This is a genomic window from Glutamicibacter sp., assembly GCF_032154645.1.
Taxonomy (GTDB): Bacteria; Actinomycetota; Actinomycetes; order Actinomycetales; family Micrococcaceae; genus Glutamicibacter.
Window position 1 is genome coordinate 56,907 of the sequence record NZ_JALDXV010000008.1, and the last position, 98,867, is coordinate 155,773.

Sequence of the window (98,867 nt, forward strand, 5' to 3'; positions counted from 1 at the left end):
TGAAGGGTGCTCAGTTGTTGCGAAACGGCAGAGGGCGTCACCATGAGCGCCTCAGCCACGGCAGCGACGCTGCCCCGCTCGCCAAGTTCGCGCAGGATTCGAAGCTCATAGAGTTGCATTAGACAATTCTAAATATTTAGTTCAGTAAGTAAAGATTGTTCTTTAGTGTCAATGCGACAAGCATTGAATCTATGCACGCAAACTACTCAGCTAAAGCCTTGGTTCCCGATCTGCTTCTGATTGCAGTTGCAGCAACCTGGGGAGGAAGCTACCTATCAGCAAAAAACCTGGTTGCCGCTACCGACGTCAATACGGCGTTGACGCTGAGATACGCGGTAGCGCTCATCGGCATGTTGATTTTTCTTCTCATCCGCCGCTCGGCCGTGTTGAGCCGACGAGTAGCCTTTCTTGGGTTCGGGCTAGGTCTCAGTCAGGCGGCGATTCTATGGCTGGAAACCTCCGGAGTTGGTCTGACCAGCTCCAGCAATGCAGGTGTTCTGATCAGCTTGAGTTTGATCCTTACTCCCTTGCTTGAGGTGCTTGTGTTGCGCAGAATCTTGCCGAAGTCCTTCTACTTGATGGCATTGTTGGCGATGCTCGGCGCGTTCTTGCTGGCTTCAGTCGATGGCCTGCGCATTCCAGGATCTGGAGACCTGCTCGTGGTGGCGGCAGCTCTCGTCAGGGCGGTTCACGTGATTGCCACCGCGAAATTTGTGCAATCAGGGGACGATTTGCCGCTAATCGTTGGTTTGCAGATTTTTACCGGGCTGGCGATATTTACCTGTTTGAGCGCATCAGAATTGGCAGTAAATATTAGCCGTATGGGCGGTCCCGCATGGGCAGATGCCATATTCCTCGGATTAGCTTGCAGCGTCTTCGCTTTTCTTGTCCAGGCCTGGGCGGTGAGACGAAGTTCTGCTTCACGGGCAAGTCTGCTGATGGGAACCGAACCCATATGGGCGGTAGCTATCGGCGTTTCCTTCGGCGGTGATCGGGTCGGGCCGGTTCAGGCGCTAGGCATCGTCTTCATCGTTGTGGCGACCGTTGTCGGTGCTCGGATAGAACGCCGTGCCAGAGAGAGGCGCATGCTCCTGCTCAGCCAGAGGAGCGAGAGAATCCAGGCACACTGATCCGGGAGCGGAATTCAAACGCGGGTGATGGGGACTTTCTGGTCGTTGAGCATGCGGTTGAGCCTGCGTCAGTTGCCCGAGCTGCCGTCCTATTCTTCAATCCAGTTTTCACGTTCAAGCTGGCTGAAGTCGTCATCTAACCATGTTTGCATCATTTCGATGACCCGTTCGGCGGATGCGACGGTGCATTCCCTATGCCTGCCAGGTCTGTCGAAATTCCACCATTCAAACTGGTATTCGTTGTCCGAATGCCAGTAGGTCTGCACAAACTCCGACTGCTCGGTTCCAGATCGCGGCTTGGCTATCACCAGGAATGGAGTCTGCAGTTGCTTAACGCGGTGCACCCAATAGACCAGTTGTTCGGCCGTGATGGTGTCCCATTTGTATGTCGAAGCGCTCAGCTGAAGTCCGCGATAAATCTTTGTCCCGTCATCGCTGACGGTGATGTATTGCAACGGAGATGATTGGGAGGATTCCGATTCAGGATTCTTCGTCGAAGTCCGGCGAAACAATGTACGAAGAAAATTTTGCATGCGGTAAACGGCCCTTCACGAGTTCTTCTAATTCTGATTCAAAGGTCTTGGCCCAGCCGAGGCTGGCCAACGGCAAATTTCCTTCTTCGGTGCATGCCTGGACCCTGCGCTGATCGCCGTCGCCGTGCATCCAAATGTTCACACAGTCATCCAGCCGCGCGTTGGTCATCGCCGTCGTCAACAAACGCACTACGTCAATCTGTTCTTGATCGCTGCGCAAATTAACCACGCTGAGCTCAATATCTAGTGAATAGCTCATCCGCACCCCTTCAGTATTCCGGCTCGTTACCAACCTAGGTCGAGCCGGGCATGGATTCCAGTAAATTGCATCGTTAGGATCGGGGACTACGCGGACACAGTTGTAGTGGAGATGAAAGTATGAGCTCGCAAAGAACTCTGGAACTCAGCTACCCATTCTCAGGGCGCTGGCTTGTTCAAAACAGTCCTGCCAATAGGGTGCCGAGCCATGGAGCTGCCCTTTTCGCGTCGAGCTTTGCCATTGATTTTGTTCCGGTCGACGAGCAGGGGCGTTCTGCCCCGATGACGCTTGCCTCGTTTCTCAAACCAGAATCCCCAGCGCACTTTGTGGGATACGGGCGTCCCATCTTCAGTCCTTGCGCGGGCCGGGTCATCGCCGTTGAAAACTCACTGGCCGACCATCCTGCCTACCGAGGGATCCCTTCTCTGAAGTACGCGTTGACTCAACGTGAACGAGCAGCCGCAGGATGGAAGGCCCTGGCCGGCAACCACATCATGATTCAAACCGATGAAGCAATCGTCGCCCTATGCCACCTGCAGCAGCACAGTGTTCCGTTCGAGGCGGGTGAAGAACTGAGCGCCGGTGAAACGGTGGGAGCCTGTGGAAACTCGGGCAATAGCACCGAGCCCCACCTGCACCTCCAGGCGTTCACGGCACTTCCGATAGCTTCGGCTCAGGGGCTCCCTGTGAGATTTGGCGAATCTGTGCCGAGGAACGGAACCCTTGTCGGGGACGACAAATAGCTACCAGCACTTGATTCTTCACAATCCGCACCGGGCAGGTATTTCGACTCGTATGGCGTGGTCATCGTTTGCCCCACGCGGCGAAGGTTCAGCGCAGGCGCGGCATGGCGGAGAGCAGCAGCTTGGTGTAGTCCTGCTGTGGGTCACCGAAAATCTGCTCGGTTGGACCCTGCTCAACGATGCGTCCTTGATACATGACTGCGACAAAGTCGCTCATGTGTTCAATGACCGAGAGGTCATGGCTGATGAACAGGTAGCTGGTGCCTGTTTCCAGTTGGATCCTATCCAAAAGGTCAAGCACCGTGGCCTGCACCGAAACATCGAGCGCGGAGACCGGCTCGTCGAGAATCAGCACGGCTGGCTTGGCCGCCAGCGCACGGGCGATTGCCAGTCGCTGGCGCTGACCGCCGGAGAGTTGAACTGGATTGCGGCTGCCTAAGGCGGAGTCGAGTTCGACCTGTTCAAGCAAGTGGGCCACCTCGTCCCGGTACTGGCCCGAACGCTTGCTCCTGCCGAAACTGAGCGCATCGGTGAGCAGCTGGGCTACGGAATAGCGCGGATCGAAAGAGCCCAAGGCGTTCTGGTAGATCGCCCCCATCTGGCGGCGCAGCTGCCTGCGGTTTGATTCGCGCTGCGGGACGAAGCTGCGACCGAGCAATTCCACCTGCCCGGAATCTGGTTTCTCGATGCCGAGCACCATGCGGGCTGTGGTGGTCTTTCCGGATCCCGATTCACCGACGATGCCCAGCGTCTTGCCGCGGGGCACCTCGAAGCTGACGTCATCCACCGCCGTGTGTGCACCAAAGCTCTTGCTCACATGGTTCACGCGTAGCGCCGGGACAGCCTGGGTAGGTGCCGTGCGTTCGGGTGCCGGGACCGAGCCCGCGGACAGTGGAGCAAAACGGGGGACGCCCGAGGGGATCGCCTGTAGCAGGGTCGTGGTGTACTCATGCTGGGGGCTGCCCAGCACCTGGGCCGCTGGGCCAAACTCGACGATCTTGCCGAGGCGCATCACCGCGATGTCATCCGCCAGCTGCGCCACCTGCGCCAGATCGTGGCTGATCATCAGCACCGCCCGCCCCTGGTTTTTCAGCTCGCGCAGCTGGTCCAAGACCAGTGCGGTGAGTTGGGAGTCAAGTGCGGTGGTTGCCTCGTCGGCGATGACCACCTGCGGGTCGCCGATCAGCGCCTGAGCGATCAGTGCACGCTGGCGCATACCGCCGGAGAGCTCCGTGGAGCGCTGTTTGGCCCTGCGTTCAGGGTCCGGCATGCGCACCGAGGCGAGGACTTGGGCGACTTTTTGCGCCCGCTGCGCCTTGGACAGCGATCCCTTCGACTTCAGTGCATCGCCGATTTCTCGTCCCACCGGGCGCAGAGGATCCAGCGCCATGAGGGCATCCTGCAGGATCATGGAGATCTTGGTGCCGCGGATCTGCTGCCAGGCACAGTCGTTCAAGGTCAGCGCATTGTGCCCGCAGATCTGAAGCCTGTCAGCGGTGACGCTGCCTCCGGAAAGCCCCAGCAGGCTGCGGGCGGTGACCGATTTTCCGGAGCCTGATTCGCCCACCAGCGCCAGGGCGCGCCCCGGATGCAGGGTGAAGGAAATGCCGTCCACTGCGGTGCTGCCGGCAAATTTCACGTTGAGGTTTTCAACGACGATGACTGGTTCGCTCATGGTGCTTTCACCTTTCCGCCCAGGGCGCGGCCGATGAGCGTGGCTCCCGCGGCGACAACGACGATGGCAATGCCCGGGAACAGGCTCATCCACCAGGCAAGATGCAGGTAGGTGCGGCCCGCGGAAAGCATGGCGCCCCATTCCGGTGCCGGCGGGGGAGTGCCCAACCCGAGGAAGGAGAGAGCCGCCGCCCAGATGACCGCCTGGCCAATGCCCAGAGTCACCAGGGCCAGCAGCGGTTTCAGTGCATTGGGCACCAGGTGGTTGCGCACCTTGGTCCACTGGCCACGGCCCAGCACGGTGGCAGCTTCCAGCATTTCCGAGGAGCGCAGGGTGCGGATCTGGCTGCGCACCAGCCGCGCATAGCCTGGGGCCGTGGACAGGCCCACGGCGATGATCGCCGGGCCCACACCGGGGCCGGTGAAGGCGATGATCAGCAGCGCCATCAGCAGCGAAGGCACCGCGTAGAGCGCCTCGAGGACCCGCAGGATGCTCTCATCCAGCCACTTCGGGGCCAGTGCGCTGATGGTGCCCAGGACGATGGCGATGCCCATGCCCAGGGCGGTGGCAGCCAAGCCGATGAACAGCGAGTCCCGGGCGCCGTGGATCACGCGGGTAAAGATGTCGCGCCCCGACTCATCGGTGCCGAAGAGGTGCGCGGCTCCCGGTTTCGCGAATGCCTGGGAAGGATTGATGGCCAGCGGGTCGCCCGGGGCGATCAGCGCCGGGGCGAAGGCGGTGAGCAGCCAGAAGGCGATGAACGCCAGGCTGAGGATCTTGGCGGTGCGGCTCATGTTCCGGCCCCGGCAGGGTCGATGATCTTTTCGATGCCCTCGGCGATGGCCATCACCAGGATGTAGACCAGGGCCGAGAACAGGGCGATGCCGGTGACCATGGGGATGTCGCGGGCCAGCACCGCGGAGAGCAGTGAGCGCCCAAGTCCCGGCCTGGCGAAGATCGCCTCCACCACCACAGCGCCGGAGAGCAACGAGGCGAAGGCCCAGCCGGTTAGGTTCAGCGCGGGCAGCGCAGCATGGCGCAGCCCGTGGCGCCAGAAGACCATGAGCCTGCTTTCCCCACGGGCCCGGGCCGCCAGCGCGAACTGGCTGCCCATCGCCGAGGCCAGGGAATCACGCATGAGCTGGGTCAAAAAGCCCGCCAGCGGCAGGGCCAGGGTGAGCACCGGCAGCACCAGGCCCGCGGCGGTGCCATTGTCCACCGCTGGCAGCCAGCCCAGGGCGGAGGAGAAGAGCATGATCAGCACCGCCCCGAGCCAGAAGTGCGGCACCGCGGCGGCGATGATCTCAAACATGTTGCCCAGCCAGGCACCGAGCCTGTTGGTCCGCATGGAGGCGGCGGCGAAGAGCAGTGCCAGCAGCCAGGCCGCCGCCAGGGAGATCAGCGCCAGCCACAGGGTATTGGGCAGCACCTCGCCCATGACCTCGGTCACGGGCCGCTTGAGCGAATAGGAGGTGCCGAAGTCCAACTGGGCCAGCTTGCCCAGATACAGCAGGTATTGCACGCCCACCGGCTGGTCCAGCCCGAATTCGGTGCGGGCGGCGGCCAGGGCCTCGGCCGAGGCCTGAGACCCCGGACCGCCCATGATTGCTTCGGCCGGGTCGCCCGGGATCATGCGGATGCCTATGAAGATGGCGGTGGCGACCAGCCACAACACCACCAACGCTCCGCCGATCTTCTTGGCGGCCCAGCCGACGTGATTCATGACTTGCTTGGGCCTACTTGGTGAGGAACACGTCGTAGTAGGTCGGCGAGGACACCGCGGTGGTGGCGCCCATGCCCTGAACCTTCTTGCCGTAGAGGAAGTGGTTCTGCTGGTCGTACAGCGGCAGCACATAGTAGCCCTCAAGCACGATCTTCTGCGCCTGATCGTAGAGGTCTGCGCGCTGCGCCTCGTCGTTGGTCTGCTCCGCGTCGGTCAGCAGCTGATCCAGCTTCGGGTCCTTGATCTGGGCGTTGTTGGCGAAGTAGCCAGAGGGGGCCGGGATCGTGGAGTCGGAGTGGTACAGGATGCGAAGCACCGACGGGCCGACCTTGGTGTAGGGGGCGGAGACCAGGTTGTACTTGTGGTCGGCCAGCGCACCGTACCAACTGGACAGATCCAGCAGTTCGATCTTCACCTCGAAGCCCACGGCCTTGGCCGAGGCCTGGAACTGTTCGAACAGCGACTGCTCTGCGGGCACCGACTGGTTCGTGGAGACGGGGAAGGTGGCGGACAGGCGCTTGCCGTCCTTCATGCGGTAGCCCTCGTTGTTGCGTTCGGTCCACCCCGCCTGGTCGAGCAGCTGGTTTGCCTTGGCGACATCCGTGCCGAACAGGCCTTCTTCGCTGATGCCCAGCGGTTCGACGCTGGAGAGCAGCGAGTAGCTGCGCTTGGCGGTGTCGAAGAACAGCGAGCTGATGCCTGCGTTGACATCCAGCGAACGCATGAACGCCTCGCGCACCAGGACGTCGTCGAACGGCGCCTTGGCGCTGTTCAGCTCGATGCGGTTCGACGCGCCCGGACGCGGCGCATCCAGGTGGCCCAGCGCGTTGTCACTCATCGCGGAGGCGATGGTATCCGGCTGGGCATTGTCGATCACGTCCACCTCGCCGGACTGCAACGCCGCATAGCGGGTGGCCGCCTCCGGGATGAAGCGCCAGGTAATGCCGTCAAGATAGGTGGTGCCCTGGCTGCGGTTCGCCTCTGCTACCGGGGCGACGTAGGCGTCGTTGCGCACCAGGTTCACCTGCTTCTGGTGCTCCCAGGACTCGACCTTGAACGGGCCGGTGCCCACCGGGGCGGCGCAGTTCGTAGCCTGATCGCGCTTGAGCGCCTTGGGGGATTCGATGGCGGTCCACGGCATGGACAGCGACTCAAGCAGCGCGTTGTCAGGAGCGGAGAGGGTCAGCTGCGCGGTGAGCTCGTCGGGAAGCTTGATGTCCTTGACCTTGCCCACGGCGAGGTAGCCGGTGGAGGACGCGGTGTCGGGATCCTGCAGGTGCTCGATGTTCGCCTTGATGGCCTCGGAAGTCAGCTTGGTGCCGTCGGTGAAGCTGATGCCTCCCCGCAATTTGATGGTGCGGGTCAGGCCGTCTTGTGAGACCTCGGTGCTTTCGGCCAGCCACGGGACGATCTTGCCCTCGGCGTCCTTGGTGAACAGTGGTTCGAGGTATTGGCTGGAGACCAGCGCCTGCGGGTAGTTGCCGCCAACGTGCGGGTCCAGGCAGCTTGGTTCGGCGTCGCCGGAGGCGTAGACCAGGGTGCCGCCGGCGGTTGGCTCTGCGGCTTGATCAGATGACGTGTTCGGGTCGGCCGAGCAGCCTGCGAGCACTGCCGAGACCAGGCCTACGGCAAGTGCGCTTGAAAGCACGCGCAGTGCGCGCTGATTTTTCTGCATGAGTGGGAACATACCTTGTTGTATCGGTGAGAGTGATGACCACCTTTAACCATAGCCACCCAAGGGTGAACGCAGGATGGCTTGTCATCCAGTTCACACCTTGGGCGGGCATGCGGCGGCGGTGGTTACTGCTTTTCGCTGGCAACCGTCATGCGGCGGTTCGCGTGCACGGGGGTTTCGATCTCATCGAGGATCGCTACGCCGAAGTCCTGCGAGGAGACGAAGTCGCCGGCCGGCGAATCCGTGCCGAGGGTGTAGCTGCCGGTGCGGGTGCCCGGGGCGATGACCGGGGCCGGGGCCACGACGGTCCAGGTGATGCCGGAGACCGAGGTGAACATGTCGTAGACCTCGCCGCAGGTCAGCGCCTCTGCCTTGTAGGCATCGGGGAATCCGGGGGTGTCGACCAGGCGGACGCCGTTGACCTCGGTGGCACCCGCGCCGCCGACGACTACCAAGCGGGCGTCGGTCAGGGTCTCGGTGATCTGCTCAAAGGCGTCGAGGTATTCCTGGTGGTCGCCTCCGGTGCGCGATGGCGGCACCGCAACGACGATCACGTCGTTGTTCTTGCCCAGCTCGCGGTAGGCTGCGCCATCGCCCAGCTCGGCCGCCACTGCGGTGGTGCCTTCGACATCTTTGCCCGAGCGGGTCACCGCGGTGACCTCGTGTCCGCGGGAGATGGCTTCGGTGACGACTTCGCTGCCGACCATGCCGGTGGCTCCGTAAACTGCGATTTTCATGCTGTTCCTCTCTGTGCTGGCGGTCCCAGCTGAATGCTTCACAACAATGGTATCCTTTTGATACCGACTACTACAACGAAACTAGGTTTCCTCATGGAAAGCGAGCAGGATTTCAACGTCTTCGTGCAGGGCTGCCCCTCGCGTGAAATTATGCAACGACTTGGAGACAAGTGGACTCCTCTGGTCTTACTGGCGCTCGCCGAGGGGCCGCAGCGTTTCTCCGAGTTACGCCAGAACATCGGAACCGTCACTCCCAAGGTACTCACCAGCACCCTGCGCACACTAGAACGTGACGGACTGGCGCTGCGCACGCTCACCGCCCAGGTCCCGGTGCGCGTGGACTATGAGCTGACCGAGCTGGGGCGCAGCCTGCTGGGCCCCATGGAAACCATTCGCTTGTGGTCCGAGCGCAACGTCCCCAGGGTGCTGGAAGCGCGCGATGCATTTGATGATCGCCAAGAGCAAGCATCGGGACATTGATTATAAGTAAAACTTTGTTTATTCGTAGATAAAAACAGTTTTACGAATGTAACCCGCCTCACGATGATTGAAGAGTCAGGAGTCAGTTCGTGAAAGGGCAAAAGCCGTGCTTGAAAATCTCAACCCCCGCGTCGTCACTCTAGGAACGGCTGGCGGCCCGCGCTGGTGGACCGGGAAAGATGCCGGACGTCGCTCGGGAATTGCTACTGCAGTCGTCGTGGGACAGGCAGTTTACTTGGTTGACGCGGGAAGCGGAGTGGGCAATCAGCTGATGAAGGCTGGATTTACTCCCGGGGATTTGCGCGGAATTTTCCTTACCCACCTGCACTCAGACCACACCATCGACCTCGCCTCCTTGGCGATATTCGGCATGTTCACCATGTCGCGGGACAAGGCTCCTGTGCGGATCATTGGACCGGGAGACCGCGGGGAACTTCCGCCAGTCTCACCTCGGGCTACAGCGGCCCCCACTCCAGTATTCCCAAATAACCCCACTCCGGGAACCGCGGCAATGTTCTCTTCGCTGATGCAGGCTTACGCAACTGACCTAAATGACCGTGTCATCGATGCACTGCGCCCCTCGCCGTTGGATTACTTTCTCGCCAGCGACATTCAAATTCCTGCGGCCGGGGGATACCACCCCAACCAGAATCCGACCCCGCAAGGCTTCAAACCATTCGAGATTTACCGTGATGAGCTGGTCACGGTGACAGCCACCTTAGTCGAACATCCGCCGATCGCACCTGCCTTCGCTTTCCGCTTCGACACCGACCAAGGCTCGGTGACCATCTCGGGCGATACTGCTCCGTGCGAGAATTTGGTTCGCCTGGCGCAGAACACCGATCTGCTTTTGCACGAAGCTATCGACTTCGAATGGGTACAGCGTACCTACGGCTCGGTGGGTACGGAAGAAGCCAGGGCATCCATGGACCACCATCGAAAGTCACACACCTCAGCACTTCAAGCCATCGATCTGGCTGGACGTGCTGGCGCAACTGCGTTGGCACTTCATCACCTTGTTCCTGGAACTACCCCTGAATCTGTTTGGAAAGCACATGCTGAAAAATTCCCCGGCGACTTCTTCATCCCCAACGATTTGGACGTAATTTCGTTCGCCCGCACCTCTTCTGAAATGGCAGTAGCATGAGTAACACTGTGAAGCACGAGCAAGATCCAGGCCTGAAAGTTCCGAGCCTCTCTTCACCGCAGATGCGGCGCATTCTGGCTTCGAGCTTTATGGGTAGCGCCATAGAATTTTACGATTTCATCCTCTACGCCACTGCAGCTTCACTGGTGTTCAATAAGATTTTCTTTGCCGGGCTGACACCCGGAGTTGCTATCTTCGCCTCCTTTGCCACGCTTGCCGTTGGCTACCTGGCTCGCCCGCTTGGCGGTATCGTCTTTGGCCACTTCGGCGACAAACTGGGGCGTAAAGGCGTATTGGTGACCTCAATGGCCATGATGGGAGGTGCCTCGACACTGATCGGATTGCTGCCTCCTACCGCACAGATCGGCATGATCGCACCTGTTGCGTTGATCATCCTGCGTATACTGCAGGGGCTCGCAGTCGGTGGAGAATGGGGCGGAGCAATGCTTATGGCACTGGAGCATGCGCCCAAACAGCGACGTGGTTTTGCGGCGAGCTTTGCCAACATGGGTGGCCCGGCCGGTGCAGTATTGGCCACGCTTGCCGTCTCTGCAGTTTCATTACTACCTAACGATCAGTTTTTGTCTTGGGGATGGCGGTTGCCGTTCCTATTCAGCATCGCCTTGGTGGCCATCGGACTGATCGTTCGTCTAAAAGTCACCGAATCGCCACTGTTTTTGTCCCTTGAGCAAAAGGCCGAGGAACGAAAAATACCGATCAAGGAAGTCCTTACCCGGTATCCCAAGTCTGTTATTCGCGGAACTTTGGTGGGAATGAGCTCGTATACAGTACAGGGCTTGATGACAGTCTGGGCAATCTCATTCGTGGTAGACGAGGTGGGCATGGACCGTACAGCTGTGCTGAACATTAAAGCAGTAGGTGCGGCACTGACTGTTGTGGGTATTTGGGTGTCGGCTCGATACTCAGACAAGTACGGACGTAGGCCAGTGATGATGATTGGTATTGTGGCCGGTGCACTGATGGCCCTGCCCATCATGTTCATGCTGGAGCTGGGGCAACTTTGGCTGTTTGCCATCGCACTGTTCATTGCCAACGGCGTCATCCAGGCCTTCGTCTTCGGACCATTCGGAGCCTTTACTGCGGAATTGTTCCCGACCCGCATTCGCTATACCGGAGCCTCATTGGTCTATCAGCTCTCTTCCACTGTCGGAGCAGGGTTCACTCCGATGATCGTAGCTGGGTTGGTGTTGGCGGCCGGCGGCAGGTTATGGCTCGTAGGTGTCGTCTGGGCCGCAGTATTCGTGATCGCAGCGTTGGCCATGAGGGGTATGAAAGAAGGCAAAGACGTGGATCTTCGGGCGCAGGACCTTTAGCCATGTAGTAGTTGAAGGACTGGGCCGTTCAAGATTATTCTTGGACGGCCCAGTTTTCGCGTTCCGCCCCGATTTTCTGGCAGAAATCAAGAAATGCTCGTAGACGCAGGCTCGGGCGTTTGGTTGCCGTGTATGCCACGCAAACATCGCTGAAGCCTACCGGCCCATCGATTTCCAGTACAGCAAGCGGCAGGCCGTCATAACTTAGGTTCACCGGTGGACGTTGTACCAGCACGCTATAGCCGAGTCCTCGGGCAACCATGCCGCGTACAGCTTCAAAGCTTTGTGAGCTCCAACGGATCTTTGGATCGAGTCCGGACATTCTGAGATTCACAAGTTGGTTGTCACGGACTGTCGGCAGGTCGAGCGATACGAAGTCGTCATTGGCAAGCTCGGTGAGTCTGACTGAGGCACGGTTCGCGAAACGATGAGAAGCCGAAACCAGGACATAAGGCCTTCCAGACATGACAATTCGATGCTCTACATCCGCAATTAGATGTCTCGTGTGTGTCAGGACGACGTCTACGTGTCCTTGAAGCATGCGCTGCTGCAATTCTGCAGCGTCGCCCTCGATGATTTTCACCTGCAATCCGGGGTTCGGGGCGGTGAATTGTTCGCAGATCACTGGGATCCAGAAGGCGGCCAACGACGAATAGCAGCCAATGACCAGTGGCCCAGAAAGCTCAGATTGGCGCTCCATAATTTGGCTCTGTATTTCTTCTGCATGGCGTACAAGGGCCAATGCATCGTGGAGAAACTCGGTACCCACTGCTGTGAGAACCACGCCTCTGGCCCTATTGCGAACCAGTAATTGAGTGCCGACCACGCGTTCTAGTTCTGCCATTGACTGACTCATAGCGGCTTGTGAGATATGGCAAGCTGTGGCTGCCGCTGACAGTGAACCCGCTTCGGATACCGCGACGAAATACTGCAGTTGGCGCAGGGTGTAATTGATCATTCTGGAACTGTGAAACCCTGATAGATGCGGAAGCTGGTAAATAACGTGCGCTGGTTAGTCAACGTCGAATGTAGATAACCCTCTAGGTAATTGGTTGACAGCATCTTAACTAGTTTGCTGTGTTCATTGTCCTTCATCGACATCCTTGAGCGCGGACCTGCTGCCGAACGTGGCACCTGCAATCCAAATTATCACCACAAAGCGATCCGCTGGCTAGCTTGGGTGCTGCGGATTCGTTCACACCCTAGGTTTCGTTCAATTTCGTGCAATTGTATGTTTGCGACAGCCGATTAGCACTCGGCGAGCGCAACGTCCCCAAGGTGCTGGAAGCGCGCGATGAATTTGATGATCGCCAAGAGCAATTGCCCTCCTAGTTGTAACGCGAATCACATATACTGCGGTTAGGGACCCTTAACCGAACGGGTGCCGTAGTGAGAGGGAGGAGCCAAACATGCTCGAACTTAGCGAAGACCAGCAGGCACTGGTGGAAATGGTCCGCGACTTTGCCGCCACACGTATTGCCCCCAACGCCCTTGATTGGGATGAAAACAAGCATTTCCCCATCGATGTCCTCGCCGAGGCCGGGCAGCTGGGTATGGGCGGCATTTATGCGAGCGAGGAGTTCGGAGGGTCCGCACTGACCCGCTCCGACGCCATCTTGGTTTTCGAGGAGCTGGCCAAGGCCTGCCCCACCATCTCCGCCTACATTTCCATCCACAACATGGTCGTGTGGATGATCGACCGCTTCGGCAGCCACGAGCAGAAGACCAGCTGGCTTCCGGCAATGACCACCATGGAGCAGCTCGGATCCTACTGCCTGACCGAACCCGGCATCGGTTCCGATGCGGCGGCGCTGACTACCCGCGCCGAGAAGCAGGGCGACGAATATGTGCTGAACGGGGTCAAGCAGTTCATCTCCGGAGCCGGCGCCTCGAAGGTCTATATCGTCATGGCGCGTACCGCGGATACCGGAGCACGCGGCATCAGTGCTTTCCTGGTCCCGCTGGACAGCCCTGGGCTGAGTTTCGGCCCGAATGAAAAGAAGATGGGCTGGAAGGCCCAGCCCACCCGCCAGGTCATCATGGACAATGTACGCGTTCCGGCGCAGAACCTGCTCGGTGCGGAGGGCGAAGGCTTCTCCATGGCAATGCAGGCGCTGAACGGCGGCCGGCTGAATATCGCCGCCTGCTCGTTGGGCGGCGGGCAGTTCGCGCTGGAGAAGTCCACCGCGTACCTCAAAGAGCGCAAGGCCTTCGGCGGCCCGCTGACCCGGCAGGAAGCTTTGGTCTTCAAGCTCGCAGAAATGGACATGGAGTTGGAATCCGCCCGCTCGCTGCTGCACCGCGCCGCCGCGGCCCTGGACGCCAAGACCCCGGAAGCGGTGAGGCTGTGTGCGATGGCCAAGAAGGTGGCCACGGATGCAGGTTTCAATGCTGCCAACAGCGCCATCCAGCTGCACGGAGGCTATGGCTACCTCAGCGACTACGGGCTGGAGAAGACCGTCCGCGACCTGCGAGTGCACCAGATCCTTGAGGGCACCAATGAGATCATGTCGCTGATCGTGGGCCGGAGCCTGATTGACTCCTAAGCCCGCTCACGAAGCTCGCTGTCCCTGACGGGAGTCGCCGACGAGGTGTCGGTCCCGTCGGGGTGGACGGTGAGGATCTCATGCTGCGAGGCGATGATCCGGTCGATGCTGCCCAGCGCCATGGCATCAAGCAAAGTGCGCTGGGTGGGCCGCATCATCTTGATCTCACCGCGTTCCAATGAGGCGAACAGCGCCTCGGGGCTGACCCAGCGGGAGATGACCGCCTCGGTGGTCTGGTGCGCCGGTTCCTGCCCTTCGCGCAGGGCCGCGATGAAGAAATAGGTGTCAAAGCGCTTGGGGAACTTCACCGGCGTCACCCAGTTGGCCCAGGGATGCAGCTGTTCCGGGTCAAGCAACAGCCCGGTCTCCTCGAAGACTTCCCGCCGTGCCGCGGCCAAGACCATCCCTGCCTTCCGGGCGCGCTGTTCGGCAGGAGCCGCGGCGATGGAGGAGGTGGCCCAGCGCTGTGCCTGAGCCATGATCAGGTCTTCGGGCAGTTCTCCGTTGGCCACCGTCGTCGCATCCTGCGGGTCGACCCTGCCCCCGGGATAGACCACCATGCCTGCCGCGAAGTCCATGGTGTTCACCCGGTGCTGCACGAAGACCTCGAAGCCGGTGCCTGCCGGACGCAGGAGCAGCACGCTGGCGGCCTGGCGGACGGGAACTTCGGACTGCGGCGGATCGGAGAGGTGCTCGGTGCTCATGCTGATCAGTGTATCGGGCTACTGCGGTGGGAAGAGCAGGGTGCCGGAGGTGGCTACCACGATGATCACCAGGGTTGCCAGCAGGCCCAGGATCAACGCCTTGCCGCCGGACTTGACGATGCTGCGCAGGTGAACACCCAGTCCCAGGGCGAACATTGCAGCGGCCAGCAGCAGGGTCTGCAGCTCTGCCGCGGCGACCAGCACCTGGGGCGGCACAATGCCGGTGGTGCGCAGCAGCATGGCCGCGATGAAGCCTACGACGAACAGCGGGATCAGCGGCGGGTTCTTTCCGCCGACCACCGAATGCTTGGTGCGCATGTAGACGCCCACGCCGGCGATGATCGGTGCCAGCAGTACCACGCGGGCAAGCTTGACTGTCACCGCGACCTCAAGGGCTGCGGCGGAGACCGAACCGCTGGCAGCGACCACCTGGGCCACCTCATGGGTGGAGGCTCCCACCAGCATGCCGATGCTGCGGTCATCCATGCCCAGCAGCGCACCGAGCGCTGGCATGGCAGGGATCATCAGGGTACCGAAGAGCACCACCAGACCCACCGCGGTGGCCACCTGGTTCTGCTTGGCGCGCACCACGTTCTCCGCACCTGCCACCGCGGCAGCACCGCAGATGGAAAAGCCGGTGGCGATGAGCATGCGCTGTTTCAGGTCGATGCCCATGCGCGCACCGATCCATAGGGTGAGCAGGAAGGTGACGCCCACCGACAGGAAGACCACCAGCAGTACGCCGGGGCCGAGGCCCAGGATGGTGCTCAGCGAGAGCTGCAGGCCCAAAAAGACGATGCCCCAGCGCAGCAGCTTCTTGGCCGACCAGGCGATGCCCGGTTCCAGCGCTGCCGGGACCGGGGCCAGGTTGCGCCACAGTGCGCCGAGGATGATGGCCAGAAGCAGCGCGCTCAGGCCGTTGAGGAACTTGCTGGCAAGCACGCACAGCACGCCGACCGCCAGACACAAGAGCAGCCCCTTGACCACCTTCGGCGGTGCGCCGGTGGTTGTGGCTGGGGCGGTATCGGCTGGTTTCTTGGTGCGTTGCATATTTACAAGTCTTGTCGGGGTGCCAACTTCGCGGTATTCCCTCTGTTGCTATCACCGGCATATGATGCTGATATGGAGCAGGACCCGTCATCTCTCAATAGCATTGCCCACTGGATGCAGTTCTCAACCCTGAGCCTGCTGGTGGGCATCGCCGACCACGGCAGCCTCAGCGCCGGCGCCCGCGCGGCGGGCATCGCCCAGCCGAATGCCACCCGTGCGCTGAAAACCATGGAACGCCGCCTGGGCTATCAGCTGATCGACCGCAAAACCACCGGCTCCACCCTCACCCCGGAAGGGGTGCTGACGGTGCAGTGGGCGCGCGAGGTGCTTGAAAGCCTGCAGAACCTTGCCGCCGGGGCCCGTACCCTTGCCGATCCGGGGCAGGCGGAACTGGACTTCGGAGCCAGCATGACCGTCGCCGAATACCTGGCCCCCGGGTGGATCGGGGAGCTGCATGCCAGCATGCCGGAGGTCAAGCCGCGCATGCGGATCATGAACTCACAGGACGTCATCCACGCGGTGCAGCAGGGGGAGGTGTCCTTCGGGTTCGTTGAAACCCCGCACATTCCACTGGGGCTGCAGAGCCTGCGCGTCTTCACCGACGAGATGCTCATCGTTACCGCACCAGGCCACCCCTGGGCCACACGAGGCACCCCGCTGTCGGTGCATGAACTTGCCACCACGGCGCTGATTGAACGCGAGGACGGTTCGGGCACCCGCGCCTTCCTTGACTACATCGCCCACACCGAGCGGCCCAAGCCGATCGCCGAGTTCAATTCGAACTCGACGATCTGCCAATGTGTGGCCGCCGGCATGGGGCCCGCGGTGCTCAGCCAGTTGGCGGTTCAGAACCAGCTGAAGCTGGGCACCCTGGTGGAGATCCCCTTCGGAGGACCGGCGTTGGTGCGCGAACTGCGGATCATCTGGTCGGCAAGCCACGTCCCCTCGCCGGCCGAGCAGGAGCTGCGCGAGATCGCCGCGGCCGGCAGTTAGGCGACCTTGTGCACCGGGTGGCCCAGCTGCGAGGTGGGCACCCGGAAGGTTTCGCGCGCGGTCAGCGCAGACACCGCTGAGATCAGGCAGATGCCCGCGGTGAACAGGCTGATCTGCACCCACCCACCCGGTTCCAATCCGCCCATGGCAGCCACGATTGACGGGGCGAACCCGGCCATCAGGAAGCCCAGCTGGGTGCCGATGGCAAGTCCGGAGAAGCGCACCTGTGAGGAGAACATCTCCGCGTAGAAGCTTGGCCAGACGGCGTTGGCCGCGGCGTAGCCGCAGGAGAAGACCAGCAGCGAGAGTCCGAACTGCAGCAGCGTGTTATCCGATTCCATGGAACGCAGGTAGAAGGGCATGATGACCGCGGAGCTGATGGCACCGTAGATGAACACCGGCTTGCGCCCGATCTTGTCCGCCAGCATGCCGAACAGCGGCTGGCTGAACAGGGCGCCGATATTGCCCGCCACCACCAACCAGAGGGTGATGGACTCATCCATATTGCCGATGGTCTTGCCATAGGAAATGGCAAGGGTGCCGTACACGGTGGACACCGCGGCGATGAAGGCGCACAGCACCACGCGCAGCACGTCCTTCCAGTGGAAGCGCAGCAGCACCGCCAGCGGAAGCTTGGCAATTTCGTTGTTCTTCTTCGCTTCCTCGAACTCGGGGGTTTCATGCAGCGAACGGCGGATGAAGAACGTCACGACGACCACCACGGCCGAGAGCCAGAAGGGGATGCGCCAGCCGATGGAGTACTTGATGTCATCCGGCAGAGCCACCACGGGAATGAAGATCATCGCCGCCAGAATCTGACCGCCCTGGGTGCCTGTCAGGGTCCAGGAGGTGAAGAAGCTGCGGCGGTTATCCGGCGCATGCTCCAGCGACAGGGATGATGCGCCCGCCTGCTCGCCGGCGGCAGACAAGCCCTGCAGCAGCCGGGCAAAGACCAGCAGTGCGGGGGAGAACCAGCCGATTTGGTCGAATGTCGGCAGGCAGCCGATGGCGAAGGTGGAGGCGCCCATGACGACCAGGGTGAACATCAGGACCTTTTGCCGACCGATCTTGTCGCCGAAATGCCCGAGGATAATGGCGCCGATGGGTCGGGCTACATAGGCAAAACCAAAGGTCGCCAGTGACATCACCGCGGCGTTGGTGTCTGCATCGGGAAAGAAGATATGCGGAAAGATCAGCGCCGCTGCGGAGCCGAAGATGAAGAAATCGTAGTATTCGACGGCGCTGCCCATGAAGCTGGCAAGCGCTGCCTTGACCGGGGTGCGCTGCCCCGATTGGTCTGCGGCAGACGCCGCTGACTTTCGTGTAGTTTGCATCGGATGACTCCTTGGGAGAGAGGTGAAGACCTTAGCCAGATTTCCTAAATGTTCGCTATGCGACCACTTGTTCGGAATGTGTTCATGGGTTTAGAGTAGATCTAAATCACACTTCGGGCAATACCCAACGTGCCGGTGATGACAGAATGCGAGGAAAAATCCATGAGCACAACAGCGCAGTCCTTTCTGGTAGGACTCATCGGAGACGGGGTCACCCCCTCGCTGACACCGGCCATGCATGAGAGGGAAGCCGACGCGCAGCACCTGCGCTATCTCTACCGCCCCATCGACCTGTCGGTGCTCGGGCGCGATGCGTCAGACGTGGGCCGGCTGCTGCGTGCAGGGGCAGAGCTCGGATTCAACGCCTTCAACATCACCCACCCCTGCAAGCAGCTGGTGCTGGAGCACCTGGATGAGATCTCTCCCAACGCCCGCGACATCGGTGCGGTCAATACCGTGGTGATCCGCGACGGAAAGTTTTTCGGCTACAACACCGACGCCTCCGGCTTTGCCAGCGGTTTTGCCGCGGGCCTGCCCGATGCGGTGCAGGACACCGTGCTGCAGCTGGGCGCCGGCGGGGCCGGATCAGCCGTGGCCTACGCGCTGCTGAACACCGGAACCACCACGCTCTACCTCGTAGATCCCGATGCGGAACGCGCCGGTACGCGGGCCGCGGAACTGCAGCAGCACTTCTCCGGCTCCCGCGTCATCCCCGCTGCACCCGCCCAGGTGCCCGAGCTGCTGCCGCAGGTCGACGGGGTGCTCAATGCCACGCCGATCGGCATGTTCAACCATCCGGGATCACCGCTGGACCTTGCAGGATTGGAACCACGCCACTGGGTTTCTGACTGCATCTACCGGCCCGTGGACACCGAACTGATCATCGCCGCCCGCCGCCTCGGCTGCCGGGTGCTCGACGGCGGGCATATGGCGGTGGGGCAGGCAGTGGATGCCTTTGAAATCTTCACCGAGATCAAGCCCGACGCAGCGCGCATGCGCGCCCACCTGCTGGACATGCTCGAGAAGGGGTTGTAAACAATGCGCACCTCCATCGCCACTGTCTGCCTCTCCGGAAGCCTGGAAGAAAAGATGTACGCCTGCGCCAAGGCCGGCTTTGACGGCATCGAGATCTTCGAGCAGGACCTGCTGGTCAGCCAGATGTCCCCCGAAGAAGTCAAAGCCTTGGCCGCGCGGCTCGGGCTCAGCCTCGATTTGTTCCAGCCCTTCCGCGACTTCGAGGGAGTCGACGAGGCAACCCTGAGCGCCAACCTGCGCCGCGCCGAGGCAAAATTCAAGCTCATGGCCCGCCTAGGCATGGACCTGATCCTGCTGTGCTCCAGCGTCGCCACAGCCAACATCAACGACGACGAGGTCTTCGTCCGGCAGATCCGCCAACTGGCAGAGCTTGCCGCGAAGTATCGGATCCGCATCGCCTACGAGGCCTTGGCCTGGGGTAAATTCGTGAACACCTACCAGCACTCATGGAAAATTGTGCAGCAGGTGGACAGGGAAAATGTCGGCATCTGCATCGACAGCTTCCACATCCTCTCGCGCGGGGACGATCCGGCGCAGATTGCGCAGATCCCGGGAGAAAAGATCTTCTTCGTGCAGCTGGCCGACGCACCGGTGCTGAGCATGGATGTGCTCTCCTGGTCGCGGCACTACCGGGCCTTCCCAGGGCAGGGAGGCTTCGCACTGGAACAGTTCCTGGGCTACCTGGCGGACAGCGGCTATGCCGGGATCATCTCCCTTGAGATTTTCAATGATGTGTTCCGCCAGTCGAATGTGCAGCGCACAGCGGTGGATGCCCTGCGCTCGCTGCTCTGGCTGCAGTCCCAAACCGCTGCGCTGCGCGCAGCCCAGGGCAAGAACAGCGCGCTCAACCTGCGCTCCCTGCCCGGGGGCCAACAGGCATTGGGCTTTGACTTCACCGAAATCCGCACCGAAGACCCCGAACCTGTAGCGAGACTGCTCACCCAGCTCGGCTTCACCTTCCGCGGGCAGCACCGTCGCAAACCGGTGCAGCTCTTCAGCAGCCAGGACGCGCGCATCGTTCTCAACTCTCAGCGCAGCGCCGGCGTGAACGCGGAAGTTTCAGGCTTCGGCGTGCGCGTACCCTCGGCCGACCAGGCCACGGCGCGGGCGCAGGAACTGCTCGCGCCGCGGGTGCCGCGGCTGCACCTGAACAATGAGGAAGACCTTCCCGGATTCAGTGCACCGGATGACACCGAAGTCTTCTTCAGTGCCGTGGACGGCGCATGGGACCAGGAGTTCGGCGGGGACAACCTCGACCCTGAGCCCGGGGTCGAGGGGGCAGTGACGGGCATCGACCATATCAACCTCGCCCAGCCCTGGCAGTCCTTCGATGAATCGGTGCTGTTCTATACCAGCGTGCTGAACCTGAAGGCGCTGCCGGGCACCGAGGTGCCAAGCCCCATGGGTCTGGTCCGCTCGCAGGTGCTCACCACCGCCGACTCGGAGGTGCGCCTGGCGTTGAACATCGTCCCTGCAGGCCTTGCCTCGCTGCTAGACCGGCAGCACGAATACCCCGAGCACATCGCCGTGAAAACCGAAAACATCATCGCCCTAGCCCGCCGGGCGGTGCAGGCGGGGATGGAGTTCCTGCATATTCCAGCCAACTACTACGAGGACCTTGCTGCACGCTTTGACCTGGACCCGCAGCTGCTGGCGGAGCTGCAGGAGCTGAACCTGCTCTATGACAGGGACGAGCGCGGCGAATTCCTTCACTTCTACACCCAGCGCGTAGGAAACATGTTCATTGAAGTAGTTGAACGTCGAAATAGCTACGATGGGTACGGGGCGCCGAATGCTCCGATCCGGCTGGCGGCACAGTTCGAGCGCAACCGCTGGAGTTCACACTAGGGACCCAAGGAGAGCGCAGCGTGACCGAGCGGGCAGACTACTTTGTTAAATCCACGGCGAAGACCCTCGATGTGCTGCTCGCTTTCAATGGGGGCAACTCCGAGATGACGGTCTCGCAGGTCGCAGCCGCCACGGATCAAACCCGCGCCTCAGCACGCCGCTTCCTGCTCACCCTCGCGGACCTGGGCTACCTGGAAACCAACGGCGGAAACTTCAGGCTCACCCCGCGCGTACTGGATCTGGGCGCGTCATATCTCTCCGGCCTGACCCTGCCCAAGGCTGCCACGGTGCACCTTGAAGCGCTGGCCCGCGAACTGGGCGAAACCGCTGCGCTGTGTGTGCTTGAGGGCCAGGACATCCTCTATGTCGAGCGGGTGTCCTCCCCTCGGCTGCATTCAATGAATGTGTCCATCGGCAACCGGCTACCGGCCTGGGTGACCTCCATGGGGCGCGTGTTAATTGCCGCCCTGAGCGCCGAGGAGCGCGCAGCCTTCCTGAAGGATGTCGACCTGCGCAGTTATACCGAACATACTGTGGGCAGCCTCGAGCAGCTGGAAAGGGAACTCGACAAGGTATCTGCGCAGGGCTGGAGCTTGGTCAACCAGGAGCTCGACGAAGGCCTGCGCGGCCTGGCGGTCCCGGTCTATCGAGGGGACCAGCTGCTGGGTGCGCTGAACATTTCGGTGCAGCGCGGCAGATCGGATCTGCGCAGCATCACCGAGGTGCTGCTTCCGCGGCTGCGCCAAGCCGCCAACGACATTGCCGACGACTTTGGCGGTCGGCTGGCCTGATGTAAAGCGTGCCCATGAACTCGCAGGAGTTCATGGGCACCTCCACTGGGCCGCCGGAAATCCGCCTAGGCGGTCATCGGCTCATAAAGGTCGGCGGAGCCGAGCCACGGCCACATCGCCGTCTCCTGAGTGCCGGTGTTTCGGGCCTCCGAACGGACTGCGAAGACTTCTTTCCCGGCGGCGTTCAAAGTGGTCATATCGTCAATTAAATTACGCATTTCCCCTCCTCATTGAGTGGATAAGGCGGCTCGAAAATGAGCCGGATAATTGGCATCTACCCGAAGAACTTTCTGATGTTCAACTGATATACCATCGATGGTGGCATGCGCGGATGGTGGCGCGCAACACTTTTTCGGGGGAAATTTTCGCCGCGTCCACGCAGTGGAATTAATGGGTGGAATTTGACTTAACCCCTAGATCGATCCCCGCGGCTTCGTTATAGTGCTTCTCATATATCAATGGCATATCAGCCAAAATCGACCCCGTGCCGCTCAGCGTTGAGCTTGGCACGCTGACTGAAAGCGAGCCAACTTGACTCGAATAGGGATCGTGGCCGAACAACAGCCCGAGACGCGGGTGGCGGCAACGCCGGCCACCGTGCGGCAGTTGACTGCACTGGGTTATGAGGTGGTCGTCGAATCTGGTGCAGGGAGCCGTTCGGACTTCTCGGATGCCGCCTATAGCCAGGCCGGTGCGCTGCTGGGCACCACACGCCAAACCTGGGGGAGCGAGGTGGTGCTGAAAATCAACGCACCCACCGATGAGGAAATCGAGCTTTTGGCTCCCGAAGCAACGCTCATCGCCCAGTTGGGCCCCGCGCTGCACCCGGAACTGGTGGAAAAGCTCGCCCAGAAGCCCATCACCGCGCTGGCGCTGGATGCCGTGCCGCGCATTTCGCGCGCCCAGTCGATGGATGTGCTCAGCTCGATGGCAAATATCGCCGGCTACCGCGCGGTGATTGAAGCGGCCCATGAGTTCGGGCGATTCTTCACCGGACAGGTCACCGCCGCGGGCAAGGTCCCTCCGGCCAAGGTCCTGGTTGCCGGAGCCGGTGTGGCGGGACTGGCCGCCATTGGCGCCGCCAGCAGCCTCGGCGCGGTTGTCAGGGCCACCGACCCGCGCCCGGAAGTCGCCGACCAGGTCAAGTCCATTGGCGGGGAATACCTCAAGGTCGAGGTAGCTCAGGCCATGAACTCCTCCGACGGCTATGCCAAGGCCACCAGCGAGGCCTACAACCAGCGGGCAGCCGAAATCTACACGGAGCAGGCGGCCGAGGTGGACATCATCATCACCACCGCGCTGATCCCAGGACGCACCGCCCCGCGGCTGATTACCGCGGCGGACCTCGCACTGATGAAGGCAGGTAGCGTGGTCGTGGACATGGCCGCCGGACAGGGCGGAAACGTCGAAGGATCGGTGGCGGGCGAGCGCGTGGTCACCGAGAACGGGGTGATCATCCTCGGCTACACCGACCTGCCAGGAAGGCTCCCCGCCCAGGCCTCGCAGCTGTACGGAACGAACATCCTCAACCTGCTCAAGCTGCTGACGCCTCAGAAGGACGGGGTGTTGAGCCTCGACTTCCAGGACGTGGTGCAGCGCTCGGTCACCGTGGTCAGGCGCGGGGAACTGACCTGGCCTCCGCCTCCCGTGCAGGTCTCCGCACCCGCCGCTACGCCGGTGCAGCCGGACCCCGCGCCGGCAGAGGCCGCCCATCAGCCGGCAAAGTTCGGGGCCCTGGGCAAGACGCTGGCATTCATCGCAGGCATGGCGCTGCTGTTTCTGCTCAACGCGGCGGCCCCGGCCCCGCTGTCCCGGCACTTCACCGTGCTGATCCTTTCGGTGGTCATCGGCTTCTATGTGATCGGCAAGGTCAAGCATGCGCTGCACACGCCGCTGATGTCGGTGACCAACGCGATCTCCGGCATCATCGTGGTCGGTGCGATGGTGCAGATCACCTCGGGCAACCTGGTGGTGCAGGTGCTCGCCGCCGGTGCGGTGCTGCTGGCATCGATCAATATCTTCGGCGGCTTCGCCGTCACACGGCGCATGCTGGCGATGTTCTCCCGCGGGAGCAGCTCCTGATGACCCTGCACACGCTACATTCATTCGTCCTTCTTGAGGGAGCCCCACTGTGAGTCCAGAATCGATCACCGGCGCCGCGTACATCACCGCCGGGCTGCTGTTCATCCTCAGCCTCGCCGGGCTGAGCAAGCATGAAACCGCCAAGCGCGGCGTCGCCTACGGCATCGCCGGCATGGTGCTCTCCCTGGGGGCAACCATCGTCCTGAGCTTCAGTGCTGCCCCGGCCGGCCCGCAGCTGCGCACCGGCCTGATCCTGCTGGTGCTCGCACTGCTGGTCGGCGGGGCCATCGGCCTGTGGCGCGCCCGCGTGGTGGAGATGACGGGGATGCCCGAGCTGATCGCCCTGCTGCACAGCTTCGTAGGCCTGGCCGCGGTGCTGGTGGGCTGGAACGGGCATTTGGAACACCTGGACCTGGTGGGTCAGCTGGATACCATCCACCGGGCCGAGGTGTTCATCGGCATCTTCATCGGCGGGGTGACCTTCACCGGTTCGATCGTCGCCTTCCTGAAGCTCTCCGGGCGGATCAAGTCCAAGGCGCTGGTGCTGCCCGGGAAGAACGTCATCAACCTCGGCGCCATCACCCTCTTCGCGGTGCTCACGGTGCTCTATGTCAACACCACCGAACTGTGGATGATGATTGCCGCGACGCTCCTGTCCTTCGCCCTGGGCTGGCACCTGGTCGCGTCCATCGGCGGCGGAGACATGCCGGTGGTCGTCTCGATGCTCAACAGCTACTCCGGCTGGGCCGCGGCGGCGGCGGGCTTCCTGCTGAACAACGACCTGCTGATCATCACCGGCGCCCTGGTCGGCTCCTCCGGCGCGTACCTGTCGTACATCATGTGCAAGGCGATGAACCGTTCCTTCTTCTCCGTTATCGCAGGCGGCTTCGGCATCGAGGCGGCTTCCAAGAACGATGAAGACTACGGCGAGCACCGGGAGATCTCCGCGGAGCAGACGGCGCAGCTGCTCGCCGAAGCGGACAGCGTGGTGATCACCCCCGGCTACGGCATGGCGGTGGCCCAGGCGCAGTACCCGGTGGCGGAACTTGCGGGAAAGCTGGCGGCCAAGGGGGTCAAGGTGCGCTTCGGCATCCACCCGGTGGCCGGCCGGCTGCCCGGGCATATGAATGTGCTGCTGGCGGAGGCCAAGGTCCCCTATGACATCGTCTTTGAAATGGACGAGGTCAACGACGACCTGGCGCAGACCACGGTGGTCCTGGTGATCGGCGCAAATGACACGGTGAATCCGGCCGCGGCCGAGGATCCGGGCAGCCCGATCGCCGGCATGCCGGTGCTACGGGTGTGGGAGGCGAAGAACGTGGTGGTCTTCAAGCGCTCGATGGCCAGCGGCTATGCGGGGGTGCAGAACCCGCTGTTCTTCAGGGACAACTCGCAGATGCTCTTCGGCGACGCCAAGGACCGCGTCGAAGACATATTGCGGACCTTGTAACGCCACGATGTAGCGTGGGGATCATGCGTTTTTCTTCGGCCAACCGGCGCGGGGCGCTGGGCGCCTACGGGCTGCTCAGCGCCATCTGGGGTACGAATTTCCTGTTCATGCAGGCGGCCGCCCCGTACATCAGTGCGGGGCAGACCGCGCTGCTGCGGCTGGTGTTCGGGGCGATCCCCATCGTCATCTTTGCTGCGCTGACAGGTTCTTTCTCCCGACGGCACCTGCGCCATGCCCACCGCTTCATCATCCAGGCGTTCCTCGGCGCCGGGCTGTACTACTTCGCCTATGCCACCGGAACCTTCAGGCTGGACAGCGGAATAGCCGGGGCGCTGAGCGGTTCGATCCCGCTGTTCGCCACGGTGGGCGCCATCCTGATATTCCGGACCGAGAAGCTGACGGCGCCCAAGGCCGCGGGCGTGCTGCTCGGTGCGGTGGGCGTGGTGGTCATCGCCCGGCCGTGGAACGCCGCCAGCATCGATGCCGGAGGCGTGCTGTGGATGCTGATCGGCTCGGCGAGCCTGGGTCTGTCCTATGGGTATGCACGGCGCTTCATCACCCCGCTGGGGATCCCCGCGGCGGCGGCCGCCTCCTACCAGACGGTGCTCGCGGCCATCGGCCTGGCGCTGGTCACCGACCTGAGCGGCATCACCGACATCGCCCAGGATCCGGGCGCCCTGACCGCGGTGGTGCTGGGCCTGGGCGTCATGGGCACCGGCGTGGTGTTCGTGCTGTACTACATCATCGTGGCGGCGCTGGGTGCGGTCACCGCGTCCACCGCCAGCTACATTCCGCCGGTGTTCGCCATGGCGATCGGCATCATCTTCCTGGGTGAACAGTTCGACGCGGTCGCGCTGATCGGCGTGGCGCTGATCCTCGGCGCTGCAGCGATCATGCAGATCGCGCAGCGCCGCAGCGAGTTGTCAGCCAGCCAGGGCCTGTTGCAAAAGCAGTGACAGGCGGCGCACGCCCTCGGCGATGGTGTCCTCATCCACCGAGCAGAACGCCAGGCGCAGCTTGTTGCTCGCCTCGCCGCTGGGGCTGAAGGCGGCTCCCGGGATGAAGATGACTCCGGCCTTCACCCCCTGCTGCAGCAGCTCGTAGGTGTCGATGCCTTCGGGCAGGGTCAGCCAGATGAAGAAGCCGCCGTCGGGGTGGGTGTGGGTGATGTCCTCGGGCAGGTACTGGGCCAGCGCTGTGAGCATCGCATCGCGGCGCGAACGGTAGAGGTCGTTGTACTTGGCGACCTGCCCCTTCCAATCATGCTCTTCCAGGTAGGTGCTGATGATCATCTGGTTCAGGGTCGGCGGGCACAGTGCCACGGCCTCGCCGGCCAGGTAGAAGCGGCGGAACAGGTGGGTTGGCACCGCGGCCCAGCCGATGCGCAGTCCCGGGGCGAAGATCTTGGAGAAGGAGCCCATGTAGATGACGTTGTCCGCGTCGAGGCTGCGCAGCGTCGGGGCCGCCTCGCCCTCGTAGCGCAGCATGCCGTAGGGGTTGTCCTCAAGGATTAAGATGCCCGCTTCGCGGCAGATGTCCACGATTTCCTGGCGGCGTTCGGCGGCCAGGGTGATGCCCGAAGGATTGTTGAAGTTCGGGATGGTGTAAAGGAACTTGATGCGTTCGCCGGCCGCGCGCAGCTCGGCGATGCGTGTGCGCAGGGCTTCGGGAATCAGGCCGTTCTCATCGGTGCCCACCGGACGGGCATTGACCTGATAGGCCTCGAAGGTGTTCAGCGCGCCCACATAGGTAGGGTCCTCGCACAATACGGTGTCTCCCGGATCGCAGAACACCTTGCAAGCCATGTCCTGTGCCGACTGCGAGCCGTTGGTGACCACCACATCGTCGAAGCCGACGTTGGTGATGCCCTCGGCGGCCATGACTTCCAGGATCTGCGCGCGCAGCTCTTCGGTGCCCAGGCCCGAGCCGTACTGCAGCGCCACCGGTCCCTGCTCAACGATGATGCGCTGGGCGATCTCACCGATCTTCTCCAATGGCAGCAGCTGCAGGTAAGGGTTGCCGCCGGCCAAGGACACCAGCGAAGGATCCAGTGACAGCTCGAACACGTCGCGCACCGCCGACTGCTTAATACCTGCTGCTCGTTCGGAGAAAAGCGTCTCCTGCACGTTGCGCTGCTCTGCTGTCATGTCTACTCCTTGAACAGGCTGCCGCGGCGGCCAGAAAGTTTACAAATAATATACTTTTGTATTCCAGCAGTAAGTGCAGGGGATTGGCAAGAGTTAGGCGAAGAGCGATGGCTTTTGCATTAGCTCTTGTTGGGCTGCATAGCATTTTTTCTGTGCCCTTGTAATCTCCCTGGCGAGCTCGCTCTTCGGGGCGAAGCAGCGGGCGGAGATGTCGGCGAGCACGTCGAGGCTTGCCGCCGCCGCGTCGTGGCGCTCGGCGGCTGCGAAGGATTCAATCGACCGACAGGCGGCTGCAGCCAGCTGCAAGGAGGCATCTGTCGCGAGTGTGTCTCGCGCGCTGCTCGGGGAGTATTGCTGGGTATTAATCAGCGACTCCAGATGCTGTGCGCGGGCCTCAAGGTTGCCGAAATTGCGGATGATGCGTCGCCGAATAATGTTATTCGGCCAGCGGGAGAGCAGCGCGAGCACCACGGCGATGGTGATCGGGGAGGTGAACCGACCAGCACCCAGCCACCAGGCGAGCCAGGCGGTGCCGGTGCCCACGGCGATGATGCCCAGCGCCGCCAGCAAAGCCATCGGCACCCCGTGGCGTGGCGCGGGCATGCTCAGCACCTGCGGGTATGCGGCGTCGATGGCCGCCAATTGAGCACTGACCTGATCGGCATCGGGGATGCCCAGATCGTTGGGAGTTGTCGAATGCTCCGCCTCCCAGGCCTGCACCCTTCGACGGTCGCCGAGGACATGGGCAATTTGCCAGAGGCTAAGCAGCGGCAGGGCAAGGGCGAAGAACAAAAGCGCTGAAATTCGCAGCGTTATCCAGCCGTTTTGGTGCATGCCGTAGCAGCCCATCCATGACAGCAGGAGGTAGATGGGCAGCCTGATCAGCAGGCGATCCCACCAGGGGACGGTCCTGGGTCTCATGCCTCGGTATCGGCTACATGAACTGATTGTGACGAGGCGCGGGAGTCAAGCCAGGCTTGGATGGCGCCGGGTCGGATGCGCCGGTGGGTGCCGCGGTATTCCACGGGAATGACCCCGGCGTCGGCGAGCTTTCGCAGGTAGGTATTGGAGATTCCGGCCATCTGCGCGGCCTGCGAGGTGTTGAGCAGTAGTTCGGGGGTGCCGATGCTGACGGTCTCTCCGGCGGCGAAGCGATTGAGAACCTCTATCAGGGCTTCATGTGCGGTCATGGGCAGTTGCAGTGCCGTTCCGTTCACAAATACTGTAGTGTCACTTGAATCTTCCAAGGCGCGACGCAGGCGTGCTGTGGTCTTCTCATCGAGCGCTTCAAAGGTTCGCAGATTGCCCAGTGCAGAGGTTCCAGATGCCATAGCTCTTATTTTGCCTCAGAACCCGGAAGCCCGCACGAACAGCGGCCGATTCTCGATTATGACGCCATTGCGACAAAAAGTTCTTGCCTAGCGGGCATTATTTATCGTATCGTGGAAATTCAAGGGTCTAAAGAAAGTATTGACCACGCCATCTTCCGGCACATCCTGACGGAATGCTCGGCCTTACCAGGCGGCGCCGTTGAGGAATTGTGCATATGGATGCTTTGGACTGCCTTAACTGCGCAGGATCAAGCTCTATTGCGGTCGGATGAATGGTCTTATTGCCTGTCCCTTCGCTATGCCACAAGTTTCGTGGGAACTCGTTATTCGTCATATAGAACTTTCTTGAAGGAAGAGTAATTCAATGTCTGTTGAATCCACCAACGACCTGTCAACCATCACCGATGAAGAAATCTTCAACGCTCACCTCGGTGGCAAGCTGACCATCGCATCGAAGATGCCGCTGTCCACCAAGCGCGATCTTTCCATCGCTTACACCCCAGGTGTTGCCAAGGTTTCGCAGGCTATCGCCGACGATCCAGCCAAGCACGAAACCCACACCTGGACCGGCCGCCTGGTTGCCGTTGTTTCCGACGGCACCGCAGTTTTGGGCCTGGGCAACATCGGCGCCGCAGCCTCCCTGCCAGTGATGGAAGGCAAGGCAGCACTGTTCAAGCAGTACGCAGACCTGAACTCCATCCCGTTGGTTCTGAACACCACCGATGTCGACGAAATCGTTGAGACCATCGTTCGCCTGAGCCCAAGCTTCGGCGCAGTGAACCTGGAAGACATCTCTGCACCGCGCTGCTTCGAGATCGAGCGTCGTCTGATCGAAGCACTGGACATGCCAGTGATGCACGATGACCAGCACGGCACCGCAGTGGTGACCCTGGCAGCACTGATCGGTGCAGCACGCCAGACCAAGCGCGACATCAGCTCGCTGAAGGTCGTCGTTTCCGGCGCCGGATCTGCCGGTGTTGCAGTGACCAACCTGCTGCTCTCGGCAGGCGTTGCCGACGTTATCGTTCTGGACTCCCGCGGCACCATCAACCGCCAGCGTGACGACCTGAACGCAGTCAAGGCTGAACTTGCTGGCCGCACCAACCGCGATGACGTTATCGGCGGCCTGGCCGAGGCACTGGAAGGCGCAGACGTAGTTGTCGGCCTGTCCTCCTCGCAGTTCCCTGAAGAGGCTGTTGCCAAGATGAACGACAACGCCATCATCTTCGCACTGTCGAACCCAACCCCTGAGATCATGCCGGATGTCGCCGCCAAGTACGCTGCAGTTGTAGCTACCGGCCGCAGCGACTTCCCTAACCAGATCAACAACGTTCTGGCATTCCCAGGCATCTTCCGCGGTGCACTGGACTCGGGCGCCAAGAAGATCACCGAGGCAATGAAGGTTGCCGCCGCTCACGCCATCGCCGATCTGGTGGGCGATGACCTGGCTGCCGACTACATCATCCCTTCGGCAATCGACGAGCGTGTGATGCCAGCCGTAGCAGCTGCAGTTGCAGCAGCTTCGGGTGAGTAAGACCCGCAGTAATTCTTCTCCCGCGAGAAGAATCTTCCGGGCGTAGTTGAAGAGCTCCCCGGCCACACAGGGCGCCGCAACAGATCAACAGATCTGTTGCGGCGTTTTTGTTTTGAGCGGGCATGGCGTAGGCAATGCCTATCGCATCTACTGCGGGCCTATTGCGGTTCCATGAAATACATTGGAAAAAGGGCGACGAATTCATCTAGGCTAAAAATGTGACTCCTAACACATGGAACCGCGAGTCCCATGCAGACGCTTCGGCACTGTTAGCCTCCACTGATCACCAGATGGACATCATCGCCTTGGGACGGCGCATCAGATTCTTGAGAAAAAACAAGGGAATGACCCTTGACGATGTATCGTCGCTTGTCGACGCTGCGCCGAGTCACCTTTCTTTGCTGGAAAATGGTAAGAGGGAACCCAAATTCTCGTTGCTCAAGTCTCTGGCTGTCGCCCTAGACGTCAGCCTTGATGATTTACTCGGTGCTGAACCTCCATCTCGTAGAGCCGCATTAGAGATAGAGCTGGAACGTGCCCAACGCGGACCACTTTATGATTCTTTGGGCTTGCCCAAGGTGAGGATTTCAAGCCGCTTACCCACTGACGTGCTCGAATCTTTAGTGGGACTGCAACGGGAACTGGAACGCCGGTTGGACGAACAGACCGCCACTCCAGAAGAAGCGCGTCGGGCCAATACTCAGTTGCGTGAGCAAATGCGCAAACGCAATAACTACTACAGGGAAATAGAACAGGAAGCCGGTCGCATCCTGAAGGGAGCCGGGCACACAGGTGGCCCGCTGTCGCACCACCGCTCCGCTGACATTGCTGAATACCTAGGATTCAGCTTGCGCTATGTGGGCAATTTACCCCACTCCACGCGGTCGGTCACTGACCTAAAAAACCATAGAATCTATCTCACGCAATCTGAGCGATCGGACCACGACCCGCGTTCGGTCTTGCTGCAGGCCCTGGGTCACTACGTGCTGGGGCATGAGGCGCCGGCCGATTACGCGGACTTTCTCTCGCAGCGAGTTGCAACAAACTACTTTGCTGCCGCACTGATGATGCCGGAGAAGGAAACCACCGATTTCCTACACCAGGCAAAGAAGGAGCGTGAGCTGGCGGTCGAAGATATCCGCGACGCGTTCGCGGTTTCGTATGAATCCGCCGCCCATCGTTTCACGAATCTGGCAACCGAGCATCTGGGAATCACCTGTCATTTTCAGAAGGTTCATGAATCAGGGATCCTACATAAGGCCTATGAAAACGACGGAGTCAATTTTCCCTCCGATCACACCGGAGCCATCGAGGGTCAGAGTATCTGCCGGTATTGGACCAGTCGGGTAGTGTTCGACGCGGTCGACAAGTTCCGTGCCTTCGAACAGTACACCGACACTGTTAATGGCACCTTCTGGTGCACGGCACGCACTGAGCGCCATTCTTCGGGGATGTATTCCCTGTCCATTGGAGTTCCTTTTGAGCACGCGCAGTGGTTCCGCGGGCGTGGCACCAAAGAACGATGCCAGTCTAAATGTCCTGATGAAAGCTGTTGCAGTCGGCCGCCGGTCGAGTTGTCGGCAACGTGGTCGGGCAATGCCTGGCCGGCCACGCGAGCCAATACTCATTTGTTGGCTGCCATGCCCACCGGCGCGTTTCCGGGCGTCGACGAAACCGAAGTTTATAGATTTCTTGAGAAGCAAGCTTGACCTAATTGTGTCCCGGTACGGCCGGTGCCACAGCGACGCCGAAGGGCGGTAGAAGTGAAGTACGTGATTGGTTGTACACAAGATGAGCGGGGACGAGAAGCTATTTCTCTGGCTTTGACCTTGGCCCGTTCACTGGCCGATCCTGGCTCAGTCGAACTTGAACTGGTGCACATCATCCGAGGATCGGCGCCTGAGGACAGCGCGACGCAAAGCGAAAGAAATTTCCAGCAGTTTCAAATTGATTCGGCCAATGCGTGGATGGAACGTTCACTGAACCTAGTGCCTTCAAAGATCAAAGCGCAGATGCATGTGCGCTTTGCTGATTCAATGGCCGAAGGTCTGCTGGAAGCGGTCTCCAGCTTCAAGGCGGACCTAGTAGTCGTCGGCGCCGCAAGCCACGGCCCGTTGCGCCGATTCACAGTCGGCAGCGTGGCCAATGCGCTATTGCACTCATCGCCCGTTCCAGTAGCCTTGGCCCCCTCAGGTTACCTGCCACCGCGCTTGTTGACTCGCGTCTCCTGCGCTGTCGGGACCCGTTCGGGTTCAGAAGCCGTGCTTCAAACGGCTGTAGAAGCGGCAGCCGTCCGCCATGTGCCGCTGCGGTTGGTCTCCCTTGTGTCCTTGGACCTCGGCGTCGCCCAAGGAATCAATAATTTGCAGCAACGCGCTCAAGCTCATGCCACCCGCGTTCTAGAAAAAGCAGTGGAGGCGGTTGCACAACGAACATTGGTCACGACGGAAGTTGCTCAAGGGCGAACAATTGAAGCTGCCATCGCCAAGCTGGACTGGGACGAAGAAGAAATCGTGCTGATCGGTTCGAGCAGATTGGCCGAACGCAGCAAGATCTTTATCGGAGCGACAGCCAACAAGATGCTCCGCGCGCTGCCGGTGCCCATGGTGGTCGTGCCGCGCTATCACATCGTCAACGATGTAGTCGACACGGTCAAGGTATAGCCCGATGGCTATAGACCAAGAAAAGCCGGAATTGCCGGAACAACAGGTGCTGGCGCCGATTTCGATCAGTAGTGAATCGCCCGAACCGCTCTACCGCCAGCTGCGCCTGGCCCTAGAACACCAAATCCATGCCGGCACCATCGTCCAAGGTCTGCCATTGCCCAGTTCTCGAGAGCTTTCCCGGGAATTGGGGCTTTCGCGCAATACGGTCAACGCGGCGCTGCAAGAATTATTGGCGTCGGGATTGATCGAGTCTCACGCGCGCCGAGGTTATTTCGTGAACTCGCAGTTGCTCGGCAGGCAGCCACCAGCGCAGGAAGGAACGTCCCGCAACTACCGCCCACTGGATCTGCGCCGGCACATCAAATCCTGGGTGGCAGCCGACAGTCCAGAAATCACCAAGATCAGCAACTGGCGCGACTACCCCTACCCCTTCGTCGCAGGTCAGGTAGAGGAGAGCGATTTTCCGCGTTTGGCGTGGGCGCGAGCCCTGCGCGACTCCTTGGATCCGCCGCATCTGCACTTTGCACTGCGTGACTCGGTAGATGAAGACGACCCGTATCTTGTTGAAATGCTGTGCCAGCGTGTGCTGCCCGCACGCGGCATCATCGCAGCCCCGGAAAACATCCTGATCACCGCCGGGTCGCAACAGGGCCTAGATTTACTGGCCCAAACCATCATGAATGATGAAACCACCGTTGCCGTCGAGGATCCGGGATACGTCGATGCCCGGCATACTTTCGCCAGGACCGGGGCAAGCGTGCTCGCGCTACCGGTTGACGCGCAGGGTGTGGTGCCCCCGGATTCATTCAACGGTATCGATGCGTTCTACCTGACGCCCAGCCATCACAGTCCGACCAACGTGACGCTCAGTGCATCGCGCCGCCGGAGCATACTCGACGCCACTGCATCCAGTGGAACGATCATCATCGAAGACGACTACGACAGTGAATTCCGCTATCGCGGCAAACCAACGCCGGCACTGAAGGCTCTGACTAATTCAGCGCATGTTGTCTACCTGGGTTCCTTCACCAAGTTCCTAGCCCCTGGGCTGCGCATGGGATATGTGGTCGCTGACCCACAGCTGGTGGAAGTACTGCGTAGCCAACGACGCTACCGGATCCGGCACATTGCAGGGCATCCTCAACGGGCCATGGCGCTGATGATCGACTCGGGGCAGTACCAAAGGACCATCTCCCGGCGCCGCACCCAGCTGCAACGAAAATGGTCCAAGCTCACCGAATCTCTGGACGCCCACCTTTCATGGAAGGTCAATGCCCCTCCGGGTGGTGTAACAGTGTGGATCAAGGGCCCTGCGCAGCTCGACTGCCGCCTGCTGATGCAGCGGTGTCTTCGACAGGGCGTGGTCATCGAGCGCGGGGATGTCTTCTTCAGCAATTCCAGCGCCCACCGCAATTACTTTCGTTTGGGGTTCGCGGCAATCAATGTGAATGCCATTGATCCTGGTGTACGACGCCTGGCCACGGTGCTAAACGACATGGGATACCTTGAACTCGACTAATGCTGGTCTCAGAAAAATGTAGGCAAGTTGGATCTGGGCGCGGCCGCGCCGATCCGTAACAGTGGGGACAACCATTGCTACGAAATGAAGGGCCAGACCATGTCTACAGCGGCACACGAGCGCGAGCTGCCCAGCACCCTGTCCATTCCTGACGGAAACACGTCGAGTTCCCCGGTACCGCAGCGCAGTGCGCTGATTGACCTAGATGCGATCAGCCAGAATATAGTGACCATTCGACGATTGGCCGGCAGCGCACTGGTGATGGCGGTACTTAAAGCTGACGGCTACGGCCACGGGTTGGTACCGGCGGCGCAGGCTGCGCTGCGCGGGGGCGCGGACTACCTGGGCACCGCGGTGCTGGAGGAAGCATTCGAATTACGCCGTGCAGGGATCACCGCCCCGATATTTTCGTGGCTTAGCGCCCCGGGCAGCGACTACGAGGGCGCCATTCGAGAAGACATCGATGTGGCTGCCTATGACGTACCGCAACTGGCAGAGATCTGCCGAGCCGCCGGGAAAGTGCGACGGCCTGCCAAGATCCACCTGAAGATCGACACCGGTATGTGGCGTGGCGGTGCCACCGCAGAGCAGTGGCCAATGTTGTGCAGTGCGGCCCGGCGTGCGCAAGCCGACGGTTTGATCGAAGTGACTGGAATCTGGTCCCACCTGGCATCGGCTGATGAACCGGGGAACCCATCGCTCTTCGAACAACTGGCTGCCTTCCGCGTCGCTCTTGCGGTGGCCATGGATCACGGAATCAGGCCTAAGCTGCGTCATATTGCCAATTCCGCTGCCACATTGAATTGCCCTGAAGCCCATTTTGACATGGTGCGCCCCGGGCTGGCCGTCTACGGGGTGAACCCGTTGCCACAGCAGTACCAGACTGCACAAATGCAGCTGCGTCCCGCGATGACCCTGTGCGCATCGGTGGCCCACGTGAAACCGGCGCCAGCTGGGGCCGCAGTGAGCTACGGCGGTACCGAACGCACCACCACGCCGACGAATCTGGCCATCATTCCACTGGGCTATGCCGATGGTGTGATGCGTAGCGCCAGCAGCCGAGGGCCGGTGCAGATCGGGGATGGCCGCTACCGGGTGATTGGGCGGATATGCATGGATCAGTTCATTGTGCCAATAGGCCAAGACCCGATCGTTGCGGGACAACAGGCAATCCTCTTCGGGCCTGGTGACCGGGGTGAACCACATGTCCAAGAATGGGCGGATGCCGCCGGAACGATCCCCTACGAAATACTCACCCGCATTGGCAGCAGGGTTCCGCGGGTGTATGGGCAGCCGGAACGATGAACGTCCGCTGGTACCTAAAAAGTTGGGCCATTCTGGCTCTGGGAATGGAACCAGATAGAGGGCACAGTGATATACACCACATCGAGTTCCTGATGGGGACTGCATCCTACCAAGGAGGAAAGAAATGACGACTTCAGATATCCGTTCCCGGGCACAGCAGCACCTCTACCCGCACTTCACCGCCGGGCAGGTGTGGAACAGCGAAAAGCTCCCAATCATCGTTCGCGGCGAGGGCAGCTATCTGTTCGACGAAGAGGGCAACAAGTTCCTCGACGGGCTGGCCGGGCTGTTCTGTGCCAACATCGGGCACGGGCGGCAGGATATCCCGAAGGCCGCCTACGAGCAGATGACCCAGCTGGCCTACTGGACCAACTGGGGCTCCGCACACCCGGCAGCCGTAGACGCAGCCACCGCCATCGCCAACCTGGCCCCGGGCGACTTGGACACGGTCTTCTTCGTCAATTCCGGTTCCGAGGCAGTAGAGTCGGCCATTAAATTTTCACGTCAATACCACCGCAGCCAGGGCCAGCCGGAACGCACCAAGATCATTGCCAGGCACATGGCCTACCACGGAACTACCCTCGGCGCACTGGCGGTGACCGGGATCCCCGGTTATAAGGAACCGTTCGGTTCCTTGATGCCCGGCGTCTTCCACGTCCCCAACACGCTGGGCGAGTCGATCCCTGAAGGGGGAAGCGCCGCGGATCTTCCTTCGATCCAGGCGATCCGCGAAGTCATCGAGCGCGAGGGCGGCCACACTATTGCGGCGTTGTTCGCCGAGCCCGTGCAGAATTCCCGCGGCGCGTTGGTGCCTCCTGCTGGCTACTGGCAGGAACTGCGCAAAATCTGCGACGAACACGGTATCTTGCTGGTGGCGGACGAAGTCATCACCGGATTCGGCCGACTGGGCGAATGGTTCGGCAGCATCAAGTACGACGTCGTGCCGGATCTGATCACTTTTGCCAAGGGGTCAACCAGTGGCTATGCGCCGTTGGGTGGAGTCATTATCCGAAAGCCACTGGCCGATGCCATGCTTGCCAGCCCGCTGGCCGGGATTTTCACCCATGGAGCCACCTGGGGTGGACACCCGGTTTCCACCGCTGTGGCTACAGCGAATCTCAAAGCACTGGCCGAAGAGAACATCACCGGCAACGTGCGCAGCCTGGAGCCGTATTTCCAGAACGGTCTGGACAAGCTCGTGCAGGCCCATTCGAGCATCCTTGAATACCGTGGCACCGGCTTCTTCTACGCCATCGAGCTCACAGGTGACCGCGACTCCGGCCGCGAACTGAGCGCGGAACAGTCCAAGGCCCTGCTGACACAGGTGATGCCTCAGGCCATGCGCGAAGTCAATCTGATCACCCGTCCGGACAACCGTGGAGCGACAATGCTGGTGCTTTCGCCGCCACTGGTGGCCGATCAGGACGTGCTCGACGACCTGCTGGTCAAGGTTGACCATGTCATGAGCGCGGCAGACCAGTTCCTAAGCAAAGGTGCCGCGTCGCTGGCACGGGTCTAAGCGCGGATGCAGGGCCAAAACGGCAATCTGGAAGGGAACAGTTTATGACCAGCACAGTGGTTCAGCACGCAGACGTGGATCCGCTGCTCTTGACGCGCTTTGATCAGCTGCGCGGCAGAGGGAAGGATCTGCGGATCGTCCTGCCCGAGGGTGGAGATCAACGGGTGCGCGAAGCAGCTCGGATCCTGCGTTCCCTAGGTGCTGAACCTCTGCTGGTGGGCTGTCATGGACTGGTTCCGGGGGCGGTGGATATTGATCTGCTGCGCACGGAGAAGGTGTTGGCGCACCTGCAGGAGCGTCTTGGACCGCGCGGAGAACACGCGCTGACTGCAGCACAGTTTGATCCGCTCGCGCTGGCCATGGCTGCGGTCGCGGTGGGGGAGAGCCAAGCAGTAGTCGCAGGTGCTACTTGCCCCACGGCCGACGTCATGCGAACCGCTTTTCGGATGGTAGGTCCGGCAACCGCCCAAGGAACCATCTCCTCAAGCTTTTTGATGCGGTTATCCTCGGGGGACTATTACGCCTTCGGTGACTGCGCTGTGATTCCAGATCCCACTGTGCAGCAACTGGCACACATCGCCACGGCTACCGCCGATACATATCAGGCGCTCACCGGTAACGACCCGCGCGTGGCGATGCTGTCATTCTCCACAGCGGGCAGCGCGGAGCACCCCAGCGTGCAGGTTGTACGGGAAGCCACCGAGACAGTCCGCACCCAGCGCCCAGACTTATGCATCGATGGAGAACTCCAGTTCGACGCTGCAGCAGACCAGATGGTCGCTGCAGCCAAGGCTCCTGATTCGGCGGTTGCCGGAAGAGCCAACGTATTTATTTTTCCTAATCTGGCAGCCGGGAACATCGGGTACAAGATTACCCAGCGGCTGGCAGCGGCGCAGGCCTACGGCCCCATCCTCCAGGGGTTGGCTGCTCCGGTCAACGACCTGTCCCGAGGGACAAGTATCACCGACATTGTCAATGTCTCCCTTATCAGCTTGGTGCAATCGGAATCTGTCTGAACCCCTTCTGGGAAACAGCATCCTTGGGCCGCGGTGCGGCCGGACACCACCTACGATCGAGGTAATTATGAACGCGACAACACGTAACGGGGCGAGTCCCATGACCCAGGCATCCGGCACGGGTGCCGCTGGCACCGCCGGCACGTCTGACCAAGGGCAGCAGCCAGAACGCCTGGCCAAGACCCTGAAGGCACGCTGGGTCTGGGCTATCGCTCTGGGCTCGGCAGTAGGCTGGGGTGCCTTTATCCTACCTACCGACTGGTTGGCTATTGGCGGCCCTGTTGGCGCTATTAGCGGGTTCATGATCGGAGGCGCGCTGATGGTTCTCATTGCTGTCAGTTACGGGTTCTTGATCAAATCCTTCCCGGTCTCTGGCGGAGAACTGGCTTTCGCTCTGGTCGGCTTTGGGCGCACCCACGCATTCTTCTGCGGTTGGTATTTGACCCTGGGCTATACGTGCATCGTTGCCCTGAACGCCTCGGCGATGGCCTTGCTGTTCCGTAAGCTCATGCCCGATCTGGTGCAGCAGGGGTACCTATACACCGTGGCGGGATGGGATGTTTATATCGTGGAGATCGTCATCTCGATGACGGTTCTAGTGGTCTTCGCTCTACTGAACATTCGCGGTACTGCGCTCTCGGGGCGGATCCAGTTCATTGCCTGCGTCATCATGCTCATTGCAGTGGTCTGCATCTTAGCCGGCGTATTGATCAGTCCGCAGGTAGTGTTTACCAACGCGCTCCCCGCCTTCCCCGCCGAGGTGAATCCGGTAGCTGCGATTGCGGCGATCGTTGCCATCGCCCCGTGGGCCTTCATTGGCTTCGACAACGTCCCGCAGGCCGCCGAGGAGTTCGACTTCCCTCCGGCAAAGGCCATGCGGCTGATCGTTTTGGCATTGCTTGCCGCGGCGTTGTTGTACTGTGCCATGATCGCATCTGTTGCATTCAGCGCACCTTGGGAAGCGCTGGCCAGCGGCGACTCGGCCTGGGGCACCGCCGACGCCTTGACCGCAATTATGGGTGGAGTGGGCATGTTGTTGCTGACCATCGGCATCACCATGGGTGTGAGCACGGGTTTGAACGGTTTCTATGTCTCGGCCAGTCGCATTCTGTTGGCCATGGGCCGAGCGCAGATGGTCCCAGCGGTATTCGCCCGACTACATCCGAAGTACAAGACCCCGCACTACGGCGTCCTGTTCGTCGGCGCGGTGTGTTTGATCAGTCCGTGGTTCGGACGCGCGGCGCTGACTTGGGTGGTAGATATGTCTGCAGTCGGTGTGACGGTAGCGTACCTCTACACGTGTCTCTGTGCTTTCAAACTCTTTCGAACCACCAATTCAAAACGCGGGCCTAGCGAGTTGGGGGATGTGAATTCGACGTCTAAGAAGGTGCTGAGCCTGCTTGGAGCGTTGACCTCACTGACCTTTATGGCACTCTTGCTGATTCCGGGATCACCAGGTGCCCTGGGCAAGGAATCGATGCTGGCGCTATTGGTATGGTCGCTGCTTGGAGTGGTCTTCTTCCTGATGCGGCGCAAACACAACAAAACACTGACTAATGAACAGGTGGACATGCTGGTGCTAGGCGCACCGCGGCCAAAAGGCAGTGAGCTACGCAGCAAAGCTACATCTTAGTAACTGAATAAGTAACCGTACGCCCCGGCAGATCCAAGGGATCTGCCGGGGCTACCTGTTACTAGCAGAGCGATAGGAAATTCAAGCTTCGGTGTCAATGGCAACGCGAAGCCATCGCTGCCGACTAATTCCGTAGCGAGCGATGTAGAAGCGAGAGCAACTCGCGTACCGAATCCGAACCTCCTAGGAGTTCGGCATCGATAATCAGGCTGTTCTTGAAGTACGGACTCATATCGAGCCCGAGTCCAATCCCTAAGACAGTTAACTGGGGATCTGTGTGGAGCCCACGCACCACTTCGGTTAGGTCCTGGTGCAGGTAATGCTCGTCGTTGGCAGCAGTCGTGGCGGAGTCGGAAGGGCTGCCGTCTGAGATGACTACGAGGATTCTGCGCTCGGTCTGCTGGTCTCCGAGACGTGCTGCGGCCCAGCGCACGGCTTCGCCGTCGACGCTCTCGCGATAGAGCGTCGGTTTGAGCATTGCGGCCATTGCGCTGCGACCTGTGCGCCAGCTGGTTGCGAAGTCCTTGAAAATCAGGTGAGACAGCTCGTTGAGCCTTCCAGGATGCGTTGGTTTACCCGCCTGGTGCCATGCCTTCAGCACTCGGCCGCCATTCCACGAACCAGTGGTATAGCCAAGGACCTCGCACGGAACTTCTACTCGTTCCAGCGCTCGGACGAGCACATCGATAAACGCCGCCATTGACTCGGCATGATGCTTCATTGAGCCGGAACAGTCGAGCAAGATTGTCACCGCGGCGGCCGCTTGGGGATCGGCTCGGGGAGCCTTGAACACCCTGCGTTCGGTGGGAGAAGCTATTAGTTGCCCCAGGCGAGAGCCGTCGAGTACTCCTTCCTCAACCCCAAAGTCAAAGCCGGAATTCTCCGGCACGCACAACAGCCACTGCAACTTTTTGGCCACTAGATGCACGTTGACTGCTTCCTTGCGCACCCTTTCAGCGATGCGTTCGCGAAATTTCGCTAGCTGCTCGGAGCGTACCAGCGTTTCGGCATGGAGCTCTCGGTCGAATCGAGTGGTGAAAATACGATAGCCGCTGACATCGTCCGACAACGTTCCGCTGCGCCCGGAAGCGGCACTTGGGGGCGAGGGGAGCTCACTTTCGACGTCCAGCAGGAGATCGAAAGTTGGCTGCAGTTGCCCTTTTCGGTCAGCTGCCTCGGAGCCTTGCGCCTTTTCCAGGGCCGCGACGTTCTGCGCCGTGAGTTCAGCGACCAGAAGTGCAGTTTGGGCGAACGCGTGTTGAACGTGTCGTTGCCGGCGCAAGTCAGACAGCAATGGGCCCAAGGAACTTGCCAAATGTGCCCTAGTTGACTCGATCATGTCTTCGGACTCGGCTATCAGCGGTTCTCCGGTGATACGTGACCTAGTGACTTGGAGAATTGTGTAGATCAGCAGACCCAGCGAAGTTTCGATCATTTCTGACGCCAGATACTCTTTCGACCATGTCTCGTGACGTAACCGAAGGTTTGCGCGGACACCGTCCAAGGTGGCCAGGGATTCGCAGCGGAACTGCTCCAATACTTCAAAGATAAGGCGCGCACTGGGTGCTTCAGGCAGTGATTGTGTATGCGTCTGAAGGTCTGAATGCAGGACCCTCAACGCCATGCCGTCACTGGCACCGCGAAATGAGCCGAAGCTGGCACTGTGTGCGGCTGGATAGAGGTGCGGCGCATTCAATGGAAGCAGTCTGTCTGTACGGTGAATATAGCGTCCCTGCAAAGTCAGCTGGGGATCGCGCGCCAGCGCCCGTAGATTTGCGGCGCACAGCTGGCGGATTTGCTGGATTTCTCGTTCGCTGAACGTTGAGCTGCTGCCGGTGCTCATGTTCTATCGATCCGTTGTCTGCAGTGCGTAGGATTCATCTAATTCAGTGGCAAAACACCGTTGGTAGTACTCGGCGATGGTGAGGCGTTCTGCTTCGTCGCATTTGTTGAGAAAGGTGAGCCGGTAGGCCAGCGCAGGATCGCGGAAGATGGAAATATTCTCGGCCCAAGTCATGACGGTTCGAGGGGACATCAGTGTTGAAATGTCGCCAGCCGAGAATCCATCCCGCGTCAATGTAGCCACCTGAACCATGGAGCGAATTAGTTCCATGCCCCTTGCGTCGGCCAGCGCAGGAACGCGTGCGGCAACGATCTGCGCTTCGTCTTCCAACGGAAGATAGTTTAGCGTTGCCACAATGTTCCATCGGTCCAATTGCGCCTGGTTCAGTCTTTGGACTCCGTGGTAGAGGCCGTTCAGATTTCCTAAGCCTACGGTGTTTGAGGTGGCGAAGAGCCTGAAATGCGGATGTGGCTGTATGACTCGATTCTGGTCTGTCACCGTGAAGCTGCCTTCACGTTCCAGCAAACGCTGGATGACAAACATTACGTCGGGCCGTCCTGCATCGTATTCATCGAAGATCAATGCCATGGGCCGCACCATGGCCCACGGAATGACTCCTTCTTGGAATCGTGTGGCAGGCTGACCTTCTTCCACAACTACAGTGTCTTTGCCGACTAGATCCAAGCGACTTATGTGTCCATCGAGATTCATCCGCAGGACTGGCCAGTTCAAACGGGCAGCGATCTGCTCAATATGAGTGGATTTACCTGTCCCGTGCATCCCCTGGACCAGTACGCGCGAATTATGGGTAAATCCGGCGAGAATCGCTAGGGTAGTGTCTCGGTCGAAGCGGTACGCCGGATCTATCTCGGGGACCTGTTCGGTGCGCATGACGAATCGTTCAACCATCAGATCGCTGTCGATGCCGAATACTTCGCGCACGGCAATGCGTTCCATTTCTAGCAAGCCGGGGGAGCATAATTCCATGGATTCACCATCCTGAGGCTTCGAGTTCTGAATCATCATTTAGGTCTTCTATCCGTGCAATATCCTCGGCGGCACGCTGTAGCAGTGGTAGGAGTTCTTCCAGGTCTGACGCTCTCTTACGCATGATCGGCGCCTGCACCGCTACGCACATGTTCGAACGACCCGAAGCGTTGGGCACGAGCACCGAGATGCAGACCAATCCGTCTATATATTCTTGCTGGTCCACCGCGTAGCCCTGCTGGCGAATGCGCGCTAGTTCATGGTCGAGCGCGCTGTACTCGGTGATTGTATGAGCCGTAAATCGCTTGAGTCTGCCATTTTCCCAGAGGCGTTCTCGTTGGGCCACGCCGAATTGGGAAACAATCATCTTTCCACTGGCGGAGCAGTGGGCGGGAACCCGAGAACCGGGCCCCAAATGAACACGAATGGGTTCTGGCGTTTCTACACGATCAAGGTAAATGACCTCATTACCGGATAGCGCAGTGATGTTGCAGCTCTCTCCAACCTGTTCAACCAAATCTCGCAATATTGCATTGCGCGCACCGTTGCGGGTGTCATTCAGCAGGGTATCTTCAGCCAGACGTCGCATTCGGGACCCCGTGGCGTAGTGCCGTCCATCGCTATGTCGGGTAATCAGATTGGCGTTTTCAAGTTGCTGCAACATGCGGTGCAGAGTGGGCTTTGGAATTCCAGTTTGATCAACCAATGACTGGAGTGTGAAGAGCTGGTCTCTACTTGTGATTAGTTCCAGCAGCGCGATCATGCGCAACGCAGGCGTTTCGCCTTGAACTGTTCCGACAGGCCCCAATGATGGTTCAGTGAGATTTTCCATGCGCGCACTCCTTAGATCAAAGTTTCATTAAATATTAGCATTTGAAACAAAAAGCTGAATAGCTCTTGACGAGTGTGACATACGACGCATAGATTTTATCTCAATCCCATTTTTTGTGGAGAAAATCGTCAAAATCTGAGACAGATTCAGTCGGCTCCGAAAGGAGCCAGATGTCCGAAGGGGGCAAAATGTCCGAGCAGATCATCGATTCAGAAATTGCTGAGGTTAAGAAGTCAGCTGCAAAGCGAGAGCCGGTCCAAGGCGCGCAAAAGATGACATCTTCAGAGGCGTTTGTTGAAACGCTGGTATCTAATGATGTCACTGACATTTTCGGCATCATGGGTTCGGCATTCATGGACGCCATGGACATTTTTGCACCGGCTGGCATTCGTCTAGTTCCGGTTGTCCATGAGCAAGGTGCCGCGCACATGGCTGATGGTTACGCAAGGGCTTCCGGACGACATGGCGTAGTCATCGGACAGAATGGTCCAGGCATTTCCAATTGCGTTACCGGCATTGCAGCTGCGTTTTGGGCCCATAGCCCCGTCGTGATCGTTACCCCAGAAGCCGGCACTAACACCATGGGCCTCGGAGGCTTCCAAGAAGCCAATCAGCTGCCGATGTTCCAAGAGTTCACCAAATACCAGGGGCACGTAACTCATCCGCATCGCATGGCAGAATACACTGCCCGCTGCTTCGACCGTGCTATGAGCGAGATCGGGCCCACCCAGCTGAACATTCCTCGCGACTATTTCTACAGCGAGAGTGTCACCGAGATTCCGGCGCCGCGTCGTGTGGACCGCGGCGCCGGTGGAACCAAATCACTGGATGAGGCAGTGCAGCTGTTATCCGAGGCCAAATTCCCCGTGATCATCTCCGGTGGAGGCATTGTCATGGCAGACGGCGTAGAAGAATGCAGGGCCCTAGCCGAGCGTCTCGGAGCGCCAGTGGTCAACAGCTACCAGCATAATGATTCCTTCCCTGCTAGCCACCCACTTTGGGCTGGGCCGTTGGGGTACCAAGGATCAAAGGCTGGAATGAACTTGATCTCTCAAGCTGACGTCGTCCTAGCATTGGGTACCCGATTGGGACCTTTTGGAACCTTGCCGCAGTATGGTCAGGACTACTGGCCAAAGAATGCCAAGATCATCCAGGTCGATGCCGATCACAAGATGCTCGGATTGGTCAAGAAAATCTCCGTGGGCATCTGCGGCGATGCCAAAGCGGTAGCTTCTGAACTAGTTGCACGTCTGAAGAACGCATCGTTGGCTTCGGACGCCACCAAGGCTGAGCGCTCCACGAAGATCCAGGAAGCTAAACAAGCATGGGAAGAAGAACTCAGTGCCTGGGCACATGAGACGGACGACTATTCATTAGACGTTATTGACGAGGCAGACCAGGAGGAAGGCAATTGGCTTCATCCTCGGCAGGTCCTACGCGAGCTTGAAAAGGCCATGCCAGGTGACGTGATGGTATCCACAGATATTGGCAACATCAATTCGGTGGCTCATAGTTATTTGCGGTTTGAGAAGCCTCGTAGCTTCTTCGCTCCAATGTCCTTCGGCAACTGTGGCTACGCACTGCCAACCATCATTGGTGCCAAGGCTGCCGCTCCGGAACGCCCCGCCATTGCCTACGCAGGCGACGGCGCATGGGCCATGAGCATGGGCGAAGTGCTGACAGCTGTCCGACACGATATCCCTGTCACGGCAGTGGTATTCCGTAATCGTCAGTGGGGCGCCGAGAAGAAGAACCAAGTTGAATTCTATGGACGCCGTTTCGTTGCCGGTGAACTGGACAATGGGGAAAGCTTTGCGGAAATGGCGCGCAGCATGGGGGCGGAAGGCATCACTGTCGACAAGCTAGAAGAAGTTGGACCAGCTCTTCAGTCAGCGATCGATGCACAGATGGTCGACGGCAAGACGACCGTTATTGAAATCATGTGCACCCGTGAATTGGGCGACCCCTTCCGACGCGATGCACTGTCTACTCCTGTTCGGCACCTTGAGAAGTATCAGGACTACGTATAGGAAGTACCAGTTACGAGATTGCAACTGACAAAGAACCCTTTGGAACGGCAAACGTTCCGAAGGGTTCTTTGTGTTGAAGTGGCTGCGCTAAGAGGTCGTCTGGAGTACTGACGCCGGTTCAGCTCGTCGAGCCTTGGACTAGTCATTTGAATTTTGCAGTATTCAAGTCTTCATACACAGTTCGTACTTGGCGAAGTCGGTGCTGTTCTAAGACACGCAATACTGAATCTGCTTCAACAGAAAAGGAGTAGATTCAATGAGCGAGAATGCGAAAACTAAAGCACTAGCGCCTCGGCAGCTCATTCCTGTCGTTCCAAAATGCGATTCCGAGTGCAAAGTACAAATCATGATCCACACTTTTGGGAAGGAATTCATATCCCTTAGCGATGAACTAGTGCGGGAAGTTGAAGGAGTCCATGTGGGTTGTAAATCCATTGCTGATTCCCGTTATACGGTCGCAGACGCGCTGGCTAGCTTCGACGAATGGGGCGCCCCGGACTTCGGAGTCGACGACTTGAATTCGCTTTTTCCCGGCGGCCACAGCTGCATTTGGTCCACGTCTAGTAGGCAATGAACATGTGCGATCAGTGTAATGGGATGAGCAAGAAGGATGTTGACGCGCGGACCGACCGCTGGATCAAGGACTACGGGCGCGCGATTATCTATGTTGAACCCAGTCCGCTCACGAGGTCCTTCGGCTATACCGTGGGGCTCACCGCGGTTGGGCACCCCGAGTTCATGGTTCGCGGGCTCAATTTTGAAGATACTTGTCAGATGCTCAATGGCTTTGCCGAGAGCGTGCTTGTGGGTAATGAGCGTTTCGGACAGGGACATACTTCCCGGTGGAAGGACGGACGAATACTGTTCTTCAGCGTTATGACTCGGGGTCTGAATTCGTTGGTGGTTGATGCCTGTGCACGTTATGGCAACAGGGTCAGGGTTTTAGAGATCAGTTTTGTCGGCAATGATCCCAGGTCCCAAAGCCCGGCCGAAATCTTGAACGCTTGGAAGAATTAATCGCCACCGTAATACTTCGTGTCGTCACGTGACGCTGTCGAAGAAGAAACGGCCGCACATTTCTCCCATTTGTGAACCCCGAAGACGAAGAATTGCGAATGTCACCGGCATAATTCGGTTCATGTCGACTCGTCTGGATTGCCGCCTACCAAGCACATGAAACTAGAGGAAGGAGCACCGCCGAGTCTGCGCAGTGTGGATCTAGTCGTTGAGGATAATAGCGGGAGGCTTTCGTGTCAGATCGTGTTCTGGGGGAGCGCCTGGTTCAAACTTCAACCGAACAGTCTCATGACTTTCTGCCGCCTTCCGCCCGACGCAGGTTGCACTTCACCTGTGCAGTCTTATTGGGTGTATTGATCATCGTGGTCTTGGCGTTGGTCTAGTGCAAGCTAATTTTTGCCGCCTGTCAGCTCCTTTCAGACTGCCTAACGCGAGAATTGGTATTCAGAAGCCCGCCATTTCGCGAGCTTCGTTTGTTTGCCGCAACGGCATAAACTCACTCAGGCTCGGAGGACTTCCGCAATCCGTGCGGTGTCATCGCGTCACTACAAGGAAATACGAGTGAAAATCTCGCGAATTGCCGGTGCCAGGCGATTTTGAAAGAAATAAAAAATCAACTTTTGGAAATGCCTATCTTTGGAATACCAAAAGGGATAGAGTGTGGGCAGAAAGTCGGATTCGGCCCTGCGTGCAGGGGAACGGATGGTGCCCAACACCGACAGACGTCGCCGAACTGAGAACTTCACGGCGCGTTAACCAAGCTTTGCCGGTTGCTCAAGGCTGCGAAACTTCGGAGGTCGACGTCCAGCGGAAGAACCCGTTTAATCGTCGAGATGAAGCCCGCAGAAAAAGCTTGGGTCGACAAATATCACTTGAAAATCACGCTGTGCGTCAGCTTTGCCGCACCCGGAAGCGGTGGGAGGTTATTGAATGTCCAAGAAGCAAGACTTTGAGCCGGAAGCGGTTCGCGTCGCCGAGCAATTGCGTTCGGAGATCATCGACGGGGTAAGGCTGCCTGGGTCCAAGCTCATTGAACGTGAAGTTGCTGTTGAGCTAGGTGTCAGCCGACTGCCAGTGCGCGAAGCATTGAAGACCCTGATTTCAGAAGGCCTTGTCACCCAGCGGCCGAGAAGCTGGGCCGTCGTCAGGGAGTTCAAAGCATCAGACATCGCAGATGTCATCGAGGTGCGCGTGGCCCTGGAACTCATGACCTTCAAACTGGCTGCCCAAAGGTATACGCGTACATCGCTGGATGAGCTGCGTGCGGTACTGGATGAAGAACTAGACAGTGCCCGACGCGGCGACGCGTTGACTTCGCGCAGGGCCGGAACTAAATTCCATGATTTGGTCAATGTCATGGCGGGAAATGAGCTCCTGTGTGAACTGCACAGGTCCTTGGGCGGCCGAATGCGTTGGCTGATGGCGCAGCATGACGACCTGATGGAAATGGCGCTTGAGCATGAACGGCTGTACGAGGCGATTGCGGCGCGGGATGTGGCCGTGATGGATGAACTGATTCCGGAGCATCTGGAGACCAGCCGAGCTAGCGCCAATGCAAGGCAGCGAAAAGTGGCAACCGGCGCTTTCTAGAAAAATACCTGTCGCGCATGAAACTGCTCCCCAAAAGTTGTTGACTTTTACAGTCCAACTTTTGGGGAGCAGTTCATTTGAGATTGATGCGCGACAGGTATTTTTGTGCGTTTTTTCGTTCGTGGGATACCGATCCTCGGATCTGTTTCCTTCAATAGACTATGAAACATTTGTTTGGTATCCGATATTAAGGTCAAGTTAATCGTTTGATCAGCCTATTTAAACAGCGAATTTCAAGAATCTTAAGAGATTTTCAGTTTTGGTATTCCAAGTGAAGTTGTTTTGGTATACGGTTTCTTCTGTTACTTAGATCACTCACTAGCAATAGGGGGACCAGCCAATGACCGCGACGGCCTCAAAACCTTCGGCATCGGACAAGGCGAAACCTGTAGCCACCGGGCGCTCGCTGCTGGCAACCGCATGGATGCGCATCCGCAAAAGCCCTGTAGCAATGGTCAGCCTGGCCATCGTCGTAGGCATGGTGCTCTTTGCGATTCTCGCCCCCGTGCTCGTGGCGATTGAAGGACAAGATCCGTACACCACCAACACTTCGCCAGAAGTATTGGACAACTTCTACGTCCCCGGTCTGCCGCTGCCGTACTACATGTACCCCAGCGCAGAGCACTGGCTGGGTGTGGAGCCTGGTCTAGGCCGCGACCTGTTTGCGCGCTTGGCTTACGGTGCGCGAGTCTCATTGGTCATCGCGCTGCTTTCGACCTTGGTCTCGGTAGTACTTGGCACCATTCTCGGAGCGGCGGCAGGTTACTTCGGCGGCAAGATCGACATGGTCATCAGCCGCATCATGGACCTGTTCCTTGCCTTCCCGCACCTGCTGCTGGTGCTCTCGATTGCGCCAATCCTGCAGTCGCGTCTTTCGGGAACCGCGCTGGCCCGTGGTTCATTCGTACCGATTGCCTCGCTGGTCATCGTGCTCGGGTTCTTCGGCTGGGCCTACCTGGCCCGCGTCGTGCGTGGACAGGTGCTCTCGATCCGCGAACAGGAATACATGGACGCGGCAAAGTCATTCGGCACAAAGAACTGGTCGATGATCATCAAGCAGGTCATTCCGAACGTCATGGGCGTTGTGCTGGTTTACGCAACCATGATGATCCCGACCAACATCACCGCCGAAGCGGCACTGTCGTTCCTCGGCGTGGGTGTGAAGGATCCAACCCCTTCCTGGGGCCAGATGCTCAATGCAGCCCAGGCGGGCAACTGGTACCTGCAGGATCCATGGTTCCTGGCTGTACCGAGTATCGCCCTGATCCTGACGGTACTGGCTTTCAACTTGCTTGGCGATGCCATGCGAGACGCGCTGGACCCGAAGTCATCGCGCTAACACCTAGCTTTTCCCATCACAACTCGCAGTAGAAGATCCTTAGGAGGACTTATGAATTCGCGAGCTACAAAACTGCTCTCAGTTGCAGCAGTAGCAGCTTTGGCTCTGACCGGTTGCGCCGGTGGAGCCAAATCGCCTCAGGGCGGAGGAAACGGCGCCCCCGCCGATCCATACGCTCCGGTTGTCGTGCAGCCAGGCTTCGCTGAGAAGGGCGGCAACGTCAACGTCCTGATGTCTGCGGACTTCGCGACCCTGGATCCGGGTAACTCGAACTACGTACAGACCGCCAACGTCGGCCAGCTGTACTACCGCACCCTGACCATGGCCAAGGAAACCGCAGGCCAGCCTCCTGAGATCGTTCCGGATCTTGCTACCGACACCGGCAAGGTCTCCGAGGACGGCAAGACTTGGACCTACACCCTGAAGGACGGGCTGAAGTTCGAGGACGGCACCCCGATCACCTCCAAGGACGTCAAGTACGGCGTGGAGCGCACCTACGCCCGCGACGTCTACACCCAGGCGCCTCAGGAACTGAACTCGGCACTGATCGACGACGCCTACAAGGGCCCTTACGCCGATGGCGACCTGAAGGCCATCGACACCCCGGATGACAAGACCATCGTCTTCCACCTGAAGCAGCCCTTCGCCGAATTCCCGGCATTGGTATCCCGCTCCAACACCGCACCGGTGATGGAAAAGAAGGACACCAAGCTGGACTACACCAACCACCCGATCTCCTCCGGCCCATACAAGGTCAAGAGCTACGAGCGCGGCCGCGAACTGGTGCTTGAGCGCAACGAAAACTGGGATCCAGCCACCGATACAAACCGTACCGCGCTGCCGGATACCTTCACCTTCAGCCTCTCCAGCTCGCAGTCGACCATCTCCCAGAAGCTGATCTCCGACTCCGATCCGAACTCCATCACCCTTGATTCCAACGGTGCGCTGCAGGCATCGGATGCGGCCAGCCTGAATGATCCAAAGATCAAGGAACGCACCGCCAGCGGCTTCTTGGGCTGCATCGACGTGATCGACCTGAACACCGAGACCATCAAGGATCCGGATGTCCGCAAGGCCATCGCCCTGGCCATGGACCGCGAGTCCATCCAGGTGCAGTACGGCGGAGCCCGCTTCGGCCAGCTGGTCACCTCCCAGCTGACCGATCAGATGGTCGGCGTCACAGCACAGAAGACCGACCTGTCGGCCGACGGCAAGCCAAAGCTGGAAGAAGCCAAGGCACTGCTGGAGGGCAAGGACGTTCCAAAGAACCTGGTCTACGGCTACGCCAACTCCACCGAACGCTACAAGAACGTCGGCACCGTGCTGCAGCAGAACCTGAAGGAACTGGGCATCAACCTGGAACTGCGTCCGATTCCTGCAGCGAACTACTACTCCACCCTGGCCGGCAAGCAGATGCCTGACATCGCCCGCTCCGGCTGGTGCGGCGGCGCCGACTCCTCCTCCGTGCGCATGACCGTTGATCCGAACCTCGGCCCATCGCTGGATGGCAAGACCTACGGATTCAGCAACATCCCACGCTTCTTCGACAACGATCTGTCAAAGAAGATGTACGAGCTGCGCGGCGCCAACGGCACCCCTGAAGAACTCGGCGCCAAGTGGTCCGAGATCTACAACGAAGTCATGGCAACCTACCCACTGGTGCCGACTATGCACAGCTACACCAACTCGGTGGTCGGATCCAACATCCGCAACGCTCAGGTTGGCTACTTCTTCGGCGCTATTGACCTGAGCACGGTCGGCGTCGCCAAGTAAGGAAAACACTCATGGTTAGTTTCCTCTTCCGCAGATTCGGCGCGATGCTCATCCTGCTTCTCGTCGTCAGCTTCATTACCTTTACCCTCTTCTACTTTGGCCCGGCCGACCCAGCCTCGGCCGCCTGTGGCCAGGAATGCACCCCGGACCGCGTGGAACAAGCACGCATCGCCCTGGGCCTGGACAAGCCGTTCTTCGCGCAGTACTTTGCCTTCCTGACAGGGTTGGTGGGGCCTCGTATGCTGGGCGCCCCGGGCGCAGAGCAGATGTGCGCATGGCCTTGCCTGGGCAAGAGCTTCCAGACCAATGAGAACGTGACGGACATGATCGCCAACGCGCTGCCGTACACCCTCTCACTGGCCGTCGGAGCCGTGCTGATCTGGACCACCGTAGGCGTAGGTTTTGGTTTGCTAGCTGCCATGCGGAAGGGGAAACTGGCCGACCGTTTCATCGTTGGAGCCGCCTCCGTCGGTGTTTCACTTCCCATCCCCGTCACCGGCCTGGTGCTGCTGCTGGTCTTCGTCGGCACCCTGGGATGGTTCCCCTTCACCACCAACCAGATCGTCTCTCCCTTCGGCGAAGCAGGATTCTGGGCCTGGGTGAACAACTACTTCCTGGCCTGGGTCGCGTTGGCGGTGCTGTTCTCCGCACAGTATGTGCGCATCACCCGCAACAACATGATCGAGACCTTCTCCGAAGACTTCATGCGCACCGCCCGGGCCAAGGGCCTGCGCCGCCGCAAGATCGTCTTCAAGCACGGTGTACGCGCCGGCATCACCCCGATCGTCACGATGCTGGGCCTGGACCTCGGCGCCCTGCTGGGCGGCGCGGTGCTCACCGAACAGATCTTCTCGGTGCCGGGCCTGGGCTACACGGCGGTCCGCGCCGCTACCAGCGGCGATCTGCCGGTGACCATGGCGATCACCATGCTGGCTGCCTTCTTCATCATCTTCTTCAACGTCCTCGTAGACATTGCCTACGCCTTCATCGATCCGAGAGTCAAGGTGAACTAAATGGAACCGATGCTGTCGGTCAAGAACCTGACCGTAAAGTTCCCCACCGATGACGGAATGGTCGCCGCCCTGAACGGCATGGACCTGACCCTGAACCGCGGCGAAACCGTGGGCCTGGTCGGCGAATCCGGCTCCGGTAAGTCGGTGACAAGCCAGGCGATCATGGGCCTGTTCAAGGAATCCAAAGCGGTCATCGACGGTGAGATCACCTTTGAAGGCACCGACCTGCTGGCGCTGAGCGAGGATGCCATGCGCCCGTTCCGCGGCAAGAAGATCGGCATGATCTTCCAGGATCCGCTTTCTGCGATGCACCCGTTCTACACGGTGGGCGCACAGATCGCCGAGGCTTATCGGGTGCACAACAAGGTCTCCAAGAAGGCCGCACGCCAGGTGGCCATCGACATGCTGGGCCGGGTGGGCATCCCCGACCCGAAGCGCCGGGTTGACAACTACCCGCACGAATTCTCCGGCGGCATGCGCCAGCGCGCGATGATCGCCATGGCCCTGGTCTGCGAGCCCGAACTGCTGATCGCCGACGAGCCGACTACAGCACTGGACGTGACCGTGCAGGCGCAGATCCTGGACCTGATTTCAGACCTGCAGTCCGAAACCAATTCCGCCGTCATCTTCGTGACCCACGACCTGGGCGTGGTGGCCCAGCTGTGCCAGCGCGTGGTGGTCATGTACGGCGGGCAGTGCGTCGAGCAGGCCAGCGTGCGCGAAATCTTCCAGCACCCCTCGCACCCCTACACCCGAGGGCTCATGGCATCCATGCCTCACCTGTCCGGTGACAGCGACCGCTTGACCCCGATCCCCGGATCGCCTCCGGCGTTGCTTGCCCTGCCCAAGGGCTGCATCTTCGCCGACCGCTGCGAGTTCGCGAAGATCGTACCCGACGGCCGCTGCCTGAATATGCGCCCCGAGCTGATCTTCGAGGGTGAGCATGCGGTGCGCTGCCACGGGCACGAAATGAAATTGATTGACGAGACGAGCCTGATCGGAGCCGGTTCATGAGTGCACCACTCTTAGAGGTTACGAACCTGACCAAGCATTTCCCGATCAAGGGTTCGATGGGCCGCACCGTCGGAGCAGTCAAGGCTGTGGACGGGGTCAGCTTCACCCTTGAGCGCGGCACCACCCTGGGCCTGGTGGGCGAGTCGGGCTGTGGCAAGTCCACCACCGGCAAGGTGCTGATGCGACTTCTCGATCCCACGTCCGGCAGCATCAAGCTGGAGGGCGAGGAGATCAGCGGGCTGAAGGGCAAGCAGCTAGACAGCTTCCGCCGCCGCGTACAAATGGTCTTCCAAAATCCTGCTTCCTCGCTGAATCCGCGCCAGTCCATCGGTTCGGCCATCGCGGCGCCGCTGGTGGAACAGGGCATCAAGGTCCCCGGCGGCATCAAGGCGAAGGTCGCGGATTTGATGGACCGGGTGGGCCTGCGCCCAGAGCACGCAAGCCGCTTCCCGCACGAATTCTCCGGCGGCCAGCGCCAGCGCATCGGCATTGCCCGTGCCCTGGCCTTGGATCCAGAAGTGGTGATCTGCGACGAGCCGGTCTCCGCGCTGGACGTTTCGGTGCAGGCGCAGGTGGTGAACCTGCTCAAGGACATCCAGGCCGATACCGGGGTCTCCTACATCTTCATCGCCCACGACTTGGCAGTGGTCAAGCACATGGCAGACGATGTCGCGGTGATGTATCTGGGCAAAATTATGGAGCAGGCCTCCAAGGCCGAGCTCTTTGAAAACCCGCGCCACCCCTACACCCGGGCCCTGCTTTCAGCGGTGCCGAGCGTCGACCTGGATGCCGCATTGACCGAGCGCATCCGCCTGGGCGGCGACCTGCCGTCCCCGAGCAATCCGCCATCGGGCTGCGTGTTCCGCACCCGCTGCCCGGCATTCCAGCTTCTTGACGAGGCGGGGAAGCAGCGCTGCTCCACCGAGGTCCCCACGGGCCAGATGGCATGCCACTTCCCGAACGCGCCGCTGGCTGCAACAGTCAGCGCCTAGGGCTATTCTGTATACCAATACCGCATCCGCTATGGAAGGAAACACACAGTGCTGATCAGCAACGCGCGCCCATGGGGCGGCAACGCCAGCGACATCACCATTGAGGGCGACAAGATCGCCTCAATCACCGCCCACGACCCATCCCGCCAGCTCGGCGCGGAGGATGTGGATGGCCGCGGACGCATCGTGATCCCATCCTTCTCCGATGTGCACGTGCACCTGGATTCAACCCGCATCGGCCTGCCGTTCCGCGAGCACACCGGACGCCCTGGCGTCTGGGGCATGATGAGCAACGACCGTGAAAACTGGCGAGACGCAGAGATCGGCCTGAACGAGCGCGTTGCAGGAACCCTGGAGCGCATGATCGCCCGCGGCACCACCCGGGTGCGCTCCTACGCGCAGGTGGACGTTGACTGCAAGCTTGAAAAGTACGAGGCGGTGGCCGCGGCGAAGGAAAAGTTCGCCAACGAGGCCGAGGTGCAGATCATGGTCTTCCCGCAGGCGGGCATCCTGCTGGAGCCGGGCACCGAGAAGTACCTTGAAGATGCGCTGAAGGCCGGCGCCGATGTCATGGGCGGCATCGACCCCTGCGAACTTGACCGCGATCCGGTCCGCCACCTCGACGTGGTGTTCGGACTGGCCGAAAAGTACCAGACCGAGATCGACATCCACCTGCACGAGCACGGCACCCAGGGCGTCTTCTCCGCCGACCTGATCGCCGAGCGCACCCGCGCACTGGGCATGCAGGGCAAGGTCACCATCTCCCACGCCTACGAACTGGGCAGCGTCAACGAGGCTACCAGCCGCCGACTGATCGACACCTTCGCAGAGCTGGACATTGCGATGACTTCGGTCGCTCCAAGCACCTCCAACCACCTGTCGCTGGCTGCACTGACCGAAGCCGGCGTCCGCTTCGGCCTGGGTGAAGACGGACAGCGCGACTACTGGAGCCCATACGGCAACTGCGACCTGCTGGACCGCACCTGGCAGCTGGCCTTCGTCAACGGCTTCCGCAAGGACGAGCTGATCGAGCACTGCCTGGCAGTTGCCACCATCGGCGGCGCCTCCATCATGAGCCACGATGTTCCACGCCTGTCGTCCGTGGCAGACCGTCCGGGCGTTGCGGTGGGCGACCGCGCTGACCTGGTGCTGGTGGAAGGCGAAACCGTAGTTTCCACCGTGATGGACCGCAGCAAGGACCGCACCGTGATCCACGACGGCCGCGTCGTCGCCGACGGACTGAAGGTTCTCTCGGTGGAGAACAGCTACTAAAAATAGCGCATCAAGACCAACGGCCACCGGGTATGCGAGTCCCCGGTGGCCGTTCATTTCCTGCTACGTCTGATACCCCGGACACCTGGTGAGCTTTGGGTCACACAATTCCCCGTACTTGGACTTGAATGGAACGAAGCCATTGCAAGTAATAGGGGTTGAATATGCCGAGCACAGTGGAAACCAGAGAACCCACCAAGCCGTGGGACGTCCTGAGATTCATTACCTACAGCGGCATCGGCATTCTCGTCTTCTTCCTGCCGGTTACCATCAACGGCAAGAGCACGATCCTGTTGGATCACATCGTGTCCTGGGTCCGTGATACGGCCGGCGCGGCGGTGCCCTATTACATCCTTGCCCTGCTCGCGGCTGGCACCATCCTGCCGTTCGCCAATGGCGGTTGGCGCAAATCAGGCATGCGCATGTTCTTTGCCTTCGCGAATATCCTCGGCCTGCTCGTGGGCATTGGTCTGACCTTCGGCATCGGACCACAGTGGCTGATGGACAAAGACATGGGGCCCTTCCTGCTGAACTCCCTCGTCGTTCCGGTCGGCTTGATCGTTCCCATCGGCGCAATTTTCCTAGCAATGTTGGTGAGCTATGGATTGATGGAATTCATCGGTGTTTTCTGCCAGCCGATCATGAAACCGCTGTGGCGAACTCCCGGCCGCTCGGCGGTCGACGCGGTGGCCTCGTTCGTCGGCAGTTACTCGCTGGGGCTGCTGCTCACCGACAGGATGTACCGTTCAGGCCGCTACACCGGGCGTGAGGCAGCCATCATTGCCACAGGATTCTCCACTGTTTCAGCTAGTTTCATGGTGATCGTCGCCAAGGCGTTGGATCTCATGCCTTATTGGAGCACCTATTTCTGGCTTGCCCTCGTGGTGACATTTACCGTCACCGCAATCTCCGTGCGCATCCCACCGCTGTCGCTGATATCAGATGAAACTTACCTGGGGATTGAACACGTACCCGAGGAGAAGGTCACTGGAAACCGTTTTGCCAAGGCCTTCAACGAGGCTATGGCGGCGCTCCACCGTGCCCCGGGATTGGGGCGCAACATCGGCGAAAATGTGCTCGACGGTTTGAAGATGGCCATGGCGATCCTTCCGTCGATCTTGTCCATCGGTTTGCTCGGCTTGGTGTTGGCTCGCTTCACGCCGGTATTCACCTGGCTCGGCTATCTCTTCGCGCCCTTTGCCTGGGTGGTGGGACTCGACGATCCGCTGTTGGCTGGCAAGGCTTCGGCCACGGGAATTGCCGAAATGTTCCTTCCAGCCACTCTGGTGGCGGGCCACGAGTCCTTGGAACTGCGGATGGTTATTGCCATCGTCTGTGTTTCCGCGATCATCTTCTTCTCAGCGCTGGTGCCCTGCATCCTTGCCACCAGCATTCCGGTAAAGCTATGGCAGATGGTTGTCATCTGGTTTGAACGTGTAGCACTCACCATCCTGATCGCCACGCCTTTGGTCACCCTGATTCTCTAGATGACCCAGTGCCAATTGGAGCGAAGCCGAAGTCTGCTGGACTAGATTGAGAAGCGAACCAAGAACAGAAGGACGAGGCGTCGCTCCATGCCCACAATTAGACTGACCGGTCACCTGAAATGTACGACAAGGCAGCAGGCCGAAATAGTCGCTGAACATCTGCCGCTGCATGAACAGCTTTCACGCGATGAACCTGGCTGTCTTGAGTTCTTCGTCCGCCCCACTGGTGATCCATTGATCTGGTGGGTCAGCGAGCTCTTTGTGGATCAAGCATCCTTTGACGCTCATCAGCAGCGCGTTCGTGCCAGCCGGTGGGGGAGCGCCACCGAGGGGATTGAGCGCAACTACACCATTGAGGCTGTTGACTGATATTTAAGCAACCCTCCTCACGCGTCAGTGCTGACCGTTCTTAATTGTCAACTAGGATGACCAGAATGACGTTTGTAAACCGTTGCCATCCGGTAGTTCTTAATGCCCCGTAAGCCGCGGTATCAGCAGATTCGCACCTTCCCTGTGTCAGTGTGTCTTCTGATAGACGAGCTTGAGCAGTCCGTCTTCTTCCAACCGCTTTTCAAGGGTCCATCCGCAGGACTCGTAGAACGACACAGCGGAAGCGTTGCCGGGGAAGGTCTCCAGTTGAAGACGGGGATGCAGTGCAAACAACGTTTCCTCTGCATGCGATAGCAGGAGACGTCCCAGCCCCTGACGGTGGTGCCCAGGGTCGATCATTATCAAGTCAACTGTGGAGCCATCGAGGATTGAAATACCAACAATCTGTTCATTTTGGGTTAAGCAGTATAAATTCTCCTGTGCAAGCTGGGCCTCGATGTGTTCATCCGATGCCCCGCTGCCGACATACCAGTCAACAGCTTCGTCGCCAAGGAACCCGCGGTAGCAAGCATTAATAGTGCGACGTGCCAGGTCTTGAATTTCACTGAGTTGTGCCGCGGACGCGGGGCGGATGCTCAACGGCAATGCATTGCTTGACATGGTGACTCCAAAATATTGATTATGTGGTCGAAGGCAGCAAGGTCGGCCATCCTAGCGGCGATAATTGTGAGCTCGAGGTACGCACGTGCGAACGAAGAAGCTGATCGGACGCTTGCCCAGGTCCGGGCGGCGATGTGAACCTCGTATCTCGACTAATCCTGGTCGAAGATCTCCGGCTCGTGGCCATGTGCAATCGATAGGATCGCCCGCGCCGCTTCGCGAGCCCCTTGCCGATCCTGGTGTCGAATCGCGGACAGCAGCAGTGAATGCGGCTCGTGTTCGGTGAGCTGGTCTATCGAGAAGAAGAGGTCATTGCTGGCGATCGAATGGCGCAGCGATTCATCGAAGCTCTGGTAGAGCGCAATTAGCAGGTGATTGTGGCTCGCCTGAACCAAGGTGAGGTGAAAAGCCACGTCGTGTTCGACGAAGGACTCGAAATCCTTCGCGGTAATGGCGGCGTTTCGATCCAGCAGGTTGCGTTCCAGCGCCGCTAGCTCGTCGTCGGTGCGTGCCGATGCGGCTTCTGCGCAGGCGAGGACATCGAGTGCCCCGCGGACGCTGAGCACTTCGTGCGGCTGTGCGTTCAATAGTGCGCGGCGCATCGCTACCTCGGTGACGTCCCGTGCGATGACGGTGGTGCCCACGCCCTGTCGCGTTGCCAGCAGCCCCTGCTGGACCAATGCCTTGGTAGCTTCTCTCACCGACGAACGTGAGACGCCATAGCGGTCGACGAGTACTGATTCCGTGGGTATTTGTGAACCTACAGGCCAGCGACGGGAATTGATCTCGTCCATGATCTGGTCGATGACTTGGTCGACCAGTGAGCGGCGTTGCACTGTCTTCATTTATAGAACTTTAGCGTGAAAAAAATCTGGGTAAAGGTCTGGTTATCAGACAACTGACAACTGTAGGATGATTAGCAATCATGTGAAATGAATCACGTTCACCTTTGAGTGGGCGTGATTCTTTCGCTACTACCCGATTTTTTGGAGGCCTCGTGCCTGGTCACAAATTGAAGTATCTGGCACCCTTGGGTGCCTTGGCTTTGCTGCTTACCTCATGCGTGGGGCAAAACCCCGTGCCGCCGCCGGCACTGGACCGCGCTTCGTTGGTATCCACCACCGAGCCGGGGACCAAAGATGTAGAGAACATTCGCTGGAACCTGCCCTATGAGCCGATGAGCCTGGATCCCATGCAGTCGTTCAACTATGCAGAAAATACTGCTCTGGCAAATATGTGCGAGAGCCTGACTAGGCTGAATCCCGATCTCTCCACCTCACCTGGCCTTGCACAGAAGGTCGAGTTCCCCGACGACAAGACGGTCGTGTTCACCCTGCGTCAGGGAGTGAAGTTCTGGAACGGCAATGAGATGAAAGCCAGCGACGTGGCCTTCTCGATCAACCGGCAGGCAGGCCCCGACTCGCCAAGCTTCTTCTCCGACTATTTCCTGAACGTGGACAAGGCCGAGGTTACCGGCGACTACGAGGTGACGGTCAAGCTGCTGCGCCCGGATGCGCTTTTCGCCCAGGGCATGGCCAGCGCCGCGGGTGCCATCGTCGAAGAAAAATCGGCCAAGGCCTCCGGGGAGAAATTCGGGACCCCGCAGGGTGAACTGCAATGCACCGGTCCCTATCAACTCTCCAAATGGTCCAGCGGCAAGTCCATGCAGCTGAAAAGCTTCGACGGCTATTGGGACCAGACGCTGCCGCGTCACGTGAAAAACCTCGAATTCTCCTTCATCGCCGATGAATCGACGGCGGTGAACGCCCTGCGCTCGGGTTCCGTTGACGGACAGTACTTCTACCTCCCACCGGCGGGCATGGAGCAGCTGAAGAACAGCGACGAAGTTGATGTTTCCTATGGCAAATCCCTGGTGTTCTTCACGCTGCGTGCGGCAAGCACCGAAGGTCCATTTGCCGATCCGAAGGTGCGCAAGGCCCTCTCGTTGGTCATGGACCGGGACGCCATGAGCCGCGTCATCCTCCAGGGCGCCGCCATCGGTTCGGGGACTATGGCCAGTTCCGACTATTGGGGAGGTCAGAAGGACATTTTTGCCGCTGCCGAAGATCCAAATGCCGATGAACTGAACATCGAAAAGGCGAAGAAGCTTGTGGCGGAGCACGGCGAGTTCGACCGTCCGATCGTCATCGCCCTGCAGGGATCCTCCGCGGTCCACGAGCAGCTGGCGAATGTCATCCAGGCCGCGGGCAAGAGCATCGGCATTCCCATTGAAACGCAGGTCATCCCGGTGGAGCAGTTCGGCAACATCTATTTCGACCCCGCCGCACGCGAGGGACTTGATGCGTTCTTCACCAGCTACTACGGAAATGTTCCGGATCCGCTGGACGTCTACCAGGTCTTCCGGCTGTCGAATAGCTCGAACTTCGGCGAATGGGACTCCGCCGACAAGCTGCTCAACCAGGCCATGGGGACGATGGACCCCGAACAGCGGGCCAAGCTGACGGTGCAGGCGCAGGACCTGGTCCAGGAAGAACAGCCGTGGATCACCATCTCCTACCTGCCGAATATCTTGGTGCAGAATTCGAAGATTTCGGGGGCCACCGCCTCCTTCTCCTACCTGTACTACCCCTGGGCCGCAACGATCGGAGGCAAGTAAGATGCAACTGACAAAATTCATGCTCAAGCGCCTCGGCGGCCTAGCCATCGTCCTGCTGGTCACCTCATTCCTGGTGTTCGGGCTGCTCTACATTGCCCCCGGATCGCCGCTGTCATTCATCCTCGGCCCGCGCGGCGGCACCGAGGAGCAGATCGCAAAGGTCACCGAGCAATACCACCTCGACGACCCCTTCATGCTTCGCTACGTGAACTGGCTGGGAGATGTGCTCAGCGGAAACCTCGGCGATTCGATCGTCTACCGCCAGCCCATCGCGGACCTCTTCGGCCCGCGCATCATCACCACCGTGGCGCTGGTCGCTTTGGCAACGGTGCTCATCGCCGTCATCGGCATCCTGCTGGGAACCGCCGCGGCGCTGAAGGGCGGCAAGTTCGACTCGCTGGTGTCAACGATCTCCACCCTTGGCCTGTCCACCCCGGTGTTCGTCATCGGCGTCGGGTTGATCAGTGTTTTCTCGGTAGGTCTTGGCTGGTTCCCGACCTTCGGCACCGGAACCGGCGGCTGGGACACCCTCTATCACCTACTACTCCCCGCCATCACCCTGGCGGTGGCCTCCACTGCCTACCTGGTGCGCATCACCCGCGCCTCCGTCTTGGAAGAAGGCAGCCGTGAACACGTACAAACTGCCACCGTCCGGGGCCTGGCCCCACGGCTGATCATCCGCCGCCACGTGCTGCGCAATGCCATGGTTCCCATCACCACCGTCATGGGCCTGACCATTGCCACCCTGATCGCCGGCGCGGTGGTCGTGGAGAACGTCTTCGCGCTGGACGGGCTGGGATCGCTGCTGGTCCGAGCCATCCTGCAGCGCGACTACTCGGTAGTCCAAGCGGTGATCCTGGTCCTGGTTCTTGCCTTCGTCGTCATCAACACCATCGTCGACCTGTTGTACTCGGTCATCGATCCACGTATCACCCTGGGGAGCAAAGCATGACAAGCGCGGTTATTCCTGCGGTTCAATCAAGCCGAGGCTACAGCCTGCGCTTGTGGACCTTCGTTCAACGCCTGGGAGTCAGCGGCTGCTGCGCGGTGGCGGTCCTCGGGCTGCTGGTGCTGGTGGCGATCGCCGCACCCATCATTGCCCCTTATGATCCCAACTTCCCGAATCTGCTCATCGCCCTGAACTATTCAAGCGCCGAGCATTGGCTGGGCACCGACGCCCTGGGCCGCGACATCCTTTCCCGGCTGATCTACGGTGCGCGCATCACCATCGTCGGACCCGGATTGGTGATCCTGCTGTCAACCATCATCGGCACGGTCCTGGCGCTGTGCGCCGCCTGGTGCGGCGGCGCCGTCGACACGGTGATCTCCTGGGTGCTCGATGTACTGTTCGCGGTGCCGGGAATCGTGTTCGGACTGGTGGCTGTCGCGGTCTTCGGCCCGAACCTCTTCAACCTGGTGGTGGGCCTGTCGGTGGCCTACATCCCCTATGTGGCCCGCGTGGTGCGCGCCGCCGCGCTGCGCGAACGGTCGCTGCCCTATGTGCAGGCCGCACAGCTTCAGGGCCAGTCCTCCTGGGGCATCGTCTCCAAACAGATCCTTCCCAATGTGCAGCCGCTGATCGTGGCCCAGGCAGTGTCTTCCCTGGGCTTCGCCGTCATCGACCTGGCCGCGCTGTCATTCCTGGGCCTGGGCGTGCAACCGCCCACCGCTGACCTGGGCCTGATGGTGAAGGCGGGCTTCGATTCAATGATGCGCGGCTACCCGCTGGAGGGAATCTGCGCCGGCATCACTATCGTCGCCATCGTCTGGTCGGTCACCGTGATCGGCGATAAATTGACCAACAATGCAAGGAGCATGTGATGAACCAGCCGTTGATTGAAGTTCGCGGGCTCAGCGCATCCCTGCGCAAGGGAAAGCAAGAGCTCAAGCTGCTGGACAACGTTGAATTCCAGATCATGCCAGGCCGGGCACTGGGCCTGGTGGGCGAATCGGGCTCCGGCAAGTCCCTGACCACCCGGGCGATCACGCGCCTGCTCGACCCCGCCTTCAGGGTCAGCGGAGAGATCAGCTTCCGCGGGGACAACGTATTGAAGCTGAATCAGAGCAGGCTGCGCGACTACCGCAGCACCAAGGTCGGGATGATCTTCCAAGACCCGCGGGCGCATATCAATCCCGTGTACCGGGTAGGGAATTTCCTCACCGAGGCCCTGGTCAACAACAAGAATCTCTCGCGCGACGAGGCCGAGGACCGCGCGGTGTCGCTGCTGAACGACGTGGGCGTGCGCAATGCGGGGGATAGGCTGCGGCAGTATCCGCATGAGCTTTCCGGCGGCCTGCTGCAGCGGGTGATGATCGCCAGCGTGCTGCTCGCCGAGCCCGAACTGATCCTTGCCGATGAACCGACAACTGCCCTGGACGTCACGGCGCAGTCCGATGTCATGGCGATCATCGAGGAACAGCGACTGGCCAGGGGCATGTCGTTGCTGCTGATCACCCACGATCTGGAGCTTGCCGCGGCATGCTGCGACGATCTGGCGGTGATGTATGCGGGGCACATTGTCGAGTACGGCCCGCAGGTGCACCTGGACCCGCAGCATCCGTACACCAAGCAGCTCATGGATGCCCGGCCGAGCATCGATGTGAAGTCGCACCGGCTGCCCACGCTCAGCTTCACGCGCGATGAACATGAAAGAATCCAACTCGCCTCGGCACAGGCCCAGGAGGTATCGGTATGAGTAGCAACCCAGTTCTCATCGCACAGAATCTGCGCAAGGAATACCCCACCGGTTCAGGGCCGGTGCTCGCGGTGGACGGGGTGTCCTTTGAGCTCGCAGCCAATGAGTCGCTGGCCATTGTCGGCGAATCGGGCAGTGGCAAGACCACCGTCGCCAAAATGCTGGTGGGGCTGGAATCGCTGAGCGGAGGAGAGCTGAGCGTGCTCGGCTCTCCGCGTCAGCGCATTCCCCGCTCCTCGGCAGGCCGCAGGCGGTGGGCAGGGGAAATGCAGTATGTGTTCCAGGACCCCTACTCGTCGCTGAACGCCAGGGCGCGCATCGGGGCCACCATCACCACCTCGTTGTCCCTGCACGCCAGCGACAAGCCAAGCGCTGCGGTGCTCAAGACGCGGGCCGTCGAGCTGATGAACCAGGTGGGGCTTCCGGAGAAGTTCTACGACTACTTTCCGCACCAGCTCTCCGGGGGACAGCGTCAGCGCGTAGCCATCGCGCGGGCCCTGGCTGCCAACCCCAGGGTGCTGGTGCTCGACGAGGCGGTGGCCGCCCTGGATGTTTCCATCCAGGCACAGATCATCAACCTGCTCAACGAGATCCGCGACCAGCGGGAGATCAGCTACATTTTCATCACCCACGACCTGGCGGTGGTCAGGCAGATCGCCGACCGGGTCTTGGTCATGGAGAACGGGGTAGTGGTTGACCAGGGGCTGACCGATCAGCTGCTCGACGCGCCGACCCACCCGTATACCCGGGCGCTGCGCGCTGCGGTGCCGGGCCCCGGCTGGAAGCCGCGGCGGCGTTCGGAGCTCGCCCAGGTTTCCTAAGAGCAACATCTCCTTAAGCAACTGCGTGGACCGAAAATTCGGTCCACGCAGTTGTTTAATCCGGCAGCTGATGCCGCGGCCTAGAACTCGTCGTACATTGCTGCCATGTCCTCAAGGCCCGGCAGGCTGTAGCCGCGCGCCTCATCCCAGTGGATGTCGACCTCGTCGAGGGAGACTTCCCAGTGGGCATCGGGTAGGCTCTGGCGCAGCTCGGTCAGCGCCGCCAGCCAGTGCAGCAGCGAGGGGGCCATCTCGGCCGGCTCCATGGAAATCTTGGTGGAGCCGTTGAGCACCTCGTCAGGCTGCTGCGCCGGATAGAAGTACAGCGTCTCGTAGTCGAATTCGAAGGCGTCGTTGTGCGCGCGGGCAATGCTCATCAGCTGCCGGTGTTCCGCGTCGCTCAGCGGCGTGGCCCGGGTGGCGGTGTAGTACAGGGAAGTCGACATGCACCTAGCTTAGGCGACCATCCGCGGCGATCTGCACGCCGCCGCGGACCACCTTGGAGGCCACCGGGCGGTCGACCACCAGCTGGGCGCGGTTCTGCGCCTCGAAGTACACCGCATCGCGCGGATCGGCGGGGTCGAAGTTCAGCACACGGTCGATGCCCATCATGCGCGCTCCCTGCACCGTGGCGATGTCAAGGCAGTTTTCCAGCTGTTCGTCGGTGATGGCATTGGTGCGGTAGGCCAGCAGGTGGGCGCGGTCCATCATGGAGGCGGTGCCGAATGGCGACCAGGCGTCGCGCACGCCGTCGGTGCCCAGCACGATGTTGACCCCGTGCTTGGCCATCAGCTCAAGGTCCGGCACCGGGTCCGCGCCCAGCGCGCAGGTGGCGATCCAGATGCCGGCCTCGGCCACCGCATCGAGGGTGCGTTCAAGCTCGGCGCTCGGGGCGTCGGCCAGGGCGAAGGCGTGGCCGATGGTGACCTGGCCGTTCATGCCCAGCGCCTGGGTGCGGCGGGCGATCTCCTGGATCTCGCGGTAGCCCACCTCGCCGGTGTCATGCACGTGGATATCCGCGCGGCGGCCGTACTTTTCTGCCAGCCCGAACACCACGTCCAGGTGCCCGTGCAGGTCGTGTTCGAGGCCCTCGGGGTCGATGCCGCCCACCAGCTCGGCGCCCTCGCTCAGCGCCGCCTCCAGCAGGTCCACCGCGCCGGGGTTGCTCAGCAGGCCGAACTGCGGGAAGGCCACGATCTGCAGGTCGATCAGGTCCTTGTACTTGTCCTTCACCGCGGCGGCGCCGTGGATGTTCTTCAGCCCGATCTGCGGTCCAAAGTCCACGTGGGCGCGCATGGCGGTGACTCCGGAGGCAATGGCGTTAGACACCAGGGTGCCCATGCGGGTCTCGACGCTGTCGGTGTAGCCCAGCTGGGTTTCAAGATCGTTGGAGATCAGGTCCTTGAGGGAGTGCGCGGGCTTGCGGTGCAGCCAAGCGCTGCCGAAGGAGGTCTTGTCCGGGTGGACGTGGGCATTGACGAATCCTGGAACGATCAGTGGCTGGGACATGGCTGCCTTTCCTCGGGTGCTTGGCTATTACCAACAATGGTATACCAAATATCTGGGAGTTGGCAGTTAATCCAACTCGTCCAGCGCGAGGTTCAGCGTCACCACGTTCACCCGTTCCTCGCCCACGAACCCCAGGGTCTTTCCCGAGGTGTGCTCGCGGATCAGTTGACGCACCAGCTGCGGTTCAAGGCCGCGGGCGGCGGCGACCCTGCTGGTTTGCATCTGGGCGTTGGCCACGCTGATCTGCGGATCAAGCCCGGAGCCGGAGGCAGTGACGGCATCGGCCGGAACCTGTGCGGGGGAGACGTGGTTGAAGCGTGCCACCTCTTCCTTGCGCGCGCTCAGCTGCTCAATCAGCTCGGGGTTCTCCGGGCCCAGGTTCGACCCGCCGGAATCCAGCGCGTCGTAGTTGTGCGCGGAATAGCGCGACTGGAAGTACTGCGGCAGCGGATCTCCGGCGGCATCCGTATAGCTCCTGCCGATCAATGAGGAGCCGACCACCTGGCCGGTGTCATCGCGCAGCAGCGAGCCGTTGGCCTTCTCGGGGAAGAGCAGCTGGCCCACAGCGGTGATGGACAGCGGATAGATCACGCCCAGCAGCAGCGTGAAGATCAGCATCAACCGCGCGGCGGTGCCCAGTGATTGATAGGCGGCGGTGAGTTTTTCTCGCATCCTAGTACCCCGGAATCATGCTGATGAACAGGTCGATGATCTTGATTCCGATGGCGGGCACCAGCAGCCCCGGCACCCCGCAGTACAACAGGTTGCGGCTCAGCGCCGACTGCAGGTTCGCCGCCTTGTAGGGCACGCCCCAAATGGCCAGCGGTAGCAGGATCCCCATGATCACCACGGAGAACATCACCGTGGAGATGATCGCCGAGGCAGGGGAGTGCAGCTGCAGGATATTGAGCACCCCGAGGCCGGGGAACACCCCGACGAACAGGGCGGGGAACAGCGTGAAGTAGCGGATGACGTCGTTGGCGAAGTTGAAGGTAATCAGGGCTCCGCGGGTGGCCATCTGCCGCCGCCCGATCTCAACGATGTCCACCAGGTGGGTGGGGTTGTCGTCGAGGATCACCATATTCGCCGCCTGCTTGGCCGCCGAGGTGGCGCTGTTCATTGCCACGCCGATATCCGCCTGGGCCAGCGCCGGGGCGTCGTTGATGCCATCCCCGCTCATGGCGACGAAGTGTCCGGTGGCCTGCTCCGCGGAGATCAGTGCGAGCTTGTCCTGCGGGGCGGCATCGCCCACCACCTCGTCGATCTTCGCCTGTTCGGCAATGGTCCTGGCGGTGATGCTGTCATCCCCGGTCACCATGATGGTGCGCACCCCCAGCTCGCGGAAGCGGGTGATGCGTTCGGCGACGCCCTCCTTGATGACATCGCGCAGGTCGATGACGCCCAGCGCGCGGCCCGGGGTGCCGGGCTCCTTGATCGCCACCACTAGCGGGGTGCCGCCCTGGCGGGCGATCTGCACCGACTGCGCCCGCAGCTGCGCGACGATTTCACGCCGCGGAGCGGTGCCCAGGGATTTGAGCCAGGCGAGCACCGCAGACTGCGAGCCCTTGCGGATCAGCGTGCCGTCGGCCAGATCGCGGCCCGACATGCGGGTGTGGGCGCTGAAGGGCACGTCGGTGCCGGGCTGATCCCACTGGTGTGCTTCGCCTTCGCTGGGGGTGCCGTCGGAGAGCTGGTTGGCCAGCTCGACGATGCTGGTGCCCTCGGGGGTCGGATCTTCGGCGCTGGCAAGCTCGGCGGCCGCCAGCAGGGTCTGCACCGAGGTGTCGCCCACCGGGATGAACTCGACCGCGGTGCGGTTGCCGCGGGTGATCGTTCCGGTCTTGTCCAGGATCACCGTGGTGACGCCGCCGGCGGTTTCAAGCGCCTTGGCCGAGGCCACCAGCACGCCGCGCTGCAGCAGCTTGTACATGCTGGCGATGCCTGTCACGCTCATCAGCGCCGCGATCTCCGTCGGAATCAGGCACACCACCACGGCGATGAGCACCGGGACGGAGACCGGCGCGGCGACGGGCGCCACAGCAAGGTTCAGGCTCAGCGCCAGCACCATGAAGGCCAGGCAGAAGGAGGCCAGCAGGGTGTTGAGCGCCATTTCAATGGGCGACTTCTGGCGCCGCGCGCCGCGGGCCAGCTTCAGCGTCTGGGCCAGCACGCTGTCCTCGGAGTCGACCTGCAGCCGCACCACCAGACGGTCGCTGATCACCACCGTGCCGCCGGTGACCGCGGTGTGGTCGGTGCCTGCCTGGCGGATCGCCTCGCCGACCGCGCCGGTCAGCTCGGATTCATCCACGCCGGCCCGGCCCCAGATCACCTCCCCGTCCGCGGGGATCTGCATGCCCGACTTGACCACCACCACATCCCCGGGCTTCAACGCCCCGGAAGTGCTTGGCTCGATGCGGCAATGCAGGGCGGCGGCATCCTTGAGCGGGTTGTAGTCCAGGACCTTCAAGGCCGGCACGTCCTCGTCCACCTGATGCAGGTGCATGCTCTGCTTGCGCCCGTGGCCCTCGGCGATGGATTCTGCAAGGGTCGCAACATAGAGGGTGGCCCACAGCCCCAGGCAAAGCATCCAGGTGAACCCCGGCGGCATGGTGCTGCCGCCGGAGGAATCCTGGGTGCCGGTGGCCAGCTCGATCACGGCGATGAAGGTGCACAGCACCGCCCCCGACTCGGTGAGCAGCAGCACCGGGTTGTGCCAGAGGTAGCGGGGGTTGAACTTTGCCAGCGCATCGATGAGCAGCGCGGCGATGTGTGAAAATTTCATGGCAGCAGCCCCTCGGCCAGCGGTCCGACCATGAACAGCGGGATGAAGGTTGGTACAGCGATGAAGACGATCAGGCTGACCAGGAAGCCGACGAACTGCGGGCGATGCAGCGGCAGCTCTGCGGCGCGCGAACTGGCCCGCTCCTGCGCCGCCAGCGTCCCAGCGAGCGCGAGCACCAGGCAGATGGGGGCGAAGCGTCCAAGCAGAATGATCAGTCCGAGCAGCGAGTTCAGCCCCGGGGTATTGGCGCTGAGCCCGCCGAAGGCCGAGCCGTTGTTGATTGCGGCGGAGACGAATGCATAGAGCACCTCGGAGAAGCCATGCGATCCGGGGTTGCCCGTTCCGGTGGTGATCTCCTCGCGGAGGAACGGGATGCTTGAGGCCAGCGCCATGCCGCCTAGGGCGAGCACCGGCATCACCAGGATGGCGATGCTCACCAGCTTGAGCTGCACGGTGCGCAGCTGCTTGCCGAGGTAGACGGGGGCGCGTCCCAGCAGCAGCGCCGTCACGAAGACCGCGATGATCACCAGGATCAGCACCGCGTACACCCCGGAGCCTGCCCCGCCCGGTGCCACCTCGCCCAGCACCATGTCGACCATGAGCATCAGCCCGCCCAGTGCCGTGTAAGAGCCGTGCATCGAGTTCACCGCGCCGCCGGTGGTTCCTGTGGTGGCGGTGCCGAACAGGGTTGAACCGATGATGCCGAAGCGCTGCTCCTTGCCCTCCATGGCGGCCCCGGCAATTTCCGGTGCGCTGCCCGCGCCGTTGGCCTCGAACATGGTCAGCGGGAAGTAGATCAGCAGGAACAGCATGGACATGGTCAGCAGCAGCGCGTAGCCGGCGCGCTGGTCGCCGACCATGGTGCCGAAGGTGCGCAGCAGGGTAAAGGGGATCAGCAGGAGCATCAGCACCTGCATGATGTTGCTGGCCGGCGTCGGATTTTCAAATGGATGCGCCGAGTTGGCGTTGTAGAATCCGCCGCCGTTGGTGCCTAGCATTTTGATGGATTCCTGCGATGCCACCGGCCCGCCGGGCAGCACCGAGGTTGACTCGGTGAAGTTTTGAATGACTCCGGTCATCAGCAGCATGACCGCGAAGAGGATCGACAACGGCAGCAGGATGCGCAGGTTCGTGCGGACTAGGTCGACCCAGAAGTTGCCAAGGTGCTGCGCCCGATGGGCGGCCAGTGCACGCACCAGCGCAATTGCCACGCACATGCTCACCGCGGCGGAGACGAAGTTCTGCACGCTCAGCCCAGCCATCTGGGCTAGGTAGCCGATGGACTGCTCGGGGACGTATGACTGCCAGTTGGTATTGGCGACGAATGACACGGTGGTATTGAATGCGAGGTCCGGCGACATACCGTCGACGCTGAGCATGGCAAAGAGCAGGACGAAGCCGATCAGGCTGAAGGAGAAGATCGCCCCCAGATACCCGCGCCAGGAGTGCTGCCGTTCGGGTTGTGCGCCGATCAGCTTGTAGATCCAGCCTTCAACGCGCCAATGACGCTCGGTTGTGTACACCCAGGCCATGTAGTCGCCCAGCGGCCGATAGGCCACCGCGATGACGGCAGCCACCAGTAATAGGTTGGCCGCCGCGCCCAGCCAGGGCATCAGATACGTTCTGGTTTCAGCAGCGCCGCAATCAGATAGCCAACGGCAGCGGTGCCGATGACCGCGCTGACGATGTTGATAACAAGCATTGCAGGTGCACTTTCTAGGTTCAGCTATGCCGGGAATGCCGCGACTGAAACACTGTACACCCCACTAGCCCGAAATCCATGGTAAAAGTCCGCTCATTTGAGCAACTAACAGGATCTCCACCGGTTCGAATCCCGGCTTTGTACGCGGTTGGAGCTGTTCCTTTAACTCCGACGGGTAGAATCCTCTAGTGTCCAAGATCTTTCTTGACGTCACTCCGCTCAAAGTATCTCCGGCCTTCCGCCGCCTCTGGTTGGGAAATTCACTTTCCTCCATCGGCACGCAAATGACGATTATGACTGTCAGCCTGCAGGTGTACGCGCAGACGTCTTCCAGTTTTTCAGTAGGCCTCCTCGGTATTTTCACGGTGGTGCCCCTGGTGATTGCCGGCCTCTATGGCGGGGCCGTCGCCGATGCCCATGACCGCAGGCAGGTTGCCCTCTATTCAACGCTGGTGCTCTGGATCGTTTCGGTGCTGCTGGCGGCCGGGGCCTGGATAGGGATCAGCAATGTGTGGTGGCTGTACATCCTCATGGCAGTCCACTCAGGGGCCTCGGGCATCAACCAGCCCACCCGTGGGGCGATCATTCCGCAGCTAGTGGGTACGAAGCTGTTGCCTTCGGCGAACTCGTTGAACATGCTCACCTTCAGCATCGCCATGATGCTCGGGCCGGTGCTCGGCGGACTGCTGGTGGCGAACTATGGATATCAGTGGACCTATACGATCGACGCGGTGACCTTTGCGGCGAGCGTCTGGTCCGTGTACCGGCTTCCTTCCATGCCATCGCAGCTGGAATCTGCGGTGCGCGGATTGAAATCGGTGAAGGAAGGATTTGCCTACCTGGCGACGCAGCCGGATATCCGGATGACCTTCATCATCGATTTAGTGGCGATGATCCTTGCCGCACCGAGGGTGCTCCTGCCCGCGCTGGCAGCGGTGGCACTTGGCGGCGGCGAGACGACGGTCGGCCTGCTGATGGCGGCGGTGGCCATCGGGGCGATGATTGTCGGACTGTTCTCCGGGATGCTCAACGGCATTCGCCATCAGGGGCGAGCGGTCTTCGTCGGCGTCTGTGTGTGGGGCCTGTCGATGAGCGGGCTGGGGCTCGCTGCCTTTGCTGCGCTGCAGCACGGCGGTGCCGAGCAGGAGTCATACCTCTGGCTCGGCCTGGCGCTGTTGTCGATGCTGATCGCAGGTATCGCCGACTCGGTGTCGGCCATTTTCCGCACCACTATCTTGCAGTCGGCGGCCCCTGATCATATGCGTGGGCGGCTTCAGGGGGTCTTCATCGTCGTCGTGGCTGGAGGACCGCATATCGGCGGGCTGCTGGCCGGCGCGAGCTCCGCGGTGATCGGCGAATCTTGGACGCTGATCGTCGGCGGGCTGCTCTGTGTTCTGGTTGCCGCCCTGCTGATGCGCTGGCAGCCTTCGTTCTGGGCCTATGACGCCACACGAATCCGCGAGGTGAAGTAGCTTTGAATGCTGATTGCCGAACGGTGTTCGACTGGATCAACGCAGAGTCAGTCATGGCCAAGTAGTTTCTCGCTGAGATGTCCTGTGTAGAGCCAGAGCTTGAAACCTGAGGTCAACGGATGGGCAGACCTCAAGGAGAAGTGGACCGATGCTCGTAGCTGAGAGTCCGGGGCAGTATCTTCGTCACCGAATAGGAACGTCAGATCTGGTGTTGCAGATTCTGTTCTTGCTTATCTACAGTGACGTTCCCGTCAAAACTAACCGTTGGTCCGTTGTACCTTTGTGCAAAGCCGGCACTGATCCTGCCGCGCTAATCTGCGTCCTTCGCAACTGATACCAACAAACTAGCGTCATTCACCCTCTATTTGGTGTTATTTTCAGTTTTCCTCGGTGATTAACTGCACCGGGCCGGATGCCGACAAGGCCGCATCCGCAAGCGATTGACTCACACTTGGTGCATCAGCAACCTTGCCATTGATTCGATCCTCGAAAATTCCAAGTACTACGAAGAGCGCCAAGATCAGGATGCCTACGATCCCAAGTAGCACCCATGAAGCTCTTGAAATTTCTTTTTTGACACGTCGGAATTTCAGCGTCGTATGATGCGCTCCAGCTGGTTCTTGAGATTCGAGATCCCAGCCAGATTTCGCCTTCTTGGCAATTGTCTTGGACTCAGAGTCTCTGCGGACCTTCACTGACTGGTATGCGAACTTTGTCTCAGAAATCATTACCTGTACCGAATCCAATGCCATTCGAAACTGTAAAAGTGCCTGCCTTTACCGTACGCGTCTTAAAGTTATTCGGAAATAGCCCGGAGACATCCGAAAACCCATGATTCCTCGACCAACTCCAGCGCTTCCAGCACCGGAAGTTTTTTTAGGGGGGATGCTGTTCACTTGCAACCCATCCAGGGCTGCGCTTGGAAATGGAGCTGGTGAGGAGACAACCACATACGATCTGTATCCTCACCAACTCCAACTGATTGAGACTACCTTGCAGATTCCACAGTGGAAATGCCGAGCTGATCAAGCACTAAACGCAGGTGGGCAGCCGACTCAAGGACCATCTTCTCGCCGTCATAACCGGCATCGCGCAGCGTCCGTAGGTTCGGCAGTATGCCGGAATCGACCTTTTGTGCATACTCTGCTGCAAGACGACGGATTTCAGCAACTTCTCTGTCATCCAGATCCGGGTGCAGAGCCAGCCATTTCGGATCATCGAGCCCAATGGGCAGGTGCAGAGTCGGCCCGGCGTTTTCGATGGACAAGTGCAGACCCGGGTTGGCGTCATACAAGATCTTAAGCACCGCATCCCAATTGATCACGCCCTGGCCGATAGTTGCAAAGACGCGGCCAAAAACGCCGTCCTGCTCACCGAGCACAAAATCCCGCAGGTGGGTGGCACGGGTGTATGGCGCGACGCGCTTGGCAGCAGCGACTGGATCCTCGCCTCGCACCACCACGTTGGCAGTGTCGAAGGTGACTCCCGTGACGTCGGGGCCGACAGCCTCGACAAGGCGGACGACCTCGTAGCTGGTGATTTCTTCGTGGGTTTCAATGTTCATGTGCACCCCGTGCTCGCGGGCGGCCGGAGCTAGCAGTTTGAGGAACTTTTCAATCGCTACCAATTGATCGTTCCAGGGAGCATCGGTGCGGAAACGGTCGAAGACGTAGTAGCCGGGCAACCCCTTCTGGTAGTTGGCGCAGGCCACCCAGAGATCTGTGACTCCGGCGGCCTGACTACAAGCCTCTATCATTTTGATCATGCCTCGGGTGTAGTCGCCGTCTCCCAGTCGACGTACCGCGGGAGCTTCGGCCGCTGCATATGGATTTACCTTGGCCAATCCCATCTGCAGGTACAGACCCAGGCTGTCGGCATGCTGGCGGACTTCAGCCAGAAGGCCCCGGTCCAAGGTGGGGGAGACGTCGAGTACGGTGCGGAAGTACACGCCTTCCAGACCGTAGTTTTTGGCCCGTTCTAAGATTTGGAAAGGGGTGTCGGTGGCCTCGTGCGGAATTTTGCTTCCGTCTACTCCAACTCGCATTTACTTAACTCCTTTGAATTCGGGATGATTGATCTTTAGCGTCCCCACTCGGAAACCCGGAGTGATGACGAATATTTGAAGTGGTTGACGTCCTGATTCAACACTGCGGTAAATCGGGCGCGGTACAGGACGATGGTCGAGGAATTTTCCACCCATTTTTGGGTCAGCTTGTCGATTAGAGGCTGTTGGTCCTTAGGATCTGGGACCTGACCGAGTTTTTCTAACAGTGGCATGCTGCCTTCGATGCAGATGTGCTGGTTGTTGAAGCTGGAGTCGCAAGTCATTTTCTTACGGAATTCGTATGCAGCTACCGAACCGGCGCCCTCGAAAAGCAGGGCCGACTCATACTTGCCTGTGTTGAAACGGGTGGCGAAGGATGTTGGTGTCTGAGAATCGATGTTGACGGTAACACCAATTTCTTCCCATGCCGCCTTCAAAATGGTGGCTAGGGTGGAAACGCTTGGTGCGGCTGGGTTGATCATCAAATCGAGTGTGGGATTCTTGATGCCTGATTCTTTGACCAGCTTGCGCGCCTTTTCTTTGTCCAAGGCTCGTGGGGCGCTGAGCTCTGAGTTGTAGCCGGATACTCCAGGAGGGAACGGTCCGTAGTAACTGTCAGCGTAGCCGTGGGCCACTTCTTTGATAATTTGGGCGTAAGGCACTGAACGGGTCAGCGCCTCGCGTAGCTTGACATTGGCGCTGTCTCCCTCGGCATTGTTCATTGAAACAGTTACGGGAGACAAGGCCGGGGCAGTGGCAACCTTGCAACACTCCTCAGAATCCAGCTGGGCCACCACATAAGGCGGTAGGCCAAGGGTGACGTCGGCTTGTTCGCGGCGAGCTTGAAGCATCAACGTGGGCACCGAGGTGATGAAGTTAATGCGTACGGTGTCTTCCAGAGGGGCAGGACCGTAGTAGTTCGGATTGCGCTTGAGGATGGCGTGGTTGTTCGGTACATAGGTATCCAGCACATAGGGACCGGAACTGCTGGCGGTGTGGGAGGCCAGCCACTGGTTTGGCACACCTTTTTGGTCTTCCCCGTGTTCCTTGATGACCTGCGGATCATAAATCGAACCACGGGACTGGGCCAGAGTGACCAGAATCGACGGGTAGGCGCGAGACAGCTCCAGACGCACAGTAGTCGGATCAACTACCACGACATCCTTTATCAACGGTGGCTCGGTGATGCCGATTTGCAGGGCCAGTGCCCCGCAGGCACCGATGGTCAGGTTGCGTTTGATGGAGTAACGCACCGCTTCAGCATCCAAAGGATTGCCATTGGCGAATTTGGCCCCTTTCTGCAGTTTAAAGGTGTAGTTTTTGCCGTCTGCGGACGTAGTCCAGCCGGTGGCTAGATCTGGCTTGACGCGTTCTAAGTCAGTGCTGGCGACAACGGTGCCATCGTCCTGAGAGTCAGTGTCCAGTTGTACGAGCCGAGCGTAGAAGTTGCTGGCAAAGGAATTGTCATCGCCAGCACAAACGAATGCGGGGTCAATATTCGTCAATGATGTGGCCCAGTTGACGGTGAAAGGCCGTTCCGCCTGACCCGAACCGGGTACGGTGCCGCAGCCGCTAAGCAGCAGCGCACCGGCGCTGAAGAGAGCTGCGGTTCGAATCAGAAGTTTACGCATGTCCGGCTCCTTGCTTCGTTCCTGGAACTGCATCGAGTAGAGCTTGGGTGTAAGGGTGGGTAGTCTCTTCGAAGACTTCCTGAGCGGTGCCGTATTCGACGACTTTTCCGTGGTGCATGACGGCAATCTGATGGCTCATCAGTCGCGCCACCGCAAGGTCATGGACGATGAACAGGTAGGTTAACGACAACTCGTCTTGCAGCTGGGCAAGCAGGTTGAGCACCTGAGCCTGGATGGAGACATCCAGCGCGGAAACTGGCTCATCGAGTACCACTAGTTGTGGGTTGAGCACTAGTGCACGAGCGATGGCAATGCGTTGGCGTTGGCCGCCGGAAAAGGCATGAGGGTATCGTTCGGCCTGTTTTTCGGTCAGTCCCACCAGGTCCAATGTTTTGGCAACTTTGAGCTGGCGTTCGGTGCGGTCTTTATACCCGTGGACTATCAGAGGTTCCTCGACTAGATCTCGCACAGTGAACCGGGGATCCAACGAACCGTTGGGGTCCTGAAATACCATCTGCATACGGCCGCGTAAGGTACGGCGATCTGACTTTGACAGGCCGGTGATTTCCTGCCCGTCGAATCGGATAGATCCAGAATCCACACCTGTTAGTCCCATAACGCAGGAGGCGGTAGTAGATTTGCCTGAACCTGATTCTCCCACCAAACCCAGTGTCTGCCCGCAGTTGACTGACAACGAGACCTCATGCAGGATTTGAGTCTTATGTCGCCCACCGAACCCGGACGAATATGACTTGTTCAGTTTGTCGATGACCAACAGTGGTTCGGAGCTCATCACCGGACCCCTTCCATCTGTTCAGCGAAATGACAGCGGGAGATCGCACCGTAGGACGTTGCGATTGGTTCTGGTTGCTGCTCGTGGCAGATTTTTTCTTCACGGCCCAGCGGGCAGCGCTCGGCAAAGGCGCATCCAGGCTGGACGACTGCTAGATCCGGCGGGGATCCAGGGATTGCCGGTAGATGACCACGGGTGGTCGTATAGGGGTCGATCATGCAGTCAAGAAGCGCCCGGGTGTACGGGTGGGAAGGAGAGTTGAAGAGGGCGTCGACATTGGTCTGTTCTACGATGCGTCCTGCATACATGACGTTGACGCTGTCGCAGAGTTGACGGACAATCCCCAGATTGTGGGTGATCATCAACAACGCGTTGCCGCGTTCATCGCAAATGCGTTCCAACAACTCCAATACCTGCGCCTGTGTGGTGACATCTAGGGCGGTGGTCGGTTCATCGGCGATCACCACGGCGGGGTCGTTGGCGATGGCCATGGCAATGAGCACGCGCTGGCGCATGCCGCCGGAGTACTGGTGTGGGTAGTCGCCGATGCGACGGCGTGGATCGTTCACACCTACCTCGGCCAGAAGCTCGCACGCTAGTTCTTTGGCTTGGCGAACCGTGAGTTTCTGGTGAACGCGGATGGTTTCCACGAACTGGCTTCCGATGGTTTTCAGTGGATCGAGTCCCGCCATTGGATCCTGGAAGACCAGGCCAATTTCCTTACCGCGGATGGCAGAGAATTCCTTGTCGCCTAGGCCCACTAGTTCTTGGCCACGCAATTTGACGCTGCCAGAGGCAACGCGCCCCGGCGGAGGAACCAGGCCAACCAAGGACATTGCCATGGCTGACTTGCCTGAACCGGATTCTCCGACAACTGCAAGTCGCTGGCCGGGGGACAAACTAAAGCTGACATCACGAACCGCTTGAACCGATGAACCTCGCAGTTCGAAATTTGTGCACAAATTATTGATTTCCAGAACAGGGTCGGCCAAGCGATGCTGCTGACGGGTCGGCTGTACTTCGGTGTTCACAGGCATTATCGGGCTCCTACTCGAGTGCGGGGGTCAACGGTGGTAAGTACTACATCGGCCGTCAGGCTCACAACTACATAGAGCACCGCCGCTAGTAGCAGAACAGCCTGAACCACCGCGAAGTCTTTCTGGACGATGGCATCTGCGGTCATTGAACCGATGCCGGGCCAGCCGAAGACCTTTTCTACCAGCAAGCTTCCTGTGAGTAGATCGGCAAAGAGCAAAGAACCCGCGGGAAGGATGGCGAGCAGCCCATGCGTGGAGATATGACGATTGAAGACAGGAAACTTGGTCAGACCGTGGCTCCGGGCCACCATCACGAACGTTTCGCGTCGGGTGCTTCGTAGCTGCGAACGGTAAAGCCGAGAGAGGAAGGCGAAAGGTCCAATGGCGATGATCGCTGCCGGCAGTATCAGGTGCCACAGCGCGTTGAACATCAACGAGATGTTTCCAGCCAATAGTGCGTCCACGGTGTACAGGCCGGTGAGGTCGGGAGGCGGTACGAGTCCCGGGCTCAGTCTTCCTTCTGGTCCAGGGAACATACCAAGCTGTACGGAGAAGATCATCAGCGCCAAGAGTGCGATCCAGAATGGAGGTGATCCCATGGCCAAGGAGGAAGCCGCACGCAGCAGCCGGTCGGCCCAGCGCGAATTCGAATAGACAGCGATTGATGCGAAGACCACCGCAGAACCGATCGCGAAGAGTACCGACAGTACGCCCAGCTCGATAGTGGCGGGCAGCCGGTCGCTTAGTAGCGAATTCACCGTATCGCCGGTGGAATATGAGAAGCCCAGATCACCGCTGAATACGTCGCCCATATAGCGCCAGTATTGGACGAAAAGGTTCTGGTCCAGCCCCATGTCGGCGCGGAGGGCCGAGACCGCTTCTTCGCTGGCCATGTCGCCAGCGATGGCTCGGGCTGGATCGCCAGGTACCACTCGCAACAGGATGAAAGCAAAGATCGAAGCGCCGAAGATCGTTGCCGCTGCAATGCCGAAGCGGCGCAGAATTGTGGAAAACATCAGCCTTTTCCTTTCCTATACCGCGTCCGAACGCGGATCGAGAACCTCGCGGGCGCGGTCGGCGATCAGTGTGGTCAGGGTTACCGCAACCAGCAGACCCAAACCAGGGAAACCGGCAATCCACCATTGTCCGGTGAGGAAGAACTGTTGACCGTCGGTGATCATAGCTCCCCATTCAGCCGTTGGCGGCTGGGCGCCGAGGCCAAGGAAGCCCAGCGCTGCCAGAGAAAGGATGGCTGCGCCAAAGACCGCAGCCATCTGCAGGATCATGGTTGGGATTAGGTGCGGCAAGACATGGCGAAGCAGGATGCGTGATGGGTGGGCGCCGATTGCGTCGGTGGAACGGATGAAGTCCTGACCGTACAGGCGCATCACCTCGCTGCGCAGTGTTCTCATGTACCAAGGGAATGAATGCAGCGACAAGCCAATGATCACTGCTGTGATCCCTGGGCGCAGGGCCATAGCGATGGCCATAGCCAGCAGGATGGCAGGAAAGCAGAGAATCGAATTGGTTAACCATGTAAGCACCGAGTCGACCCAGCCTCGCATTGAGCCTGATAGCAGAGCCAGTGCGCAGCCGATGACTGCACCAATAACCGCGATCATCAAACCGGCGAAAACCGAGGTGCGACCGCCTGCTAGGAAGCGGGCTAGCATATCGCGTCCAGTGTCGTCGGTGCCCATAGGATGGGCCGCACTAGGAGCCTGCAGGACATTCGCCAGATTAATGGCATCGGCGTCCAGCGGCCACAGCAGTGGTCCTACCAGCAACGCAAGGATCAAAAGAACAAAGAGGCTCAGAAAAATGCTCAGTGCAGCATCGCGTTTGAGGAACACCGCCAGCGAGTTGCTACGTTGTTGGGTCGCGTGGACTGAAGCAACGCTCAGCGTCATGACTCCTCCGATGCTGTGGTGCGCGCCGCCAATTTACTCAACACGGCCGATAGGTTCGTGGCCGAGGCTTTTAGCTGGGCCAGTTTGCTTTCCGCGCTGGGTTCTTCGTCCCAGTTCTCCAGGTCCGCGATGTCTCCTCTTGCCGCGAGCTGCGTGGTTGTCCAGGCATAGCCAGCAAGTGCTCCCAACTGGACAGGATCACTGTGCGGCTCGGAAGCAAACCATGAAGGGTCGTGTACAGGTGTGTCGAAACGGCCTTGATGTTGTTCTACGGTAAAAGTTCGAACACCCGCGTCCCAGAGCACTTCAAGTAGCCGCAGGTAATCCAGAACCCCTTCGCCAATGGGCCGCAGGCGACGACGGTACCCGGTGCCGATTGGGAAGAGGACTATGTCCTCGAGATGCGTGCTGCCGATCTGATCGGCAAGCTTCGTGGTGACTGCTAGGGGATCTTCGCCGCGCACCACGAGGTTTGCCACATCGAGGCCGATGGAAAATACCGCCGGATCCAGACTGTCGACGATAGCCGATACTTCTCCGGAGGCGAGATCTTCGTGAGTTTTCAGGTTGATACGGGCTCCGGCCTGGGCAGCCAGCGGGCTGAGCGACTTCAGGGTATGCCGGATCTGTCGCAGTTGCTGGCTGTGGCTGGTGTCCCTGATGCTACGGGTGTAAAAGAAGTAGTTCCGGCAGCCTAGTTCCAATCCCAGTTCTAGGGCTGTGCAGGCTTCGGAACGCAGGGCCAATGGATCGCCGACGGGCCCAGCCGAGCCGAGACCGAGAGTCAGTTCAATGTCAGCACTGTGCAGTTCCGCGACAACATCACGAAGTTCCTGCTGGGTAGAATTCTGCATTTCCAATGGAAGTGAGTTGATCGTAATTGCGGTGAAGCCTGCAGCTAGGGCGGCTTTGATGCTGTGCTGTAGGTCTTGTTCAGCATGGGTTGGAAATCGGGAGAATTGCGCCCCGATGCGGAACGTGGACTGTTTGAATGCGGCTGAGGTGTCCGGGGATGAATCGATCCCACGGTGTGTGATCTGCGTCATGGGACAGTTTTATCAGACATCCGATGTCTGACGTAAGACTGGTTATTGAAAACTTTTTATGGCACTATCACAAGCACTAGTGCCCAATAATTACTTCAGGGCTATTCGAAACCTGTGGTCAACCGGAATACCAAGGGGGAAGCAATGGGTGCAATTACTCGGCGCAGTGTCGTGGATGAAGCTATCGATCTAATGCGAGATCGCATTACTGATGGACGGTGGAACCTAGGGATGCGCTTGCCGGCGGAGCCTGAGCTTTCGGCCGAATTAGGGCTGTCTCGAGCGGCACTGCGTGAAGCTGTGCGCGCCCTTGTTCAGGCGGGCCTGTTGGGCATTAGGCGCGGGGATGGAACGTTTGTTACCGCCGTTGATGAGAGAGCCGTAGCCCTGCGCCGCGGCATTGCGAATACTTCGGAGCGCGACATAATCGAGACGAGGCAGGCGCTGGATATTCCTGCGGCAGCCCTGGCGGCGCAACGTCGGACTGATGAGGACCTTCGTATTCTAGAAGCCGCACTACTGCGCCGCCGTGAAGCTGCAACCGCGGGAAATTTGGTCGAGTTCCGAGCTGCGGACCACGACTTTCACCGCGCCGTCTTTGCTGCGACGCACAACGATCTCTTGATCATGCTTCACCAAACTCTGACCGAAGTCGTCGAGGCAGAATGGGTGACCCCCGTGGGCGTCGCGCGCGCCGCAATTGCGGAGCATGATGACCATGACGAGATCTATCGTGCCATTCGGGATCAGGATCCGCAGCGGTCCGTGGCATCGGTAGGTTCGATCTTGGATCGCCATGAGAGCGACTTGAATACAGCCGAGTCTAGGGAAGGCCTAAGATGCTAGTTTGATTCGGTATACCAAGTTCGCCGTTTCTTGGGTAAGCTGAGTCACAGCACCGAACTACTAGGAGAACCGAATGGGACAGATCACCCGCGTCAAGGCGGCCTTTGTTATTGGATTTGACAACGACGACCACTGCATCTGGCCGCAGGGTGAACTGGTTCACGAGGACGACAAGATCATCTTCGTCGGCCGCGGCTACACCGGCCGCGTCGACGTGGAAGTCGATGCGGGGCACGCAATTGTGTCGCCTGGATTTGTGGATACCAATGCGCTAGCGGACATCGACCACGCCCTGTTTGACTCCTGGCCTGCGGGGGATCGCCGCCTCGGTTTGATGTGGTCTGAAGAGTACCTGCACAACCACGGTGCGGTATTCACCCAGGAGGAAATGCTCTTCCGCCGCCAGTTTGCGATCAGCCAGCTGGTCCGCAACGGCATCACCACTATCATGCCCATCGCGGCCGAAACCTATTTCCCATGGTGCGAAGACTACGACGACATGGCAATGCTCGCAGGCGCCGTCAAGGATCTGGGCATCCGCGGCTACCTCGGCCCCAGCTACCGAGCGCTGGTTCCCTACACCGACGGGCAGTCAGGCAAGCTGCACGAGGACGAGGCCAAGGGCCTCGACGGCCTGCAGCAGGCAGTGAAGTTCGCGGAAGATTTTGACGGGACTGCGGACGGAAAGATCCGTGCAGCCCTGCTTCCCGCCCGCATTGAGACGCAGACCGAACGCACGCTGAAGATGACCCGCGCCGCCGCAGACGAGCTGGATCTGCCGGTCCGCCTGCACGCGGCCCAGGGGTTGGCGGAGGCGGAAGTCATTTTCCAGCGCACCGGCAAGCGCTCCATTCCGTATCTGCATGAAATCGGCTTCCTCAAGGACAAGACCTTCATCCCACATGTATGGACCGTGCCAGGCAACCGCCACATGCCTGAAAAATACGGCCAGGGTGACGACGTGAAGCTGCTGGGGGAGAACGGCACCTCGGTGATCTACTGCCCAATCCCCACGGCGCACTACGGAGGCGGCATCGACAACTTCGATGCCTACCTGGCCAAGGGGACCCGCGTGGTAATGGGCACCGATTCGGCCCCGCCGAACATGATCCGCGGCCTCGACCTGGCCATGGGCATGACCAAAACCCTGACAGCTGAACGCTCGACAGCGCTCGCCGAAGACCTCTATCGCGCGGCCACCGTTGAACCTGCCCGCGCACTGGGCCGCGAGGACATCGGTCGCCTGAGCGTGGGAGCCCAGGCCGACTACTTCGTCTTGGATATGGCGTCGACCCACATGGGGCCGCACGTGGATCCGATCCGCACGCTGATCATGAACGGCGACGGCCGTGACATCAACCGCGTAGTGATTGCGGGTAAGACCATTGTTGAAGACAAGGAAATCGTCACCGTCGACACCAGCAGCTATGTACTCAAGGCGCAGAACTTCATGGACAAGTATGTTGCTTCCTTTAGCAACAGCGACTTCAAGAAGCGCGATACCGCCGAGCTTTTCCCTTCCACCTTCCCGGTGAGGTAGCCTAGGCGGGATTGTCTTTTGGCGTTTGAGGAGCGAGTTCGTGACGGCTACCGGTGTGGCAACCCCTACCCTGCAGGAAAATCTGCCGCCTCGTGGATCGGTGAGCTGGCAGCAGGGCATCCGCCAGCTGTTCCGCATCGTCTCCTTCGTTGAAGTAGTTACCTGGATCGGCATGCTGACAGCCATGGTGTTCAAATACTTCATCAACGGCAATGCCATGGGAGTGACGATCTTCGGGTGGGCGCACGGGCTGACATGGCTCGCCTATCTAGTGATTACCACGCTCACCGCGTTGACCTTCCGCTGGAGGATCTGGGTGTGGTTGACCGGCTGCGTCGGCTCCGGCCTGCCGTTCATCACCTGGCCCTTCGAATACTGGATGATGAAGTCTGGTCGACTCGACGTTAAATAGGATGATCCCAGTCCACCAGGGTGGTGGACTGGGATCATCTAGTTAATGCCTATTTAGTGGAAGTTCGCGCTGACGCTTCCCACTCCGGTGATGGCAGCCGTGGCAGTCGTCGAATCTCCCAGCGGCGCTGGAACATTCATCGAACCGCTGAGGATGACATCCCCTGGTTTCAGGCCATCTGCGGTCTGTGCCAGGTAGCGGGCCAGCCATGCTACCGATTCGAGCGGGTTGCCCATGACGGTTTCGGTGGACCCAGGGTGTTCCGAGGTGCCGACGGTTAGCAGGCTGGTGGCTGCGGCAATGTCTGCCGGCAGCTCAACTGGCTCTCCAACCACCGCGGCGGCGGCGTTCGTATTGTCTGCCACCAGCAGTGGAAGATTTGACGGTCCGCCGGTCCAGCGGCTGTCAACGATTTCGATGGCGGGAGCCACTGCCTTGGTGGCAGCGATAACGTCTTCGACGGTCGCTTCCGGGTTGTTCAGCGGTTCCCCGATGATGAAAGCGACCTCTGCCTCAACTGCTGGGTTGCGCATGGCTTCGGTAGAAATTGATCCACCGGCTTCGATGAGGGTGCTTTCAAGTAGGTAGCCCTGTACCGGTCCGTCGGCATTGAAGGAATCGCGGACGGCTGCGGCGGTGAGGCCGATCTTGTATCCAACGACGCGGTCGCCCTCTGCTTCGGCGATTTCGCGGCCGTGGGCTGCGATGATGGCTGCCAGCTGCAGGTCTAGTGACTCGGTTCCAAGGGTGGACACCGGCGCGCCGCTGCGGGTGGCCAGGCGCAGATCACGTGCAACGCTTTGAATGCTAGATGCTTCCATATCACTTCCTTCGGTTGTACGAAAAACTGAACGACAGGTCCCTTGGGAGGGATCTGTCGTAACTATTCGTATGGGCTTGTGTGTAACCGTTCGGTGCAGCTTCAGCGTTTGAGATTATCGCTGGTGCGTTTTCTGGCTACCTAATGATCATGACTAATCGCACAGTGAAAAAGAAATTTCATTACGTGGAAAAACTAGTGACTGGCGTCGGTGAGCGGAAGGCCTCAAGCGATGAGCGGCATCACGTTTGTGCTGAATTTACGGCAGATCACAGTTAGGGAGGATTTACCGGATGCCTCAGGGGCAAGTTTTCAAGGTTACGAAAATAGGATGCCGACCCAGCTTTTATGATTTAAAGCTAGGTCGGCAGGCGAAAATATGCTACGTCACGCGGTTAACTGAACGCGGCTCATGCCGCCGGCGTCACGCAGTGACAATGCCTGCGACATTCGATGGTGCGTTCGCGGCAGGTTTAATTAAGCCCGCCGAATGATGCGCTGGGCGATGGCTTCGGCCACCGCGCCGGCGCGCGTGTCGGTGTTCAGCTTCGTGTAGATGTGCGCCAGGTGGGACTTCACGGTGCCCTCGGAGACGAACAGCGACTTGGCGATCTCCTTGTTGCTCTTGCCCTCCGCCAATAGCTCCAACACGTCGACCTCGCGGGCGGTGATCTGCGGGGTGGGATTGGAATTGCGCTTGACCAGAGTCGCTGCGACCACCGGGGCAAGCACCGTTTCGCCGCGCGCCACCGATCGCACCGCCTCGAAAAGCTGGGCCGGGGGAGTGTCCTTGAGCAGGTAGCCCAGGGCGCCGGCATCCAGCGACTTGAGGATGTCGCTTTCGGTGTCATAGGTGGTCAGCACCAAAACCTGCGGCGGATTGGGCAGCGCGCGCACGGCGCGGGTCACCTCGATGCCGCCGGGTCCGGCGCCCAGGTGCAGGTCCATGAGCACCACATCGGGCGCCTCGCGCTTGACCAGTTCCAGGGCACTGGCCTGATCGTGCCCCTGCCCCACAACCTCGATGTCCTGGGCCGATTCAAGCAGCGCGACGATCCCGGCGCGGACCACCGGATGGTCGTCGATCAGGGCAATGCGGATCATGCTTCCTCCCAGGGAAATACAACTGACAACGAGGTTCCCTCACCCGGGGAACTCTCAACGGTAAAACTACCACCCAAACTCAGCACCCTGCGGCGCAGCCCCGGCAGCCCGTGGCCGCGCAGGGCCGGGGCGTGCCGGGTCTGCGGAGTGAATCCGCGGCCGTCGTCGCGGATGTCCAGAAGCAGCGCATCGTCGTCGAAGGTCAGGGTGACCATGGCCCGGCCCGCCGCGGCATGGTCGCGCACATTTGCCAGGGCGCCGCGCACGGTGAAGATCACCGCTTCGGCCAGATCCGCCGGCAGCGGGCGGGCCTCCCCCTCGAAGCGCAGCCCCAGGTCGGTGCCCGCGCAGGGCTGGGCGATGATCGCTTCCAACTGGCTGCGCAGCGCGCCGGGGGAGACAGCGCTCAGCGACTCCTCGGCCAGATCGCGCACCACCCGGCGCACCGTGTCCAAGGCGCCGCGTGCGGTCTGCGCCGCGGTGTGCACCCGGTCGCGGGCGGCCTGAGACCCCCAGGACTGCTCGGCCGCCTGCAGGAAGAGGTTGATGCTTGACAGGTCCTGGCCGATGGAATCGTGGATGTCGCGCGAGAGCCGCGCCCTTTCAGCGATGGCGCCGGTGCGCCGCTGCTCGCTGGCGAGGTCCTCCTGGGCCTGCAGCAGCTCTTCCACTGCCTTGGCCCGAGCGGTGGATTCGCGCTCCAGCGCCCGGTAGACGATCACCGTCACCAGCCCGATGCCGATGGGGCCTGCGATCAGGGTCGGGTCGATGGCAGTGCCAACGCTCAGCCAGCCGACGGTGATGGTCAGCATCATCGCGGAGATCACCACCGCCGCCCAGGTGAAGGGCAGCATCTGCAGCACGGCGAAGGCCAGCGGCACCGAACACCAGGCAAAGCTCGGGGCGATGAGCGTCAGCAACGCCCAGAGTGCGACGACCACCAGCGACCAGGCGATGCTCCAGCCGTGCTTGTTGGCCAGCGGGCGCAGCGCATAGGCGACGACCAGTCCCGCGGTGCCCAGCAGCACCGGCAATCCGTCGGCAAAGAGGTCATGGCGCTCGTGGTAGCGCAGGGCGCTGGAAAGCAGCAGAATCACGAAGATCAGATCCAGCCAGCGGTCCAGGCGCTGCATCTGCCCCAGAATTCCGCGGCGCTTCGCGGGCTCGACTATGTCCATAGGTTCGTATTCTACGGCGGCAGCCAACCCCGGCTATCATCCGTTCGGCTATTTCTTCCTAGCCGCGTGCCAGATGTTGTGCCCTTTTAAGCACAGCAGGATGGAGATAACAGGAAAACCACCGAGCGAAGGAATCATCGTGAACTTCAAGTCCAAGCCAGCCAAGACGATCACCGCCCTGGGTTCGGCCGTTCTGGCCATGAGCCTGCTGGCCGCCTGCGGCTCCACCGCTTCCGAAGCGCCTGCGTCCTCCTCGGCCGCCGCCGAGTCGGCCGCGCAGACCCCGTCGCAGGTGCTGTCCTCCACCGCCTGGGAGACTACCGGCGCCGTGGATCAGGACGGCAACAAGGTCGAGCTGACCGACGATGCAGCCAAGAACTACGTGGGCTTCGCCTACTTCAACGACGGCGGCGACTTCCAGATGTACACCCTGGACGACGCACCGAAGATGCAGGGCGACTGGACCGTCTCCGAAGACGGCAAGACCCGCCACATCGTGGCCAAGGACGGCTCGGGCAAGACCCTGTTCGAGCGCGATTCTGAGATCACCGAGCTGACCGGCGACGAGTTCACCTACCGCACCTACCCTGAAGAGGGCAACAAAGAGGTCTACGTGGACATCATCCACACCCCGACCGACCACGCAGAACCAGCAGCGCTGACTCCGTCGCAGGTATTGTCCTCCACCGCGTGGGAGACCACCGGCGCGGTGGACCAGGACGGCGAAAAGGTTGAACTGACCGACGACGCCGCGAAGAACTACGTGGGCTACGCCTACTTCAACGAGGGCGGCGACTTCACCATGTACACCCTGGAGGATGCGCCGAAGATGCAGGGCGACTGGACCGTGTCCGAGGACGGCAAGACCCGCCACATCGTCGCCAAGGACGAGTCGGGCAAGACCCTGTTCGAGCGCGATTCGGAAATCACCGAGCTGACCAAGGACGAGTTCACCTACCGCGTTCCTTCCGAGGAAGCCAAGGGCGAGTACGTGGACATCATCCACACCCCAACCGACCACGCTGAGCCTGCAGGCAAGTAACCTGCCTAGCGGCGGCGGCCTGCCGGAAGAACACCTCCGGCAGGCCGCCGCAGTGGTTTAACCCAGGGGGCGGCCACCTAGAAAAGTCAAAGCGTCAACAAATTTTCCTTCGCTACCCTCGGAGCAGGAAACCAAGGCCAAGGGACGGCAGATGAAAAAGAAATCCAAGATCATACTCAGCTCGACGCTGGCAGGCGTAGTGATCCTCGGGGCCGCCGGTGCCATTGCCGGCCCCGTGATCTATCGCGACCTGATCGTGGGAGAAGCCGCCCTGGCGCCGACGCTTGATGCCCAGCCCTCGGCCAACGGAACAGCGGCGGCGGATTTGAACGGCCAGTGGGTCATCGGCCCCGGATCCTACGCGGGCTACCGGGTTGATGAGGTGCTCAACGGAACCGATGTCACCGTCGTGGGGCGCACCGAACAGGTCACCGGCGACCTGTCGGTCTCGAAGGATACCCTGGACTCGGCACAGATCACCGTCGAAGTGGCCTCCATTGCCACCGATGCCGCGGGGCGTGACGACTACTTCCGCAGCACCACCATGAATGCCGAGCAGTATCCCACCGCTACCTTCAAACTCAGCGAACCGGTGGACCTGAGCGGCCTCGGCACCGACGATGACAAGGTCGCGGTGGCCGGCGAGCTGACCCTGGCAGGGAGCACCAAGCCAGTTACCCTGGAACTCGATGCCGCCGTGGATCAGGACTCCGGGCAGGCGGTGGGCCAGATTCCGGTGACCTTTGCCGACTTCGGCATCGAGGCGCCGAGCCTGGGATTCGTGAAGGTTCAGCCGCAGGGCACGATCGAGTTCTCGCTGAACCTCGATCGCTCCTAGGGCAGGCGCAGCTGCGCCACTAGTTGATGGGTCTTGACCAGCTGCGCCGTGGTGGCCTGGCCCAGGGGGACGTTGCAGGCAAGGTGCCGGATGGCGGAGGCCCCCAGTGCCGAGCAATATTCAATGCTCACGATGGTGTCCAGGGTTGCCGGCAGCCCCGCCTCCTTGAGCCTGGAGTGGATCAGGTCTTCGATCTGACGTTCATGGGCCGCCAGCGCATTGCGCAGCGGCAGATCCTGAGTAGTCAGCGCGTGCAGCCAGATCAGAAACCTCGTCTGCTCATCGCTCTGCGCGGCAAAATGCTCGGCATACAGTTGATTCAGCGCCACCCGCAGCTGATGCGGTTCCCGCGGTGGGTCGAAGCTCTCCAGCAGGACCGTCAGGTTGCGCAGCGGCCAGAAGACCGCGTCGGCCTTGGTCTCAAAGTGGCGGAAGAAGGTGCTCTGGGAGATGCCTGCGTGGGTGGCGATGAGCGCGGCGGTCATACCCTCATAGCCGTGTTCAGCCACCAGATCTGCGGCAATCTGGTGAACGCGGGAAACCAGCTCGTTTCTTCTTCGTTCCCTTAAGCCTGTCTGTTCGGTCATGTCCCCGCCTGTGATCAATTGGATATTCCCCTCTCAAATAATGATAGCTACAATCAAAGTGATAGTGACTCTCACATTTTTCTAACGAAGGAACACCCCTTGAGCGATTCAATTGCAGTTTTCGGTGCCACCGGCCAGCAGGGCGGTTCGGTAGTCAAGGCCCTGCGTGAGCGCGGACTGTCGGTCCGCGCCCTGGCCCGCGACCCGCAGGGAGGCCGCGCACAGGCGCTGCGCGAGCTCGGTGCTCAGGTTGTGGCCGCAGACATCACCGATCCTGCAAGCATCACCTCCGCGCTGCAGGGTATCGATACCTTTGTGTTCATGACCAGCATGGACGGCGCCGGGGTAGGCAGCGAGGCCGAACAGGGCAAGGCGCTGGTGGACGCCGCCCGCGCCGCCGGGGTGAAGCGCTACATCTACAACGCCGGAGCCGCCTCGGAACGCCCTACTCAGGTGCCGCACTTCGAGTCAAAGGGCGAGGTGGAACGCTACATCACCAGCCTGGGGCTGGATGCCTACTTCATCCACCCCGTGTATTTCATGGACAACTTCCAGAACTTCGGCATCGACCGCGAGGGTGAGGAACTGGTGGTCCGTTTGGCCATCCCCGCAGGGGTGCCGCTGCAAATGATCGGCGTGAAGGACATCGGGGCGATGACCGCGCTGGCGGTGGTGTACCCCGAACGGCTGCCTGAAAACTTCGTGGAGTTCGCCGGCGACGAGCTGACCGGCGAGCAGATGGCCCAGGCGGTGGGCGAGCACTTCGGCATGCCCGCCCGCTACGAGGCGCTGCCGCTGGAAGTCTTCGACGGCGCCTATGACATGCAGCAGATGTTCCGCTACTTCTCATCCGCCCCGTCCTACCGGGCGGACCTGCTGGAGTCGGCCCGCCTGATCCCGGGCCTGTCCAACTTCAAGCAGTGGCTGCGCGCCACGAACTTCGAACTGAATTAGGCTGAATTAAAGCGAAGAGTCCGCTGCATTGCTGCAGCGGACTCTTCGGTATTCAGCGTGTTAGACGCGGGCCTTGGTGGCCAGGTATTCGGCGGCTTCGCGCTTCTCGTCGGCGATGCGTGACTCGTGGTCGGCGCGGGCCTTGGCATGGGCCGGGTTGCGGCGTAGCGCCAGGTAGCCGATGGCCAGCAGGGCGAACCAAATCGGGGTGGCGATCAGGCCTGCCAGAGTGTCCGGATCCTTGGTGAAAGCCCAGAGCAGGAAGACGAAGAACGCCATCACTACGTACGGCATTACAGTACCCAGCGGCATCTTGAACTTCGACTCGTCGTGAGCCTGTGGACGCAGCTTGCGGTACACCAGGTAGGAGACCAGGATGATGGTCCACACGAACATGAAGCACAGTGAGGAAATCGTGGTCACGATGGAGAAGCCGGTGGACTTGTCCAGGCCGAAGACCAGCAGCACGATCGATGAAAGCAGACAGACGCCGGAGAGGAACAGCGCGTTCTTCGGCACCTTGCGGATCGACAGCTTGGCGAAGATGCTCGGTGCATCGCCCTCGGTAGCCAGGCCGTACACCATGCGGGAGGTCGAGTAGATGCCCGAGTTCGCCGAGGACATCGCGGAGGTCAGTACGACCAGGTTCACCAGGTGGGCGGCTGCGCCCAAGCCTGCCAGGGAGAAGAGCATGACGAACGGGGATTCGTCCTTGCTGAAGTTCTGCCACGGAACCACGGACATCAGGATGACCAGCGAGCCCACATAGAAGAGCAGGATACGTACCGGAATAGCGTTGACGGCCTTGGGTAGGTTGTGCTCCGGGTTCTTGGTCTCGGCTGCGGCGGTGCCCACCAGCTCGATGCCGACGAAGGCGAACACAGCAATCTGGAAGCCCATGATGAAGCCCATGAAGCCGCCGCCGAAGAAGCCGCCGCCCTGGGTGAACAGGTTCAAGAAGGACGCCGAGGCGGTGCCATTCTCGTAATCGTGGGTGAAGCCGGTGAAGATTAGGATCAGGCCGACGACGATCAACGCGACGATGGCGACGATCTTGATCATGGCGAACCAGAATTCGGTCTCGCCGAAGCCCTTCACCGATGGCAGGTTCAGCACAATGAGGATGACGATCACCGCGATGGCGGTAATCCACAAAGGCCAAGTGGTTGGCGTCCAGTAGGCCACGTATACGGAGGCAATAACGATCACGTCGGCCACGCCGGTCACGATCCAACAGAACCAATAGGTCCAGCCGGTGAAGAACGCGGCCCAGGGACCCAGGATGTCTCCGGCGAAGTCGGAGAAGTTGCGGTAGCCGGTGCGGCTGAGCAGCAGTTCACCCATGGCACGCATGACGAAGTACAGCATGAAGCCGATGATCATGTAGACCAAGATGACCGACGGGCCGGCGACGGAGATCGTCTTGCCGGATCCCATGAACAGGCCGGTGCCGATGGCACCGCCGATGGCGATCAGCTGGATGTGGCGGTTGGACAGTGCGCGTTCGAGCTCTGGCTCGTTGGCGTTGGGATTCTCCGTGGTCGATGATGCCACGTGGTGCCCCTTTCGTATATCGCTTGCGCGATGCGAGTGATCGTTCCAGATGGGGGCTCTGCCGAGCCCAGTGAGTCACATTACAGCATTTGGACTCCATCTTGTAATTGGCATCACAGTGAGCTAGTGATTTCATACGGGCCTTTGTATTAGGGGCAAGGGGGAGAAGATGAGTAGTCTAGAGGCATGGCATTTCGAAATCGTCGCGCTGCGGCTCTCCCAGCAAAGTTGTCTCGTTCCTGGCTTTTGGTCAATGCGGCAAAAGAAGAAGATTTCGCGCCGGCCCTAGCTTGCGAGGCTGACTCCGTCATCTTTGACATGGAAGCCTCGGTTCCGGATGACAAGAAAGCCCAGGCTCGCGACGCCGTCGTCAACGCACTGTCCAATGGCATGACCGCCTGGGTGCGCGTGAACGGCATCGACACCGATTTCTGGGCCGACGATCTGGCAGCGCTTTCTACTGCCCCCGGACTTCGCGGCGTCATGCTTGCCATGACCGAGAAGCCCGAGCAGGTTACCTATACCGCGATGCGACTGCGCGCCGGCACCCCGGTGCTCGCGCTGATCGAGTCCGCCGCCGGTATTGAGAACGCTACCGCGATCGCCTCGGCTCCCGGCACCTTCCGCCTGGCCTTCGGCGTGAATGACTTCCGCAAGGACACCGGTGTGTCCGATGATCCCCTGGCCCTGGCCTACGCCCGCGGCAAGCTCGTGGTGGCTTCCCGCGTGGGCAAGCTGCCCGGCGCGATCGACGGTCCGCCTCCTGCGGGCGCCGATGACGCGGTGGTCACCGAGGAAACCCGCATCACCGCCTCGATGGGCATGACCGGCAAACTGGTGCTGTCCCGCGACCACGTCGACGGCATCAATGCCGGACTGGCGCCAAGCGAAGACGAGCTGTCCTGGGCAATGGAACTGCTCGAAGCCCATGCCGCCGGTGCTTCGGTGGGCGACGGTTCATACTTGCCCCGTTTGGCCCGCGCCCAGAAGATCGCCGATCTCGCGGACTCCTACGGTCTGTGGAACGCTTAAGCTTCTAAGAATTGCCCGGCCTCGTGCCGGGTTTTTCTTTGCCCATTAATGGAATATATTTTCAATTAAATGACATGAAAATAAGACTTTTTAGAAGTAAAAGCGCAAAAGCATCGCCTTGACGCTCAATTGCCATTGCGCGAGCAGATGTTAGAGCTGGTGAAGGAACCGGGCTGTGCGGCGGCATAGGGAATCAAATTTTCGGGGCAACATAAAAGCTCCCGCACCCAGGTGCGGGAGCTTTTATGGACGGTCAGCGTACTGAATCAGCTTCCGTTTCCCCGCCGAGCCGGGAACGCGACGAACCGATAACATCTCCCTGCTTCCACTCGGCCCATCCAGGACGAGCGTTCATGAAGTCTTCAATCTGAGCCTTGTCGGCTTCCAGCTTTGGATCGTGTTTCAGGTACCATCGCGTTTCCCTGACAATCAATCCCGAAAGTATCAACAGGCCGATGAGGTTTGGCAGCGCCATCAAGCCATTCATCATGTCAGAGAAGTTCCAGATCACCGTGAGCTCGGTGGTGCAGCCGATAAATACCACCAGCGAGAACAAGACTCGGAATGGCATGACGGCACGGCGACCGATGAGCCGTTCGATATTGCGCTCACCGTAGTAGCACCAGCCGAGGATGGTAGAGAACGCGAACATCACCAGGCCGAGAGTGACAATCCAATGGCCCCATTCGCCTGGCAGACCGTAGGTGAATGCCTGTCCAGTCATGAGCGCCGGCGAAATTTGTTCTCCGGTTTCGGGGTCAATCATGTTCCAAACACCGGTGGTGATGATGACCAGACCGGTGCAGGTGACGACGATGATGGTATCGATGAAGGTCTGAGTCATTGAGACCAGACCCTGGCGGACTGGGTGAGTGGTTTGAGCGGCAGCCGCAGCGATAGCGGCCGAACCCATACCTGACTCGTTGGAGAAGATGCCACGGGCAACGCCGTACTGGACCGCGATGATGATTGCCGATCCTGCGAAACCGCCGACCGCAGAGGTGCCGGTGAACGCATCGGTAAAGATCTGGGCAAATGCTTCAGGGATGCCAGCGACATTGGCGATGAGAATATATAAAGAAGCGGCAACGTAGAACACGATCATCACCGGCACGAAGCCCGCAGTCACGCGGCCGATGGACTTGATGCCTCCAACCAAAACTGCCAAAGACAATACGGTCAATACCGACCCGGTAACCCATGGTGAAATGTTGAACGAGTTGTCAAGGTTGGCAGCGATCGAGTTGCCTTGGGTCATGTTGCCGATGCCGAAGCAGGCGATCGTGGCGGCTACTGCGAAGAACAACGCAAGGAATTTGCCGAACGGACCCCTGATGCCGCGCTCCAGGTAGTATTGCGGACCGCCGGATTTTTCGCCCGCTGCATCTGTGCCGCGGAAGCGAACGCCCAAGAACGCTTCGGAGTACTTCGAAGCCATGCCGAGCAATCCGGTAACCCACATCCAGAAAAGAGCTCCGGGTCCGCCGATGCCGATGGCTGTTGCCACACCGACGATGTTGCCGGTTCCGACCGTCGCCGCCAGAGCGGTGGTCAAGGCCTGGAACTGCGAGACGTCGCCCTCAGCTCCAGCATCCTTGCGCTTGATCAGCCCTAGACGCAAGGATGCGCCCAGCTTGAAGAACTGCAGCCCTCCCAAACGAATCGTCAGATATAGGCCGGTTCCTAATAGTAGGGGGATGAGGACGTAGGGTCCCCAAATTATCGCTGAAATGTCTCCTAAGAAAACACTCAAGTTTTCCATCAAGCCGTTCCTTCGTATGTGCGAGTCATGAAGAACTGTGCATTTCAAGATGCAAAGCTCTTAGTCTGACACACCCTATATGAAGTAGAGATCTAAGTCACAGGATCAGGTCGCTGCGCCGACGAATGTTATGGATTTGAGACAGGCAATATTCGGGGCTGGTGTGCCCGTGAGTTCATTGTTGCCGCGGGAAACTGGGCCGCGCAATCTGCGTCAAGGCGCGGACCCAGTTGAACCGCCAGCGGCTAATTTTCAGGTGCCCTGAATGTTACCTTCGAGGTACCGAGGCCCTCGATGCTGGTCTCTAGAACGTCGCCGGCCGTGAGCCATGGGTGGCGGCCATGCTCATTGCGCCGTCCCAGGGCCACGCCCGCAGGGGTACCGGTGAGGATGACGTCCCCGGGCTGCAGCTCGTTGAAGGCGGACAAGTAGGCGACCAGATCATTGGCGGTGAAGATCAGGTCGTCGATCGTGCTGTCCTGGACCGTTTCGCCATTGACCACACTGGTGATGCGGGCGTCAGGCTGGAGTTCGTCGGCGGTGACCAGCCAGGGTCCGAGCGGCGTGGTCTTGTCCCAGACCTTGCCCTGCAGCCATTCCGAGGTTCGACCCTGATAGCCGCGCATCGACACATCGCTGCTGACGCTATAACCGGCGATATGCTCTGCCGCATCCGCTGCGGCAATCCGGCGCCCCGGTTTGCCGATAATGATCGCCAGCTCTGCCTCGTAGTCGATCCGGTGGTCTTCGGCAGGGATTTGGATGGGGTCGTTGGCGCCGCACAGGGTGGATGCAAACTTTGCGAAGACCGCAGGGTACTCTGGCAGGTCCTTACCGACCTCGGCGGCGTGAGCCTTGTAGTTCAGTCCAATGCAGTAGACCTTGCTGGGATTGGTGACGACGGGGGCGTAGTTTGCTTCCGCTTCGGCAATGGATTCACCCACCAGGGCACGCGCGATGACCTCTTGCTGGATGCCATCTTCCAGGCGCAGAAAACGCTGCACCGAATCAAGATTTTCAAGGTAGTAAACCCTACCTTCTTCGATGACCGCAGCCGTCGTGTGGCCGGGGTCGCTGGCAAGTCGGAGCGTAGCAAGTTTCATACTCCCTATCGAACTACATTTAGCGCTCAGGTGCACGCACTTATCAGAATTTTCGAATGACGTGACGAGGGGTTTAATAACTCCTAGTCAGATGGCAGGTTATGAATAGTCAACTGGTTTTGGATGACGAAGGCCACTAAGCTAGGCAAAAGACTTGGGGCCTGAACGGCTCGAAAACGACTGATTGATACGCAACTGAAGTGAAGTAGGTTTTAATGTGGGTGACTTTATTGGCGAGCGATATCGCCAAATATTATTTGCCTCCTGGCAGCATTTTTCGCTGGTCGCACAGTGTTTGATCCTTGCCACGGTGATTGCGGTGTTGATCGCAATTCTGGTTTATCGCAACAAAACAATGGCGGGCCTCGCTAACGGAGTGAGCGCCATCGGCCTGACAATTCCATCCTTCGCCCTGATCGGTCTGCTGATCGTTCCCTTCGGGTTCGGCGTGACCCCAGCGGTCATCGTGGTGACATTCTTCGCGGCCCTTCCAATCCTGCGCAACGCGATTGTGGGCCTTAACAATATTGAGCCGACCATTGTCGAGTCGGCTCGCGGCATCGGCATGAGCAGGATCAAGACCCTGTTCGCCGTCGAAATCCCCATCGCCTGGCCGGTCATCCTCACCGGCGTGCGAATTTCTGCCCAGATGGTCATGGGCGTGGCAGCGGTGGTTGCCTATGCCTTGGGCCCTGGCCTGGGTGGATTCATCTTCTCGGGGCTCTCCCGACTGGGCGGCGCGAACTCACTCGAATCGGTAGTGACCGGTGTGGTGGGCGTTGTCATTCTTGCCCTGATTCTCGATCTCATTCTGCTCGGCATCGGCCGACTGACGACCCCGCGAGGTATTCGTGTCTGATTCAAAGATTTCTTCAACGTCCGAGCCGGGCAGCAACGTCACCGGCGCATCCATCATGCTCGAGGAAGTCACCAAGACCTACCCCGGGCAGAAAAAATCGGCGGTCGGCGGGCTGACCCTTGAAATCCCCGCAGGCTCGATCGTCATGTTCGTCGGCCCCTCGGGCTGCGGCAAGACCACTACCTTGAAGATGATTAACCGTCTGATCGAGCCCACCAGCGGCCAGATCGTCATTAACGGTGAAGACGTCACCAACATGAACGGCGATGAACTTCGCCGACGCATCGGCTATGTGATTCAGGCCGGCGGCCTGTTCCCGCATATGACCGTGGCAACGAACATTGCGATGGTGCCCAAGATGCTCGGCTGGAGCAAGGAGAAGATTGCGGCGCGAGTCGATGAACTTCTCGAGCTGGTGTCGTTGGACCCGGAGCTGTACCGCGACAGGTTCCCGAAGGAGCTTTCCGGAGGCCAGCAGCAGCGCGTAGGCGTGGCCCGCGCGCTCGCGGCGGATCCACCGGTGCTGCTGATGGATGAGCCGTTCGGCGCGGTAGATCCAATTACCCGTCAGCGTCTGCAGGACGAGCTGCTGAACATCCAATCCGAGGTGCAGAAAACCATCGTCTGCGTGACCCACGACTTTGACGAAGCGGTCAAGCTGGGGGACTGGATCGCGATCTTCAACGAGGGCGCACAGCTTGAACAGTACGATTCACCGGAACGCATTCTGGCCAACCCTGCCAGCGAATTCGTTGAGAACTTTATCGGTTCCGGTGCCGGCCTCAAGCAGCTGACGCTGACCCGCGTCAACGAGGTTGAGCTGTTGGATACGGTGACCACCACGCCGGGCAAGCGCGCCTCGGATGTGCTCTCGCAGCTTCAGGGCGCGGGACGCAAATTCGCAGTGGTCCTTGATTCGCGCGGCCGTCCGCTGCGCCGCCTTGACCGCCGTCAGCTTTCCCGCGCAGAGATCATCGAGGGAACCTACGACCCGGATCTTCCGGTGGTGGGTGAGCAGGCGACGCTGAACGACGCATTGGACACGATGCTGGTCGCCAGCGCCGAGTCCGCACTGGTCACCGGTCCGCGCGATGTCTTCAAGGGCCTGATCACGGTGCAGACGGTGATGGAGGCCATCGCAGCGGCGAACGCTTCCATGGATGCAGACCACGAGGCCCCGGTCGGACTGAACTCGGGAGCCATTAATCTGGTGGACATCGAGGATGCCGCATCAAGTGGTGAAACAGCATGAACGCAGAGCGACGTGGACTGATTTACCAGCTGCTGGGCATTGTCGCTGCCTTCGCGGTACTTGTACTGTGGCTGGTGAATGCCGACCTGAGCGATACCGAGCGGCAGACCCTGGACCCGGCAACAATCCTGAAGTACACCCTGGAGCACCTTCAGCTCACCGTGATCTCAGCCGTGATCGTGCTGTTGATCGCCATCCCGCTGGGCATCATCCTGACCCGTCCCTCGATGCGCAAGGCTGCACCAGCGGTGCGCGCCGTCGCAAACTTCGGGCAGGCGGCACCCGCCATCGGCGTGATCGTGCTGTTGGCCTTCTGGCTTGGATTCGGTGCGCGCACCGCCATCGTTGCCCTGGTGATCTATGCAATCCTGCCGGTGCTTTCAAACACCATTGTCGGGTTGCAGCAGGTGGATCAGCGGCTGGTTGAAGCCGGTCGCGGCATTGGGATGAGCCAGGGTGCGGTGCTCTTCAAGATCGAGCTTCCCCTGGCGGTGCCGGTGATGCTTGCAGGCATCCGCACCGCGCTGGTGCTCTTGGTGGGAACCGCCACCCTCGCCACCTTCATCAACGGCGGCGGTCTGGGCATCCTGATCACCACCGGGGTAAACCTGAATCTGAACGTAGTACTCATCGCCGGATCGCTGCTTGTTGCACTCTTGGCGCTGACCATCGACTGGGTGGGGCGCGTGGTGGAACAACTGGCCCGACCGAAGGGACTTTCATGAACCGCACATTAAAACTTGCCATCATGTCAGTGGCCCTGATGATCGGGCTGACCGGCTGCGGGCTGGAACCATCGACCGGTACCGTCCCCGCATCGGCCCCGGCAAAGATCCAGCCGATCCAGGGTCTGCCCGAGGACGCAAAGGCCACGGTCACCTCAAAGTCCTTTACCGAGCAGTTGATCATTGGAAAAATCACCGTCATCGCCATGAAGACCGCCGGCTTCGACGTCACCGACCTGACCAACGTTCCCGGCTCGCAGCCGGCTCGGCAGTTGCTGCTTTCCGGCGACGCCAGCTTGTTATGGGAGTACACCGGCACCGCATGGCTGACCTACCTGGGCAATGAAGAACCGGTGGACGGTTCTCAAGCGCAGTGGGAAGCGGTACGTGATGCGGATGTCCCCAACAATATTGTGTGGGGGGAGCCTGCCCCGTTGAACAACACCTACGCCTTGGCCATGAACCGCGAAACCACCGAGCGGCTGGGCATCACCAAGCTCTCGCAGCTCAAGGACCTGGGCAGCAAGGATCTGACCTTCTGCGTCGACCCGGAGTTCAACTCGCGACGCGACGGCCTGACGCCCATGCTCGAGCACTATGGCATCGACCGCGGTACCAGCGTTCCGGAAGACAACATCGGGTTGTACGACGTGGGCGCGATCTACCAGGCTACGGCCGACGGTGCCTGCAACTTCGGCGAGGTTTTCACGACCGATGGCCGTATCAAGGCTCTGGACCTGACGGTGCTTGAAGACGACGAGCATTATTTCCCGAGCTACAACGCGGCTCCCGCCTTCAATGGAGACTTCATTAAGCAGTATCCGCAGGTGAAGGATCTGATGAATCAGATCGCACCGTTGCTGACCGATGAGGCGCTGATGGAAATGAACTATCAGGTTGACGTTGTGGGCCGTGAGCCCTCGGACGTCGCCTTCGAGTGGATGGTCGATCAAGGACTGGTCGCCAAACCCGAGTAGAGATTGAAGAAGCACGCACCGAAGGTGCGTGCTTCTTCATATTAAACGCCTGTGAGTATTGAGGTGGCTGGTCTGGGACTAGCTGGCAGGATAAGAACCAGCCG

91 protein-coding genes (1 of these 91 only partly in view) are annotated in these 98,867 nt (G+C 60.2%); 49 read left to right on the forward strand and 42 right to left on the reverse strand.

Annotated elements, in window-relative coordinates:
- Positions 1-119 carry the start of a LysR family transcriptional regulator gene (locus tag RUH64_RS08750; RefSeq protein ID WP_313812849.1) on the reverse strand. It extends 790 nt beyond the left edge of the window, so 119 of the gene's 909 nt are visible here — the first part of the coding sequence; it begins with the start codon at positions 117-119; the stop codon falls past the left edge of the window.
- A 72-nt stretch (positions 120-191) separates the two neighbouring features.
- Between RUH64_RS08750 and RUH64_RS08755 the strand changes: the two genes are divergently transcribed.
- A complete protein-coding gene (locus RUH64_RS08755; RefSeq protein ID WP_313812850.1) occupies positions 192-1,130 on the forward strand; it encodes a DMT family transporter in 939 nt (312 codons plus the stop codon).
- Between the two features lie 89 nt (positions 1,131-1,219).
- Here RUH64_RS08755 and RUH64_RS08760 read toward each other — a convergent pair whose 3' ends face one another.
- Positions 1,220-1,585, reverse strand: coding sequence for a hypothetical protein (locus RUH64_RS08760; RefSeq protein ID WP_313812851.1), 366 nt, complete (start codon positions 1,583-1,585; stop codon positions 1,220-1,222).
- A 25-nt stretch (positions 1,586-1,610) separates the two neighbouring features.
- Positions 1,611-1,922: a hypothetical protein gene (locus tag RUH64_RS08765; protein WP_313812852.1), complete on the reverse strand. Its 312-nt coding sequence runs from the start codon at positions 1,920-1,922 to the stop codon at positions 1,611-1,613.
- Positions 1,923-2,041: 119 nt separating this feature from the next.
- On the opposite strand from RUH64_RS08765, the gene RUH64_RS08770 reads away from it, so the two are divergent.
- Positions 2,042-2,665, forward strand: a complete 624-nt coding sequence (locus RUH64_RS08770) for a M23 family metallopeptidase (RefSeq protein WP_313812853.1) — start codon at positions 2,042-2,044, stop codon at positions 2,663-2,665.
- 88 nt (positions 2,666-2,753) lie between these two features.
- On the opposite strand, the gene RUH64_RS08775 is transcribed toward RUH64_RS08770, so the two are convergent.
- From RUH64_RS08775 to RUH64_RS08795, 5 genes are all read right to left on the reverse strand, one after another.
- Positions 2,754-4,340, reverse strand: coding sequence for an ABC transporter ATP-binding protein (locus RUH64_RS08775; protein WP_313812854.1), 1,587 nt, complete (start codon positions 4,338-4,340; stop codon positions 2,754-2,756).
- The gene (locus RUH64_RS08780) at positions 4,337-5,134 is read right to left on the reverse strand and encodes an ABC transporter permease (protein ID WP_313812855.1); all 798 of its coding nucleotides are present in this window, start codon (positions 5,132-5,134) and stop codon (positions 4,337-4,339) included. Before RUH64_RS08780 ends, RUH64_RS08775 begins: the two co-directional genes overlap by 4 nt.
- A complete protein-coding gene (locus RUH64_RS08785; RefSeq protein WP_313812856.1) occupies positions 5,131-6,063 on the reverse strand; it encodes an ABC transporter permease in 933 nt (310 codons plus the stop codon). The genes RUH64_RS08780 and RUH64_RS08785 overlap by 4 nt, the downstream gene beginning before the upstream one ends.
- A gap of 13 nt (positions 6,064-6,076) precedes the next feature.
- Positions 6,077-7,738 (reverse strand): ABC transporter substrate-binding protein, encoded by a 1,662-nt coding sequence (locus RUH64_RS08790; RefSeq protein ID WP_313812857.1) that lies wholly within the window; start codon positions 7,736-7,738, stop codon positions 6,077-6,079.
- Between the two features lie 125 nt (positions 7,739-7,863).
- On the reverse strand, positions 7,864-8,475 hold the full coding sequence (locus RUH64_RS08795) for an NAD(P)H-binding protein (protein ID WP_313812858.1): 612 nt from the start codon (positions 8,473-8,475) through the stop codon (positions 7,864-7,866).
- A 93-nt stretch (positions 8,476-8,568) separates the two neighbouring features.
- Here RUH64_RS08795 and RUH64_RS08800 point away from each other — a divergent pair, with 93 nt between their 5' ends.
- The 3 genes from RUH64_RS08800 to RUH64_RS08810 all read left to right on the forward strand — a co-directional run bounded on the left by RUH64_RS08800 (position 8,569) and on the right by RUH64_RS08810 (position 11,436).
- Entirely contained in the window at positions 8,569-8,955 is a 387-nt protein-coding gene (locus RUH64_RS08800) for a helix-turn-helix domain-containing protein (protein ID WP_313812859.1), read from the forward strand.
- Between the two features lie 106 nt (positions 8,956-9,061).
- Positions 9,062-10,102 (forward strand): MBL fold metallo-hydrolase, encoded by a 1,041-nt coding sequence (locus RUH64_RS08805; RefSeq protein ID WP_313812860.1) that lies wholly within the window; start codon positions 9,062-9,064, stop codon positions 10,100-10,102.
- Positions 10,099-11,436 carry an MFS transporter gene (locus RUH64_RS08810; RefSeq protein WP_313812861.1) on the forward strand — a complete coding sequence of 446 codons (1,338 nt, stop codon included), beginning with the start codon at positions 10,099-10,101 and terminating at the stop codon, positions 11,434-11,436. The genes RUH64_RS08805 and RUH64_RS08810 overlap by 4 nt, the downstream gene beginning before the upstream one ends.
- A gap of 34 nt (positions 11,437-11,470) precedes the next feature.
- Here RUH64_RS08810 and RUH64_RS08815 read toward each other — a convergent pair whose 3' ends face one another.
- The gene (locus RUH64_RS08815) at positions 11,471-12,394 is read right to left on the reverse strand and encodes a LysR substrate-binding domain-containing protein (protein ID WP_313812862.1); all 924 of its coding nucleotides are present in this window, start codon (positions 12,392-12,394) and stop codon (positions 11,471-11,473) included.
- A 451-nt stretch (positions 12,395-12,845) separates the two neighbouring features.
- Between RUH64_RS08815 and RUH64_RS08820 the strand changes: the two genes are divergently transcribed.
- Complete coding sequence (locus RUH64_RS08820) at positions 12,846-13,982, forward strand: acyl-CoA dehydrogenase family protein (RefSeq protein WP_313812863.1); 1,137 nt, start codon at positions 12,846-12,848, stop codon at positions 13,980-13,982.
- Here RUH64_RS08820 and RUH64_RS08825 read toward each other — a convergent pair.
- A complete protein-coding gene (locus RUH64_RS08825; RefSeq protein WP_313812864.1) occupies positions 13,979-14,686 on the reverse strand; it encodes an NUDIX hydrolase in 708 nt (235 codons plus the stop codon). The genes RUH64_RS08820 and RUH64_RS08825 overlap by 4 nt on opposite strands.
- A gap of 18 nt (positions 14,687-14,704) precedes the next feature.
- Positions 14,705-15,736, reverse strand: coding sequence for a putative sulfate exporter family transporter (locus tag RUH64_RS08830; RefSeq protein ID WP_313812865.1), 1,032 nt, complete (start codon positions 15,734-15,736; stop codon positions 14,705-14,707).
- Positions 15,737-15,808: 72 nt separating this feature from the next.
- Between RUH64_RS08830 and RUH64_RS08835 the strand changes: the two genes are divergently transcribed.
- On the forward strand, positions 15,809-16,729 hold the full coding sequence (locus tag RUH64_RS08835; RefSeq protein ID WP_313812866.1) for a LysR substrate-binding domain-containing protein: 921 nt from the start codon (positions 15,809-15,811) through the stop codon (positions 16,727-16,729).
- On the opposite strand, the gene RUH64_RS08840 is transcribed toward RUH64_RS08835, so the two are convergent.
- Positions 16,726-18,063 (reverse strand): MFS transporter, encoded by a 1,338-nt coding sequence (locus tag RUH64_RS08840; RefSeq protein ID WP_313812867.1) that lies wholly within the window; start codon positions 18,061-18,063, stop codon positions 16,726-16,728. The two genes, RUH64_RS08835 and RUH64_RS08840, sit on opposite strands and share 4 nt — an antisense overlap.
- A 162-nt stretch (positions 18,064-18,225) precedes the next feature.
- Here RUH64_RS08840 and RUH64_RS08845 point away from each other — a divergent pair, with 162 nt between their 5' ends.
- From RUH64_RS08845 to RUH64_RS08855, 3 genes are read left to right on the forward strand one after another with little or no spacing between them, the layout of a single operon-like run.
- Positions 18,226-19,098, forward strand: coding sequence for a shikimate dehydrogenase (locus RUH64_RS08845; protein WP_313812868.1), 873 nt, complete (start codon positions 18,226-18,228; stop codon positions 19,096-19,098).
- 3 nt (positions 19,099-19,101) lie between these two features.
- The gene (locus tag RUH64_RS08850) at positions 19,102-20,946 is read left to right on the forward strand and encodes a TIM barrel protein (RefSeq protein WP_313812869.1); all 1,845 of its coding nucleotides are present in this window, start codon (positions 19,102-19,104) and stop codon (positions 20,944-20,946) included.
- Positions 20,947-20,966: 20 nt separating this feature from the next.
- Positions 20,967-21,737 (forward strand): IclR family transcriptional regulator C-terminal domain-containing protein, encoded by a 771-nt coding sequence (locus RUH64_RS08855; RefSeq protein ID WP_313812870.1) that lies wholly within the window; start codon positions 20,967-20,969, stop codon positions 21,735-21,737.
- A 65-nt stretch (positions 21,738-21,802) separates the two neighbouring features.
- Here the strand turns inward: RUH64_RS08855 and RUH64_RS08860 are convergent, their stop codons facing one another.
- Complete coding sequence (locus tag RUH64_RS08860; RefSeq protein ID WP_313812871.1) at positions 21,803-21,955, reverse strand: hypothetical protein; 153 nt, start codon at positions 21,953-21,955, stop codon at positions 21,803-21,805.
- Positions 21,956-22,268: 313 nt separating this feature from the next.
- Between RUH64_RS08860 and RUH64_RS08865 the strand changes: the two genes are divergently transcribed.
- From RUH64_RS08865 to RUH64_RS08875, 3 genes are read left to right on the forward strand one after another with little or no spacing between them, the layout of a single operon-like run.
- Complete coding sequence (locus tag RUH64_RS08865) at positions 22,269-23,819, forward strand: Re/Si-specific NAD(P)(+) transhydrogenase subunit alpha (RefSeq protein WP_313812872.1); 1,551 nt, start codon at positions 22,269-22,271, stop codon at positions 23,817-23,819.
- 49 nt (positions 23,820-23,868) lie between these two features.
- Complete coding sequence (gene pntB, locus RUH64_RS08870; RefSeq protein ID WP_313812873.1) at positions 23,869-25,269, forward strand: Re/Si-specific NAD(P)(+) transhydrogenase subunit beta; 1,401 nt, start codon at positions 23,869-23,871, stop codon at positions 25,267-25,269.
- Between the two features lie 23 nt (positions 25,270-25,292).
- Positions 25,293-26,225 carry a DMT family transporter gene (locus RUH64_RS08875; protein WP_313812874.1) on the forward strand — a complete coding sequence of 311 codons (933 nt, stop codon included), beginning with the start codon at positions 25,293-25,295 and terminating at the stop codon, positions 26,223-26,225.
- Here RUH64_RS08875 and RUH64_RS08880 read toward each other — a convergent pair.
- The 3 genes from RUH64_RS08880 to RUH64_RS08890 form a co-directional block, all read right to left on the reverse strand.
- A complete protein-coding gene (locus RUH64_RS08880) occupies positions 26,193-27,416 on the reverse strand; it encodes a PLP-dependent aminotransferase family protein (protein WP_313812875.1) in 1,224 nt (407 codons plus the stop codon). The genes RUH64_RS08875 and RUH64_RS08880 overlap by 33 nt on opposite strands.
- A 93-nt stretch (positions 27,417-27,509) precedes the next feature.
- A complete protein-coding gene (locus tag RUH64_RS08885) occupies positions 27,510-28,337 on the reverse strand; it encodes a hypothetical protein (protein ID WP_313812876.1) in 828 nt (275 codons plus the stop codon).
- A complete protein-coding gene (locus tag RUH64_RS08890) occupies positions 28,334-28,747 on the reverse strand; it encodes a helix-turn-helix domain-containing protein (protein ID WP_313812877.1) in 414 nt (137 codons plus the stop codon). The genes RUH64_RS08885 and RUH64_RS08890 overlap by 4 nt, the downstream gene beginning before the upstream one ends.
- Before the next feature lie 364 nt (positions 28,748-29,111).
- Between RUH64_RS08890 and RUH64_RS08895 the strand changes: the two genes are divergently transcribed.
- The 8 genes from RUH64_RS08895 (at position 29,112) to RUH64_RS08930 (ending at position 39,939) form a co-directional block, all read left to right on the forward strand.
- A complete protein-coding gene (locus RUH64_RS08895; RefSeq protein ID WP_313812878.1) occupies positions 29,112-30,281 on the forward strand; it encodes an NADP-dependent malic enzyme in 1,170 nt (389 codons plus the stop codon).
- Positions 30,282-30,571: 290 nt separating this feature from the next.
- Positions 30,572-31,990, forward strand: a complete 1,419-nt coding sequence (locus RUH64_RS08900) for a helix-turn-helix domain-containing protein (RefSeq protein WP_313812879.1) — start codon at positions 30,572-30,574, stop codon at positions 31,988-31,990.
- A gap of 54 nt (positions 31,991-32,044) precedes the next feature.
- Positions 32,045-32,944, forward strand: coding sequence for a universal stress protein (locus RUH64_RS08905; RefSeq protein ID WP_313812880.1), 900 nt, complete (start codon positions 32,045-32,047; stop codon positions 32,942-32,944).
- A 4-nt stretch (positions 32,945-32,948) separates the two neighbouring features.
- Positions 32,949-34,466: a PLP-dependent aminotransferase family protein gene (locus RUH64_RS08910; protein ID WP_313812881.1), complete on the forward strand. Its 1,518-nt coding sequence runs from the start codon at positions 32,949-32,951 to the stop codon at positions 34,464-34,466.
- 99 nt (positions 34,467-34,565) lie between these two features.
- Positions 34,566-35,771 carry an alanine racemase gene (alr, locus tag RUH64_RS08915; protein ID WP_313812882.1) on the forward strand — a complete coding sequence of 402 codons (1,206 nt, stop codon included), beginning with the start codon at positions 34,566-34,568 and terminating at the stop codon, positions 35,769-35,771.
- A 124-nt stretch (positions 35,772-35,895) separates the two neighbouring features.
- Entirely contained in the window at positions 35,896-37,290 is a 1,395-nt protein-coding gene (locus RUH64_RS08920) for an aspartate aminotransferase family protein (protein ID WP_313812883.1), read from the forward strand.
- 44 nt (positions 37,291-37,334) lie between these two features.
- The gene (locus RUH64_RS08925; RefSeq protein ID WP_313812884.1) at positions 37,335-38,306 is read left to right on the forward strand and encodes a phosphate acyltransferase; all 972 of its coding nucleotides are present in this window, start codon (positions 37,335-37,337) and stop codon (positions 38,304-38,306) included.
- A gap of 100 nt (positions 38,307-38,406) precedes the next feature.
- Entirely contained in the window at positions 38,407-39,939 is a 1,533-nt protein-coding gene (locus RUH64_RS08930) for an APC family permease (RefSeq protein ID WP_313812885.1), read from the forward strand.
- Positions 39,940-40,063: 124 nt separating this feature from the next.
- On the opposite strand, the gene RUH64_RS08935 is transcribed toward RUH64_RS08930, so the two are convergent.
- The 3 genes from RUH64_RS08935 to RUH64_RS08945 are packed head-to-tail and all read right to left on the reverse strand — an operon-like array spanning position 40,064 to position 43,601.
- Entirely contained in the window at positions 40,064-41,782 is a 1,719-nt protein-coding gene (locus RUH64_RS08935) for a cobaltochelatase CobT-related protein (protein WP_313812886.1), read from the reverse strand.
- A 3-nt stretch (positions 41,783-41,785) separates the two neighbouring features.
- A complete protein-coding gene (locus RUH64_RS08940) occupies positions 41,786-42,808 on the reverse strand; it encodes an AAA family ATPase (protein ID WP_313812887.1) in 1,023 nt (340 codons plus the stop codon).
- Positions 42,774-43,601 (reverse strand): IclR family transcriptional regulator, encoded by an 828-nt coding sequence (locus RUH64_RS08945; RefSeq protein ID WP_313812888.1) that lies wholly within the window; start codon positions 43,599-43,601, stop codon positions 42,774-42,776. Before RUH64_RS08945 ends, RUH64_RS08940 begins: the two co-directional genes overlap by 35 nt.
- Positions 43,602-43,873: 272 nt before the next feature.
- On the opposite strand from RUH64_RS08945, the gene xsc reads away from it, so the two are divergent.
- The 11 genes from xsc (at position 43,874) to RUH64_RS09000 (ending at position 57,497) form a co-directional block, all read left to right on the forward strand.
- Positions 43,874-45,631, forward strand: coding sequence for a sulfoacetaldehyde acetyltransferase (gene xsc, locus RUH64_RS08950; RefSeq protein WP_313812889.1), 1,758 nt, complete (start codon positions 43,874-43,876; stop codon positions 45,629-45,631).
- Between the two features lie 597 nt (positions 45,632-46,228).
- Positions 46,229-46,648, forward strand: coding sequence for a DUF4262 domain-containing protein (locus RUH64_RS08955; RefSeq protein WP_313812890.1), 420 nt, complete (start codon positions 46,229-46,231; stop codon positions 46,646-46,648).
- Between the two features lie 930 nt (positions 46,649-47,578).
- On the forward strand, positions 47,579-48,238 hold the full coding sequence (locus RUH64_RS08960) for a GntR family transcriptional regulator (protein WP_313812891.1): 660 nt from the start codon (positions 47,579-47,581) through the stop codon (positions 48,236-48,238).
- Between the two features lie 340 nt (positions 48,239-48,578).
- Positions 48,579-49,577, forward strand: a complete 999-nt coding sequence (locus RUH64_RS08965) for an ABC transporter permease (RefSeq protein ID WP_313812892.1) — start codon at positions 48,579-48,581, stop codon at positions 49,575-49,577.
- Positions 49,578-49,628: 51 nt separating this feature from the next.
- Positions 49,629-51,350 (forward strand): ABC transporter substrate-binding protein, encoded by a 1,722-nt coding sequence (locus tag RUH64_RS08970; RefSeq protein WP_313812893.1) that lies wholly within the window; start codon positions 49,629-49,631, stop codon positions 51,348-51,350.
- Positions 51,351-51,361: 11 nt separating this feature from the next.
- Positions 51,362-52,363 (forward strand): ABC transporter permease, encoded by a 1,002-nt coding sequence (locus RUH64_RS08975; protein ID WP_313812894.1) that lies wholly within the window; start codon positions 51,362-51,364, stop codon positions 52,361-52,363.
- On the forward strand, positions 52,364-53,377 hold the full coding sequence (locus RUH64_RS08980) for an ABC transporter ATP-binding protein (RefSeq protein ID WP_313812895.1): 1,014 nt from the start codon (positions 52,364-52,366) through the stop codon (positions 53,375-53,377).
- The gene (locus RUH64_RS08985; protein ID WP_313812896.1) at positions 53,374-54,369 is read left to right on the forward strand and encodes an oligopeptide/dipeptide ABC transporter ATP-binding protein; all 996 of its coding nucleotides are present in this window, start codon (positions 53,374-53,376) and stop codon (positions 54,367-54,369) included. The genes RUH64_RS08980 and RUH64_RS08985 overlap by 4 nt, the downstream gene beginning before the upstream one ends.
- A 48-nt stretch (positions 54,370-54,417) precedes the next feature.
- A complete protein-coding gene (locus RUH64_RS08990; RefSeq protein WP_313812897.1) occupies positions 54,418-55,641 on the forward strand; it encodes an amidohydrolase family protein in 1,224 nt (407 codons plus the stop codon).
- Between the two features lie 164 nt (positions 55,642-55,805).
- The gene (locus tag RUH64_RS08995) at positions 55,806-57,128 is read left to right on the forward strand and encodes a YjiH family protein (protein WP_313812898.1); all 1,323 of its coding nucleotides are present in this window, start codon (positions 55,806-55,808) and stop codon (positions 57,126-57,128) included.
- Positions 57,129-57,215: 87 nt separating this feature from the next.
- Positions 57,216-57,497: an antibiotic biosynthesis monooxygenase gene (locus tag RUH64_RS09000; protein ID WP_313812899.1), complete on the forward strand. Its 282-nt coding sequence runs from the start codon at positions 57,216-57,218 to the stop codon at positions 57,495-57,497.
- A 147-nt stretch (positions 57,498-57,644) separates the two neighbouring features.
- Here the strand turns inward: RUH64_RS09000 and RUH64_RS09005 are convergent, their stop codons facing one another.
- Both RUH64_RS09005 and RUH64_RS09010 read right to left on the reverse strand, forming a co-directional pair.
- A complete protein-coding gene (locus RUH64_RS09005; RefSeq protein WP_313812900.1) occupies positions 57,645-58,118 on the reverse strand; it encodes a GNAT family N-acetyltransferase in 474 nt (157 codons plus the stop codon).
- Positions 58,119-58,270: 152 nt separating this feature from the next.
- Positions 58,271-58,963, reverse strand: coding sequence for a FadR/GntR family transcriptional regulator (locus tag RUH64_RS09010; protein ID WP_313812901.1), 693 nt, complete (start codon positions 58,961-58,963; stop codon positions 58,271-58,273).
- Positions 58,964-59,181: 218 nt separating this feature from the next.
- On the opposite strand from RUH64_RS09010, the gene RUH64_RS09015 reads away from it, so the two are divergent.
- Genes RUH64_RS09015 through RUH64_RS09035 form a run of 5 tightly spaced genes read left to right on the forward strand, consistent with a single transcriptional unit; the run spans position 59,182 to position 64,252 of the window.
- The gene (locus tag RUH64_RS09015; protein WP_313812902.1) at positions 59,182-60,735 is read left to right on the forward strand and encodes an ABC transporter substrate-binding protein; all 1,554 of its coding nucleotides are present in this window, start codon (positions 59,182-59,184) and stop codon (positions 60,733-60,735) included.
- Between the two features lies 1 nt (position 60,736).
- Positions 60,737-61,687 carry an ABC transporter permease gene (locus RUH64_RS09020; protein WP_313812903.1) on the forward strand — a complete coding sequence of 317 codons (951 nt, stop codon included), beginning with the start codon at positions 60,737-60,739 and terminating at the stop codon, positions 61,685-61,687.
- Entirely contained in the window at positions 61,684-62,556 is an 873-nt protein-coding gene (locus RUH64_RS09025) for an ABC transporter permease (protein WP_313812904.1), read from the forward strand. Before RUH64_RS09020 ends, RUH64_RS09025 begins: the two co-directional genes overlap by 4 nt.
- A complete protein-coding gene (locus RUH64_RS09030; protein WP_313812905.1) occupies positions 62,556-63,431 on the forward strand; it encodes an ABC transporter ATP-binding protein in 876 nt (291 codons plus the stop codon). The genes RUH64_RS09025 and RUH64_RS09030 overlap by 1 nt, the downstream gene beginning before the upstream one ends.
- On the forward strand, positions 63,428-64,252 hold the full coding sequence (locus tag RUH64_RS09035; RefSeq protein WP_313812906.1) for an ATP-binding cassette domain-containing protein: 825 nt from the start codon (positions 63,428-63,430) through the stop codon (positions 64,250-64,252). The genes RUH64_RS09030 and RUH64_RS09035 overlap by 4 nt, the downstream gene beginning before the upstream one ends.
- 80 nt (positions 64,253-64,332) lie before the next feature.
- On the opposite strand, the gene RUH64_RS09040 is transcribed toward RUH64_RS09035, so the two are convergent.
- From RUH64_RS09040 to kdpF, 6 genes are all read right to left on the reverse strand, one after another.
- Positions 64,333-64,698, reverse strand: a complete 366-nt coding sequence (locus RUH64_RS09040; RefSeq protein ID WP_313812907.1) for a hypothetical protein — start codon at positions 64,696-64,698, stop codon at positions 64,333-64,335.
- A 4-nt stretch (positions 64,699-64,702) separates the two neighbouring features.
- A complete protein-coding gene (locus tag RUH64_RS09045; RefSeq protein WP_313812908.1) occupies positions 64,703-65,761 on the reverse strand; it encodes an amidohydrolase family protein in 1,059 nt (352 codons plus the stop codon).
- Positions 65,762-65,827: 66 nt separating this feature from the next.
- A complete protein-coding gene (gene kdpC / locus RUH64_RS09050) occupies positions 65,828-66,433 on the reverse strand; it encodes a potassium-transporting ATPase subunit KdpC (RefSeq protein WP_313812909.1) in 606 nt (201 codons plus the stop codon).
- Between the two features lies 1 nt (position 66,434).
- Positions 66,435-68,543 carry a potassium-transporting ATPase subunit KdpB gene (kdpB, locus tag RUH64_RS09055; protein WP_313812910.1) on the reverse strand — a complete coding sequence of 703 codons (2,109 nt, stop codon included), beginning with the start codon at positions 68,541-68,543 and terminating at the stop codon, positions 66,435-66,437.
- Complete coding sequence (gene kdpA / locus RUH64_RS09060) at positions 68,540-70,156, reverse strand: potassium-transporting ATPase subunit KdpA (protein ID WP_396275999.1); 1,617 nt, start codon at positions 70,154-70,156, stop codon at positions 68,540-68,542. The genes kdpB and kdpA overlap by 4 nt, the downstream gene beginning before the upstream one ends.
- Positions 70,156-70,245: a K(+)-transporting ATPase subunit F gene (kdpF, locus tag RUH64_RS09065; RefSeq protein ID WP_141363458.1), complete on the reverse strand. Its 90-nt coding sequence runs from the start codon at positions 70,243-70,245 to the stop codon at positions 70,156-70,158. The genes kdpA and kdpF overlap by 1 nt, the downstream gene beginning before the upstream one ends.
- Positions 70,246-70,433: 188 nt before the next feature.
- Between kdpF and RUH64_RS09070 the strand changes: the two genes are divergently transcribed.
- On the forward strand, positions 70,434-71,717 hold the full coding sequence (locus RUH64_RS09070; protein WP_313812911.1) for an MFS transporter: 1,284 nt from the start codon (positions 70,434-70,436) through the stop codon (positions 71,715-71,717).
- A gap of 377 nt (positions 71,718-72,094) precedes the next feature.
- Here RUH64_RS09070 and RUH64_RS09075 read toward each other — a convergent pair whose 3' ends face one another.
- The 8 genes from RUH64_RS09075 to RUH64_RS09110 all read right to left on the reverse strand — a co-directional run bounded on the left by RUH64_RS09075 (position 72,095) and on the right by RUH64_RS09110 (position 80,178).
- Positions 72,095-72,469, reverse strand: a complete 375-nt coding sequence (locus RUH64_RS09075) for a hypothetical protein (RefSeq protein ID WP_313812912.1) — start codon at positions 72,467-72,469, stop codon at positions 72,095-72,097.
- 236 nt (positions 72,470-72,705) lie between these two features.
- A complete protein-coding gene (locus RUH64_RS09080; protein ID WP_313812913.1) occupies positions 72,706-73,761 on the reverse strand; it encodes a sugar phosphate isomerase/epimerase family protein in 1,056 nt (351 codons plus the stop codon).
- A 35-nt stretch (positions 73,762-73,796) separates the two neighbouring features.
- Positions 73,797-75,392, reverse strand: a complete 1,596-nt coding sequence (locus RUH64_RS09085; protein WP_313812914.1) for an ABC transporter substrate-binding protein — start codon at positions 75,390-75,392, stop codon at positions 73,797-73,799.
- Positions 75,385-76,185, reverse strand: coding sequence for an ATP-binding cassette domain-containing protein (locus RUH64_RS09090; RefSeq protein ID WP_313812915.1), 801 nt, complete (start codon positions 76,183-76,185; stop codon positions 75,385-75,387). The genes RUH64_RS09085 and RUH64_RS09090 overlap by 8 nt, the downstream gene beginning before the upstream one ends.
- Complete coding sequence (locus RUH64_RS09095) at positions 76,185-77,222, reverse strand: ABC transporter ATP-binding protein (protein ID WP_313812916.1); 1,038 nt, start codon at positions 77,220-77,222, stop codon at positions 76,185-76,187. The genes RUH64_RS09090 and RUH64_RS09095 overlap by 1 nt, the downstream gene beginning before the upstream one ends.
- Positions 77,222-78,238 (reverse strand): ABC transporter permease, encoded by a 1,017-nt coding sequence (locus RUH64_RS09100; RefSeq protein WP_313812917.1) that lies wholly within the window; start codon positions 78,236-78,238, stop codon positions 77,222-77,224. Before RUH64_RS09100 ends, RUH64_RS09095 begins: the two co-directional genes overlap by 1 nt.
- Before the next feature lie 15 nt (positions 78,239-78,253).
- Positions 78,254-79,132 (reverse strand): ABC transporter permease, encoded by an 879-nt coding sequence (locus RUH64_RS09105; RefSeq protein WP_313812918.1) that lies wholly within the window; start codon positions 79,130-79,132, stop codon positions 78,254-78,256.
- Positions 79,129-80,178, reverse strand: coding sequence for a TIM barrel protein (locus tag RUH64_RS09110; RefSeq protein ID WP_313812919.1), 1,050 nt, complete (start codon positions 80,176-80,178; stop codon positions 79,129-79,131). Before RUH64_RS09110 ends, RUH64_RS09105 begins: the two co-directional genes overlap by 4 nt.
- A gap of 144 nt (positions 80,179-80,322) precedes the next feature.
- Between RUH64_RS09110 and RUH64_RS09115 the strand changes: the two genes are divergently transcribed.
- The 3 genes from RUH64_RS09115 (at position 80,323) to RUH64_RS09125 (ending at position 82,976) form a co-directional block, all read left to right on the forward strand.
- The gene (locus RUH64_RS09115; RefSeq protein ID WP_313812920.1) at positions 80,323-81,024 is read left to right on the forward strand and encodes an FCD domain-containing protein; all 702 of its coding nucleotides are present in this window, start codon (positions 80,323-80,325) and stop codon (positions 81,022-81,024) included.
- Between the two features lie 73 nt (positions 81,025-81,097).
- Positions 81,098-82,564: a chlorohydrolase family protein gene (locus RUH64_RS09120; protein ID WP_313812921.1), complete on the forward strand. Its 1,467-nt coding sequence runs from the start codon at positions 81,098-81,100 to the stop codon at positions 82,562-82,564.
- Positions 82,565-82,604: 40 nt separating this feature from the next.
- Positions 82,605-82,976, forward strand: coding sequence for a DUF3817 domain-containing protein (locus RUH64_RS09125; protein WP_313812922.1), 372 nt, complete (start codon positions 82,605-82,607; stop codon positions 82,974-82,976).
- A 53-nt stretch (positions 82,977-83,029) separates the two neighbouring features.
- Here the strand turns inward: RUH64_RS09125 and RUH64_RS09130 are convergent, their stop codons facing one another.
- The 3 genes from RUH64_RS09130 to RUH64_RS09140 form a co-directional block, all read right to left on the reverse strand.
- The gene (locus RUH64_RS09130; protein ID WP_313812923.1) at positions 83,030-83,797 is read right to left on the reverse strand and encodes a fumarylacetoacetate hydrolase family protein; all 768 of its coding nucleotides are present in this window, start codon (positions 83,795-83,797) and stop codon (positions 83,030-83,032) included.
- A 476-nt stretch (positions 83,798-84,273) separates the two neighbouring features.
- The gene (locus RUH64_RS09135) at positions 84,274-84,900 is read right to left on the reverse strand and encodes a response regulator transcription factor (RefSeq protein ID WP_313812924.1); all 627 of its coding nucleotides are present in this window, start codon (positions 84,898-84,900) and stop codon (positions 84,274-84,276) included.
- A complete protein-coding gene (locus RUH64_RS09140; RefSeq protein WP_313812925.1) occupies positions 84,897-86,078 on the reverse strand; it encodes a sensor histidine kinase in 1,182 nt (393 codons plus the stop codon). The genes RUH64_RS09135 and RUH64_RS09140 overlap by 4 nt, the downstream gene beginning before the upstream one ends.
- A gap of 139 nt (positions 86,079-86,217) precedes the next feature.
- Between RUH64_RS09140 and RUH64_RS09145 the strand changes: the two genes are divergently transcribed.
- Both RUH64_RS09145 and RUH64_RS09150 read left to right on the forward strand, forming a co-directional pair.
- A complete protein-coding gene (locus RUH64_RS09145; protein ID WP_313812926.1) occupies positions 86,218-87,120 on the forward strand; it encodes a DUF4822 domain-containing protein in 903 nt (300 codons plus the stop codon).
- A gap of 151 nt (positions 87,121-87,271) precedes the next feature.
- Entirely contained in the window at positions 87,272-87,958 is a 687-nt protein-coding gene (locus RUH64_RS09150; protein WP_313812927.1) for a YceI family protein, read from the forward strand.
- Here the strand turns inward: RUH64_RS09150 and RUH64_RS09155 are convergent.
- Complete coding sequence (locus RUH64_RS09155; RefSeq protein WP_313812928.1) at positions 87,955-88,545, reverse strand: TetR/AcrR family transcriptional regulator; 591 nt, start codon at positions 88,543-88,545, stop codon at positions 87,955-87,957. The two genes, RUH64_RS09150 and RUH64_RS09155, sit on opposite strands and share 4 nt — an antisense overlap.
- A 99-nt stretch (positions 88,546-88,644) precedes the next feature.
- Between RUH64_RS09155 and RUH64_RS09160 the strand changes: the two genes are divergently transcribed.
- Positions 88,645-89,499, forward strand: a complete 855-nt coding sequence (locus RUH64_RS09160; protein WP_313812929.1) for an NmrA/HSCARG family protein — start codon at positions 88,645-88,647, stop codon at positions 89,497-89,499.
- Positions 89,500-89,559: 60 nt separating this feature from the next.
- Here the strand turns inward: RUH64_RS09160 and RUH64_RS09165 are convergent, their stop codons facing one another.
- Positions 89,560-91,053 carry an amino acid permease gene (locus RUH64_RS09165; RefSeq protein WP_313812930.1) on the reverse strand — a complete coding sequence of 498 codons (1,494 nt, stop codon included), beginning with the start codon at positions 91,051-91,053 and terminating at the stop codon, positions 89,560-89,562.
- A gap of 186 nt (positions 91,054-91,239) precedes the next feature.
- On the opposite strand from RUH64_RS09165, the gene RUH64_RS09170 reads away from it, so the two are divergent.
- The gene (locus RUH64_RS09170; protein ID WP_313812931.1) at positions 91,240-92,085 is read left to right on the forward strand and encodes a CoA ester lyase; all 846 of its coding nucleotides are present in this window, start codon (positions 91,240-91,242) and stop codon (positions 92,083-92,085) included.
- A 253-nt stretch (positions 92,086-92,338) separates the two neighbouring features.
- Here the strand turns inward: RUH64_RS09170 and RUH64_RS09175 are convergent, their stop codons facing one another.
- Positions 92,339-93,847, reverse strand: a complete 1,509-nt coding sequence (locus tag RUH64_RS09175; RefSeq protein WP_313812932.1) for a sodium:alanine symporter family protein — start codon at positions 93,845-93,847, stop codon at positions 92,339-92,341.
- Between the two features lie 245 nt (positions 93,848-94,092).
- On the reverse strand, positions 94,093-94,950 hold the full coding sequence (locus RUH64_RS09180; protein WP_313812933.1) for a fumarylacetoacetate hydrolase family protein: 858 nt from the start codon (positions 94,948-94,950) through the stop codon (positions 94,093-94,095).
- 217 nt (positions 94,951-95,167) lie between these two features.
- On the opposite strand from RUH64_RS09180, the gene RUH64_RS09185 reads away from it, so the two are divergent.
- Genes RUH64_RS09185 through RUH64_RS09200 form a run of 4 tightly spaced genes read left to right on the forward strand, consistent with a single transcriptional unit; the run spans position 95,168 to position 98,763 of the window.
- A complete protein-coding gene (locus tag RUH64_RS09185) occupies positions 95,168-95,809 on the forward strand; it encodes an ABC transporter permease (RefSeq protein WP_313812934.1) in 642 nt (213 codons plus the stop codon).
- Positions 95,802-97,061 (forward strand): betaine/proline/choline family ABC transporter ATP-binding protein, encoded by a 1,260-nt coding sequence (locus RUH64_RS09190; RefSeq protein WP_396276000.1) that lies wholly within the window; start codon positions 95,802-95,804, stop codon positions 97,059-97,061. The genes RUH64_RS09185 and RUH64_RS09190 overlap by 8 nt, the downstream gene beginning before the upstream one ends.
- Positions 97,058-97,786, forward strand: a complete 729-nt coding sequence (locus RUH64_RS09195; protein WP_313812935.1) for an ABC transporter permease — start codon at positions 97,058-97,060, stop codon at positions 97,784-97,786. The genes RUH64_RS09190 and RUH64_RS09195 overlap by 4 nt, the downstream gene beginning before the upstream one ends.
- Positions 97,783-98,763, forward strand: coding sequence for a glycine betaine ABC transporter substrate-binding protein (locus RUH64_RS09200; RefSeq protein ID WP_313812936.1), 981 nt, complete (start codon positions 97,783-97,785; stop codon positions 98,761-98,763). The genes RUH64_RS09195 and RUH64_RS09200 overlap by 4 nt, the downstream gene beginning before the upstream one ends.
- Positions 98,764-98,867 lie beyond the last annotated feature (104 nt).

Coding starts and splice junctions, on each gene's coding strand:
- RUH64_RS09175 (WP_313812932.1), bottom strand. CDS start 93,847: ATGGAAAACTTGAGTGTTTTCTTAGGAGACATTTCAGCGATAATTTGG.
- RUH64_RS08890 (WP_313812877.1), bottom strand. CDS start 28,747: ATGGCATCTGGAACCTCTGCACTGGGCAATCTGCGAACCTTTGAAGCG.
- RUH64_RS08910 (WP_313812881.1), top strand. CDS start 32,949: ATGGCTATAGACCAAGAAAAGCCGGAATTGCCGGAACAACAGGTGCTG.
- RUH64_RS08900 (WP_313812879.1), top strand. CDS start 30,572: ATGGACATCATCGCCTTGGGACGGCGCATCAGATTCTTGAGAAAAAAC.
- RUH64_RS08935 (WP_313812886.1), bottom strand. CDS start 41,782: ATGAGCACCGGCAGCAGCTCAACGTTCAGCGAACGAGAAATCCAGCAA.
- RUH64_RS08835 (WP_313812866.1), top strand. CDS start 15,809: ATGGAGCAGGACCCGTCATCTCTCAATAGCATTGCCCACTGGATGCAG.
- RUH64_RS09115 (WP_313812920.1), top strand. CDS start 80,323: ATGGGTGCAATTACTCGGCGCAGTGTCGTGGATGAAGCTATCGATCTA.
- RUH64_RS08830 (WP_313812865.1), bottom strand. CDS start 15,736: ATGCAACGCACCAAGAAACCAGCCGATACCGCCCCAGCCACAACCACC.
- RUH64_RS08925 (WP_313812884.1), top strand. CDS start 37,335: ATGACCAGCACAGTGGTTCAGCACGCAGACGTGGATCCGCTGCTCTTG.
- kdpB (WP_313812910.1), bottom strand. CDS start 68,543: ATGAAATTTTCACACATCGCCGCGCTGCTCATCGATGCGCTGGCAAAG.
- RUH64_RS09040 (WP_313812907.1), bottom strand. CDS start 64,698: ATGTCGACTTCCCTGTACTACACCGCCACCCGGGCCACGCCGCTGAGC.
- RUH64_RS09085 (WP_313812914.1), bottom strand. CDS start 75,392: ATGCGTAAACTTCTGATTCGAACCGCAGCTCTCTTCAGCGCCGGTGCG.
- RUH64_RS08820 (WP_313812863.1), top strand. CDS start 12,846: ATGCTCGAACTTAGCGAAGACCAGCAGGCACTGGTGGAAATGGTCCGC.
- RUH64_RS09090 (WP_313812915.1), bottom strand. CDS start 76,185: ATGAGCTCCGAACCACTGTTGGTCATCGACAAACTGAACAAGTCATAT.
- RUH64_RS08790 (WP_313812857.1), bottom strand. CDS start 7,738: ATGCAGAAAAATCAGCGCGCACTGCGCGTGCTTTCAAGCGCACTTGCC.
- RUH64_RS08875 (WP_313812874.1), top strand. CDS start 25,293: ATGCGTTTTTCTTCGGCCAACCGGCGCGGGGCGCTGGGCGCCTACGGG.
- xsc (WP_313812889.1), top strand. CDS start 43,874: ATGACATCTTCAGAGGCGTTTGTTGAAACGCTGGTATCTAATGATGTC.
- RUH64_RS08955 (WP_313812890.1), top strand. CDS start 46,229: ATGAGCAAGAAGGATGTTGACGCGCGGACCGACCGCTGGATCAAGGAC.
- RUH64_RS08985 (WP_313812896.1), top strand. CDS start 53,374: ATGAGTGCACCACTCTTAGAGGTTACGAACCTGACCAAGCATTTCCCG.
- RUH64_RS08920 (WP_313812883.1), top strand. CDS start 35,896: ATGACGACTTCAGATATCCGTTCCCGGGCACAGCAGCACCTCTACCCG.
- RUH64_RS09195 (WP_313812935.1), top strand. CDS start 97,058: ATGAACGCAGAGCGACGTGGACTGATTTACCAGCTGCTGGGCATTGTC.
- RUH64_RS08975 (WP_313812894.1), top strand. CDS start 51,362: ATGGTTAGTTTCCTCTTCCGCAGATTCGGCGCGATGCTCATCCTGCTT.
- RUH64_RS08895 (WP_313812878.1), top strand. CDS start 29,112: ATGTCTGTTGAATCCACCAACGACCTGTCAACCATCACCGATGAAGAA.
- RUH64_RS08770 (WP_313812853.1), top strand. CDS start 2,042: ATGAGCTCGCAAAGAACTCTGGAACTCAGCTACCCATTCTCAGGGCGC.
- RUH64_RS08995 (WP_313812898.1), top strand. CDS start 55,806: ATGCCGAGCACAGTGGAAACCAGAGAACCCACCAAGCCGTGGGACGTC.
- RUH64_RS09075 (WP_313812912.1), bottom strand. CDS start 72,469: ATGGCATTGGATTCGGTACAGGTAATGATTTCTGAGACAAAGTTCGCA.
- RUH64_RS08970 (WP_313812893.1), top strand. CDS start 49,629: ATGAATTCGCGAGCTACAAAACTGCTCTCAGTTGCAGCAGTAGCAGCT.
- RUH64_RS09140 (WP_313812925.1), bottom strand. CDS start 86,078: ATGGACATAGTCGAGCCCGCGAAGCGCCGCGGAATTCTGGGGCAGATG.
- RUH64_RS08965 (WP_313812892.1), top strand. CDS start 48,579: ATGACCGCGACGGCCTCAAAACCTTCGGCATCGGACAAGGCGAAACCT.
- RUH64_RS09080 (WP_313812913.1), bottom strand. CDS start 73,761: ATGCGAGTTGGAGTAGACGGAAGCAAAATTCCGCACGAGGCCACCGAC.
- RUH64_RS09000 (WP_313812899.1), top strand. CDS start 57,216: ATGCCCACAATTAGACTGACCGGTCACCTGAAATGTACGACAAGGCAG.
- RUH64_RS09120 (WP_313812921.1), top strand. CDS start 81,098: ATGGGACAGATCACCCGCGTCAAGGCGGCCTTTGTTATTGGATTTGAC.
- RUH64_RS08960 (WP_313812891.1), top strand. CDS start 47,579: ATGTCCAAGAAGCAAGACTTTGAGCCGGAAGCGGTTCGCGTCGCCGAG.
- RUH64_RS08980 (WP_313812895.1), top strand. CDS start 52,364: ATGGAACCGATGCTGTCGGTCAAGAACCTGACCGTAAAGTTCCCCACC.
- RUH64_RS09020 (WP_313812903.1), top strand. CDS start 60,737: ATGCAACTGACAAAATTCATGCTCAAGCGCCTCGGCGGCCTAGCCATC.
- RUH64_RS08880 (WP_313812875.1), bottom strand. CDS start 27,416: ATGACAGCAGAGCAGCGCAACGTGCAGGAGACGCTTTTCTCCGAACGA.
- RUH64_RS08815 (WP_313812862.1), bottom strand. CDS start 12,394: ATGATCAATTACACCCTGCGCCAACTGCAGTATTTCGTCGCGGTATCC.
- RUH64_RS09155 (WP_313812928.1), bottom strand. CDS start 88,545: ATGACCGAACAGACAGGCTTAAGGGAACGAAGAAGAAACGAGCTGGTT.
- RUH64_RS09110 (WP_313812919.1), bottom strand. CDS start 80,178: ATGACGCAGATCACACACCGTGGGATCGATTCATCCCCGGACACCTCA.
- RUH64_RS08945 (WP_313812888.1), bottom strand. CDS start 43,601: ATGGAAAATCTCACTGAACCATCATTGGGGCCTGTCGGAACAGTTCAA.
- RUH64_RS08840 (WP_313812867.1), bottom strand. CDS start 18,063: ATGCAAACTACACGAAAGTCAGCGGCGTCTGCCGCAGACCAATCGGGG.
- alr (WP_313812882.1), top strand. CDS start 34,566: ATGTCTACAGCGGCACACGAGCGCGAGCTGCCCAGCACCCTGTCCATT.
- RUH64_RS09200 (WP_313812936.1), top strand. CDS start 97,783: ATGAACCGCACATTAAAACTTGCCATCATGTCAGTGGCCCTGATGATC.
- kdpF (WP_141363458.1), bottom strand. CDS start 70,245: ATGCTTGTTATCAACATCGTCAGCGCGGTCATCGGCACCGCTGCCGTT.
- RUH64_RS09135 (WP_313812924.1), bottom strand. CDS start 84,900: ATGATCCGCATTGCCCTGATCGACGACCATCCGGTGGTCCGCGCCGGG.
- RUH64_RS08825 (WP_313812864.1), bottom strand. CDS start 14,686: ATGAGCACCGAGCACCTCTCCGATCCGCCGCAGTCCGAAGTTCCCGTC.
- RUH64_RS09170 (WP_313812931.1), top strand. CDS start 91,240: ATGGCATTTCGAAATCGTCGCGCTGCGGCTCTCCCAGCAAAGTTGTCT.
- RUH64_RS08860 (WP_313812871.1), bottom strand. CDS start 21,955: ATGCGTAATTTAATTGACGATATGACCACTTTGAACGCCGCCGGGAAA.
- RUH64_RS08785 (WP_313812856.1), bottom strand. CDS start 6,063: ATGAATCACGTCGGCTGGGCCGCCAAGAAGATCGGCGGAGCGTTGGTG.
- RUH64_RS09130 (WP_313812923.1), bottom strand. CDS start 83,797: ATGGAAGCATCTAGCATTCAAAGCGTTGCACGTGATCTGCGCCTGGCC.
- RUH64_RS09045 (WP_313812908.1), bottom strand. CDS start 65,761: ATGTCCCAGCCACTGATCGTTCCAGGATTCGTCAATGCCCACGTCCAC.
- RUH64_RS08800 (WP_313812859.1), top strand. CDS start 8,569: ATGGAAAGCGAGCAGGATTTCAACGTCTTCGTGCAGGGCTGCCCCTCG.
- RUH64_RS08810 (WP_313812861.1), top strand. CDS start 10,099: ATGAGTAACACTGTGAAGCACGAGCAAGATCCAGGCCTGAAAGTTCCG.
- RUH64_RS08775 (WP_313812854.1), bottom strand. CDS start 4,340: ATGAGCGAACCAGTCATCGTCGTTGAAAACCTCAACGTGAAATTTGCC.
- kdpC (WP_313812909.1), bottom strand. CDS start 66,433: ATGCGAGAAAAACTCACCGCCGCCTATCAATCACTGGGCACCGCCGCG.
- RUH64_RS08930 (WP_313812885.1), top strand. CDS start 38,407: ATGACCCAGGCATCCGGCACGGGTGCCGCTGGCACCGCCGGCACGTCT.
- RUH64_RS09150 (WP_313812927.1), top strand. CDS start 87,272: ATGAAAAAGAAATCCAAGATCATACTCAGCTCGACGCTGGCAGGCGTA.
- RUH64_RS08885 (WP_313812876.1), bottom strand. CDS start 28,337: ATGAGACCCAGGACCGTCCCCTGGTGGGATCGCCTGCTGATCAGGCTG.
- RUH64_RS08940 (WP_313812887.1), bottom strand. CDS start 42,808: ATGATGATTCAGAACTCGAAGCCTCAGGATGGTGAATCCATGGAATTA.
- RUH64_RS09035 (WP_313812906.1), top strand. CDS start 63,428: ATGAGTAGCAACCCAGTTCTCATCGCACAGAATCTGCGCAAGGAATAC.
- RUH64_RS09005 (WP_313812900.1), bottom strand. CDS start 58,118: ATGTCAAGCAATGCATTGCCGTTGAGCATCCGCCCCGCGTCCGCGGCA.
- RUH64_RS09010 (WP_313812901.1), bottom strand. CDS start 58,963: ATGAAGACAGTGCAACGCCGCTCACTGGTCGACCAAGTCATCGACCAG.
- kdpA (WP_396275999.1), bottom strand. CDS start 70,156: ATGCCCTGGCTGGGCGCGGCGGCCAACCTATTACTGGTGGCTGCCGTC.
- RUH64_RS09095 (WP_313812916.1), bottom strand. CDS start 77,222: ATGCCTGTGAACACCGAAGTACAGCCGACCCGTCAGCAGCATCGCTTG.
- RUH64_RS08780 (WP_313812855.1), bottom strand. CDS start 5,134: ATGAGCCGCACCGCCAAGATCCTCAGCCTGGCGTTCATCGCCTTCTGG.
- RUH64_RS09180 (WP_313812933.1), bottom strand. CDS start 94,950: ATGAAACTTGCTACGCTCCGACTTGCCAGCGACCCCGGCCACACGACG.
- RUH64_RS08845 (WP_313812868.1), top strand. CDS start 18,226: ATGAGCACAACAGCGCAGTCCTTTCTGGTAGGACTCATCGGAGACGGG.
- RUH64_RS09025 (WP_313812904.1), top strand. CDS start 61,684: ATGACAAGCGCGGTTATTCCTGCGGTTCAATCAAGCCGAGGCTACAGC.
- RUH64_RS09030 (WP_313812905.1), top strand. CDS start 62,556: ATGAACCAGCCGTTGATTGAAGTTCGCGGGCTCAGCGCATCCCTGCGC.
- RUH64_RS08795 (WP_313812858.1), bottom strand. CDS start 8,475: ATGAAAATCGCAGTTTACGGAGCCACCGGCATGGTCGGCAGCGAAGTC.
- RUH64_RS09100 (WP_313812917.1), bottom strand. CDS start 78,238: ATGTTTTCCACAATTCTGCGCCGCTTCGGCATTGCAGCGGCAACGATC.
- RUH64_RS09105 (WP_313812918.1), bottom strand. CDS start 79,132: ATGACGCTGAGCGTTGCTTCAGTCCACGCGACCCAACAACGTAGCAAC.
- RUH64_RS08850 (WP_313812869.1), top strand. CDS start 19,102: ATGCGCACCTCCATCGCCACTGTCTGCCTCTCCGGAAGCCTGGAAGAA.
- RUH64_RS08765 (WP_313812852.1), bottom strand. CDS start 1,922: ATGAGCTATTCACTAGATATTGAGCTCAGCGTGGTTAATTTGCGCAGC.
- RUH64_RS08755 (WP_313812850.1), top strand. CDS start 192: ATGCACGCAAACTACTCAGCTAAAGCCTTGGTTCCCGATCTGCTTCTG.